The 114,293-nt window shown below is 62.3% G+C and carries 102 protein-coding genes and 2 pseudogenes (1 of these 104 running past the window's edge); 55 read left to right on the top strand and 49 right to left on the bottom strand.

What is annotated here, in order from left to right:
• Window positions 1-90: 90 nt before the first annotated feature.
• The 11 genes and pseudogenes from AC0L2C_RS22210 to AC0L2C_RS22260 all read left to right on the top strand — a co-directional run bounded on the left by AC0L2C_RS22210 (window position 91) and on the right by AC0L2C_RS22260 (window position 14,957).
• A complete protein-coding gene (locus AC0L2C_RS22210) occupies window positions 91-2,580 on the top strand; it encodes a mechanosensitive ion channel family protein (RefSeq protein WP_128246503.1) in 2,490 nt (829 codons plus the stop codon).
• A 184-nt stretch (window positions 2,581-2,764) separates the two neighbouring features.
• Entirely contained in the window at window positions 2,765-3,028 is a 264-nt protein-coding gene (locus AC0L2C_RS22215; RefSeq protein ID WP_023798910.1) for a hypothetical protein, read from the top strand.
• A gap of 260 nt (window positions 3,029-3,288) precedes the next feature.
• The gene (locus tag AC0L2C_RS22220; protein ID WP_128246504.1) at window positions 3,289-4,722 is read left to right on the top strand and encodes a UbiA family prenyltransferase; all 1,434 of its coding nucleotides are present in this window, start codon (window positions 3,289-3,291) and stop codon (window positions 4,720-4,722) included.
• A 2-nt stretch (window positions 4,723-4,724) separates the two neighbouring features.
• A complete protein-coding gene (locus tag AC0L2C_RS22225) occupies window positions 4,725-6,074 on the top strand; it encodes an FAD-binding oxidoreductase (RefSeq protein ID WP_128246505.1) in 1,350 nt (449 codons plus the stop codon).
• Window positions 6,075-6,194: 120 nt separating this feature from the next.
• Window positions 6,195-6,641 (top strand): EamA family transporter, encoded by a 447-nt coding sequence (locus tag AC0L2C_RS22230; RefSeq protein WP_128246506.1) that lies wholly within the window; start codon window positions 6,195-6,197, stop codon window positions 6,639-6,641.
• Entirely contained in the window at window positions 6,638-7,645 is a 1,008-nt protein-coding gene (locus tag AC0L2C_RS22235; RefSeq protein ID WP_128246507.1) for an NAD-dependent epimerase/dehydratase family protein, read from the top strand. The genes AC0L2C_RS22230 and AC0L2C_RS22235 overlap by 4 nt, the downstream gene beginning before the upstream one ends.
• A 23-nt stretch (window positions 7,646-7,668) precedes the next feature.
• A complete protein-coding gene (locus tag AC0L2C_RS22240; RefSeq protein WP_473524467.1) occupies window positions 7,669-9,141 on the top strand; it encodes an aspartate aminotransferase family protein in 1,473 nt (490 codons plus the stop codon).
• A gap of 21 nt (window positions 9,142-9,162) precedes the next feature.
• Window positions 9,163-10,398, top strand: coding sequence for a hypothetical protein (locus tag AC0L2C_RS22245; RefSeq protein WP_473524468.1), 1,236 nt, complete (start codon window positions 9,163-9,165; stop codon window positions 10,396-10,398).
• A pseudogene (locus AC0L2C_RS22250) lies at window positions 10,395-11,152 on the top strand (FkbM family methyltransferase). The gene AC0L2C_RS22245 and the pseudogene AC0L2C_RS22250 overlap by 4 nt, the downstream one beginning before the upstream one ends.
• A gap of 157 nt (window positions 11,153-11,309) precedes the next feature.
• Entirely contained in the window at window positions 11,310-13,871 is a 2,562-nt protein-coding gene (locus AC0L2C_RS22255; protein WP_473524469.1) for a GcvT family protein, read from the top strand.
• Between the two features lie 237 nt (window positions 13,872-14,108).
• Entirely contained in the window at window positions 14,109-14,957 is an 849-nt protein-coding gene (locus AC0L2C_RS22260) for a DUF1194 domain-containing protein (RefSeq protein ID WP_473524470.1), read from the top strand.
• 53 nt (window positions 14,958-15,010) lie between these two features.
• Here the strand turns inward: AC0L2C_RS22260 and AC0L2C_RS22265 are convergent, their stop codons facing one another.
• On the bottom strand, window positions 15,011-16,012 hold the full coding sequence (locus tag AC0L2C_RS22265; protein WP_473524471.1) for a GlxA family transcriptional regulator: 1,002 nt from the start codon (window positions 16,010-16,012) through the stop codon (window positions 15,011-15,013).
• Between the two features lie 198 nt (window positions 16,013-16,210).
• On the opposite strand from AC0L2C_RS22265, the gene AC0L2C_RS22270 reads away from it, so the two are divergent.
• Window positions 16,211-16,612 carry a hypothetical protein gene (locus AC0L2C_RS22270; protein ID WP_473524508.1) on the top strand — a complete coding sequence of 134 codons (402 nt, stop codon included), beginning with the start codon at window positions 16,211-16,213 and terminating at the stop codon, window positions 16,610-16,612.
• Between the two features lie 159 nt (window positions 16,613-16,771).
• Here the strand turns inward: AC0L2C_RS22270 and AC0L2C_RS22275 are convergent, their stop codons facing one another.
• Complete coding sequence (locus tag AC0L2C_RS22275; protein WP_023798922.1) at window positions 16,772-16,960, bottom strand: hypothetical protein; 189 nt, start codon at window positions 16,958-16,960, stop codon at window positions 16,772-16,774.
• 207 nt (window positions 16,961-17,167) lie between these two features.
• Between AC0L2C_RS22275 and AC0L2C_RS22280 the strand changes: the two genes are divergently transcribed.
• Window positions 17,168-18,067, top strand: coding sequence for a LysR substrate-binding domain-containing protein (locus AC0L2C_RS22280; protein WP_023798923.1), 900 nt, complete (start codon window positions 17,168-17,170; stop codon window positions 18,065-18,067).
• Window position 18,068: 1 nt separating this feature from the next.
• Here the strand turns inward: AC0L2C_RS22280 and AC0L2C_RS22285 are convergent, their stop codons facing one another.
• From AC0L2C_RS22285 to AC0L2C_RS22335, 11 genes are all read right to left on the bottom strand, one after another.
• Window positions 18,069-19,052, bottom strand: coding sequence for an alpha/beta hydrolase (locus AC0L2C_RS22285; protein ID WP_023798924.1), 984 nt, complete (start codon window positions 19,050-19,052; stop codon window positions 18,069-18,071).
• A gap of 248 nt (window positions 19,053-19,300) precedes the next feature.
• Window positions 19,301-19,486 carry a hypothetical protein gene (locus AC0L2C_RS22290; RefSeq protein ID WP_023798926.1) on the bottom strand — a complete coding sequence of 62 codons (186 nt, stop codon included), beginning with the start codon at window positions 19,484-19,486 and terminating at the stop codon, window positions 19,301-19,303.
• Window positions 19,487-19,675: 189 nt separating this feature from the next.
• Window positions 19,676-21,805 (bottom strand): ASKHA domain-containing protein, encoded by a 2,130-nt coding sequence (locus tag AC0L2C_RS22295; protein ID WP_473524506.1) that lies wholly within the window; start codon window positions 21,803-21,805, stop codon window positions 19,676-19,678.
• Window positions 21,756-22,730 (bottom strand): methyltetrahydrofolate cobalamin methyltransferase, encoded by a 975-nt coding sequence (locus AC0L2C_RS22300; protein WP_023798928.1) that lies wholly within the window; start codon window positions 22,728-22,730, stop codon window positions 21,756-21,758. Before AC0L2C_RS22300 ends, AC0L2C_RS22295 begins: the two co-directional genes overlap by 50 nt.
• Window positions 22,731-22,808: 78 nt before the next feature.
• Window positions 22,809-23,900 carry a methylenetetrahydrofolate reductase gene (locus AC0L2C_RS22305; protein ID WP_027154501.1) on the bottom strand — a complete coding sequence of 364 codons (1,092 nt, stop codon included), beginning with the start codon at window positions 23,898-23,900 and terminating at the stop codon, window positions 22,809-22,811.
• Window positions 23,897-24,496 (bottom strand): methylenetetrahydrofolate reductase C-terminal domain-containing protein, encoded by a 600-nt coding sequence (locus AC0L2C_RS22310; RefSeq protein ID WP_473524472.1) that lies wholly within the window; start codon window positions 24,494-24,496, stop codon window positions 23,897-23,899. The genes AC0L2C_RS22305 and AC0L2C_RS22310 overlap by 4 nt, the downstream gene beginning before the upstream one ends.
• On the bottom strand, window positions 24,489-24,791 hold the full coding sequence (locus AC0L2C_RS22315) for a virulence factor (protein ID WP_128173850.1): 303 nt from the start codon (window positions 24,789-24,791) through the stop codon (window positions 24,489-24,491). Before AC0L2C_RS22315 ends, AC0L2C_RS22310 begins: the two co-directional genes overlap by 8 nt.
• A 247-nt stretch (window positions 24,792-25,038) precedes the next feature.
• Window positions 25,039-25,950 carry a fatty acid desaturase gene (locus tag AC0L2C_RS22320; protein ID WP_473524473.1) on the bottom strand — a complete coding sequence of 304 codons (912 nt, stop codon included), beginning with the start codon at window positions 25,948-25,950 and terminating at the stop codon, window positions 25,039-25,041.
• Window positions 25,951-26,391: 441 nt separating this feature from the next.
• A complete protein-coding gene (locus AC0L2C_RS22325) occupies window positions 26,392-26,928 on the bottom strand; it encodes a nuclear transport factor 2 family protein (protein ID WP_287342808.1) in 537 nt (178 codons plus the stop codon).
• A gap of 50 nt (window positions 26,929-26,978) precedes the next feature.
• Window positions 26,979-30,386, bottom strand: coding sequence for an AAA family ATPase (locus AC0L2C_RS22330; protein WP_473524474.1), 3,408 nt, complete (start codon window positions 30,384-30,386; stop codon window positions 26,979-26,981).
• Between the two features lie 406 nt (window positions 30,387-30,792).
• Window positions 30,793-31,365, bottom strand: a complete 573-nt coding sequence (locus AC0L2C_RS22335) for a DUF4893 domain-containing protein (RefSeq protein WP_128246516.1) — start codon at window positions 31,363-31,365, stop codon at window positions 30,793-30,795.
• A gap of 123 nt (window positions 31,366-31,488) precedes the next feature.
• Here AC0L2C_RS22335 and AC0L2C_RS22340 point away from each other — a divergent pair, with 123 nt between their 5' ends.
• On the top strand, window positions 31,489-32,412 hold the full coding sequence (locus tag AC0L2C_RS22340) for an NAD-dependent epimerase/dehydratase family protein (protein WP_128246517.1): 924 nt from the start codon (window positions 31,489-31,491) through the stop codon (window positions 32,410-32,412).
• 7 nt (window positions 32,413-32,419) lie between these two features.
• On the opposite strand, the gene AC0L2C_RS22345 is transcribed toward AC0L2C_RS22340, so the two are convergent.
• On the bottom strand, window positions 32,420-33,049 hold the full coding sequence (locus AC0L2C_RS22345; protein WP_128166890.1) for a DUF1638 domain-containing protein: 630 nt from the start codon (window positions 33,047-33,049) through the stop codon (window positions 32,420-32,422).
• Window positions 33,050-33,112: 63 nt separating this feature from the next.
• On the opposite strand from AC0L2C_RS22345, the gene AC0L2C_RS22350 reads away from it, so the two are divergent.
• The gene (locus AC0L2C_RS22350; RefSeq protein WP_023798937.1) at window positions 33,113-33,253 is read left to right on the top strand and encodes an entericidin A/B family lipoprotein; all 141 of its coding nucleotides are present in this window, start codon (window positions 33,113-33,115) and stop codon (window positions 33,251-33,253) included.
• 283 nt (window positions 33,254-33,536) lie between these two features.
• Window positions 33,537-33,746 (top strand): hypothetical protein, encoded by a 210-nt coding sequence (locus tag AC0L2C_RS22355; protein ID WP_128246519.1) that lies wholly within the window; start codon window positions 33,537-33,539, stop codon window positions 33,744-33,746.
• Window positions 33,747-33,878: 132 nt separating this feature from the next.
• Here the strand turns inward: AC0L2C_RS22355 and AC0L2C_RS22360 are convergent, their stop codons facing one another.
• On the bottom strand, window positions 33,879-34,577 hold the full coding sequence (locus tag AC0L2C_RS22360; protein ID WP_095494578.1) for a corrinoid protein: 699 nt from the start codon (window positions 34,575-34,577) through the stop codon (window positions 33,879-33,881).
• A 271-nt stretch (window positions 34,578-34,848) separates the two neighbouring features.
• On the opposite strand from AC0L2C_RS22360, the gene AC0L2C_RS22365 reads away from it, so the two are divergent.
• From AC0L2C_RS22365 to AC0L2C_RS22380, 4 genes are all read left to right on the top strand, one after another.
• A complete protein-coding gene (locus AC0L2C_RS22365) occupies window positions 34,849-36,423 on the top strand; it encodes a trimethylamine methyltransferase family protein (protein WP_128166887.1) in 1,575 nt (524 codons plus the stop codon).
• Between the two features lie 89 nt (window positions 36,424-36,512).
• Entirely contained in the window at window positions 36,513-37,202 is a 690-nt protein-coding gene (locus tag AC0L2C_RS22370; RefSeq protein WP_473524475.1) for a hypothetical protein, read from the top strand.
• Window positions 37,203-37,336: 134 nt separating this feature from the next.
• Window positions 37,337-37,897 carry an RNA polymerase sigma factor gene (locus AC0L2C_RS22375; RefSeq protein ID WP_128246520.1) on the top strand — a complete coding sequence of 187 codons (561 nt, stop codon included), beginning with the start codon at window positions 37,337-37,339 and terminating at the stop codon, window positions 37,895-37,897.
• 2 nt (window positions 37,898-37,899) lie between these two features.
• Window positions 37,900-39,993 (top strand): VWA domain-containing protein, encoded by a 2,094-nt coding sequence (locus AC0L2C_RS22380; protein WP_128166881.1) that lies wholly within the window; start codon window positions 37,900-37,902, stop codon window positions 39,991-39,993.
• Window positions 39,994-40,104: 111 nt separating this feature from the next.
• Here the strand turns inward: AC0L2C_RS22380 and bmt are convergent, their stop codons facing one another.
• Both bmt and AC0L2C_RS22390 read right to left on the bottom strand, forming a co-directional pair.
• Complete coding sequence (bmt, locus tag AC0L2C_RS22385) at window positions 40,105-41,121, bottom strand: betaine--homocysteine S-methyltransferase (RefSeq protein ID WP_128166879.1); 1,017 nt, start codon at window positions 41,119-41,121, stop codon at window positions 40,105-40,107.
• Window positions 41,122-41,207: 86 nt separating this feature from the next.
• Window positions 41,208-42,050, bottom strand: coding sequence for a helix-turn-helix domain-containing protein (locus tag AC0L2C_RS22390; protein WP_473524476.1), 843 nt, complete (start codon window positions 42,048-42,050; stop codon window positions 41,208-41,210).
• Between the two features lie 227 nt (window positions 42,051-42,277).
• Here AC0L2C_RS22390 and AC0L2C_RS22395 point away from each other — a divergent pair, with 227 nt between their 5' ends.
• Together AC0L2C_RS22395 and AC0L2C_RS22400 are read left to right on the top strand one after the other, a co-directional pair.
• The gene (locus AC0L2C_RS22395; protein ID WP_128246522.1) at window positions 42,278-43,288 is read left to right on the top strand and encodes a fatty acid desaturase; all 1,011 of its coding nucleotides are present in this window, start codon (window positions 42,278-42,280) and stop codon (window positions 43,286-43,288) included.
• Between the two features lie 85 nt (window positions 43,289-43,373).
• Window positions 43,374-44,174, top strand: coding sequence for a phosphate/phosphite/phosphonate ABC transporter substrate-binding protein (locus tag AC0L2C_RS22400; RefSeq protein WP_128246540.1), 801 nt, complete (start codon window positions 43,374-43,376; stop codon window positions 44,172-44,174).
• Window positions 44,175-44,177: 3 nt separating this feature from the next.
• Here AC0L2C_RS22400 and AC0L2C_RS22405 read toward each other — a convergent pair whose 3' ends face one another.
• The 4 genes from AC0L2C_RS22405 to AC0L2C_RS22420 form a co-directional block, all read right to left on the bottom strand.
• Window positions 44,178-45,545 carry a M24 family metallopeptidase gene (locus AC0L2C_RS22405; protein ID WP_473524477.1) on the bottom strand — a complete coding sequence of 456 codons (1,368 nt, stop codon included), beginning with the start codon at window positions 45,543-45,545 and terminating at the stop codon, window positions 44,178-44,180.
• A gap of 72 nt (window positions 45,546-45,617) precedes the next feature.
• Window positions 45,618-48,203 (bottom strand): GcvT family protein, encoded by a 2,586-nt coding sequence (locus AC0L2C_RS22410; protein ID WP_473524478.1) that lies wholly within the window; start codon window positions 48,201-48,203, stop codon window positions 45,618-45,620.
• The gene (locus tag AC0L2C_RS22415; RefSeq protein ID WP_128246525.1) at window positions 48,200-48,685 is read right to left on the bottom strand and encodes an endonuclease domain-containing protein; all 486 of its coding nucleotides are present in this window, start codon (window positions 48,683-48,685) and stop codon (window positions 48,200-48,202) included. Before AC0L2C_RS22415 ends, AC0L2C_RS22410 begins: the two co-directional genes overlap by 4 nt.
• A gap of 140 nt (window positions 48,686-48,825) precedes the next feature.
• Window positions 48,826-50,403 carry a trimethylamine methyltransferase family protein gene (locus AC0L2C_RS22420; RefSeq protein WP_128166867.1) on the bottom strand — a complete coding sequence of 526 codons (1,578 nt, stop codon included), beginning with the start codon at window positions 50,401-50,403 and terminating at the stop codon, window positions 48,826-48,828.
• Window positions 50,404-50,631: 228 nt separating this feature from the next.
• Here AC0L2C_RS22420 and AC0L2C_RS22425 point away from each other — a divergent pair, with 228 nt between their 5' ends.
• Together AC0L2C_RS22425 and AC0L2C_RS22430 are read left to right on the top strand one after the other, a co-directional pair.
• A complete protein-coding gene (locus AC0L2C_RS22425) occupies window positions 50,632-52,500 on the top strand; it encodes a phospholipase D-like domain-containing protein (protein WP_473524479.1) in 1,869 nt (622 codons plus the stop codon).
• Between the two features lie 124 nt (window positions 52,501-52,624).
• Window positions 52,625-53,785, top strand: a complete 1,161-nt coding sequence (locus AC0L2C_RS22430; protein WP_287257815.1) for an MFS transporter — start codon at window positions 52,625-52,627, stop codon at window positions 53,783-53,785.
• Here AC0L2C_RS22430 and AC0L2C_RS22435 read toward each other — a convergent pair.
• Window positions 53,782-54,339, bottom strand: a complete 558-nt coding sequence (locus AC0L2C_RS22435) for a hypothetical protein (protein WP_128166861.1) — start codon at window positions 54,337-54,339, stop codon at window positions 53,782-53,784. The two genes, AC0L2C_RS22430 and AC0L2C_RS22435, sit on opposite strands and share 4 nt — an antisense overlap.
• A 140-nt stretch (window positions 54,340-54,479) precedes the next feature.
• On the opposite strand from AC0L2C_RS22435, the gene AC0L2C_RS22440 reads away from it, so the two are divergent.
• From AC0L2C_RS22440 to AC0L2C_RS22450, 3 genes are all read left to right on the top strand, one after another.
• Window positions 54,480-56,549, top strand: a complete 2,070-nt coding sequence (locus AC0L2C_RS22440; RefSeq protein WP_473524480.1) for a prolyl oligopeptidase family serine peptidase — start codon at window positions 54,480-54,482, stop codon at window positions 56,547-56,549.
• Window positions 56,550-56,594: 45 nt separating this feature from the next.
• Complete coding sequence (locus AC0L2C_RS22445) at window positions 56,595-56,717, top strand: hypothetical protein (protein ID WP_031254781.1); 123 nt, start codon at window positions 56,595-56,597, stop codon at window positions 56,715-56,717.
• 69 nt (window positions 56,718-56,786) lie between these two features.
• On the top strand, window positions 56,787-58,166 hold the full coding sequence (locus AC0L2C_RS22450; RefSeq protein ID WP_128166857.1) for an aspartate aminotransferase family protein: 1,380 nt from the start codon (window positions 56,787-56,789) through the stop codon (window positions 58,164-58,166).
• Window positions 58,167-58,274: 108 nt separating this feature from the next.
• Here the strand turns inward: AC0L2C_RS22450 and AC0L2C_RS22455 are convergent, their stop codons facing one another.
• Complete coding sequence (locus AC0L2C_RS22455) at window positions 58,275-60,299, bottom strand: ABC transporter ATP-binding protein/permease (protein ID WP_473524507.1); 2,025 nt, start codon at window positions 60,297-60,299, stop codon at window positions 58,275-58,277.
• Between the two features lie 347 nt (window positions 60,300-60,646).
• Between AC0L2C_RS22455 and AC0L2C_RS22460 the strand changes: the two genes are divergently transcribed.
• Window positions 60,647-61,318, top strand: coding sequence for an SMP-30/gluconolactonase/LRE family protein (locus AC0L2C_RS22460; RefSeq protein WP_473524481.1), 672 nt, complete (start codon window positions 60,647-60,649; stop codon window positions 61,316-61,318).
• A gap of 412 nt (window positions 61,319-61,730) precedes the next feature.
• Here the strand turns inward: AC0L2C_RS22460 and mmsB are convergent, their stop codons facing one another.
• From mmsB to AC0L2C_RS22475, 3 genes are all read right to left on the bottom strand, one after another.
• A complete protein-coding gene (mmsB, locus tag AC0L2C_RS22465; protein ID WP_128173830.1) occupies window positions 61,731-62,615 on the bottom strand; it encodes a 3-hydroxyisobutyrate dehydrogenase in 885 nt (294 codons plus the stop codon).
• Window positions 62,616-62,709: 94 nt separating this feature from the next.
• Window positions 62,710-63,078, bottom strand: a complete 369-nt coding sequence (locus AC0L2C_RS22470) for a four helix bundle protein (protein WP_473524482.1) — start codon at window positions 63,076-63,078, stop codon at window positions 62,710-62,712.
• 38 nt (window positions 63,079-63,116) lie between these two features.
• Window positions 63,117-64,283, bottom strand: a complete 1,167-nt coding sequence (locus tag AC0L2C_RS22475) for an isobutyryl-CoA dehydrogenase (RefSeq protein ID WP_091599601.1) — start codon at window positions 64,281-64,283, stop codon at window positions 63,117-63,119.
• A 151-nt stretch (window positions 64,284-64,434) separates the two neighbouring features.
• Here AC0L2C_RS22475 and AC0L2C_RS22480 point away from each other — a divergent pair, with 151 nt between their 5' ends.
• Both AC0L2C_RS22480 and AC0L2C_RS22485 read left to right on the top strand, forming a co-directional pair.
• Window positions 64,435-65,049 (top strand): dimethylsulfonioproprionate lyase family protein, encoded by a 615-nt coding sequence (locus tag AC0L2C_RS22480; RefSeq protein WP_128246888.1) that lies wholly within the window; start codon window positions 64,435-64,437, stop codon window positions 65,047-65,049.
• Complete coding sequence (locus tag AC0L2C_RS22485; protein ID WP_473524483.1) at window positions 65,049-66,521, top strand: cobyric acid synthase; 1,473 nt, start codon at window positions 65,049-65,051, stop codon at window positions 66,519-66,521. Before AC0L2C_RS22480 ends, AC0L2C_RS22485 begins: the two co-directional genes overlap by 1 nt.
• Here the strand turns inward: AC0L2C_RS22485 and AC0L2C_RS22490 are convergent.
• The 3 genes from AC0L2C_RS22490 to AC0L2C_RS22500 form a co-directional block, all read right to left on the bottom strand.
• Entirely contained in the window at window positions 66,518-66,940 is a 423-nt protein-coding gene (locus AC0L2C_RS22490; protein ID WP_023798962.1) for a VOC family protein, read from the bottom strand. The two genes, AC0L2C_RS22485 and AC0L2C_RS22490, sit on opposite strands and share 4 nt — an antisense overlap.
• An 85-nt stretch (window positions 66,941-67,025) precedes the next feature.
• A complete protein-coding gene (locus AC0L2C_RS22495) occupies window positions 67,026-67,859 on the bottom strand; it encodes a helix-turn-helix domain-containing protein (RefSeq protein ID WP_473524484.1) in 834 nt (277 codons plus the stop codon).
• 99 nt (window positions 67,860-67,958) lie between these two features.
• Complete coding sequence (locus AC0L2C_RS22500) at window positions 67,959-68,129, bottom strand: hypothetical protein (RefSeq protein WP_023798964.1); 171 nt, start codon at window positions 68,127-68,129, stop codon at window positions 67,959-67,961.
• 414 nt (window positions 68,130-68,543) lie between these two features.
• On the opposite strand from AC0L2C_RS22500, the gene AC0L2C_RS22505 reads away from it, so the two are divergent.
• Window positions 68,544-68,975 (top strand): TerB family tellurite resistance protein, encoded by a 432-nt coding sequence (locus AC0L2C_RS22505; RefSeq protein ID WP_023802995.1) that lies wholly within the window; start codon window positions 68,544-68,546, stop codon window positions 68,973-68,975.
• Between the two features lie 22 nt (window positions 68,976-68,997).
• On the opposite strand, the gene AC0L2C_RS22510 is transcribed toward AC0L2C_RS22505, so the two are convergent.
• From AC0L2C_RS22510 to AC0L2C_RS22530, 5 genes are all read right to left on the bottom strand, one after another.
• Window positions 68,998-70,683, bottom strand: a complete 1,686-nt coding sequence (locus AC0L2C_RS22510) for an ABC transporter ATP-binding protein (protein ID WP_473478024.1) — start codon at window positions 70,681-70,683, stop codon at window positions 68,998-69,000.
• Window positions 70,680-71,549, bottom strand: coding sequence for an ABC transporter permease (locus tag AC0L2C_RS22515; protein ID WP_128166841.1), 870 nt, complete (start codon window positions 71,547-71,549; stop codon window positions 70,680-70,682). The genes AC0L2C_RS22510 and AC0L2C_RS22515 overlap by 4 nt, the downstream gene beginning before the upstream one ends.
• On the bottom strand, window positions 71,546-72,493 hold the full coding sequence (locus AC0L2C_RS22520) for an ABC transporter permease (protein ID WP_473524485.1): 948 nt from the start codon (window positions 72,491-72,493) through the stop codon (window positions 71,546-71,548). Before AC0L2C_RS22520 ends, AC0L2C_RS22515 begins: the two co-directional genes overlap by 4 nt.
• Before the next feature lie 255 nt (window positions 72,494-72,748).
• Window positions 72,749-74,227 (bottom strand): ABC transporter substrate-binding protein, encoded by a 1,479-nt coding sequence (locus tag AC0L2C_RS22525; RefSeq protein ID WP_023802991.1) that lies wholly within the window; start codon window positions 74,225-74,227, stop codon window positions 72,749-72,751.
• 130 nt (window positions 74,228-74,357) lie between these two features.
• Window positions 74,358-75,638 (bottom strand): acetylornithine deacetylase/succinyl-diaminopimelate desuccinylase family protein, encoded by a 1,281-nt coding sequence (locus tag AC0L2C_RS22530; protein ID WP_473524486.1) that lies wholly within the window; start codon window positions 75,636-75,638, stop codon window positions 74,358-74,360.
• 229 nt (window positions 75,639-75,867) lie between these two features.
• On the opposite strand from AC0L2C_RS22530, the gene AC0L2C_RS22535 reads away from it, so the two are divergent.
• The gene (locus tag AC0L2C_RS22535; protein WP_023802989.1) at window positions 75,868-76,296 is read left to right on the top strand and encodes a L,D-transpeptidase; all 429 of its coding nucleotides are present in this window, start codon (window positions 75,868-75,870) and stop codon (window positions 76,294-76,296) included.
• On the opposite strand, the gene AC0L2C_RS22540 is transcribed toward AC0L2C_RS22535, so the two are convergent.
• Together AC0L2C_RS22540 and AC0L2C_RS22545 are read right to left on the bottom strand one after the other, a co-directional pair.
• Complete coding sequence (locus tag AC0L2C_RS22540; protein WP_473524487.1) at window positions 76,293-76,955, bottom strand: hypothetical protein; 663 nt, start codon at window positions 76,953-76,955, stop codon at window positions 76,293-76,295. The genes AC0L2C_RS22535 and AC0L2C_RS22540 overlap by 4 nt on opposite strands.
• A gap of 3 nt (window positions 76,956-76,958) precedes the next feature.
• Window positions 76,959-78,362 (bottom strand): selenium-binding protein SBP56-related protein, encoded by a 1,404-nt coding sequence (locus tag AC0L2C_RS22545; protein ID WP_128176814.1) that lies wholly within the window; start codon window positions 78,360-78,362, stop codon window positions 76,959-76,961.
• A 245-nt stretch (window positions 78,363-78,607) separates the two neighbouring features.
• Here AC0L2C_RS22545 and AC0L2C_RS22550 point away from each other — a divergent pair, with 245 nt between their 5' ends.
• The 3 genes from AC0L2C_RS22550 to AC0L2C_RS22560 all read left to right on the top strand — a co-directional run bounded on the left by AC0L2C_RS22550 (window position 78,608) and on the right by AC0L2C_RS22560 (window position 82,804).
• On the top strand, window positions 78,608-79,690 hold the full coding sequence (locus AC0L2C_RS22550; protein ID WP_473524488.1) for a substrate-binding domain-containing protein: 1,083 nt from the start codon (window positions 78,608-78,610) through the stop codon (window positions 79,688-79,690).
• A gap of 83 nt (window positions 79,691-79,773) precedes the next feature.
• On the top strand, window positions 79,774-82,029 hold the full coding sequence (locus AC0L2C_RS22555) for an ABC transporter permease (RefSeq protein ID WP_473524489.1): 2,256 nt from the start codon (window positions 79,774-79,776) through the stop codon (window positions 82,027-82,029).
• Complete coding sequence (locus tag AC0L2C_RS22560) at window positions 82,022-82,804, top strand: ATP-binding cassette domain-containing protein (RefSeq protein WP_091598255.1); 783 nt, start codon at window positions 82,022-82,024, stop codon at window positions 82,802-82,804. Before AC0L2C_RS22555 ends, AC0L2C_RS22560 begins: the two co-directional genes overlap by 8 nt.
• 56 nt (window positions 82,805-82,860) lie before the next feature.
• Here AC0L2C_RS22560 and AC0L2C_RS22565 read toward each other — a convergent pair whose 3' ends face one another.
• On the bottom strand, window positions 82,861-83,163 hold the full coding sequence (locus AC0L2C_RS22565; RefSeq protein ID WP_473524490.1) for a LysR substrate-binding domain-containing protein: 303 nt from the start codon (window positions 83,161-83,163) through the stop codon (window positions 82,861-82,863).
• Window positions 83,164-83,266: 103 nt separating this feature from the next.
• Window positions 83,267-84,472 (bottom strand): MFS transporter, encoded by a 1,206-nt coding sequence (locus AC0L2C_RS22570; protein ID WP_473524491.1) that lies wholly within the window; start codon window positions 84,470-84,472, stop codon window positions 83,267-83,269.
• A gap of 95 nt (window positions 84,473-84,567) precedes the next feature.
• On the opposite strand from AC0L2C_RS22570, the gene AC0L2C_RS22575 reads away from it, so the two are divergent.
• Window positions 84,568-85,464: a LysR family transcriptional regulator gene (locus AC0L2C_RS22575; RefSeq protein WP_473524492.1), complete on the top strand. Its 897-nt coding sequence runs from the start codon at window positions 84,568-84,570 to the stop codon at window positions 85,462-85,464.
• A 177-nt stretch (window positions 85,465-85,641) separates the two neighbouring features.
• Here the strand turns inward: AC0L2C_RS22575 and AC0L2C_RS22580 are convergent, their stop codons facing one another.
• Window positions 85,642-86,127, bottom strand: coding sequence for an SDR family NAD(P)-dependent oxidoreductase (locus tag AC0L2C_RS22580; RefSeq protein ID WP_473524493.1), 486 nt, complete (start codon window positions 86,125-86,127; stop codon window positions 85,642-85,644).
• A 226-nt stretch (window positions 86,128-86,353) separates the two neighbouring features.
• On the opposite strand from AC0L2C_RS22580, the gene AC0L2C_RS22585 reads away from it, so the two are divergent.
• The gene (locus tag AC0L2C_RS22585; RefSeq protein WP_473524494.1) at window positions 86,354-86,977 is read left to right on the top strand and encodes a TetR/AcrR family transcriptional regulator; all 624 of its coding nucleotides are present in this window, start codon (window positions 86,354-86,356) and stop codon (window positions 86,975-86,977) included.
• Between the two features lie 129 nt (window positions 86,978-87,106).
• On the opposite strand, the gene AC0L2C_RS22590 is transcribed toward AC0L2C_RS22585, so the two are convergent.
• Genes AC0L2C_RS22590 through AC0L2C_RS22610 form a run of 5 tightly spaced genes read right to left on the bottom strand, consistent with a single transcriptional unit; the run spans window position 87,107 to window position 92,016 of the window.
• Entirely contained in the window at window positions 87,107-88,102 is a 996-nt protein-coding gene (locus AC0L2C_RS22590; protein ID WP_473524495.1) for a lipid A biosynthesis lauroyl acyltransferase, read from the bottom strand.
• A gap of 38 nt (window positions 88,103-88,140) precedes the next feature.
• A complete protein-coding gene (locus AC0L2C_RS22595; RefSeq protein WP_473524496.1) occupies window positions 88,141-89,169 on the bottom strand; it encodes a zinc-binding dehydrogenase in 1,029 nt (342 codons plus the stop codon).
• 35 nt (window positions 89,170-89,204) lie between these two features.
• Window positions 89,205-90,476 carry a beta-ketoacyl-ACP synthase gene (locus AC0L2C_RS22600; RefSeq protein WP_287257841.1) on the bottom strand — a complete coding sequence of 424 codons (1,272 nt, stop codon included), beginning with the start codon at window positions 90,474-90,476 and terminating at the stop codon, window positions 89,205-89,207.
• 19 nt (window positions 90,477-90,495) lie between these two features.
• Window positions 90,496-91,683, bottom strand: coding sequence for a beta-ketoacyl-ACP synthase (locus AC0L2C_RS22605; RefSeq protein WP_473524497.1), 1,188 nt, complete (start codon window positions 91,681-91,683; stop codon window positions 90,496-90,498).
• Window positions 91,684-91,734: 51 nt separating this feature from the next.
• Window positions 91,735-92,016, bottom strand: a complete 282-nt coding sequence (locus tag AC0L2C_RS22610; RefSeq protein ID WP_473524498.1) for an acyl carrier protein — start codon at window positions 92,014-92,016, stop codon at window positions 91,735-91,737.
• Between the two features lie 215 nt (window positions 92,017-92,231).
• Here AC0L2C_RS22610 and AC0L2C_RS22615 point away from each other — a divergent pair, with 215 nt between their 5' ends.
• Window positions 92,232-92,501: a hypothetical protein gene (locus AC0L2C_RS22615; RefSeq protein WP_128176783.1), complete on the top strand. Its 270-nt coding sequence runs from the start codon at window positions 92,232-92,234 to the stop codon at window positions 92,499-92,501.
• A complete protein-coding gene (locus tag AC0L2C_RS22620; protein ID WP_287242280.1) occupies window positions 92,485-92,928 on the top strand; it encodes a hypothetical protein in 444 nt (147 codons plus the stop codon). Before AC0L2C_RS22615 ends, AC0L2C_RS22620 begins: the two co-directional genes overlap by 17 nt.
• Before the next feature lie 33 nt (window positions 92,929-92,961).
• Here AC0L2C_RS22620 and AC0L2C_RS22625 read toward each other — a convergent pair whose 3' ends face one another.
• Window positions 92,962-93,156 (bottom strand): hypothetical protein, encoded by a 195-nt coding sequence (locus AC0L2C_RS22625; protein WP_128246876.1) that lies wholly within the window; start codon window positions 93,154-93,156, stop codon window positions 92,962-92,964.
• A gap of 440 nt (window positions 93,157-93,596) precedes the next feature.
• Between AC0L2C_RS22625 and AC0L2C_RS22630 the strand changes: the two genes are divergently transcribed.
• The 3 genes from AC0L2C_RS22630 to AC0L2C_RS22640 all read left to right on the top strand — a co-directional run bounded on the left by AC0L2C_RS22630 (window position 93,597) and on the right by AC0L2C_RS22640 (window position 95,353).
• A complete protein-coding gene (locus tag AC0L2C_RS22630; RefSeq protein ID WP_473522858.1) occupies window positions 93,597-94,025 on the top strand; it encodes a YybH family protein in 429 nt (142 codons plus the stop codon).
• Window positions 94,026-94,085: 60 nt separating this feature from the next.
• Complete coding sequence (locus AC0L2C_RS22635; protein ID WP_128246874.1) at window positions 94,086-94,268, top strand: cupin domain-containing protein; 183 nt, start codon at window positions 94,086-94,088, stop codon at window positions 94,266-94,268.
• A gap of 110 nt (window positions 94,269-94,378) precedes the next feature.
• Complete coding sequence (locus AC0L2C_RS22640; protein WP_473524499.1) at window positions 94,379-95,353, top strand: DUF2332 domain-containing protein; 975 nt, start codon at window positions 94,379-94,381, stop codon at window positions 95,351-95,353.
• 358 nt (window positions 95,354-95,711) lie between these two features.
• On the opposite strand, the gene AC0L2C_RS22645 is transcribed toward AC0L2C_RS22640, so the two are convergent.
• Window positions 95,712-96,260, bottom strand: a complete 549-nt coding sequence (locus AC0L2C_RS22645; RefSeq protein ID WP_023802971.1) for a histidine phosphatase family protein — start codon at window positions 96,258-96,260, stop codon at window positions 95,712-95,714.
• 167 nt (window positions 96,261-96,427) lie between these two features.
• On the opposite strand from AC0L2C_RS22645, the gene AC0L2C_RS22650 reads away from it, so the two are divergent.
• From AC0L2C_RS22650 to AC0L2C_RS22685, 8 genes and pseudogenes are all read left to right on the top strand, one after another.
• Window positions 96,428-97,375, top strand: coding sequence for an AEC family transporter (locus AC0L2C_RS22650; protein WP_287242108.1), 948 nt, complete (start codon window positions 96,428-96,430; stop codon window positions 97,373-97,375).
• A gap of 308 nt (window positions 97,376-97,683) precedes the next feature.
• Window positions 97,684-99,141, top strand: a complete 1,458-nt coding sequence (locus AC0L2C_RS22655) for an NAD-dependent succinate-semialdehyde dehydrogenase (RefSeq protein WP_128182872.1) — start codon at window positions 97,684-97,686, stop codon at window positions 99,139-99,141.
• A gap of 83 nt (window positions 99,142-99,224) precedes the next feature.
• Window positions 99,225-100,256: an aldose epimerase family protein gene (locus AC0L2C_RS22660; protein ID WP_287242106.1), complete on the top strand. Its 1,032-nt coding sequence runs from the start codon at window positions 99,225-99,227 to the stop codon at window positions 100,254-100,256.
• 190 nt (window positions 100,257-100,446) lie between these two features.
• A complete protein-coding gene (locus tag AC0L2C_RS22665) occupies window positions 100,447-101,547 on the top strand; it encodes a branched-chain amino acid ABC transporter substrate-binding protein (protein WP_287242104.1) in 1,101 nt (366 codons plus the stop codon).
• Window positions 101,548-101,630: 83 nt separating this feature from the next.
• Window positions 101,631-104,099 (top strand): adenylate/guanylate cyclase domain-containing protein, encoded by a 2,469-nt coding sequence (locus AC0L2C_RS22670; protein ID WP_473524500.1) that lies wholly within the window; start codon window positions 101,631-101,633, stop codon window positions 104,097-104,099.
• A gap of 80 nt (window positions 104,100-104,179) precedes the next feature.
• Window positions 104,180-104,464, top strand: a pseudogene (locus tag AC0L2C_RS22675) (aldose epimerase family protein); the annotation flags it as partial.
• Between the two features lie 116 nt (window positions 104,465-104,580).
• Window positions 104,581-105,153, top strand: coding sequence for a histidine phosphatase family protein (locus AC0L2C_RS22680; protein WP_091598202.1), 573 nt, complete (start codon window positions 104,581-104,583; stop codon window positions 105,151-105,153).
• Between the two features lie 109 nt (window positions 105,154-105,262).
• Entirely contained in the window at window positions 105,263-106,033 is a 771-nt protein-coding gene (locus AC0L2C_RS22685) for an inositol monophosphatase family protein (protein ID WP_023803562.1), read from the top strand.
• On the opposite strand, the gene AC0L2C_RS22690 is transcribed toward AC0L2C_RS22685, so the two are convergent.
• Genes AC0L2C_RS22690 through AC0L2C_RS22700 form a run of 3 tightly spaced genes read right to left on the bottom strand, consistent with a single transcriptional unit; the run spans window position 106,023 to window position 110,409 of the window.
• A complete protein-coding gene (locus AC0L2C_RS22690) occupies window positions 106,023-107,099 on the bottom strand; it encodes an ABC transporter ATP-binding protein (RefSeq protein ID WP_287242100.1) in 1,077 nt (358 codons plus the stop codon). The genes AC0L2C_RS22685 and AC0L2C_RS22690 overlap by 11 nt on opposite strands.
• Entirely contained in the window at window positions 107,099-109,381 is a 2,283-nt protein-coding gene (locus AC0L2C_RS22695) for an ABC transporter permease (protein WP_473524501.1), read from the bottom strand. Before AC0L2C_RS22695 ends, AC0L2C_RS22690 begins: the two co-directional genes overlap by 1 nt.
• Window positions 109,382-109,383: 2 nt before the next feature.
• Window positions 109,384-110,409: an ABC transporter substrate-binding protein gene (locus AC0L2C_RS22700; protein ID WP_473524502.1), complete on the bottom strand. Its 1,026-nt coding sequence runs from the start codon at window positions 110,407-110,409 to the stop codon at window positions 109,384-109,386.
• Between the two features lie 564 nt (window positions 110,410-110,973).
• Between AC0L2C_RS22700 and nanR the strand changes: the two genes are divergently transcribed.
• From nanR to AC0L2C_RS22725, 5 genes are all read left to right on the top strand, one after another.
• The gene (nanR, locus tag AC0L2C_RS22705) at window positions 110,974-111,681 is read left to right on the top strand and encodes a transcriptional regulator NanR (protein WP_128246900.1); all 708 of its coding nucleotides are present in this window, start codon (window positions 110,974-110,976) and stop codon (window positions 111,679-111,681) included.
• Window positions 111,681-111,986, top strand: coding sequence for a putative quinol monooxygenase (locus AC0L2C_RS22710; protein WP_128246864.1), 306 nt, complete (start codon window positions 111,681-111,683; stop codon window positions 111,984-111,986). Before nanR ends, AC0L2C_RS22710 begins: the two co-directional genes overlap by 1 nt.
• Before the next feature lie 49 nt (window positions 111,987-112,035).
• Window positions 112,036-112,812: an HpcH/HpaI aldolase family protein gene (locus AC0L2C_RS22715; RefSeq protein ID WP_287195557.1), complete on the top strand. Its 777-nt coding sequence runs from the start codon at window positions 112,036-112,038 to the stop codon at window positions 112,810-112,812.
• Window positions 112,813-112,825: 13 nt separating this feature from the next.
• Window positions 112,826-113,878, top strand: a complete 1,053-nt coding sequence (locus AC0L2C_RS22720) for an NAD(P)-dependent oxidoreductase (RefSeq protein ID WP_287242095.1) — start codon at window positions 112,826-112,828, stop codon at window positions 113,876-113,878.
• 114 nt (window positions 113,879-113,992) lie between these two features.
• Window positions 113,993-114,293: the 5' portion of an extracellular solute-binding protein gene (locus AC0L2C_RS22725; protein WP_287059078.1), read on the top strand. 1,355 nt of this gene lie beyond the right edge of the window; 301 of the gene's 1,656 nt are visible here — the first part of the coding sequence; it begins with the start codon at window positions 113,993-113,995; its stop codon lies beyond the right edge, outside the window.

A 114,293-nucleotide genomic window follows, 5' to 3' on the forward strand; every position in this document is an offset into this window, starting at 1 on the left:
GGCAGGGCGGGACGGCTTGCTCCCCGGTATCAGCGTCTTTATCAAGGGCGAGCTTTAGAACGCCTTACCGCCTGTGAGTCGCCAACGATCATGCTTTTCCGACTGCTCCGCTTCGTTCTGGTCCTGGCGATCGTCGCCTCGGCGCCGCTGTCGCTTGATGCGGCGGCGCAGGGGCTTGAGCAGGCTGCCTCTGGAGTGGTCGCCGACCAGCAGAAAATCCTGCAGGACCTGACGACGAGGACCGACAATCTCGAAAAGAAAATCCAGGAGGACGGTGACGACGACGCCAGCCTTGTCGACATCCGCCTGCAGCTCGAGGAAATGTCGCGAGGTGCGCTGGACAGCGCGCTTGTCTTCCGCCCGCGCCTTTCGGAGATCAACGCAAGGCTCGATCAGCTCGCGGCGCCGCCGGCCGCGGGCCAGCCACCCGAACCCGACATCGTGACCAGCGAACGCCAGGCGCTGGCGTCCGAAAAGGCCGAGATCAATGCTGTCATCGCCGCGGCGCAAAACCTGTCGATCCGAATCAGCGGCCTCATCGCCAAGATCGCCAATATGCGCAGCGAGCTATTTCGCAATCTGCTCACCAAGCGCTACGTGCTGTCCGACGCGTTGAGCCCTGAAGTCATTTCCGATGCCAATGGTGAATTTACCGGCTTCAACAAGGCAGTGTCGTCGTGGCTGGCCTTTGTCTTCAAGTTCAAGTTCCAGGCCGTGCTGGCCGCGACCTTGACGGCGCTTTCCCTGGCGGCGGTGCTTTTTGTCGGTGGGCGGCGTTTGTTCGGGGGTATCTTCGAAGCGGACCCGTCGGTCGAAGATCCGTCCTATCTCAGCCGGTTGTCGGTGGCGTTCTGGTCGACATTGCTGCCGACGCTGGCGGTCGGCGTCTTCCTGGTCTCGACCGTGTTCTTTTTCAACTATTACAATGTGTTGCGCGGCGACATTGGCGTTTTCATGAAGGCGCTGGTCGGGGTCATCGCGGTGGTGTTCTGCGTCAACCGACTGGCCAATGCGACGCTGGAGCCGCGGCTGCCGAACTGGCGGCTCATCCCCGTTGAATCAGGCCCGGCACGCTGGCTGGTGCGGCTGACGACCGCCATGGCGGTGGTGATCGGCGTCAACTATTTCCTGTCGGTGGTCAACGACACGATGGGCTCGCCGCTGTCTCTGACCATCGCCAGAAGTTTTGTCGCCACCGTCATCGTCGGCATCATCCTGATCCTGATGGCGCTGCTGAAGCCGTTCAAGGCCACCGACGGAAGCTGGCGCCCCTGGCCGGCGTGGCTGCGCTACACCGCTGTCGCGCTAGGCCTTTTCACCATTGCCACGGCGCTGCTCGGCTATATCGGCCTTGCCATCTTCGTCTCGCTGCAGGTCGTGGTCACCGGTACCATTCTGGTGACCGCCTATATCGGCTTCCTGTCAGCGCGGGCGATCAGCGAGGAAGGTGGCTTTGCCAACACGTCGATCGGGCGCTGGCTATCGACCAATTCCAGTTATGAGGAGTCCGCGCTCGACCAACTCGGCCTGGTCGTCAGCGTCGCCATCAACCTGATGATCGTGCTGGTGTTCCTGCCGCTGATCCTGTTGATGTGGGGCTTCCAGCCCGGCGACATCGAGGCCTGGGCCTACAAGCTGGCGACGGGCCTCACCGTCGGCTCCGTGACGATCTCGGTGACCGGCATCCTCACCGGCATCGTCGTCTTCATCATCGGCTATTTCCTGACGCGCTGGTTCCAGGGCTGGCTCGACGGCTCGGTGATGGCGCGCGGCAAGGTCGATACCGGCGTGCGCAACTCGATCCGGCTGGCGGTCGGCTATGCCGGCGTCGCGCTCGCAGCCCTCGTCGGCGTCTCGGCGGCGGGCATCGATCTCTCCAACCTGGCGCTTGTCGCCGGCGCCCTGTCGCTCGGTATCGGCTTTGGCCTGCAGAATGTCGTCTCCAACTTCGTCTCCGGCCTGATCCTCTTGGCCGAGCGGCCGTTCAAGGTCGGCGACTGGATCGTCGCCGGTGAGATCAGCGGCACGGTCAAGAAGATCAGCGTGCGCGCTACCGAGATCGAGACGTTCCAGCGGCAGTCGGTGATCCTGCCCAATTCAAACCTGATCAACAATGCGGTCGGCAACTGGACGCACCGCAACAAGCTCGGTCGCATCGACATCAAGGTCGGCGTCGCCTACGGCAGCGACGTCAAGCAGGCCCATGCTGTGCTGTTGGAGATTGCGCGCGGCCATCCGCTGGTGCTGAAAAATCCGGAACCCTTCGTGCTGTTCACCAATTTCGGGGCGGCCGCTCTCGAATTCGAAATCCGTGTGTTCCTGGCCGACGTGATGAACGGCAACATCGTGCAGAACGACATTCGGTTTGCCGTCCTCGACGAGTTCGCCGATCAGCATATCGAAATTCCGTCGGCGCCGCGCGCCGTCGTCGAGACCAAGAAGCATGAGGCGTGGCCGATCGATGACGACAAGATCGAAGTCGATTTTGCCGAACAGGAGCAAGCAAAGGCGGAAGCCGTGGCCGAGACGAAACGCCTGGCCAGATCCGGGCGCAAGACCCGCAAGCCGGATCCCGATTAGGGTTTATTGATATTCAGCCGGCCTGCGAACGGCTGATACCTGCGCTTCCGACGCAGCCAAAGCAATTGCGGCATGAATGCGGCATTCAGTTGCCGTTCAGCTTGCATCTCATATAAGCTCACATGCAAAGGGCGGGAATGCCTTGCGAAATGCAACAGAGGCGGTGGCAACACCGATACTGCAAATGTGGAAGTCGCTCGTCGCCGCCATCGCTTTTCTTGCCGTGGGCGGTTCAGCCTTTGCCGCCAGCGCCACCAACAAGGACGCCGAGACCCGCACACTCGTCGTGACCGAAGGCGGTGGCAAGACGGAGCTGGCGCTGGCCGCCGGCGAAACCGCTGAATTCTGCCCGACCGGCTGTTTCGTTACCATGCCGAATGGCGACCTCGAAGCGCTGACCGGTTCGGAAACAATCGAAATCTCTGGCGGCGTCGCCCGCATCAAGTAACCGCGTCAAAAAACGTTGACTAGTTTTTAGAAGGCCGGGCAAATGCCCGGCCTTTGATCGTTTCGGGTTATCGAAACTTGACGATGAAAGGGAAAATACCGTCACGCAAGCCAGGCCGGGCCGGACGCTTTAACGATCGCTGCGCTGTTGCCCGCTATATCGGGCCGAAGACGCCGAAGCATGGGGTTTTGGATCGGCGCCTGATCCTTTCCGAAAGGTCGGCTTTCGGGATCATGCGCTATTAGGCAGGGCAACGAAGAATGGATGTGCGGTCGGACAGGAACGCAATCCCGCTTGCTGTCGATCTCGACGGCACGCTGATCGCGACGGACCTGTTGTGGGAAGGTCTGTTCATCCTTCTCAAGAAGAATCCGCTCTATGTTTTCTTGGTGCCGTTCTGGCTCGCCGGCGGGCCGGCGCGGTTGAAGCAGGCCATCGCTCAACGCATCGACATCGATCCTGCGTCGCTGCCCTACCGCGAGGCGCTGCTTCAGCGCCTTCGCACCGAACATGGCGAAGGCCGCAAGATCGTGCTGGCGACCGGGACGCCGCGTAAATTCGCCGAGGCGATCGCCGCACATCTCGGCATATTCGATCGCGTCCTGGCGACTGACAGCCCCCACAACATGACGTCAGGCAGAAAGCGCGCCTCGCTTGTCGCCGCCTATGGCGATGGCGGCTTCGACTATGCCGGCAACAGTCGGCACGACCTTAAGGTATTCGACGCCGCGCGCACGGCAATCGTCGTCGCCCCCGACCGTCATGCCGCGCGCTGGCAGGCCGTGCACAGTGCTGAAATCATGCCGGCGCCGAAACCGACATTCAGAACCATCGTCAAGATGCTGCGCGTTCATCAGTGGCTGAAAAACTCGCTGATCGCAGTGCCGATGGTGCTGTCGCACGAATACTTCAACGCCGACATGATCTGGGAATGCCTGCTGGCATTCGTCTCGTTCAGCGCAGTCGCTTCCGCCATCTACATCCTCAATGATTTCTTCGATCTCGCGCTCGACCGCAAACACCCGACCAAGCGCAACCGGCCATTCGCCAGCGGCGCGCTGTCGATCCCGTTCGGCCTCGGTTCAATGATGGTGCTGCTCGCAACAGGCGTTGCTGCAGGGCTTCTGCTGCCGATCGAATTCCTCGGCGTGCTCGGTGGCTACATGGTCATCACCACCGGCTATTCGCTGTCGTTCAAGCGCATGCTTCTGATCGACGTGCTGACATTGGCCGGTCTCTACACGATCCGCGTTCTGGCGGGCGCCGCGGCAACCGGCGTCGACGTCTCTTTCTGGCTGCTGGCCTTCTCGATCTTCTTTTTCCTGTCGCTGGCGCTGGTGAAGCGGTTTGTCGAGCTGCGCACGACTGCCATTCCGGCCGGCGAGCGCATTGCCGGCCGCGGCTACCGCACCGAAGACCAGGAGATCGTCGCCCAGGCGGGCATGGCGTCGGCCTTTTCCTCGGCGCTGGTGCTGGCGCTCTATATGGACAGCGCTGCGGTGCGCGAACTTTATCCGCATCCTTGGCTGGTCTGGCCGCTGGCGCCGATCGTGCTTTACCTGACCATGCGCGTCTGGATTCTCGCTCGCCGCGACCAGATGCATGACGATCCGGTCGTCTTCATCATCCGCGACTGGCGTAGCCAGATCGTCGTGCTCATCGGCGCTGTGTTTCTGGTCGTCGGAGGCTGGTAGGCGTGGGGCAGGAGCGGTTCCAGAGCTTCGGTCTTGCCACGCCACCGGCACTCAATGTGATCCCGGCGGATGACGCTGTTGCGTTGCTGAAGAGCGGCAAGGCGACAAGAAACGCTTTGCTCGCCTACGGCAACGGCCGCTCCTATGGCGATTCCTGCCAGAATGGGGCCGGCACGATCATCGATATGCGGCCGCTGAACAGGATCCGCGCCTTCAATGCCGAGACCGGCGTGATCGAGGCCGAGGCCGGCGTGCTTCTGTCCGACATCATCGCCCATGCAGCGCCATACGGCTTCTTTCCCGCCGTCGTTCCGGGCACGCAGTTCGTCACGCTCGGCGGCGCCATCGCCAACGACGTTCACGGCAAGAACCATCACCGGCGCGGCACCTTCGGCTGCCACGTCGAATCCTTGACGCTGCTCAGATCGGACGGACAGGCCCATTACTGCTCGGCCACCGAGAATGAACGCCAGTTCGCGGCGACGATCGGCGGCATGGGGCTGACTGGGCTGATACTGTCCGCATCGATCCGGCTGATGCGGGTGTCATCGCTCGACATCATCGAGAAGGTGACGCCGTTCCGTGATCTCGGCGAGTTCTTCGAACTCGCGGAAGCGGCCGATCAGGCCAACGAATACGTCGTCGCCTGGATCGACCAGCTTGCCGGCGGCCACAGTCGCGGCCGCGGGCTGCTGTTCACCGGCAATCACGCCGAGCATGGCTCCCATCTGGCCTTGCGTGCCAGTGGAAATCTTTCGGTGCCGTTCCAGCCGCCGTTCAACGTGCTCAACCGGCCGTTCCTGACTGTCTTCAATGCCGCCTACCGGTGGAAGAAGAGCCGGTCGGCGCCGCGCCAGGTCGGCTACCAGGGTTTCTTCTTTCCGCTCGACGGCGTCGGCAACTGGAACCGGCTCTATGGACCGAACGGGCTTTTCCAGCACCAGAGCGTGATGCCGCAAGTCGTCGCGCGCCGAGTGGTGCCGGCGTTGCTTGCGGCGGCAAAACGGGCCGGGCAGGGCTCGTTCCTCACCGTCCTGAAGCGCTTCGGCGGGGTCCGCTCGCCGGCACTGCTGTCGTTCCCGCGGTCGGGTTTCACGTTGACGCTGGATTTCCCCAACCGTGGCCGTGCGACGCTGGCGCTGCTGAAGGAACTCGACCAAATCACGGTTGAGGCCGGTGGCGCGGTCAATCCCTACAAGGACGCCCGCATGGGCGACGATGTTTTCGCAGCCTCTTTTCCGGAATGGCAACGCCTCGAAGCGATCCGTGATCCCGCCTTCATGTCGAGTTTCTGGGCGCGAACGGCGAAAAAGCTCGAGGCGCGACACGGAACCGCCGAAGCCGCGGAATAGATAACATTCGAATAGGTTGTGGTTAATGCGTCGATAACTCAAGCTTTCCTCAAGGCTTTTTGTGCTTCACGAAATGTTTGGAAGTTTTCAATAGAGCGGGGAAGGTCCGGTGGAAAAAACATGAAATACATCGTCTTCATTCTGTTCACGGTCATGACCAACGCCGCCGCGCAACTCATGCTGAAGCAGGGCATGATGTCACTTGGTTCGATTTCCTTCGAGGGCAGCAATCCGTTGCTGAAGCTGTTGCAGATTGTCTTCAGCCCGTGGGTTTTCCTCGGCCTGTGCACCTTCGTCATCTCGATGGCGTCACACCTCTATGTGCTGTCCAAGGTAGAGCTCAGCTTCGCCTATCCGTTCCTCAGTCTCGCCTATGTCGCCGTTGCGATCTTCGCCTATTTCATCTTCCGCGAAGACCTCAATGGCTGGCGCATCGCCGGCATCGCTTTCATCTGCGTCGGCACGGTGCTGATCGCCCAAAGTGGCCGGGATTTGGCTGGTCTCGGGCATGACGAGGAAACGGCATCCCTTTCGTCCGACAAGATTCACAGTGGGATCGTTCGATGAGACATGTGATCTTCGGCGGTGACGGTTTCGTCGGCCGCCACCTTGCCCCGAAGCTCCTGGCCGATGGCGAGGAGGTGGTCGTCGCCGATATCGCTAAAAGCGACCTGCCGCATTATCGCTCGGTCCGATATGTCGGGTGCGACGTCACCGATCCGGCATCGGTGGCTTCGGTCGGTCTGAAGGCCGACGACATGGTCTACAATCTGTCGGCGAAAATGCTGTCGCCGATCCAGGTGCGCGCCAAGCGCCACGAATTCTTCTTTCCGGTGAATTTCCACGGCACCGAGCACATCATGCAGGCGATGGACAGAGCCGGCGCGCCCAAGCTCGTCCATTACACGACCGACATGATCTACGGCCACACGGTCACGCAACCGATGACCGAGGAACACCCGGTTGCGCCGCTCGGCGAGTATGGCTGGTCGAAGCAGAAGACCGAGGAACTGGCCGTCGAATGGCGCAAGCGCGGCATGTCGATCTCGCTGTTTCGGCCGCGCCTGATCATCGGCCCCGGCCGTCTCGGCATCCTCGAAAAACTGTTCAAGCTGATCGACTGGAACCTTCCGGTGCCGATGATCGGCTCGGGCAAGAACCCGTATCAGTTCATCTCGGTGTTCGACTGCGCCGAGGCGGCGCGCGCCGCGTGGAAGGCCGGCGTGCCTGATGAAGCCTATAATCTCGGCTCGCTCAACCCGCCGCCGGTCCGGAAATTGCTCGGCGACCTGATCAGGCATGCCGGCTCGAAATCGATCCTGATCCCGACCCCGGGCTGGGCAGTCAAGCGAACGCTCGACCTGCTCGACCTCTTGAACATGCCGATCATGGATCCGGAGCAGTATCTGATCGCCGACGAGGACTGCGTGCTCGACGTGTCCAAGGCCGAACGCCAGCTCGGCTGGGTGCCGCAATATCGCGACGAGGACATGCTGATCGCCGCCTACAGCGAATATCGCGCCAAGAAAGACGGCCATGCCGTCGCCGCCAAACATGTGCTCGCCGAGTGAAGGGCCAGCAGGAGACTCTTGAGATGACCGTCATGACCAAGCCAGACCACACGACTGCGCGCGCCACGGTCAGCGTGCCGGCGCTTTCGCCCGCCACCACCGCCAAGCCCGATCTGATCAGCGTCGAGCAGGCCAAGGCGATGGACGTCGCGCGCATGACCGACCTGTTCAAGGCGCATCTCAACCCCGGCCAGCTGCATTTCATGAAGCTGCTCGGCTTCCACAAGATCAAGGTCGAGCGCGCCGAAGGCATGTTCTACATCGACCAGAGCGGCCGCAAGATCCTCGATTTCTTCGGCGGCTTCGGCTCGCTGGCCTTCGGCCACAATCATCCGCGCCTTCTCGAGGCGCGCAAAAAGTTCCAGGAGGAGAAGCGGCAGGAGATCGCCATCGCCTTCATGTCGCAATATGCGGCGGCGCTGGCGCACAATCTCGCCAAATGCTCGCCCGGCGACCTCGACATGGTGTTTCTGGGCTCTTCCGGCTCCGAAGCCATGGAGGCGGCGGTGAAGCTCGCCGAGCGCGCCGCCGGCCCGAAGCGGCCGAAAATCGTCTATGCCGAGAATTCCTTCCACGGCAAGACCAAGGGCGTGCTGGCGATCACCGACGGCTCGCTCTATCGCGCCGACTTCAAGATGGCCGACAATGTCATGCGCATTCCGTTCGCCGACATCGAAGCGGTCGAGCGCTCCTTCCGCTCCCATCCCGAGGTCGGCGTCATCGTGCTCGAAACCATCCAGGGCGGCGGCGGCATCATCCAGGCGCCTGCCGAATACTGGCAGAAGCTGCGTGCGCTATGCGACCAATACGGTGTTCTGTGGGTCGCCGACGAGGTGCAGTGCGGCTATGGCCGCTCCGGCCGCTTCTATGCCTTCGAGCACTACGGCGTCGTTCCGGACGTCACGGCGCTGGCAAAGTCGCTCGGTGGCGGCAAGGCGGCGGTCGGCGCGATGATCGCCAGGCGCGAGGTCTACATGAAGGCCTATGGCACGCCGAAGACGGCGATGATCCACGCCATGGCCACTTTCGGCGGCATGGGCGAGGCCTGCGTCACCTCGATCGAGGCGCTCAACGTGCTTTACGACGAGGGGCTGATCGACAACGCCGCGGTCACCGGCGACTATCTGCTGCAACGCCTGCAGATGTTGCGGGAAAAATACCCGAAGATCATCAAGGAGGTCCGCGGCAAAGGCCTTATGGTCGGGCTGGAATTCCACGACTTTTCGCAGACCTTGCCGATGGTGCTGCGGCCTGTGGTCAGCGTGCTTGACGACAAGCTGAAGGGATCCTTGTCCGGTTTTGTTGGTGCTTTGCTGCTGCGTGACTACGACGTGCTCGTCGCCTTCACCGAATACAACCGCAACGTCATCCGTCTCGAACCGCCGCTGATCTGCCGGCGCGAACATGTCGACCGCTTCGTCGAGGCGCTCGACAGCCTGTTGTCGCGCGGTATCGTGTCGATCGTGAAGGATTTCGTCAAAAGCCAGGTTCGTTAGCCAGGTGCGCCGAGCGAGACCATGCTGAGCAAGTCTCCGGCTCCGACAAACCTGCTCGACCGGCTGACCAAGGCCAGTCTGGCATGGGGCGAGGGCACATATGCGTGTCTTGCCGCACCGATCGGCGCGGCTGCCTTCGCGCTCTTCATCCTGCTGACCGCGGCGACGGCATGGTTCATGCCTGACGCCAATTGGGACATGCTGCCCTACCTTGCGATCGCCGAGGAGGGCACCTATCGCGATGTGCAGGCGCTGCACGATTATGCCTATGGCACGGTCAGGGACGGCCTATCGGCGAGCGACTACAAGGCGCTGACCGATGATGGCGGCGGCTTCCGCAGTCATATGGCCGGGAATGCCGCCGATTTCCATTCGCTGCTCGGCATGTACCGGATCAAGTTCCTTTACACCGAGATCCTGTCGACGATGAGCTCGGCGATGTCGCCGGTCGCGGCGATGCGGCTGCTGCAGGTGTTCTCGGTGCTGCTGTTCGGCGCGATCGCGCTGCTCTGGCTGCGCTCAGAGGGCGCGCTGGCGCTGGCGCCGGTTCTCGGCGCGGTGCTGATGATGGCCGATTTCGGCGACGCGGCGCGGGCGTTGACGCCTGACCTGCTGTGCTCAGCGCTGTTCCTCGGCGGGCTCTTTGCCTATAGGCGCGGTCGTGAAGTGGCCACCGCGATCCTGCTCTTCCTCGCTTTCATGGCTCGGCCCGACAATATTGTTTTCCTTGCTATTTTTGCCGTGCTGCTGTTGGTCTTCCGGCAGAAGGCGTGGGGCGCGCTGGCCGGCTTTGCCGCCTCGCTCGTCGCCTATTTCGCCATCTCGCACTGGGCGCAGCATCCCGGCTGGTGGCCGCATCTGTGGTTCTCCTCGATCGAGCAGCACTACAATATGGCCGGCTTCGATCCGCCGTTCTCGGCTGTCGCCTACCTCCGGGCTTTTGCCGCCTCCCTGATCCGTGCCGTCAGCCTGAACAACTGGGTCGGCGTCTCGGTGATGGCGCTGGCGGGGTGGTATGCCTCAAGCCGTGCCGGCTTCAAGCTCGACCGCCGCGCCGGCATTCTGTTTGCGGCATTGGTGCTCGGCGTATTGGCCAAATTCACGGTCTTCCCGATCCACGACACCCGCATCTATTTTCTCAATCTGATCCCGCCGTTCCTGCTGCTCGCCGGGCCATTCATGGCGTTGTGGGCATCAGCGAGCACCAAAGGGCGCGGCGCCGCGCCATTGCACGTCATTCCTGGAGACAAGTCATGAGTTCCGTTTCCAGCCTGGCGCGCATCGCGCTGTCGCTCGGCCTCCCCGCTGGCATCCTCGATCGCGGGCCGTCGATGCGCGGTACGAAGTTCCTGGCGAAGGCCGCGCTGAAGGCGCGCCTCAGTGGGGCAAAAAGGCGGTTCCAGATGGTCAATATCGGCGCCTGCGATGGCGTGTTGTTCGACGATGTGACGCCGTGGCTGCACCGCATCCCGCACGCTCGCGCCATACTGGTCGAGCCGATCCCGCACAACCAGAAGCGGTTGCGCGCCAACTATACCGATACGGGCCGCTTCATCATCGAGCCGGTCGCGGTGACGAAGACCAAGGGAACGATCATGGTCCACACCTTCGATGCCGCCGCACTCGAGGCTGGCACGTTGCCGATCGAGTTCATCGGCTGCTCGTCGGTGACCGACACCAATCTGATGTCGGGCAAGAATGCCTGGGGCCAGGCCGATGCCAACTTCAATAAATTCGCGCCGCACCTCAGGGATATCGAATGCCGTCGGAGACATTGCAGACGCTGCTCGACCGCAACGGCATCACCCATATCGACGCCTTCCTTGTCGATTGCGAAGGCGCCGACTGGATCGTCTTCGAGCAGCTCGACCTCGAGCGCTACCGTCCCGGCATGATCAAGGTCGAGGTTGGTGCCTTGCCGGCGGCCGAGATCGGCCAGGTCGTGGTCAAGTTGAAGACCGCCGGCTACCAGGTCGGCTTCCAGGCCGAGGACATCTGGGCCTTCGCCTGAGGGATAGCCCCGGAGCCCGATAGCACCTGATTTTTGCGGGTCGCGTCGCACTTGCAACGTGTCGCAAACAGGCGGTAGCATGGCGGCTGTCGCCTGCATATTGTGCGCCGATCAAACGGGCGCCGGTGCCCGCTTTACCACTTTGGAGTCGCGGGCAATGGCAGGGTTTCCGGAAAAGGCGAAGGTCGTCATCGTCGGGCTGGGCGGTATCGTCGGCGCATCGGTCGCCCATCACCTGATCGAGCGCGGATGGGACGACATCGTCGGCATCGACAAGTCAGGGATCCCGACCGATATCGGCTCGACAGCGCATGCTTCCGACTTCTGCTACACCACCAGCCATGATTTCCTGTCCTGCTGGACGACGCTCTACTCCATCGATTTTTATGAAAAGATGGGTCACTACGCCCGTATCGGCGGCCTCGAGGTTGCCCGCGTCGGCGACGACGATCGCATGGCGGAGATCAAGCGCAAGATCGCCTCGGCAAAGGCTTTCGGAACGCGTGCCCGGCTGATCGAGCCGGCCGAGATCAAAGAGAAATTCCCGCTGATCGAAGAAGAGATGGTGCAGGGCGGCCTGTGGGATCCAGATGCCGGTCTCGTCATCCCGCGCTCGCAAACGGTCGCCGGCAAGCTGGTCGACCAGGCGGAAGCCTCCGGAAAACTCAAATCCTTCGCCAACACGCCGGCCAGGTCGCTCGTCGTGGAGAACGGTCGCATCAAGGGCGTGGTGACCGATCGCGGCACCATCGAAGCCGACTACGTGATCGTTTGCGCCGGTATCTGGGGCCGGCTGATCGCGGAAATGGTGGGTGAGGACCTGCCGGTCATGCCGATCGACCATCCGCTCACCTTCTTCGGGCCCTATACCGAGTTCGCCGGCACCGGCAAGGAGATCGGCTGGCCGCTGCTGCGCGACCAGGGCAACTCGGCCTACATGCGCGATACCGGCGATCCCAAGACCGCCGAAGGCGGGCAGATCGAGTGGGGCTATTACGAAGAGACCAATCCGCGCCTTTGCCATCCGCGCGACCTTCTGGAGAAGGACCAGGCCCGTCTATCGCCTTCGCAGCGCGACCTCGACATGGAACAGATCCTGGCGCCGCTCGAGCGCGCCATGGAACTGACGCCGATCCTGGGCGAACTGGGCTACAATGAGAGCCATTCCTTCAACGGGCTTCTGCAGGTGACGGCAGACGGCGGCCCCTCCATGGGCGAGAGCCAGAAGGTGCGGGGCCTCTGGTATGCCGTCGCGATCTGGGTCAAGGACGGCCCCGGCATGGGCAAGCTCATCGCCGACTGGATGACGGACGGCCGGACGTCGATCGACCACCACGCCATCGACTATTCGCGCTTCTATCCGCACCAGACGCAAGAACAGTTCATCTGGGACCGCTGCACCGAAACGGCGATGAAGGTCTACAATCCCGCCGTCCATCCGCGCGAGCCCTTCTCCAAGGCTCGCGACGTGCGCCGCTCGCCCTTCTGGGAGCGCGAGAAGGAACTCGGCGGCTATTTCATGGAACTCGGCGGCTGGGAGCGCGCCCACGGCTATGCCGCCAACGAGCACCTGCTCGAGAAATACGGCAACCGGGTGCCGGTGCGCGTAAACGAGTGGGACAACCGCCATTTCTGGCGCGTCTCCAATGCCGAGCATCTCGCCATGAGCGAGGATTGCGGCATCGTCAACCTGTCGCATTTCGCGATGTACGACGTGGAAGGCCCTGATCATGTCGCGCTGATGGAGTGGCTGTGCGCGGCCAGGATCGGCGGCGACGGCAATATCGGCAAAGGCATCTACACCCATTTCCTCGACGATGAGGGCATGGTGCGGGCCGACCTGACCGTCATCCGCATGGCCGACCGCTGCCGTGTCATCGACGGCGCAGATGCCGGCCCGCGCGACTTCCACTACATGCGGCGGACGGCAGAAGACAAAGGGTTCGATGTCGCCATCACCGACGTGACCGAAAAATACGTGACCGTCGGTATCTGGGGTCCGAACGCCCGGGCAACATTGAGCAAGGTCGTGGAAGACCCGGACGGCCTGACGCCGGAGAATTTCGCCTTTGCGGCGATTAAGCCTGTCAGGATCGCCGGCAAGGACGTGACCGCTTTCCGGATCTCCTATGTCGGCGAGCAGGGCTGGGAACTGCACATGCGATACGAAGACGGCCTGGCCGTATGGGATGCTTTGCGTTCGACCGGCGTGATGGCTTTTGGCGTCGAGACCTATGCCAACAGCCGCCGCATGGAGAAGAGCCTGCGCCTGCAGAATGCGGATCTTTTGACCGAGTACAATCTGCTGGAGGCCGATCTTGCCCGCCCAAAGGTCAAGGAGGCCGATTTCAGCGGCAAGGCAAAGCATCTGGACTATCGCGCCCGCGCGCATCAGCCGGCCATGCTCTGCACGCTTGTCATGACGGATAATGTCGATTCCAGGGGCGTTGCCCGTTATCCCGTCGGCACGATGCCGGTGATGGACCCGCAAACGGGTGAAACGCTGGTCGACGAACTCGGCCGCCGATCCTTCACGACTTCGGTCGCCTACGGCCCGACCATCGGCAGGAACATTGCGCTCGCCTATCTGCCGTGGGCGTATTGCCAGGAGGGCCGCAAGCTGGATGTCGAATATTTCGGCGAGACATACCCGGTCGAAGTGGCCGCCGTCGGCTACAGGCCGCTCTACGACCCGGAGAACCTCAAGCCACGAAGCTGAGCCTCCCACAATAGAGGTGAGGGGCGGACTCGCAAAATGTGAATGCAAGGACTTAAGGCGCGTCACGTTTTGTGGGGTCATGCGCCGCGCCTTAAGTTCTCGTTTTTATGCAAGTCGTTGCCCAAACCCGCTGCGCACCCTTGGTTCAAGCCCGAGGGCATGCTTTTGGACGACATGCATTAGCCCGGCGCTGGGCTTTTCGCTTTGTGGCGTGACGATTTTCGCTTACCTTGCGGCATGTCTGCTTTTCCCCGCGCAGGACATCTCCTCTCAGGCGCCGCCGCGCTGGTGCTGATGCTCGTCCAGGCGCGGGACTCCCGCGCTGCCGAACCCGTCGATGTCGAACTGGTGTTGGCGGTCGACGTTTCGCTGTCGATGTCGCCGGCCGAACTCGAAATCCAGCGTCGCGGCTATGTCGCTGCACTGACGCATGACACGGTGCTGCAGGCCATCGCCGACGGCGCCTACGGCAAGATTGCCGTCACCTATGTCGAATGGGCCGGCACGACCTGGCAGCACATCATCGTGCCGTGGACGGTGATCGCCGATCGTGCCGACGCCAAGCGGGTGGTCGACCAACTCTCCGCCCAGGCGCCCAACAGCGCGCGGCGCACCTCGATTTCCGGAGCCTTGCAATTCAGCAGCGATCTCTTCGCCGAAAGCGGCTTTCAAGGCGTCAAGCGCGTCATCGACATTTCAGGCGATGGCCCCAACAACCAAGGTGCTCCCGTCGACATCATCCGTGACGAACTGGTCAGGCAAGGCATCACCATCAACGGCCTGCCGCTGATGACCCGGGGCGGCTTCACCAGCGTCTACGACGTCAACTATCTCGACCGCTATTACACAGACTGCGTCATCGGCGGGCCCGGCGCGTTCATGATCCCGGTCAACGAGTGGACGCAGTTTCCCGAAGCGATTCGCCGCAAGCTGGTGCTTGAGCTCGCCGGGCCTGCCTCACCGCAAAGGGCGGCGGAAGAAGCAGCGCATCCGCCGGTGGTGCTGGCGCAGGACAAGCCGGCCACCGACTGCCAGGTCGGCGAGAAAATGTGGCGCGACCGAAGCTGGATGTTCGACACCCGCTAGACTTCAATCGCCATCCGCCAGAGGTACGCGCGCAAAATATTGCCTTGTCTTGTCTACGCGACCAGCAACTGCTTGCGATCGACGCGCTCCTGCTGCGGCGAGCGCGCATAGAGCTCGCGGTAGCATTTGGAGAAATGCGAGGCGGAGACGAAGCCGCAAGCGACCGCCACTTCGACCACCGGCAGCGATGATTGGATCAGCAAGTGCCGGGCCCGGTCGAGGCGGATCTCCAGATAGTAGCGGGCAGGGGATCGTCCCATCTCGGTGCGGAACAGGCGCTCGATCTGCCGGCGTGACAGGTCGACATGTTCGGCGATCTCGATCAACGACAGCGGCTCGGACAGGTTTGCTTCCATCAATTCGATGATGGTCAACACCTTGGAGTTCTGCACGCCAAGGCGTGCGCGCAACGGCAGGCGCTGGCGATCGGTCGGGCTGCGCACGCGGTCAGTCAAGACTTGCTCGCAGACCCGGTTAACCAGATTGTCGTCGAAATCGTCGCCGATCAGCTTCAGCATCATATCGAGCGCTGCGGTGCCGCCGGCGCAGGTGTAGATGTTCTGGTCGATCTCGAAGAGGTCGGCAAAGACATTGGCCTTCGGGAACGCTTCGGAGAAGCCCGGCAGGTTCTCCCAATGAATGGCGCAGCGCTTGTTGGACAACAGGCCGGCGGCGGCCAGTATATGAGCGCCAGTGCACAAGCCGCCGATGGCGACGCCGCGATTGTATTCCTCGCGCAGCCAGGCGAAGGCCGATTTGTTCTGATAGCGCTCGACATTGATGCCGCTGCAAACGACCGCCATGTTCGGCCGTTCGGGGCCGGACATCTTCTTGCGTTCGTCCTCCAGCGAGGTGTCGACGGCGCATTCGACGCCGTTCGAGGCGCGCACCGGCTTGCCGTCGATGCTGGCGAGCCGCCAGCGGTAGGCTTCGTAGCCGAGCATCCGGTTGGCCGAGCGCAACGGATCGAGCGCCGTTGCAAAGGCGATCATGGTGAAATCGGGGACCAGGAAGAATACAAACGATCGCCTGATCGGATGATTTACGACGTTCACAGGGTAACCCTCACGCTGCAATGGCGCGAACAGGATGTCGCGATCAGCATAGCGACATCAGGAAAAACTTTTCCTGTCAATCAGCTAGGCGGCAACGGAAAGACTTTATTTGCGACATGGGTCGCAAATGGGCAATCGCTATGCGATGACGGACCCGACATGCTGCCGGATTAAGCATTTGCCGCATGTGGTCGGGGCATGACCAAGCATGCCGCCTCGGCAAACCGAAGCGGCGCTGTGATCAACTTCGAAGCAGCAGCAGCGAGCGCCGCTTGCGAGCTTGGCAGATCAGGCGACGAAGCCGAGGCGTGCGGCGGCGACGGCGCCGGTCTGGCCAGGCATTGTGTTGGCAAGGCGCTGGCGCTCGAGCGCGGTCGTCAGGCTCATTTCACGGCGAGCAAAAAGGCGGGCAAAAAGCTTCATCATCATCTCCATTCGGTTGCTCAGACGGGTCGCCTTCGCGTGATGGAGTGGGGCAGCTCGTTGGCTGGCGCTGATATAGGCTTACGTGAAGGGAAACTAAATCACAAAAGCGAAGCACTTGACATGAAAAGCGACATGGCATGCGATAAGTTTGGGCAGTCTGCCCAAGATTTGTAAATATGTACAAGGCGTTAGGCAGGAATCCCGCTGCTATGCGGCGTATTCATATGCGTCATGCAACGGCGACATGGCTCTAAAAGAACATTTGATCAACAAATAAAAAGGCCTGCCGGACATGGTCTGTGCGGCAGGCCTTCAGCTTTTGATACACACGATCTATTTTGCTCCGCCAGCCCAGGATCCAACGCCGTGGCGAGTGCCGGTCTTGGTGTCGGCGGCTTCAGGCCAGCCGATATCCTTCTGCAGTTCGATCGGCAGAGAGCGGATGGCGCGTTCGGTCTGGTAGCGGGCGCGGGCCGCGCTGAATTCGGTCGCGATGCGGCCGATGGATGACAGGACAGACATTTCAATTCTCCTTTAGGGTTGGGTCGGGTGCCGGTCGCTCGGCGGACCAAGCGCTACATCCGGTTTGTTTCAGCTTCATTTCGTATCGATTGCAGATCAGTGTAATCGCCGTCTGCCTTCGATGGAGTTGACTATCCTCCCAAAGTGATGTTCAATCAAACGAAATGGAATGATAGTTTGCATCAGAAAAATTGAAGGTCGATCCCGATGAACGCCCCACTCAATCATCCGTTGCCGCTGCTCGATCTCGACGTCTTGCGCACCTTCGTGGCGATCGCCGAGACCGGCAGTTTCACCACCGCTGCCAGTGCCGTCTTCCGCACGCCGTCGGCCGTCTCCATGCAGATCAAGAAGCTGGAGGACATTCTCGGCCGCTCGGTGTTTGCGCGCGACGCGCGCTCGGTGACGCTGACCACGGATGGCGAGATGCTGCTCGGCTACGCCCGCCGGCTGTTGTCGATCAACCGCGAGGTGGTGTCGAAGTTCATCATCCCCGACATTGTCGGGGTGGTGCGGCTCGGCTCGCCCGACGACTATGGCGAGCGCGTGCTGCCGCACGTGCTGAAGCGTTTTGCACAGTCGCATCCTTCGATCGCCGTCGACGTGACCATCGACCAGAGCGTCAATCTGCGTCGGCGCATGGACGACCGGGCGCTCGACATCACGCTTCTCACCAATTCATACAAGACCAGCGCGCTCGGCGCCGAAGTGCTGCTCACCGAACCGATCGTCTGGGCCGGCGCCAAGGGCGGCTGCGCGCATCTGCGCGAACCGCTGCCGGTGTCATTGTGGGAAGAGGGCTGCGCCTGGCGGGCCGGGGCGCTCGAAGCGCTTGGGCGTGAGGGCCGCAACTACCGCGTCGCCTATATGAGTGCGCACACCGCCGGCCAGCGCGCCGCAATCATGTCCGACCTCGCGGTGGCGCCGCTGCCGAAATCGTTCCTCGGCAGCGACATGGTCGAGCTTTGCCCGAAGGACGGCATGCCCGATATCGGCACCTACAATCTGGCCATGGTCGTGGCGCCGGACGCCAGCGCGCCAGTGAAAGCCGTTGCCGATCACATCCGCGCGACCTTCGAAGTGTTCAAAGAAACCGGAAAGTTTTGATTCAGGACTTCGACGGCGTAGACAGGTTGTGAGTGGGGACTTCACGACCTGTCCTTTGCAGTGCCAATTCGCCGGCCTTGGCATGATAGCTTTCGGTGTCGCTGGCTAAAAACGTCACGATGCTGTCCCGCGCGCGCCGCGCTTCTGGCATGTCGATCAGCGGCCAAGCATGGAACATGCCTTGCTCGTGCACAACCTCTATCGCGACACCGGCGGCACGGGCCTTTTGCGCGAAGATCAGATTGTCGGGGGTCAGCATGTCGCGCGAACCGGTCAAAAGCAGCGTTTTCGGCAACACCGAGAGGTCACCGTAAAGCGGACTGATGCGCCAGTCGCTGGGATCTATGCCGGCACTGTAGAGCCGGACTGCCTCCAGCCCGCCAGGAATTCCCAGCCACGGATCGTAGCGTTCCGCCTCGAACACTTCGGGGTTGGCGAGCGACAGATCGAGCCCGGGCGAAATCAGCACATGGCGCGACGGCAATGGCAGGTCGGCTTCCGCGGCCATCATGGTCAGCACCACGGCCATGTTGCCGCCGGCGGAATCGCCAATGAAGACGATGTCCTGCGCTTCCGTTTCGTCGAGCATCTGACGGTAGACCTCGCCGACCATGCCGAACATGGCGTGGAAATCGTGTTCGGGAGCAATGGGGTAGATCGGCACGGTGATGCCGAAGCCCAGCCGGTCGGCCATATCGGCGATCAGTCCCCAGTGATAAGACGTGATTTGAAAGACATAGGCGCCGCCATGCAGGTAGAGGATCCGCTTTCGCTCGCCGGTCTTCGGCGCGATCTCGTACACCGGAAAGCCGTCCACGCTGCGCGTCGCGATCTCGAAACGCTGATGCAGCGATGCGGGCGGCTGATGGTTCTCCGTCTTGCGGGCGTAGGCGATCCAGCGCTGCAGGTTTTCCGGGCTGGAAAAGGCTTTCTTGCGGCTATACCTGAGCACGAAGGAAACGACGTGGCTTTTGATACTGGGCATGCGGACACACGGACTTCGGCTGAGCCGACTAAGAGAACCCCTCGCAATCGAAGATCGTGCCTTCGCCCAGAATGTCAAGATTTGCGCGGTCTCAACACGGCCCTGTGATCTGGCTGGCAATCAAGGCCAGCGCAGCATCGCTCAGCGCCTGGGCAGCAGTACGGCGCGCAGCCGACGGTCGCTTGCTGCCGGAGCCGAATGACGGTTCCGGCGCTTGGCCAGCAGCTTGCATCTGTCGGCGAAGGTCATCAGCGCGCCGAACCCAGAAGCAGGGCCGAGAAGGTGACCTGCGGGTCGTTGCGCGGCGACACGGGCCAGCCGATATCCTTCTGAATTTCGGGCGGCAGGCTGTTCATGGCCCGGACCGACCTGTTCCTGTTGTGCGCATGCTTGATGGCCGTACCAAAGCGGCCGAGGCTTTCGAACATCGACATCTTCATCTCCCTTGGAGTGCTGCGGCGGCTGAAAGTTATTTCCTGCCTGCCGTTCGATGCCGGTTAAATGCGCCGCGTATGTATCGGGTGGATTTCGCGAAAACAGCGCCTTGTTTCTGTTTGGACTGATCCGGAAACATATGCATGCAAATGAGAATAAGGGTGAGTGCAGCTTTTAGCAGCGGGATGCTAGCCCCGGCCGCGCCGGGCGGCGTGGCCTTCGCGCGAACGACGCCGTGGGGCGGCATCGCCGGCAATGCCGTCCTCGCTCACGGTCTTGCGCGGCGGCAGCTTCACCGCCGCCGATAGTTTTGGGAACGGGTCGATCTTGTTCGGCAGCGCCATGGCATAGACGAAATGCTCCTGGAATCTCGGCTCCAGCGCCGTCTCGATCTTCTCGATCCGGCTCACCGTTTCCTCGATCTCGCGGCGATAGCCGCGATTGAGCAGCGCCATGCGCGCACCGGCACCGGCGGCGTTGCCGACGGCCGAGACCTTGTCGAGATCGCAGTCGGGGATCAGTCCCAGCACCATGGCGTATTTCGGATCGATGAAGGAGCCGAAGGCGCCGGCGAAGTGGATGCGGTCGACATGATCGGTGTGCTGCTTTTCCATCAACAGCTTGGTGCCGGCATAGAGTGCTGCCTTGGCGAGCTGGATGGCGCGCACGTCGGTCTGGGTGATGGTGATCCTCGGCTCACCCTCCTTCAGCACGTAGGAGAAGGTGCGGCCACTGGCGGTGACGCGCGGCGAGCGGGCGCAGAGCCCACCGTCGACGACGCCGTCCTCGGAGATGATGCCGGCCAGGTACATCTCGGCGACCACCTCGATGATGCCGGAGCCGCAGATGCCGGTGACGCCGGTTGCCTGGACGCTGTCGAGGAAGGCGGGCTCGTCGGACCACAGTTCCGAGCCGATGACGCGGTATTTCGGCTCCAGCGTGTCGGGATCGATGCGGACGCGCTCGATGGCGCCGGGCGCAGCGCGCTGGCCGCCGGAGATTTCCGCGCCCTCGAAGGCCGGACCGGTGGGCGACGAGGCCGCCACGACCCGCTGGCGATTGCCGAGCACGATCTCGGCATTGGTGCCGACATCGACGATCAGCATCATCTCGTCCTGGCGGTGCGGGCCTTCCGACAGCGTCACCGCAGCCGCGTCGGCGCCGACATGGCCGGCGATGCAAGGCAGCATGTAGAGCCTAGCGCCCTGGTTGAGCTTCAGGCCGATATCCGACGCCTTGATGTGCACGGCGCCCGAGACAGCCAGCGCGAAGGGCGCGCCGCCGAGCTCGGTCGGGTCGATGCCGAGGAACAGATGGTGCATGATCGGATTGCCGACGAAGACGCAATCCAGGATGTCGTTGCGCTGGACGTTGCCTTCCGCGCAAACCTTGTCGACGAGACCCGAGATCGCCTCGCGCACCGCGACCGTCATGCCTTCGCGGCCGTCCGGGTTCATCATCACATAGGAAACGCGGCTCATCAGATCCTCGCCGAAGCGGATCTGCGGGTTCGACGTGCCTGACGAGGCGGCGACGCGGCCCGACAGCAGCGACACCAGATGCATGGCGATGGTGGTCGAGCCGATATCGCAGGCAAGCCCGTAGGCCTCGTTCTTGAGGCCGGGCCACAACGAGATGACCCGCGCGGTCTCGCTGTCGGCATCCTTGTGGATGGCGGCGGTCGCGGTCCAGTTGCCTTTGCGCAGGATGACTTGCACCTGCGGCAGCAGATGGAAATCGAAATCGAGGCTGTTGAGCCCCCAGTCCTTCATCAGCGCGATCTTCAGGCGATCGAGATCGCCTGATGGATTGTGCATGTCGGGCTCTTCGATCTCGACATAGCACATGTGGATTGCCGAATCGCGGGCAATGACCCTGGTGTCGGCATCCTTGCGAATGGTCTGGGCGTTGATGACCGTGTCCTGCGGCACATCCACGACGAGATCGCCCAGGATCTGCGCCGAGCAGGACAGGCGGCGCCGTTCGGGAAGGCCGCGCACGCGTTCGTAGCGTTCCTCCTTGGCGCCCTTGGGCGAGATGTGGTCGTTGGAAGAGACGATCTTGTGCTTGGCGAAATTGCCTTCCTGCACCTCGACCTGGCAGCGCCCGCAGGTGGCGCGTCCACCGCACACGCTCTCGACATAGACGCCGAGCTGGCGTGCGGCATCGAGCACCGGCGTGCCGACCGGAAACCGCCCGCGCTTGCCGGACGGCATGAACAGCACGAGTGGATCGGTGATGTTGGCAGGAGAGTTCACGATTGCGCGCTTATCCTCGGGCCATACGGGCTTCACGACCCCCGCGCCGGCGACCGCCATTGCCATTACCTTCGCCCGGCGCATTGACTTGCGTGGGCGCCGCGATCGCCTGGCCGCCTTCGGCCGGCTTGTAGTCCTTGTAGGTCCTGATCCAGTTGGTGCAGTTCTCGTCGGTGCCGTTCAGCACATTGGCGCCGCGCACCGCTTCCATCTCTTGCGGACGCACCGGGTTCATGATCGCCGAGGTCATGCCGGCGCCGATCACCATCGGGATGAAGGCAGCATTGATGCCGTGGCGGTGCGGCAGGCCGAACGAGATGTTTGACAGGCCGCAAGTGGTGTTTACCTTGAGCTCTTCACGCAGCCGGCGCAGCAGGGCAAAGACCTGGCGGCCGGCGTCGCCGAGCGCGCCGATCGGCATGACCAGCGGATCGACGACCACGTCATGCGCCGGAATGCCGAAATCGGCGCAGCGCTCGACGATCTTCTTGGCGACGGCGAAGCGCACATCCGGATCCATCGAAATGCCTGTCTCGTCGTTGGAGATGGCAACCACCGGGACATTGTATTTCTTGACCAGCGGCAGGATGGCTTCGAGCTTTTCTTCCTCGCCGGTGACGGAGTTGACCAGCGGCCGGCCCTTGGCGACCCTGAGCGCCGCCTCGATCGCCGCGGTCACCGAACTGTCGATCGACAGCGGCAGGTCGACCAGCCCCTGCACGATCTCCAGCGTCTGCACCAGCAGGCCGGGTTCGGTCTCGTTCGGGTTGACCGAGGTGACGCCGGCATTGACGTCGAGCATGGTCGCACCGCAGGCGGCCTGTTCCAGCGCGTCCCTGATGACGGTATCGAAATTGCCTGCGATCATCTCGGCCGCGAGCTTCTTGCGCCCGGTTGGATTGATGCGCTCACCGATCACGCAGAAGGGCTGGTCGAAGCCGATGATGATTTCTCGTGTCGCCGAGGCGACGATCGTCCGGGTCATGCAATCTCTCCCTCGTGATATAAAGACTTCTTTATATCGTTTCTGTTTTCGATCAAGCGAATGGTGGCGTCCGCGCCATCAATGCGCGGTCTTAACCATGTCGACCTGCGTTTCGGTGATCTCGTCGTGCAAAATGTGGTCGAGCCGGTCGGCGACGAGCTGATCGTCGCGGCGGATTTCGCGTTTCCAGGGCTGGCGCCCCTTCAGCACGCCCGATTCATCGACGATCTCGGCGACATATTCCTCCTGGCGATAGGCCATCACATGGACGCCGCAGACGCCGGGAATTTCTTTCACCTCGTTGATGATATCGATGCAGAGCTGCTTGCCTTCCTTCTTCTGGTCCTGGGCGCCTTCCAGCCGCTTGACGATCGAATCGGGGATATGAATGCCCGGCACGTTTGAGCGGATCCATTTGGCGGTCTTGGCCGAGGCCAGCGGTCCGACGCCGCACAGGATGAAGCATTTTTCCGTAAAACCGAGATCGCGGACCTGCTGCATGTAGGTGCGGAACATCGGCACGTCGAAGCAGTACTGGCTCTGCACGAATTGCGCGCCGGCGGCGATTTTCTTGCCCAGCCGGTAGGGGCGGAAATCGATCGGCGGCGCGAAAGGGTTGATCGCCGCGCCGAGGAAAAGCTGCGGCGGCGTCGTCAGCTTGCGGCCGGACAGGAACTTGCCGTTGTCGCGCATGATGCGGCAGGTTTCCAGCAGTGACATGCAGTCGAGATCGAATACCGGCTTGGCGCCTGGCTGGTCTCCGGCCTGCACGCCGTCGCCGGTCAAGCACAGCATGTTGGCGACGCCCATCGCCGCCCCGCCCAGCACGTCGCCCTGGATGGCGATGCGGTTCCTGTCGCGGCAGGCGATCTGCATGATCGGGGCATAACCCATGCGGGTCAGCAGCGCACAGATGCCGACCGACGACATGTGGCAGTTGGCGCCCGAGGCGTCGACGGCGTTGATGGCGTCGACCCAGCCGTCGAAGATTTTGGCGCGGTTGTAGACGTCTTCCGGATCGGCGCTGTCCGGCGGGTTGAGCTCGGTGGTCACCGCGAATTCGCCGCGCCTCAGGACGCGCTCCAGCCGGCCGCGCGAGGTGTGGCCGGGCAGGGGGTCGAGCGGCAGATGGATGCCGGCCGGGTTCTCGTCGGGCTGGCGGCCGATCATGCCGGTGCCCCAGGTTTTGGAACATTGCGCGCGGCTTCGCGGGCGGCGGCGGCCTGTGCGGTCACCCGCAGCCATGCCGAGGTCTCGCGCAGCGACTGGTCGACCGGCTTCTGCACGTCGAGGATCTTGTCGCCATGCACCATGTTGCGTGAACCTTCCCAGGCCTTGACCCAGACGCACGGCATATCAGGCTCGACCTCGCAATTGCCGTTGGCGCGCACACCGCCGCAAGGGCCGTTGCGCAATTGCTTGGGGCAATTCATCGGGCACGACATGCCGGTAGAAGAAAGGACGCACTGGCCGCACATTCGGCAGTCGAACATAAAACCCTTGACGCGTTTTTCGACGAATTTGATCGGACCTTCGACGCGGCCGTAACCGATGCGCTTCCACAGCGGATGGAGGAGCAAAAACATGTCGGAGAACCTGGCGTAGAACCATTCGAGCAGTCGCGAGTGGCGGACGGACCACAGCCTGACCGCGAAGGAGCGCTGCACGCGCCGCTGCGGCGATACGTCGGCCGGCTTGTAGTCGGATTTCGGCGCTGCCTTCTTGACCAGAGTGGCCTGGGTAATCGCCGAGGTCGTTTCAGACATCTTCTTTTCCGCCCGCCTTGACCAGAGCGACCAGCCGCTCGCGGTCGTATTTCGCGTCGATGTCCTGAAAGGCTTTTTCCGCCTCGCCTTCAAGATCGTCGCTGACCGGCATGGGGTCGGCCTTGCGCCATTCGGCAAGGTAGTCGTCGGTGCCGCCGGCGCCGGTACGCATCGCGCACATGTCGATCGCCTCGGTAAAGCGCAGCGGCAGTTCGCGCTTGGCGTTCTGCCGGCCCTTCTTGACGATGACCTGGGCGGGGATGTCGCGCCAGTAGACGACGATCAGATCGGCCATGAATTTCCTACTCCTCGCGCATGACCCCGAAAATCGGCATCGATTTTGGAAAGGATCATGCGCCGACTTAAAGTGCTACAGCGTCCATTGCGCGTCCAATAGGACGCGCGGCGCTGTAGTGAGTGCGAGCATTGCCGGAAGCGCTGTCGGGCTGCTTGTTATGGGACGACGCGCGCGCATTCAAAAGCGACGCAATTGGCAGCCGCAACGGAAACGCGAAAATATTCGATGCTTGGCCTGGTTTTGATCAGCCGGCGCGACGATCGAAGCTGCCGACAAGCTTCCTGTGGAAGCGGACATAGCCTCGCTCGGTCGTGCGCAGATGTTCGGCGACAATTTGGTGGAAACGCGGCAGGCGGTGAAAGGGAACGGCAGGATAAGAATGGTGCTCGGAGTGGTAAGGCATGTTCCACGCCATGAAGCGTACCAGGCTTGTGGTAAAGGTGGTGCGGGTGTTTTCGAGCATGTTGGCGACATGCGGGCAGAGCGCGTGCTCGGCCAGCAGATAGGCCCGCAAAAACGGCTGACCGACGAGCACCGGCACAATCCAGACCCACAACAGCAGCGCTGACTGCACGGCCAGGGAGGCTGCCAGCAGCATCGCATAGGCGATCAGAAACCAACGCGCTTGCGAAATCACCTTGTCGCGGCCTTTTTCCGGCACGAAGCCGTCGCGGTTGCGGCCGGCGGCGTTGACGACGATCACGCGCGCCATGCCGCTCCAATAGGGGATCCCGGAGAGATAGCGCACATACTGGCCGATGGTCTCCGGTTTCGGAGCCATCAGTTCGGGGTCGTTGTCCGGATCGTGCGTGTGGCGATGGTGCGCGAAATGGAAATAACGGAACCATGCCGGCGGCAGCAGGATCAGGAAGCCGGTCACGGCGGCGATGGCGCGATTGAGCCACGGCGTCCTGAAGGCCGTTTCGTGGATCGTCTCGTGCAACAGCGTGAAGAAAAAGACGATCAGGATCCCCTGCGGCAGCACGAGAACCGGCCAGAACGGGATGCGGGCGGCGATCAGCGCACCCAGCACGACAACCAGCCCGCCGTGAACGGCCAGCCGGACAATGCCAGGCCTGTCCAGTTTGGCGGTGAGGTCGCGACGATCATGGACCAAAAGGCTGGCGATGATGGTGCGGTGGTCGATTTCGCTCATAACGGCGCAAGCTTATCGCCAGGGCGCTGTCCGGTAAATCGGCGCTCGTTGCCAGACGCCGGTTTTTGCGCCGGTCCAGAAATAGACCCAGATCGTCGGATGGTACCATTGTTTCCAAGACAGGCCGCGGCGCGCCGCCCGCAAAGACATAGTGCTAGTCGTGAAAATCTGACGGTTGATACCCAAATCGAATTGCATCGATGGGCGGTTAACTGCCTTCCGTGTCGCCGATTGGAACGCACAGGCAGCGCCATATCAAGACCTTCGTGGTCTCACTTGCGAAATCGTGATCCGCACTCAATCCAGACCTCTAGTGATTGGACTTGACGCGCTACTTCGGGACGAGCGACCCGGCGTGGCTTCCTGGGGTTGGATGAATCGCGCCGTTTCGGCCGGGGTCGTTATGTGGCTCATTCGAGCGCAATAGAGCGCGACTCGCGATCACTCTAGGCTGGTCTTGCCGAGCTGAGTGTACCAAGTAGCGTTGTCCCAAAAGCTCGTGATCTTGATGATCCGGCCTTCCTCGTTAGTTTCCAGAATGAACAGATGGCGCAACCAATACTCCTTGCCTTTGTTCGTGATTCCAAACGCGTCCTTAGTCTGCTTTCCGCCGATGTGAACATCCACGAAGGCAACGTCACCGCTCTTGTCCTCCCAGATTGTGCTAACCTCGTTGCGCAGGTCAGGGAAAGCATCGATCAGCGTCCGCCAGACCGGCACGCCATCTTTGAGGACATTGCCGGAACCAGAGTCACCGAAAGGCACGTAGACGAACGTGGCATTCTCGGTAAAAAGAGTGGTCATGGCGTCTACCTTCCGATCGCGGTAAGCGTCGAAGAATTTCTTTGCCGCTTCCGCTGCATTTGCCGCTTCCGCCGCAGCGACCGCGAAGGCAGACAAGGTGATTGCGATCAGCACCGCCGCCGAAATCCGAGCTGGGTGTAATTTTTCCCGTGTCCTGAGTGAATGGAACGTCATCATCTCCTCCCTGAGATTGTTGACTGCAGCAGATTGTCCAAAACGGCAGATCAGGATTCTACTAGATCGAGGAACGTCCTCGCTTCCTTGATGTCCGGCGTCGCGAAGCCCTCTGTGAACCAGCCGCAAACCGGTGCGAGAAGGTCGTGGACCCTTTGCCGCTCGTTTCCCTGGACCCAGAGTCGGGCAAGAGATGTGGCGGCTCGCAGCTCCCAAAGCTTGGCGCGTTGATGTTGGGCCACGGTAAGCGCGTGCAGGAAGGAAGCCTCGGCCTTCTCGTCCGCCTTCAAGTCCAGGAGCAGTTCGCCCTTGCGGAGGTGCAACTCAGTCTCGTTCCACCGCTCGTTGGTCTCGGTGATCAATGCGAGCCCTTCCTCGATCCTGTCGAGTGCCGCGCGTGGGTTGCCAAGCCTGCTGAGGGCGCTGGCGAGCATGAGCAGCCAGCGTGGCACAAAAAGCTTAGCGTCGTGCCCACGCCATTCGACTATGCCGTCACGCATTTGAGCAAGACCGCTATCCGACTCACCCGCCTGGATCAGAACCCAACCCTTGAGAATGACCCCTGCTGTACGCCAAAGTGAGAAACCGTGCTCCGTACTGATTGAGATCAGTTCATCGACAATGGCCTCATCCGCACCAAAGTTGCTGTCGCGCTTATACGCGCCGAGATCTCTCGAATAAGTGCAAAACAGGGCCGATTGGAACAGGCCGAACGCCGCGGATGGGCTGTGCCGGTGGTGTCTTATAGCCTGTAACAACTCGGTGTATTTCTCGAATGCTTGATCGGGATAACCGAGGTGCAGCAGCGCGTGGGCGATATAGCAAAGGTTTGCGATACGGGGATCATAGGCGAATCGATAGGCAAGCCCAGCGTGCTCGTTCGGATCGTACAGCGCCAACGACGCCTCCATATGCTTGCGTCCGGCATCAAAATCTCCCCGGTGCACCGACGTGATGCCGACGCACCGGTGTGCGATCATGATTGTGGCCCGATCGCAGTCGCATTCGGCCCTGCGCAGCATCGATGTCGTCGTTGCCAGCGCAGCATCGAGTTGACCACGCAGGAGGTAGACGAGATACCGGCCGTAATCGGCCACGCTGCGCAGAGTGATGTCGTCCACTCGCTCGCACAACTCCTCGGCTCGCGCGAACGCCGCTGCGGTGGCCGGCGACGACCAACCTTTGGCCGCCATAAAGGCGGTGCCCAAAGCCACCTGCATATCCAGCTCCAGGCGGACGCGCTCCTGACTGTCAGGTAGCGTGCGGACAAGTCTTAGCCCATTTTCCAGGTGCGCGATCGACTCCAAAATTGCAGAGCGCTGGATCGCCGATTGCGCGGCTTGCCACCAGTAGCTGACTGCCCGTTCGATAAGGCCTGCCTCGGTGCAGTGATGGGCAATGATCTCCGGCAAAGCCTCGGAACCTGCTGCCACACGCTCTTCGAGAGCCGCGGCGATGCGCGCGTGCATCTGCTGCCGCCGAGTTTTAAGAAGGCTGGAATACGCCGCATCCTGGACGAGCGCATGCTTGAAGCTGTAGGTCGCCTCCGGCGGCGCACCGCGGCAATAGATCAGCTCGGACCTGCAGAGCTGGGCCAAAGCGTCCTGCAGTTTGCCTTCGTCGTGCGGCGCCACGGCGGCCAGCAGATCGTGCGAGAATTCGCGGCCGATTACTGCCCCGATCTGCGCCACCTCCTTGACCGGCGCCAGGTGGTCGAGGCGAGCCATTAGCGAGTCGTGCAGCGTAGCCGGGATTGCCAGCGGCGGGAGAGTCCCAGTCAACTCGAAATGATTGCCGACCTCCCGCAAGAGGCCTGACTCCAGGACTGTCTTGGTCAGCTCCTCAACGAATAGCGGAACCCCGTCAGTTCGCGCCATGATCTGGTCCAGAACCTCGCGCGGTAGCGCCTTGCCGCCGGTGACGCGGAGAGCCACGGCTGCGCCGTGCCGTCGCGTCAGACGAGAAAGCGAGAGCTGGGTCACATGGGCATGGCTGGTCCAGGGTGGGCTGAATTCCGGCCGGAAGGTGATCAGAACCAGTGCCGGCAGACGCTGGACCCGCTCAATTACCCGGCCCAACAGCTCAAGTGTCGAAGGATCGATCCAATGCACATCCTCATATACGGCCAACACAGGCTTCTGCTTGGCGAGGCCGGCGAGCTGCTCGACCAAGATTTCCAGCGTGCGTTGCTTGATGCGCTGCGGCGGCAGATCGATTGGCGGGTAGCGTGTTTCAGTTGGGATCGCAAGCAGAGCGGCCAGTACTTGCGCCGCCTCCCGGTCCTGCTCGCCGCCCCGAGCGAGCAGAGTTTCAAGTTTATCGAGCTTCATCTCGGCGGTGTCATCACGGTCGAAATGCGCCGCCCGCTCCAAAAGTCCGACCACCGGATAAAGCGCACTGTTGGTGTGGTACGGCGAGCAGTAATTGCTGAGCGGGATGTACGATTCGCTGGCCAAGTGCTCGCGCAGGGCGCGCACAATGCGCGACTTGCCAATCCCCGGCTCCCCGGAGAGGAGGATCACCTGTCCTTCACCTTCCTCCGCCCGCGACCAGCGTTCCAGAAGCAGAGCCAGCTCCTGCTCGCGGCCAACGAGCTTCGTCAGCGCGCCGGTGTGGAATGCCTCGAAGCGGCTTTCGGCCCGGCCCTCGCCTCTGACGGAATAGGCTTTCAAGGCCGTCTCGAAGCCCTTCAGAACCTGTGGTCCCAGATCCTCCAACTCGAACAGATCGCCCAGCAGATGTCTTGTGCTCTCGGCGACAATTACGCTGCCCGGCCGGGCCAAGTCCTGCAGTCGCGAGGCCAAGGTCGGCGTCTCGCCGACCACCGCCCGCTCGCGCGCTTCCTTGTCGCCGACAAGCTCACCGACCACCACGAGACCCGTCGCGATCCCCACCCGGCCCGCAAGCGGCTTGCCATCCGGCGCCCGCAGTTGCGCCACTGAACTGGCAACCGCCAAGCCTGCGCGCACCGCCCGCTCGGCATCATCTTCATGCGCTCGTGGCCAGCCGAAATATGCCAGCACACCATCGCCCATGAATTTCGCAATGTGTCCCTCGAAGCGGGTAATCTCGCCTGCGCAACAATTCTGGTAGCCTCGGATGATCTCACTCATCTCCTCGGGATCGACCCGAGCCGAAATCGCGGTGGAGCCGACCAGATCAGCGAACATCACGGTCAGTTGCCGCCGCTCGGCACCGGTTGGGGACGCCGGTGCCGACGCAAGTCCGGTGACTTGAGTCAAGGCTTTGACACCTTCAGCTGAGATTGCAGAGGAACTTTCCCGCAGCTCGGCAATAGCCTCCAGAAGCTTCCGGCGGTGCCCTACCGAACTGACGCCGATGTCCTTGAGATCCTCGGCCGTCAGCCGCAGGAGCACTTCGGCCTCGACGTTGTTCTCACGAAAGGCCGTGCCGTATTGCTGCAGCCCTAAGCTGCGCAGCCACTCCTCAATGTCCATGTCCCACTTCCGCGGTGGAGACGCCGGAGGGCTCCTTCGGCAACAGTCCGGCAGTCTTACACAACTGGGGTCCTATGCAACGTCATGGAAGTTGTGGCCGACGGGCTTCTAGCGGCCGGCGTGTTAGCGAGGTAGGCGGATCAACCGTCCGGTCTTTGAATCCTGCCGAATTTCAGATCGCTGGAACGAACGGCAGATCCCCACAGCTGTCCTTAAACCACGCCCGCGCCAAGGTCGCGAAAGAGTCACGACGTTCCCTTGACCTCTCATCAGGGATGGTCCGCAAGGGGTCGTCTCGCGTCCTTCTAGTGGGTACCAAGCGTCAGGTCTTCACCACCAGCGCGTGGGTTCGCTTTGGACCGCCGGGTTAACCCTGATCATCGGCCTGGGTATCAGGGCAGCGGGCTCAGCGCTTGAGCTCAAGGATGTCGAGCTTTGATTCGTGATAGGGGGCCGGGAACTCGATGCGCCACTCGTTGGCGCTGTTGCGAAAGGCATAGCCGAGCTGGTCGCTTTGCGGGCCGCTGCCATAGGGTTTTGCGGGATCGTTGTTGACAAAGAAGGAGCCGAGATAGATCGCGCGCTTTTCGCCGTCGTCGAAGAAACGGCCCTTGGTGCGCTGCGAACCGGTGCGTTTTTCCAGCATCCAGCCCGAACCATCGTCGCTCACTTTGCACTTGAACCAGCCATAGATGACGAGCGGGCTCAGTCCGCCGGCCTTGATGGTGCGGCATTGCCAGTTGCCGGCCAGATCCTTGTCGGAAAACGCGACCAGCGGCTTTGCCAGCAAGGCGTCGAGCTGCTTGACCTCGGCGTCGTCGCCGGCCCTGGCTTCATCAAGGGCTGCCTTGCGCGTCTCGGCATATTTGTCGAGCCGCACCTTGTCGGCGGGCGTGATCAGCTTCTGCACCTCGCCTTCGGCGAGCGCGGGCAGGGCGAAGCAGGAAACGCCTGCGGCAATCAAGAGGCGAGCGATCATCGGTGCGTTTCCCGGTCGACGGCTGGAACAGCCTGTTTTCTCGTTTGGCATACAACTTACCCGTTCGCGGCGGCCTGTCATCCGTGCTTAACAGCAGTCAGCTTAAAACTCGTGGTTTCACCGATGCGGATCTTGCTTACGGGGTCGTCAGGCTGGCTGGGCAGCGCGCTCGCGCTGCGCCTGCGGGCGCTTGGCCATGACGTCATCGGGCTGGATCCGGTCCCGTCGGCGCCAACGCAGGTGATCGGCTCGGTCGCCGACCGTGATCTGGTGATGCGGACGGTCGGGGAAAACCGCATCGAGGCGATCGTCCACAGCGGCGCACTGCACAAGCCTGATATCGAACACCACCGCAATGAGGATTTCATCGAGACGAATGTGCGCGGCACGCTCAACCTGCTCGACGCGGCGGTGTTATCGGGCGTTCAGCGCTTCGTCTTCACGTCGACGACCTCGCTGATGATCTCGAAAGCCATACGCGCCGGCCTCACCGGCGGTGCGCGCAAGGCCGCCTGGCTGACGGAAGACATGTCGCCCGAGCCGCGCAACATCTACGGCGTAACCAAGCTCTCGGCCGAACATCTTTGCCGCCTCTATCACATCCAGTCCGGACTGCCGGCGATCGTGCTGCGCACCGCCCGGTTCTTTCCCGAGGCAGACGACATGGCGCATGCGATCGACCAGTCGGACGCCAACACCAAGGCCAATGAGCTGTTGTTCCGTCGTCTGAGCGTGGAAGATGCCGCCGAGGCCCATGTCGCGGCGCTGGAGAAGGCTCCACAGCTAGGCTTCGACGTCTTCATCATCTCGGCGCCAACGCCGTTCCGGCCTGATGATTGCGAGGCATTGATCGCTGACGCGCCGCCAGTCGTGGCGCGTTATTTTCCGGAGTTTCCGGCGCTTTATGCGCGAAAAGGCTGGACGATGTTTTCCTCGATCGACCGTGTCTACGACGCGTCGCGGGCGCGGGACAGGCTGGGCTTCGTCTGCAAGACGCGCTTTGCCGCTGTGCTTGCCGGGCTTGCAGTGGAAGAAGACCGCGCCTGATCGAACGTCAGCTGTGTGCCGCGGCGCTGGCCAGCTCCGTCGTCAGGTCGCCATAGCCGGTGGAACGGCGCTCATAGGCGAGGCCGAGCATTTTCGCGGCTTTCTCGGCGACCTTGTCGAGTTCCGGATCGTCGGTCTGGGCGATATAGACTAGCTTCTCGTAATTGCCGAAATAGTCCTTGATCAGCTCCGGATGCCTGTCGAGGCCGAGCGGCTTCATGAAGAAGGCATCGAACTGCCGGCACAGGAAATCGGTCATGTAGAACGACATCATGTCGTCGTCGGCGATTTTCGCATAGGCTTCCCTGCCCTGGTAGAAGGCAAAGCAATGCGGACCGGCCATGCGCTCGACCCCATGCTTCTCGCAGACGCGGTCGAGCAGGCCGCCGGTGCCGCAATCGGCGTAGCCGACGAAGATGTTCCTGTAGCCGTCCGCCTTGGCCTTTTCGATCGCCTTGTCCATGGCCGGCGCGATGCGGTCCGGGTAGAAATGGAACTCCGCCGGCAGGCAGGTCAGGTCGAGATGGTCGAGCCCCAGCTGTTCCTTGACGGCCAGAATTTCGCGCGCAATCATCCCGCAGGCGATGACAAGCAGCCTGTCACCTTGATCGGGTTGTAGTTTTCGCGCAATGCTCATGGAACCAGTCTAACCGATTTTCGTTGCTGTCCCACGAATCTATCTGTCGAGGAGATACCATTCATGAAACCGCTACGCATTGCGCCGATCGCCATCCTCGCTTGCGCCCTGGCTCTTTCGGCCTGCGCCAACACCGTCCGCGGCGTCGGCAGGGATGTCAAATCGACAGCCAACGCGGTTGAGGACACGGTCGAGAATCCCTGATCCGCAATCTCATCAACGCGAATCGCGATCAACATAGTTCAAGCAATGCGCGTTAAGTCATTGTAACATCTGGGAACAACAAAGTCGCGTTGCAAGGCTTGGCTCGGTTTATGGTCCATGCCGAATTCGCCCAAGTGAGGTCGAAGCGGCCGGGGTGTCCGCCTATTGCAATTGTTTCGCCAGGTGGGGGTTCGCTGGGGCAGGCACGAAAAGTTGACTTTTCGAATGGGGGACATGCCGGTAATCTTTCCCTGTACCTCAACAACGAAGCTAGGAGCATAGAATGAAGACCGCTCTCTTAGTTGTCGCCGCTCTGGGCCTTTCGGCGTCCGGCGCCGCAGCGGAATGTGTTGGCCACAACAAAACGACGGCTTCCGTAGATCAGCAAACCAAAGCTGCAAGCGTAGATCAGCAAACCAAAGTCGCAAGCGTCGCGAATACAACCGCCGACACGCCGATCCTGAAAAAGGAAGAGGCGAAAGAGTCTGAATAGGCACTTCAAGCCGTTGCGCGGATCGCTGTTGCTTGTTAATGTCTTGACATGCCGGCGTTACGAGCCGCCTCGGCCTGCGTCATAGCATAAGTACGGGCTCCGTACTTATGCTCTTGTGTTCTCCTCGTCAGCTCAGGCCGAAGCGCGGACGTTGTGCTTGCGCTTCATAAAATCCTTGGCGGTTTCGACTGCCACGGCCGCGTCGCGGCAATAGGCGTCGGCGCCGACGGCCTTGCCGAATTCCTCGTTGAGCGGGGCACCGCCGACCAGCACGACGTAGTCGTCGCGGATGCCCTTTTCCTTCATCGTGTCGATGACGACCTTCATGTAGGGCATGGTCGTCGTCAGCAGCGCCGACATGCCGATGATGTCAGGCTGGTGCTGTTCGATGGCGTCGAGGTATTTTTCCACCGCATTGTTGATGCCGAGATCGATGACGTCGAAGCCGGCGCCTTCCATCATCATGCCGACAAGGTTCTTGCCGATGTCGTGGATGTCGCCCTTGACGGTGCCGATCACCATCTTGCCCTGCTTCGGCGCGCCGGTGGCGACAAGCAGCGGACGCAGGATGAACATGCCCGCCTTCATCGCGTTGGCGGACAACAGCACTTCCGGCACGAACAGAATGCCGTCGCGAAAATCCTCGCCGACGATGCGCATGCCTTCGACCAGCGCCTCGGTCAGCACCTTGTAAGGCGCCCAGCCGCGCTCGAGCAGGATGTTGGTGCCTTCCTCGATCTCTTCCTTCAGCCCGTCATAAAGGTCATCGTGCATCTGCTGCACGAGTTCGTCGTCGGAAAGCTCGGAAAGGATGATCTCGTCGTCGGCCATTTTTAATCCAGCTCCTTGCCGCACAGATGCAATTGCGGGGCCTCAAATATCACGTCAATACCTAACCCGCTACAGGCTTGCGTCCATAGCTGATTTGCGACTTCCCGCAAAAGGAAAGCGACTGCAAATCTATTGGAATTCTTGTCGATTTTGCGACAGGCGTTGGCGCTGGCGGGCCGTTTCGAATAGGGTGCATGACTACGATCCGGCCAGAAGCCGCGATATGCGGCAATAATAATTGTGCCAGAACAAAAGTCAGGGAAGAACGATCATGAGTGAGAACGCGCCGGTCGACCAGGAAGCGTCAAACGCGCGGCGCGGACGCGCCGCCAGCGGTGGTGCCGCTGCCCGGCGGGCGGCGCGCTCGGGTAGCGGCCCCGGCACCCAGCTCACCTACATCAAGCGCAAGATCAACGTCTATGAGGTGCTGGACGAGGAAGGGCTGGCGCTGATCGAGAAGAACACCGACACGGTGCTCGAGGAGATCGGCATCATCTTTCGCGACGACGCCGAGGCGCTGCAGCTGTGGAAAGAGGCCGGCGCGGACGTCAAGGGCGAGCGCGTGCACTTCCCGAAGGGGCTCTGCCGCTCACTTTTGAAAACCGCGCCGTCCGTCTATACCCAGCACGCCCGCAATGCCGAACGTTCGGTGCAGATCGGCGGCAACGCCACGGTCTTCGCACCGGTCTACGGCCCGCCCTTCGTGCGCGACCTCGACGGCGTCAGGCGCTATGCGACGATCGAGGATTTCCGGAATTTCGTGAAGCTCGCCTATATGGCGCCGTCGATCCACCATTCGGGCGGCACGGTGTGCGAGCCGGTCGACGTGCCGGTCAACAAGCGCCATCTCGACATGATCTACAGCCACATCAAATATTCGGACAAGCCGTTCATGGGCTCGGTCACCGCGCCGGAGCGCGCCGAAGATACGGTTGCGATGGCCAAGATCGTGTTCGGCGACGATTTCGTCGAGAACAACACGGTGCTGACCAGCCTGATCAACGCCAACTCGCCGATGGTGTTCGACGAGACCATGCTGGGGGCGCTGAAAGTCTATTCGCGCCACAACCAGGCCTGTATCGTCACGCCGTTCATCCTCGCCGGCGCAATGAGCCCGGTGACGGTCGCTGGCACGCTGACCCAGGTCCTGGCCGAAGTGCTGGCTGGCGCGTCGTTCACGCAGCTGATCCGGCCGGGCGCACCGGTGCTGTTCGGCACCTTCGCCTCGTCGATCTCGATGCAGTCTGGCGCGCCGACCTTCGGCACGCCGGAGCCGTCACTGGTTTCCTATGGCGCGGCGCAGCTCGCGCGCCGGCTTGGCCTGCCGTTCCGCACCGGCGGTTCGCTCTGCGCCTCCAAAATCCCGGACGCGCAGGCGGCCTATGAGAGCGCCAACACGCTGAACTCGACGATCCTCGCCGGCACCAATTTCGTGCTGCACTCGGCCGGCTGGCTCGAGGGCGGGCTCGCTTCCTGCTACGAAAAGTTCATGATGGACATCGACCAGCTCGGCATGACCCAGAAGTTCTCCGAAGGCGTCGACCTGTCGGAGAACGGCCAGGCGATGGATGCCATCCGCCAGGTCGGCCCGGGCAGCCACTATCTCGGCTGTGACCACACCCAGGCCAATTTCCAGACGGCATTCTACCGTTCCAGCATCGCCGACAACAATTCCTACGAGCAGTGGCTGGCCGAAGGCGAAAAGTCGGCACCGCAGCGCGCCAACGAACTCGCTCGCCGCTGGCTGGAAAGCTACGAGGCGCCGCATCTCGATCAGGGCATCGACGATGGGCTGAAGGACTTCATCGCCAGCAAGAAGGCGTCGATGGCCGACGCCTTCACTTGAAAGGAGCCCGAGTCAGGCGGGGCTAAAGTCGCCAACATCATCCACAAGGAAGTCTGGCGGAGCGCCTTCTCCGAGCCGGACAGGAAGGGATGATCCTTGAGCGCAGCATGGTCGAAGATATAGCGGCGGCGCTTTCCGCCCACGGCCTCATCCTGCGCGGCGGCTTCAATTGTGCAGGCGGTGAGGAAACAGCCTCCGGTCTCTCCGGCGCTGCGGCCAGATCCGTCCTGCTGGTGGGGCAGGCGGGCGCCGCGCCGTGGCCGCATTTTCTGCGCTGGCGGGAAGGCCAATCGCAAACTGTTGCCGATCCGCTCGATGCATGGTCGCGCGAACTGATCGGCGCAGTGGCGAAGACATTCGGCGCGCGCGCCGTTTCGCCGTCCGACAGACCGTATCTGCCGTTCCAGCAATGGGCGATGCAGGCGGAGGGTCTGAAACCGTCGCCGCTCGGCATCCTCATGCATCCGCAATACGGGCTCTGGCACGCCTATCGCGGCGCGCTGCTGTTCGGGGACGAGATTGCGTTTGGGGAAACTCGCGAAGTGGTTCACCTTTGCGATGCATGTGTCGACAAACCGTGCCTGAAATCCTGTCCGGTCGACGCTTATTCTGCGGATGGTTTCGCGCATGGAACATGTCTGGCGCATGTGCGTGGGCACAACGGCGCGGCTTGCCGAACCGGCGGTTGTCTCGACCGCAACGCCTGTCCCTACGGCGCGGCCTATCGCTATCCGCCACAGGTTCAAGCCTTCCACATGGTCGCGTTCGCGGGCCTGTAGCGTCGCCGAATGCCGCACGAAACTTGAACACCGCATTGCGACCCCGATAGCCCGGTGGTCATCTGACCGCCCTGCAAAAAAATCCTTCCATCATCCCAAGGAATCGCCATTAGCCTTCGTCCAACAGGCAAATGATGGCGATGATGCTGGATGAAAGCGAAGCCTCCGACGCCGAGCTGATCGGTCGTGCGAAGGGCGGTGACAGGGGGGCTTTCGGCAAATTGCTCGAAAGGCATTATGATTTCGTCTATCGCGCCGCCTATCGCTGGTGCGGGAAAAAGGCCGATGCCGAGGATATCGCCCAGGAAGTCTGCGTCCGGCTCGGCCGGGCGATCCGCGACTATCATGGCAGCGGCGCCTTCACCACCTGGCTCTATACCATGACGCTGAATGCAGCACGCGACATGATGCGCAAGACCGTCCGCGAGGCGATCAAGACCGAAGCCTACGGGGCTTACGAGCTGATCTCGGGAGAGGCCCCGGCCGAGCCCGAAGATCCAGCCGAGGCGCTTTGGGCGGCGGTGCGGATGCTGCCGGACAAGCAGCGCGACGCGGTGCTGCTCGTCTATGGCGAAGGGCTGAGCCACGCACTCGCTTCCGAGGCGATGGGCATCTCGGAGACGACGGTTTCCTGGCACATCCATGAAGCGAAGAAACGGTTGAAGGCGCTCATGCTTTCAGCCGGGGAAGTGTGATCATGGTCGACGACAACCAACTCAACAGGCTGCGCGACATCGCAGCACCGGCACCCGGCAACGACGCGAAGGCGCGTGCCTTAGGGGCGGCCATGCGTGCCTACGACGTGGGCGAAAAAACTTCACCTGCCGCCCAAGGATCGGCGAAAGGGCTTCGTCTCACAGAGCGAGCACAAAAGCTCTGGAGCGAAATCATGCAAAAGAAACTCTTCGCCACCCCGGCCATTGCCGGGCTCGTCGCCCTGCCGATCGCCGGATACGCCACGATCTATATGCTGCAGGAGCAGCCGTTCTATTCCGGTGGGGACGAGAAGATCACCGAAACGCTGGCCGATAAACCAGTGGCTACGAAGAAAGCCGATGCCGACGCCGAAAGCCGCGTCGCAGCCGAGGCGCTTGCCCCGGCATCGCCGCCGAAGCCACAATCGGCTGCCGGCCTGGCGCAGCAGGACGCTCTGGCCCGCAATGCGGCGCCCAAGCCGACACCTGCGCCGAAAGGTGAGTTCGCACAGGATGGTGGAGCTGCGCCGTCTGGCAGAGTGATGATGTCTATATCTCCTCCGAAAGCCGACGGAGCCACGCAGGCTGGCCGCATGCCAGGCGCCGAATCCAAGCTGATGGCTCAGCCTTCGACCGCCCCAGCTGACCAGATGCCGCTCCCAGAGCAAAACCGCGACCGCGTCGGGGATTTCAAGAGCAATCCGGTGCGTGCCGCGCTCGAAGACCCGGTCTCGACCTTTTCGATTGATGTCGACTCGGCCTCCTATTCCTTCGTGCGGCGCTCGCTCAGGGAAGGTGCTTTGCCGCAGGCCGACACCGTCCGCGTCGAGGAGATGATCAACTACTTCCCCTATGACTGGAAAGGTCCGGACGTTGCCTCGACGCCGTTCAACTCGACCGTCAGCGTCATGCCGACGCCGTGGAACCAGCACACCAGGCTGATGCATGTCGCTATCAAGGGTTTCGACGCGAAGCCGGCCGAGCAGCCCAAGGCCAATCTGGTCTTCCTGATCGACGTGTCGGGCTCGATGAACGAGCAGGACAAGCTGCCGCTCCTGCAGTCCGCGTTCCGGCTTCTGGTCAACAAATTGAAGCCGGACGACACCGTCTCGATTGTCACCTATGCGGGCGATGCCGGCACTGTCCTGGAGCCGACGAAGGTTTCGGAGAAGGACAAGATCCTCAATGCCATCGACACGTTGGCGCCCGGCGGCAGCACGGCCGGCGAGGCGGGTATCAAGGAAGCTTATCGGCTGGCGCAGAAATCCTTCGTCAACGACGGCATCAATCGCGTGATGCTGGCGACGGACGGCGACTTCAATGTCGGCCAGACCGACGACGACGATCTGAAGCGGTTGATCGAAAAGGAGCGCAAGACCGGGGTGTTCCTGTCGGTGTTCGGTTTCGGCCGCGGCAACCTGAACGATCAGATGATGCAGGCCATCGCCCAGAACGGCAACGGCACCGCCGCCTATATCGACACTTTGGCCGAGGCGGAGAAGGTGCTGGTCGAGGATGCGTCCTCGACGCTGTTCACCATCGCGAAGGACGTGAAGATCCAGGTCGAGTTCAACCCGCAAAAAGTCTCGGAATACCGGCTGATCGGCTACGAGACCCGCGCCTTGAATCGCGAGGATTTCAACAACGACCGCGTCGATGCCGGCGAGATCGGCTCTGGCCATTCGGTCACTGCGATCTATGAGATCACGCCGAACGGCAGCGGCGGCCAGAAGATCGATCCGCTGCGCTACGGCCAGGCGTCCGTGAGCAATGGCGGCGTCGCCAATGCCGACGAATATGCCTTCGTCAAGATCCGCTACAAGCTGCCGAACGAGGATGCCTCGAAGCTGATCACCACGCCGGTGACATCCGCCAACGAAGTTGCTGATTTCGACCGGGCCAGCACCGACCAGCGCTTCTCCGTTGCCGTCGCAGCTTTTGGCCAGAAGCTGCGCGACGAGGATGCGACCGCGAAGTTCGGCTACGACAAGATCATCGAGATTGCCACTGCCGCCCGTGGAGCCGATCCGTTTGGCTACCGGTCCGAGTTCCTCTCGCTGATGCGCCTTGCCTCGGCGCTCGGCGGCAACAGGTAGTGGGTGTGACGGCCGGTTTTCCTCAGATGGGATCGTTCTGATACGGAAAACCGACCGATGGGCGGTGAGGCAGGCCGGCAGGGAAAACCTTGCCGGCCTTTTTCAATTGCGTCAGGCGCGGCTGCGCCGGCGCTCGCGGCGGGCTTCGCTGGTCTCGACGGTGTTGACCGTCGCCTGCTTGTTGCGCATCGGGCCGATGCGCTCGACGATTTTTTCGACGGTCGGGCGATCCGACCTTGTGTGCGCATCGAGTGCCTTGCGCATGGCGGCGAGGTGGGCGAACGAGGTGCCGCAGCAGCCACCGACGATCTTTGCGCCGGCATCGACGGCCAGCCTGACATAGTCGGCCATCAGCTCGGGCGTGCCGGAATAGTGGATCTCGGCGCCGCGAAATTCCGGAATGCCGCAATTGCCCTTGACGATCACCGTCGCCTCCGGCTTCGCCTCGGTCATGTCGAGCAGTGAGGCGAGGATGTCGGAGGCGCCGACGCCGCAATTGGCGCCGACACCGAGCGGCGCCTGCGACAAGCCATCGGCGACGCCGTGGATGTCCTTCGGCAACAGCCCCATCATGGTGCGGCCGGCGGTGTCGAAGGAGCCGGTGTAGGTATAGGGCAGGCCGACGCGGATCGCGGCTTCGGCTGCGGCGCGGATTTCGTCCGGCGCCGACATGGTCTCGATCCAGGCGACTTCGGCGCCGCCGGCCTTCAGGCCCTCGATCTGCTCGGCAAACGCCTCGACCGCCTCGTCATAAGTCATGGCGCCGAGCGGCACCAGCAACTCGCCGGTCGGGCCGACCGAGCCGGCGACGATGACCTTGCGGCCGGCTTTATCGGCGACAGCGCGGGCGATCTCGGCGGCGCGCTTGTTCAGCGCATGCACGCGGTCCTGCGCATGATGCAGCTTCAGCCGGTGGCGGGTGCCGCCGAAGGAGTTGGTCAGGATGATGTCGGCGCCAGCATCGACGAAGTTCTGGTGCAGGCTGGTGATGATGTCCGGCGCCGTCTCGTTCAGCAATTCTGGAGCCTCGCCGGCCTCGAGCCCCATGGCGAACAGGTTGGTGCCGGTGGCGCCATCGGCGAGCAGGACGCCTTTTTCGGCAAGCAGCGCGTCAATTGGATTGGTCATTGGAAATACGCCTTCCGGGAATTTTGTCGAGATAAGGATATAAAGAAATCTTTATATGGCGTCAATGTCGCCGCGGTAACAAGCCGTCAAAATCGCATTTCCGCCAGCCTTTGGGTGAAGCTGGCTGCTTCGTGCGCATTGATATCGGCGGCGCGGATCAGATTGTCGAAATGGCTGGTCAGCGTGCGGACGGGCTGGGTCGCGTTCAGCACCAGATACATGTCGCCGACATAGATGGCGGCGCGATAGGGCCCGAAGATGGTGTAGGGGATCGAATACCGCTTCCGCCCGTCATAGAGAAACAGGCGGAAGGTGGGATAAAGGTCGTCGAGCAGCGTCGCCATGTGAAGAAGCTGCTGGTGGCGGGCGGCCTCAGGGAAACGGTCCCAGACGCCCAGGCCGCGCGCAAAGATCTCCAGCGTGTGGCGCGGCATGCAGACTTCCATGTCGGTTTCCGGCCGCCGGTTGTAGTCGATGCGGTACTGCGTCTCGCCGGCCTGGGCCTCACGGCTCTTGTTGGCGATCCCAGCCTCGTAATCGACGAGCGCTTCGGTGCGCAGAAGATCGGGAATGCCGGCCGGCACGTAACGGATTTTCGTGCCGGCGGCCTCGGCATGCCACCTGGCCAGCAGCGTGCGGTCGAAGCCGTCAGGCGCTTCCTCGATCTCCAGGCTCTCGCGGATTTCACCGGTGACGCCTTCGTCCTGGCTGAGGCCGAGCAGCCAGTCGAGCGACACTTTGAATTCGGCGGCGATGTTGAGCAGCGTTTCGGCGCGGGGCAGGCGTGTCGAGGTGCCGGACAGCAGCTGTGAAAGCGCCGAGCGGTCGATGCCCACCGCAGTCGCGAAAGCGGACTGGTTCAGATCGGACCGTGTCAGGAGCATCTTCAGGCGATCCCGAAAGACCGTCGACAGGTCGCGTTTGTCCATGTTGTGATTCCGGTCATTGGGAGGAAAAAAATCCGCCGAACCCGCCAACACCGCACTTTGGGCGTAAATGAATCCTCTGCCTGTTTACAATTGATAACATATGCGGCTGAAAATGCGCAATCGCAACATTTTGTGCGCTTTGTCGCGTTGCAGCATCACGACGCTCCTGACACAATGCTGTCAGGAATCAAAACGGTTCCGGCGACTGGAAGGGCAGTGGTCGATCGATGACAAGCAGGAATAACAGACGACGCAATGCACCGGCCATCGAATGGCCGACCGTCTTCCTGGCGTTTTTCTGCTACGGCGCCTGGCTCGCAGCCGGCCTGTTCCTGTGGCCGTCCTATCCGCTGCTGGCGCTCGTCGTCCTGGCCTTGATGGCGGCGCTGCAATCCTCGCTGGCGCACGAAGTCCTGCATGGCCATCCGACCCGCAAAGCGCAGATCAACGAAGCTTTCGTCTTCCTGCCGATTGGTCTCGTCTGGCCTTTCCGGCGGTTCAAGACCATTCATCTGCGCCATCATGCCGACGAACGGCTGACCGATCCGCTTGACGATCCTGAAAGCTACTACAAGGCGCTGTGGCACCATGACGAATTGCCGCCGGCGATGAAGTTCCTGCTGAAGATCAACAACACCATGATCGGCCGGCTCATTCTCGGCCCGTGGCTGTCGTGCACCGGCTTCTTCATCGACGATGCCAGGCAGATGCTTGCCGGCGACAAGGTGATCCGCAAGGCATGGCTGCTGCACGCCATCGGCCTCGCCGTGGTGCTGCCGGTCGTGCAGTTCGGCTTCGGCATCCCGCTATGGCTCTACATCCTGGTGCCGGTGTGGCTGGGCCAGTCGCTGATCTCGATCCGCACCTTCGCCGAGCATCAGTGGTCGGAGCATCCGGAAGGCCGTACGGTGATCGTCGAACGTTCGCCGCTGTCGTTCCTGTTCCTCAACAACAATCTGCATTTCGTTCATCACAAGAGCCCGACGGTGGCCTGGTACCGGCTGCCGAAGCTGTTTCGCGAGCGCCGTGACGAGTGGCTGCGGATGAACAATGGCTATGCCTATCCGAACTATTTCGCGCTGCTCAGGGCATATGCCTTCAAGGCCAAGGAGCCGATCGTCCACCCGGTGCTGCGGCGCACGCCGGAACCGGGCCGGGCGTTCAAGCCGCGCGTCAGGGCGCGCAGCCTCAATGGGCTTGGCAGTGCGCCGGTACCGGCCGAGCCGCCGAAAGAATGAATTTTTGGGTATTGCCGGCAGCGATGCCCAGGTGCGCGTCAATGGCCTCGTCAATTTTTCTCAGCGTAACGATCAAAGTCCCGGCATGAGCGATTTCGTTGCCGGCTTGCCGATGTACGACTGGTCTGAAATGCGGAGCGAGGTCGACGCCCAATGGGCGCGGCTGCGTGATGCCTTCCGGCAAAAAGGCATCGACGCGCCGCAGACCATCGCTCGCGTCAATGCCGATCTGCGGCCTGTGGAAGGCGGCATCCGCGACGCCGCCGGAAAGGTCATGGCGCCCGATCCGGCGACGCTGCCGCCGGACGAGTTGGATTTTTTCGGCCTCTGGCTGCATCCGGCGCTGCTGTTCGCACAGACCTGCTGGGGTCCGATGGAACTCGGGCTGGCGACGCATGTTCAACTGGTCGGCCAGCCGCGTTACGACGCGTTCGAGGGCGGGCAGGGTGAACTCTATTCGAGCGCGCTGGTGATGCGTGCAGGTGAAGCGCCAACGGTTGGCTCACCGTCCGACGGCAGCCCGCTCATCCCGCTCGATGTCCTGCGTGGCAAGCATTTTACCTTCAACAGCCTCGATTCCATGTCGGGCATTATCGCGCCGACGCGTGACCTGGAGGCGCTGGGCGAAAGCCTGGACATCTTCTCCGAGCGCAGCGAAAGCGGTGGCCACCGCGCCTCGATCGTCGCCATTGCCGAGGGCAAGGCCGATGTCGCGGCCATCGACTGCCAGAGCTGGGCCAATGCGCGGCGCTTCGAGCCGGCAGCGGAAGCGGTCACAGTCGTCGGCTGGACAACGCGGCGCAAGGGCCTGCCGTTCATCACTGCCAGAACGACACCGGAAAAGATCGTGGAGGCGCTGCGCGAGGCGGTCGCGGCGACCGCATAAAAATCAGTCGCCGAGCAGCCGCTCGTCGAGCGGATAGGTCGAAAGCTGCTCGTTGCCGGTTTCGGTGATCAGGATCTGCTCTTCGATCTTGACGCCCTCGCGTCCGCCAAGCCGGCCGATATAGCTCTCGACGCAAAGCACCATGCCCGACACAAGCACGCCGTCGGGCGTGTCTTCGGTCCAGTCGATGGCATGCGGCAGCGTCGGGTATTCGTCGGCCAGGCCGACACCGTGATAGAGCACGCCGTAACGCGTCGGGAAACAATCTCCGGGCGGCACCGCCGAGCGTTCGACAAGATCGCGGAACGATGTGCCCGGCTGCATCAGGCCGATGTTGTGGGCGATCTGATCGGCGGCGATGCGAAACAGCTCGCGTTGCTCGTTGGATGGCTCGGTGTCGCCGCAGAGCCAGGTGCGCGACAGGTCGGCGCAGAAACCGTAAGGGCCGATCAAATCGGTATCGAAAGCGACGAGATCGCCGGCTGCGATCGTTCGCGACGAGCATTCCTGGAACCAGGGATTGGTGCGCGGGCCGGACGTCAACAGCCGGGTTTCGACCCATTCGCCGCCACGCGCGATGTTGCCGCGGTGGAGTTCGGCCCACAGTTCGTTTTCGGAAATTCCTGACCTCAATGCTGCTTCCATCTCACCCATCGCCGCCTCGCAGGCGACGATCGACCGGCGCATAGCCAGTATTTCGTCGGGCGATTTGATCAGGCGTGCATTTTCCATCAGCGCTTCGCCATTGCCGATCGAGATGCCGAGGCGGTCGAGCGCTTCGACGCCCTCGGGATTGATGTGATCGACGGCGATGCGGCCGATACCGCCGCCATGCTGCTTGACCAGATCGGCGATCCCGGCGGCCCAGCGGCGGACTTTTTGCTGGGTGAGGTCGCCGCTATAGAGATACATCCACGACACTGCCGGCCGAACCTCGTCGACGACGCCGGAGTGGTCGGAAAGGTGCTCGCAGGAAAAATAGTCGAACAGCACCACCGGACCTTCGGTGGCAACGAAACAATGTCTTGTCGGATTGTGTGCGACCCAGAGCTGCATGTTGGTCGAGTCGGTCGCATAGCGGATGTTGATCGGATCGTAGAGCAAGGCTCCCGCATAGCCGCGGCGCTTCAGCTCGGCGCGGATGCGGTCGAGCCGGTATTGGCGCATGGCGGGCAGGTCGGGAGCAGCAATGCCGGCGGCGTGCCACTCCGCTTCCGCCAGTGCGCCGTAGCCAAGCACATGCTGGTTGAGTTCAGCGGCCTTCTGCCGCGACTTCAGGCGCAACGCATCGATTGAGCTTGCTTCGTCTGGCTCGAACGGCGCGATCCTGCGATGACGACCGAACCGTCGCTCGACGCCCGGATCGCTCATTTTTTCCTATCCTCCCGATATCAATCGGCCGCGCGGGTCAGGCCCGAGGGCGGGCCTTTGGGTCCAATGCTTTCAGGCCCGCATCTTCTCGCCGCTCGGGTCGAAAGGCGGCTCGACATTGATGCGGGCTGGTCGTCGGCTTCCGAGGATCTCGATCTCGAACATTCCGGCGCTCTCGTCCGCGGCCAAGGCCGCCGGCACATAGCCTTGCGCCATCGATTCCTGGACGTAATGGGCATAGCCGCCGGAGGTGACCCAGCCGACCACGCGCCAGTCGCCGTCGACGATGCCGCGCACGGCCGAAGCGCCTTCCGCGGCGCTCGAGCCGCGCACTTCCTTGCCGTCCGTATCGAAACGCGCCGCACCATAGCCGTGCGGCTTTTCCACCGTGCCGTAGTCCTTGCCGCCGACCTTGGCCCAGATTGGTTCGTCGCCCATCACGTCGGCGTCTGCGGCATCGACGATGAAGGAGACACGGCGCAGTTTTGGCCCTTCTGCCTGCTCCCTGGCTGCCGCGTCGCGTCCGATGAAATCGTTCTTCTCCAGCTTGACGAATCGGTCCATCGCCCCCTCGAACGGCCCGTAGATCGGGCGCAGTTCGCGGAACCAGGTCGGAAAATTCTTTTCCAGGCGCATCGAGAGCAGGGCGCGCATGCCGAAATCGACCAGGCCAAACTCTTCGCCGGCATCCTTGATCGCCTTGTAGACGAGACGCTGGTAGGCCGGCGCCATCCAGATCTCGTAGCCGAGGTCACCGGTATAGGTGATGCGATTGACCATGCAGGGCGCGCCGCCGACCGACATCTCGCGGAAGTCCATGAAGCGGAAGGCCTTGGTCGAGATGTCGGCGTCAACCAGTTTCTGCAGCAGGTCGCGTGATTTCGGCCCGGCGATCGACAAGCCGACCAGCGTCTGGTCAAAGCGGTGAATGCGGACCTGTGACGCCGCTGGACCATCCTTCGGCAGGTGCCAGTCGAACCAGCGCATATGATACTTCTGCGCCGCCGACGAGCTCCAGATCATGAAGCGCTCTTCGCCCGCCTTGGCGATGGTGAAATCGCCGATCAGCCTGCCGAACTCGTTTAGCATCGGGGTCAGCACAATGCGGCCGGTCTTCGGCATGCGGTTGGTCATCAGCCGGTTGAGGAAATCTTCCGATCCCGGCCCGGAGACTTCGTATTTGGCGAAATTGGCGATCTCGGTGACGCCGACCTTCTCGCGGGTGGCGCGCACTTCCTCGCCGATCGGCCCGAAATCGTTGGAGCGATGGAAGGAAACGATGTCCTTCGGCTCGGTGCCTTTCGGTGCGAACCAGAGCGGGGTTTCAAGGCCCCAGCTATCGCCCATGACGGCGTTGTTGGCCAGCATCGTGTCGTAAAGCGGAGTCGTCTGGGCCGGGCGTGCCGCCGGCAGTTCCTCGTTGGGAAAGCGGATGGAAAAACGGCGCGAATAGTTTTCGCGCACCTTGGCATTGGTATAGCGCAGCGTCGCCCATTCGCCGAAGCGCGCGACGTCCATGCCCCAGACGTCAAAGCCGGGATCGCCATGGACCATCCAGTTCGACAATGCCAACCCGACGCCGCCGCCTTGCGAGAAACCGGCCATGACGGCGCAGGCGCACCAGAAATTTGTCAGGCCCTGCACCGGGCCGACCAGCGGATTGCCGTCCAGCGCGAAGGTGAAGGGACCGTTGATGATCTGCTTGATGCCGGCCTTCTCGATGCCGGGAAAATGCTTGAAGCCGATTTCCAGCGACGGCGCGATGCGGTCGATGTCGGGCTGCAGCAGCTCATGGCCGAAATCCCACGGCGTGTTGACCGGAGACCACGGCTTGCAGGCTTTTTCATAGGTGCCGAGCAGGATGCCGTTGCGTTCCTGGCGGGTGTAGATCTCGCCCTTGAAGTCCATAACGCCGATCATCTCGCGGCCGGTCGACTTGTTGAATTCCTCGACCTCCGGCATCGGCTCGGTCAAAAGGTACATATGCTCCATGGCCAGCAGCGGCAGCTCGACGCCGACCATGCGGCCGATCTCGCGCGCCCACAGGCCGCCGCAGTTGACGACATGCTCGGCCTTGACCGTGCCTTGCTCGGTAACGACGTTCCAGGTGCCGTCGACCTCCTGCGTCAGCTCGACGACGCGGTTGCGCAGCACGATCTCGGCGCCGAGCTTCCTGGCGGCCTTGGCGTAGGCGTGGGTGGTGCCGGAAGGATCGAGATGGCCTTCGACCGGATCCCACATGGCGCCGACGAAATTGGTCTCGTCCATCAGCGGGAACATCGCCTTGGCCTCTGACGGCGTGATCAGCTCGGTGTCCATGCCGAGATAGCGGCCTTTGGCGTGGGCAAGGCGCAGGAAGTCCATGCGCTCCGGCGTGTCGGCCATCATCACGCCGCCGGTCAGGTGCAGCGAGCAGGACTGGCCGGAAAGCTCTTCGATCTCCCTGTAGAGCTGCACCGTATAGGCCTGCAGCTTGGCGACATTGGGATCGCCATTGAGCGTATGGAAGCCGCCCGCCGCATGCCAGGACGAACCGGAGGTGAGCTCCGAACGCTCGATCAGCATGATGTCGGTCCAGCCCGCCTTGGCCAGATGGTAAAGCACCGAGCAGCCGACGACGCCGCCACCGATGACAACCGCTTTTGCATGAGATTTCATGAAGATAGTTCCGTTTTTGAAGAGATTGAATCGAGTGGGCGGGGTGTGAGAACAAATCGGAGGTCGGATACAGCGATGTTCTCGGCCAGCCTGCCATCAAGCGCGGCAAGGATGGTTTCACAGACGGAAGTACGATGTTTCAGGACGTCATGGTTCCAAAGACGCAGAATCGAATAGCCTTGGGCGCGCATGAATTCGTCGCGGCGGCGGTCATAGGAACTGCCGGCGTGTTGGTGTCCATCGACTTCAACGACAAGCCATTTCTCGCGGCAAGCGAAGTCTGCAAAAAAGGGGCCGATGGAAAACTGACGCGTAAAGCGATAGCCGCCAAGCTTGCGCGCCTTTAGTTCAAGCCAAAGCAATGCTTCCGTCTGATTGCCTGCTTGCCTGAGTTTTCGTGCTCGCTGGGTTGTACCTATTTTGCGGCGACTGCGTCTCTTGGCAATGGCGTCCCCCACTCCGTAGCTGCTTCGCAGCGCCACCTCTCCCCCCTCCGGAGGGAGAGGAAGGGCGCTGGCTGGAATAATCTCACGCCCTTCCTTTACCCCGTCGATCGGGGGAGAGGTGTCGAGCGGAGCTCGACGGAGTGGGAGTCGCCTGTTCATCAAATCAATACAGATGATCAAAAATCAGTCGGCGCGCCGCCTTCGGACCGACGTTTGTCGACGAAGGCGTCGAGCTCCTCGCGGATAGTCGGGTCCATGTAGGGCTCTTCATAGGAGGCCAGCCGCTCCTTCCATACCCGATTGGCTTTTTCGATAGCTGTCGGCGATCCGGCTTCCGCCCAGGTCTCGAAATTGCGCCAGTCGGAGATGATAGGCGAATAGAAGGCGGTCTTGTAGCGGTCCTGGGTATGCTGGGTGCCGAAGAAATGGCCGCCGGGACCGACATCGCGGATGGCGTCGATAGCCAGTGCTTCCTCCGAAAGGTCGAGCGGGGTCAAAAATTCGGCCACCATCTGCAGCAGATCGATGTCCAGGATGGTCTTCTCGTAGGAGCAGCGCAGGCCGCCTTCCAGCCAGCCGGCCGCATGCATCATCAGATTGCCGCCGCCCTGTATGGCGCCCCACAGCGAGAACACGCTTTCATAGGCGGCCTGTGCGTCGACCGTGTTGGCGGCGCAGGTGTTGGAAGTGCGGTAGGGAATGTTGTAGCGGCGGGCGAGCTGGCCGCCGACCAATTGCGCCTTCATGTATTCCGGCGTGCCGAAGGCCGGCGCGCCGGACTTCATGTCGACGTTGGAGGTGAAGCCGCCATAGCCGACGGGCGCGCCCTTGCGCACCATCTGGGCGAAGGCAATGCCGGACAGTGCCTCGGCATTCTGCTGCACCAGCGCACCGGCGATGGTCACCGGCGCCATGGCGCCCGACAGGGTGAACGGCGTCACGATGACGACCTGGCCCTTGCTCGACATCTGGATGATGCCTTCCATCATCGGCACGTCGAGCTTGAGCGGCGAATTGGTGTTGATGATGGTGAACACCGACGGCTGTTCGAGAAGCTGTTCGGCGCTGATGCCGCGCGCGATCCTGGTGATCTCGATGCCGTCGACATTGCGCTCCTTGCCGAGCGAATAGATGTGGAACACCTTGTCGGTCAGCACGCTCAGATCGCGGATGCATTCGAGGTGCCGGACGGACGGATGGATATCGATCGGCTCGACCGGATAGCCGCCGGTGCAGTTCAGGATGTTGTGCATCTGCGCAAGCTTGAGGAAGTTGCGGTAGTCCTGCTGGTTGCCGGGGCGGCGGCCGCGGTCGATGTCGGAACAATTGGGCGCCGACGCCATCATCGAGATGATCAGGTTGTCGCCGCCGAAGCGGACATTGTGCGCCGGATTGCGGGCATGGATGGTGAATTCCGACGGGCAGTGCGAAACCAGCTCGAGGATCATGTCGCTGTCGAAGCGCACCCGCTCACTGCCTTCGCGGACATCTGCGCCATGCGCCTTCATGATGCGCCTTGCCTCGTCGTGCAGCACGTCGACGCCGATTTCCCTGAGAACGCGCAGCGAGGCGAGGTGGATCGATTCCAGTTCGTCGTCGGAGACCAGCCTGGTCGGCGTCAGCGGGATTTTCAGCTGACGGAAAGGCGGCTGCTCGAATGCCGCCGCTGCGCCGGCGCGCTTGCCCGCGCGGCCGCCGCGACGGGCGCGGTCGTTTGTCAATGCCGGTTCGGCGGGATGAAGGGCGGCGGTCATGATAGTCCTCGTACGCTGCGATGGTGCGGCGGCATAATGGACCGACCGCCGTCCCGCCATTGCGGAGGCGGCGACCACTAGGACGAGGGAAGCGACATGGACGTTCGCCAGCCGGACGCACCAGGGCGAATCCAGATCTGTGCCCGAACTGTGAAACATGTCACGTTGCGATCACGTCATATTGAGCAAGTACATTGAATACAAACCGTCCTGAGGGAGACTATTTCCGTGTCGGATGTTGTTAGCGTGCGTGCAGCGACCAACAACGAAGTCGCTTTCATTGCCTGGGATATTGACGGAATGATCGACGGCTGTCTCGGCTTCGAGATCGTCCGCATCTATCCCGGCACCGGCGAGGAACGCTGTCTGGCTTCCTGGGTGCCTTTCCGGGGGCAACGCAACAAGGACTGGATTCCGCAGGATAGCGGCGTCTGGCCGGTGCAGAAGACATTCTGGCGCGATCTTACGGTGCGGCGGCGCCGCGACAGCGTCGAGATCAGGCCCGATGGCGAATTGGTCGCCTACCGGGTGCGTCCGGTCGGCGACATGCGGCCCGGCCTCGATCCAGTGCCGGTGCGCCCCGAGAAAGCCTATACCGGAGCGGCTCGGCCGCTCGGCTATCTCGGACAAGGCGCCGTCAGCCCGACCATCTTCCTGGGATCGATGTTCGGCAAGGCGCGGCTCGCCTTCACCAACGGCGTGCTCTCGACGCAATGGCTGTCGCGCGCGCTGGAAGACGCCGGCATCAAGGTCGGGCAGCGCGACAAGATCAGGGCCGAGCTTCAGCGTCCCGGCAGCAAGATCCGCGCCTATCTTCATGGCGAGGTTCCGGATGTGCTCACCCGCCTGATGAAACGGGCCAAGGCCGAGGGCGGCACTGTCAGGCTTGCCCTCTACGAGCTTGGCGATGACGAGTTGTGCGACGCGATCATCGACGCCAAGGATGTCGTCGACGTCATTCTTTCGAATTCGGGCAGGGATGAACAAACGAAGGCGTGGGACGCGGGCAACGCGCCCTTCAGAAAGCGGCTGCGCGACGCCGGCGTCGTGCTGACCGATCGTCTGTTCAACAACAATCATATCGGCCACAACAAGTTTGCCGTCTACCGCGACGCCCAGGGCAATCCGCAGGCGGTCATGACCGGCAGCACCAACTGGACGTCGACCGGCATTTGCGGACAGTCCAACAACGCCTTCATCCGCGACGACCCTGCCATGGCCAAAGTGTTCGATGCCTATTGGGAGCGGATGAAGGCCGACGTGTTCCCGCCGCCGGCGAGCGATAGCGCCGCTGGACGTGTGGCGCAGAAGCAAGGCAGGCCGTTTCGCCTGAAGAATCGCACACCGAACCATGTCGATGGGACCACCATCTGGTTCTCGCCAAACGATCCCGACCGCAGCAAAAAGGACATCTCGGTGCGGCCTGTCGACCTCGAAGATGTCTTCGCACGAATCAAGGCGGCGAAGGAGGCGGTGCTCTTTCTCGTGTTCAATCCGTCGCGGCTTGGCAACAATTCGGTCATCGATCAGGCGGTCGCGGCGGCGACGGCGAATCCAAAGCTGATCGTGCAAGGCGCAATCAGCGATCACACCGCCATGCCAAACTATATTGCTCCGACCCGGGATCCAGTCACCAACAAATCGAACAAGGACGGCAAATCGCCATTCGTCTTTCCGGAGAAGGTCTGGGAGGCGCCGAACGTCTCCATCGTCAGGGCGGCCAACCTGACGGGGGCCTCGGTTGCGCGGGATTTCCAGGCGGAAGTGCTGACCGTCGGCCATGCGATCGTGCACGACAAGATCGTGATCATCGATCCGATGGCCGACAATGCGACCGTCATCGCCGGCAGCCACAACCTTGGCTACAAGGCGTCCTATGAAAACGACGAGAACATGGTGATCGTCGAAGGCGACAAGACGTTCGCTGCGGCCTTTGCGGTGCATATGCTCGACGTGTTCGACCACTACAAGTTCCGCGCCTGGCGCAGAACGATTGGAGTAGGACCGTCGGACAATGACGGGCTCTCCATCGACGACAAGTGGCTGAAGCCTTACGCGGAGGGCAGGAAGGGGGCGATTGCCCGGTATTTTCCGTAGTGGCCTGAATGGTGCCGCGGAGTCCTTAACAAGGCATGCTCTGGCTGGCGCAAGCGGTTCCTGCCGCCGGTGCTTCCCGGCACGCCCCCGAAACGCTAATCGTGCAGGTTTCGTGGTGCGAATCATGGACCGGGCGGAACAGAACAGCGACGAGACAATGCAGTGGGCGGCGATCACCGGCGTGATCGCCACCGTTTCGGTGTTCGCCATCGCGCAAGGGCTGAGCTATCCGCTGCTGAGCTTCATCCTGCAGCGCCAGGGCGTCTCGCCGGCCATGATCGGCCTGTCGGCGGCAATGACGCCGGTCGGCTTTATCGTCTCGTCGCCGCTCATCCCGGCGCTGGCGCGCCGGTTTGGGGCAGGGCGCACGGCGCTGACCTGCGCGGCCCTTTCCGCGATCATGCTGGCGCTGATCGGCTGGACGCAAAATGTCTATCTCTGGTTTCCACTGCGCTTCCTGATCGGCGTGGTGACCAATCCGCTCTATGTGCTGAGCGAGATCTGGGTGATCGCGCTGGCGCCTCCGGCGCGCCGCGGTCGCATGATGGGAATCTATTCTACAGTCATTTCGGCAGGTTTCGCGGCCGGCCCGCTATGCCTGCTTGCGGTCGGCACCGAAGGATGGCCGCCGTTTCTCGTCGGCATCGCCGCATTCGTCTTTTGCGGCGCCTGCCTGGCGCTGGTGCTGGGACGGCTGCCAAAGGTCGATGAAGCCGGGCACCAGGTTTCGGTGATGGGTTTCATGCCGATGGCATGGTTGCTGCTGTCGGCGGTCGTGGTGGCCGCCGGTTTCGAACAGGGGGTGCTGGCACTGCTGCCGGTCTACGGAGCGCATTATGGCATCGCGGAGGCCCGCATGTCGGCGCTGCTGTCGATGATGATCGCCGGCAACATCGCCATGCAGGTGCCGCTCGGCCTGCTGGCGGAACGGCTGACAGCGCGTCTGGTGCGATTCATCTGTGTATCGCTAACGGTGCTCGGGTGTGTGCTGTTGCCGGTTCTTATAGAGACGCCGCTGATCTGGCCGTGCGTGTTCGTCTGGGGCGCGGTTTCCTACGGCATCTACACGATGTCGATCATCGAGCTCGGCGAGCGGTTTACCGGCTCGGCACTGGTCGCCGGCAACGCCGCCTTCTCGCTAATGTGGGGCGTCGGGGGCATCGCCGTGCCGCCGCTGGCGGGCGGCGCCATGGATATTCTCGGCGCGGACGGCCTGCCGATCACGCTTGGCGCCATTTGTCTGGCGTTGGCGGTCACAACCGTATTGCGGGGGCGAGCGGTCTAATACAATTGCGGGGTGCCTTCATTTCCGTGCCATCTGGAAATCGCCCATAAATCACATTCGGCATGGTGTTCAGAGGGATGCATCCTGCGTAGAAGGTTTCGAATTTCAACAGCACGATCAAAATCGGGTATCAATCCAACATCGGACAGTTCCGTGTTCGCAAACACGTCAGGAAATCCTCCGCAGTTGGTCAAAGCGCTTATGGAGACGTCTTTATCCAACAAGTCGTAGCCCAGGAAGGTAAATCCGTTCCAGTCGAGTGAACGCACGTCAACCGACGGTCTTCGTATCACATTGAGGACATTCAAATCGCCCGGATCCGCCAACTCCGAAAGGAGGAAGTCCAGGTCCACAAAGAAATCGAGCATGTAGTCCTCGTTAACAATATGGGGCCAGTAGCTGTCCTTTACCTGTCCCAGCGCGACCGGCCCGAGCATTCCATCGAGTGAGACGACCTCGCTTAATTGGGTGAGGCCGGACCAGTTTATGTACATAGTCCACGCAGTGCCGCTGAAGGGACCGAACTTCTCTTTGGCAATGTACAGATGTTGCATGGATTCCCTCGTGGCCTGCGGGCGGCAGGCGGCCCCATCTTAGGAGGCCAACAGCGCAATGGCTCCTTTTGCGTTCCAAGTTGAATACCGATAGTGGCAAGACGACGTTGCCGAGCCTTGACGAATTTATCGGAGACCACATGACCAGTTCGAACACAAAGACGCGTCCCAATTCGGCGACTGAGGATCCCTTTCTCTGGCTGGAGGACAGAACGGGCAAGGAAACGCTCGACTGGGTTCACCGTCAGAACGAGATCACGGTCGCCGAGTTGCAGGGCGATCCATCCTACCAGACCTGCTTCCAAACCGCACTGGACCTGATGACGGCCGAAGACAACATTGCCGTCGGGTCTGCGCTCAACGGCCACGTCTATAATTTCTGGCAGGACAAGACCAACGTGCTCGGCCTCTGGCGGCGCACTCCGGTGGCTTCCTACAAGACCGAGAAGCCGGAATGGGAGACGATCATCGACTTCGACAGTCTGTCAGCCAAAGAGGGTGTGAAATGGGTGTTCAGCGGCGCCAGCCGGCTTTACCCCGATTTCAGCCGCTGCCTGCTCAGCCTGTCGCCGGATGGCGGCGACGCCAGCGAAATGCGCGAATTCGACATCGACAGCAGGTCCTTTGTCGAGGGCGGCTTTCGTGCTCCTGCCTCGAAGTCGGGCTTCAACTGGCTGGACAAGAACACGGTCATCGTCTCGGCTGCCTTCGAAGAGGACGAAAAAACCCAGTCCGGTTATCCGCGCGTGGTCAAGCTTTGGCAGCGCGGCACCAGGCTGGAGGATGCGACGCCGATTTTCGAGGCGCAGAAGCAGGATCTCGCCGCCGGCGGTTCCCTCGAATTCGACGGCGACAAGCGTCATATCTTGCTGACCCGGACGCTCGATTTCTTTGCTTCGCACAGTTTTCTGCGTCTGCCCTCCGGCGAAAACAGACGCATCCCGTTGCCGGACGACGTGACCGACACGGTGCTGTTCAGGGATCAGTTAGTCTTTGGAGTGCGCAGCCCGTGGACGGCGCCGAACGGCACGCTGTGCAATCCTGATGGCCTCTATTCGTTGGACTTCGCGCGCTGGATCGAGACCAATGCGCTCGCACCTGTTGAGACCGTGCTCGAGCCGGCGGATCGTGTCTCGATTGCCGGCATTGCCCGCACGCGGGACCGATTGTTCATCAATCTGATGGACAATGTGCGCGGCAAGGTCGTCGCCTGCGATCGCAGCGGCAGCGGCTGGTCGCTGCAGCCGGTGGCGCTGCCCGAAAACGGCAGTGTCGGCATCAGCCACGCCGAGCGTTTCGGCTCCAGCGTGTCCTTCTCCTTCACCGATTTCCTGACGCCGAGCTCGATCATCTGGTCGGACGACAATGCAGCGATGCTGACAACCGTGAAATCGCAGCCGGCGCGTTTCGATGCATCGTCCCTGGTCTCGGAACAGTTCGAGGCACGCTCGAAGGACGGCACCAAAATCCCTTATTTCGTCGTCAGGCGGCGCGACCAGGACGGGCCGGTGCCGACGCTGCTTTACGGCTATGGCGGCTTCGAAGTGCCGCTACTGCCCGGCTATGCCGGCGTGCGCGGCCGGCTGTGGCTGGAAAAGGGCAATGCCTATGTGCAGGCCAATATCCGCGGCGGCGGCGAGTTCGGTCCGAACTGGCATCAGGCCGCGCTCAAGGCCAATCGCCAGAACACCTTCGACGATTTCGCCGCGGTCGCGCAAGACCTGGTGGAACGCGGAATCGCCACGCCGGCGACGCTTGGCATCCAGGGCGGCTCGAATGGCGGCTTGCTGACCGGCGTTTCGCTGACCCAGCATCCGGAGCTTTTCGGCGCGGTGATCATCGACGTGCCGCTGCTCGACATGCTGCGCTACACCGAACTGCCGCCCGGCGCATCCTGGATGGCCGAGTATGGCGATCCGGCGAAGCCGGAAGAGGCCGCGTCGCTGGCGGCTTACTCGCCTTATCAGCATGTCGAGACCGATGCCGCCTATCCGCCGGTGCTGCTGACCACATCGACCGCCGACGACCGCGTCCATCCCGGCCATGCGCGGAAGATGGCGGCACGGCTGCAGGCTGCCGGCCACGCGAAGACGCTGTTTTTCGAGGAGACCGAGGGCGGCCATGGCGGGCGCGGCGATCGCCGGCCGCAAGCGGCACAGGCGGCGATGAAGTATGTCTTCCTGCAACGGGCGCTGACCGAAACGACTTGAACGGAACGGCTTGAACTGAGCGCATCAGACCGCCTAAGATGCTGCATGGCTTGGATGAAGGCATGCTGCGCGTTTGGGGTGGCGGTGACGCCGTCGCCGCGCACGCTTCGCGCCGAGCTTTTGCGGCTTTGCGCCCGCATCGGCTATTCGCCGCCCGCCTTCCTCTGACGAATCCGCCCCCGCTGCAATTGCCGGATTGTCTGCAATTGCCGGATTGGTTCAAGAGGAAGATCAGACATGACCTATCAGAATTATTCGCTGAAGCAGCTTCAGCAGATCGATGCTGCGCATCACCTCCATCCGTTTACCGACCACAAGGAGATGCGCGAGGCCGGCTCACGCATCATCACCCATGCCAACGGGCCGTTCATCTACGATTCCGAAGGCACGGAAATCCTCGACGGCATGGCCGGGCTGTGGTGCGTCAACATCGGTTACGGGCGCGATGAGCTGGCCGACGCCGCTTACGCCCAGATGAAGGAACTGCCCTACTACAATTCCTTCTTCAAATGCTCGACCCCGACACCGGTGCTGCTGGCCAAAAAGCTGGCGGAACTGGCACCGAAGCATGTCAACCAGGTGTTCTTCGGCTCGTCCGGTTCGGAGGCCAACGACACGGCGCTGCGCCTCGTGCGCCACTATTGGGCATTGGAAGGTAAGCCGGAGAAGAACCGCATCATCTCGCGCAAGAGCGCCTATCACGGCTCGACCATCGCCGGCACGTCGCTGGGCGGCATGGAGCCGATGCACAAGCAGCTCAACGGCGCGGTTCCCAACATCGTCCATGTGATGATGCCTTATGCCTATGAGCTGGCTCTGCCCGGCGAAAGCGACCATGATTTCGGCCTGCGCGCGGCCAAGGCCGTCGAGGATGCCATCCTCGAAGCCGGCGCCGACAAGGTCGCCGCCTTCATCGGCGAGCCGGTGATGGGAGCAGGCGGCGTGAAGATACCGCCGATGAGCTATTGGCCGGAAGTGCAGCGCATCTGCCGCAAATACGATATCCTGCTGATGCTCGACGAGGTCATCACCGGCTATGGCCGCACCGGCGAGTGGTTCGCAGCGCAGACATTCTACATCGAGCCCGATACCATCACCACCGCCAAGGCGCTGACCTCCGGCTATCAGCCGCTGTCGGCATTGCTGGTCGGTGACCGCATCGCCGCGACGCTGGTCGAGAAGGGCGGCGAGTTCAATCACGGCTATACCTATGCCGGCCACCCCGTGGCCTGCGCCGTGGCGCTGAAGAACCTCGAGATCATCGAGCGGGAAGGTTTGGTCGATCGGGTCAAGAACGACACCGGACCCTATTTCGCCAAGGCGCTGCAGGAGCACGTCGGCGAGCACGATCTGGTCGGGGAGGTGCGCTCGATCGGGCTGATGGGGGCGATCGAGATCGTCAGCGACAAGGCGACCAAGGAGCGCTTCCTGCCGGCCGGGAGCGCGGCCGTGACCGTCCGCGACCACGCAGTTGCCCAAGGCATGATGCTGCGCGCCACCGGCGATACGATGATCCTGTCGCCGCCACTGATCTGGACGCGCGAGACGATCGACATGGCCTGCGGCCGCATCGCCAAGGCGCTTGACCTGGCGCAGGCGGATTTGCGCAAGCGGTGAGATAAAACGATCGCCGGGCGTTCTGCAACCGGACGCCCGGCGTTTGAATGCCGGATTCTGCCTGCCGGAGGAGCCGCTCACCAAGAGCCGAGGCCCGATCGGCGGATTTCACTTTTTTGTCTCGGGCAGCGCCGCTTTGCTCAAGGCAGTGCTGCGCTTCGGTACGGCGCGCCGGCGCCGCATAAATCGCTCAAGCAAGTTCCGTCTTCTCTTGCGCTGGACAAGATCGATATCGCTGACAAGCTTTGCGCCGCCCTCGCGCCGCTCCAAGGTGATCTTGCGGCTATGAAAGGCTTCCAGCTCGGCGCGATGCGCCACGCTTATGATGGTGACCTTCGGCAATTCGTGAACGATCATCTCCATCATCTTGTCCTGGCTCTTTTCATCGAGTGCTGACGTTGCTTCATCCAGCACGATGATATCGGGGCTGTGCAGCAGAAGACGCGCGAAGGCGAGCCGCTGCTTTTCGCCACCCGAGAGGGTCTGGTCCCATGGCGCGTCGTCCTCGATCTTGTCGTTCAGATAATCGAGCCCGACCTTGTCGAGGGCAGCCTTGATCTCGTCCAGCGTCCAGCGATCGGCGGCGCCTGGATAGGCGACTGCGCGGCGAAGCGTCCCGGTGGGGACATAAGGCCGTTGCGGCAACATGAACAGCCGTCTGTCGGCGTGGATGTTGACGCTGCCGCCGCCCCACGGCCACAGACCTGCGACGGCCCGCACCAGCGTACTCTTACCTGAGCCGGATTCGCCGGCGACGAGCACCCGCTCGCCTGATTCGATCACGACCTTGGTTTCCTTGACCACGGCGGTGCCGTCGTCGAGCGACACGGAGAGATTGTTCAGGCTGAGCATCGCATCGCCTGCAGCTTCGCCGCGCTTTATGCGTCCCAACGTGTTGCTCTGTTCGGCGCGCTCGAGCCCGTCCAGCGACATCATCAGCGAGGCGATGCGCCGTGCACAGGCGTTCCAATTGGCGAGACGGGGGTAGTTGTCGACCAGCCATCCGAACGCGCCCTGCACAATGGCAAAGGCTGAGGCAGCCTGCATGACCTGTCCAAGTGTCATGCCGCCTTCGAGAAACTTTGGAGCGCAAAGCAAAACCGGCACGACAGGCGCAAACAGACTCGCCCCCTGCGATACCAGCGCTGTGCGCATGTGCTGACCTGTAAGGAGCGCCCATTGCCTGAGCACATAGGCGAACGTCTTGTCGATGCCGCTACGCTCTTCCTCCTCGCCGCCGAGCAATGCGATACTCTCGCCGTTTTCCCGCACTCGGGTCAGCGTGTAGCGGAATTCGGCTTCCGCCTGATTTTTTTCCTCGGAGAGGTGGACGAAATGGCGGCCAATGACCGCCATCGAGGTGGATGTGATCGCGGCATAGAGCACCGCGGTGATGACGAGAAAGCCGGGAATGGTCACCGTCGAACCTGCGATCGGCAGAGTCAGGGCCCCGCCGATCGTCCAGAGCACCACGATGAAGGTCGAGGCAGACAGAAACGCGTTGATGACACCGGCGATGAAGTCGACCGGGGATTCGGTGGCAATCCGCAAATCCTCCGTGATGCGTGCTTCAGAGTTCTGGTGGTCGCCGCCGACGAGGTTCAACTGAAAGTAGCGGCCGCTTGCAAGCCACCGCGCGATGACCGCGTTGGTGAGCCAGGAACGCCAGCGGCGCTGCATCGTCATGCGAAGGAAGACCTGTGCAACGACAAGGCTTCCGCTTCCGAGCACGAGCGGCACGAAAACGGCGCTCAGGACATAGACGGTGCGCGCATTGCGTTGCTCAAGGGCATCGAAAATTGCGCGATTCCAGACATTGATCCCATACTGGAAGCCGACATTGATGACGATCAGGAGCAATAACCCGATCGTGTACGGCCAAGCCCGCCTATCGCCTCCGCGGCCCCAGTAACCGCGCGCGCTGATCCAGAAACGCCTCAGCAAGTATCTCTTGCGCGCCTGCTCGGCCTCCTCAGGGGTCAGCTCCGGATCGGGTTCGACGAAATCCAGCGGCGGCGGAGCCGCGCCGGCGATCTCAGACGCGGCTTCGACAGTCGATTGCTTCTCCTGGCGCGACTTCTCGCCATCGCGCGATTTGGAGACGGATTTCGGCTTGGATTTAGCCCCGGACATACCGGCGATAACGGCTTGGAAATCAGAAGGTTTCAATGATGTCCGCTCAAGCCGCTTGATCTCCACGTCGGCGCGGATGCGGTCGGCTTCGTTTCCTGGCGTCTTCCTTGATCTGCTGCCGCTTCGCGAGCGTGTCGACAATCTTTCGTCCGCAGTGCGGCTTCCAACGACAGTGGTGTTGGAACTGCCATTCATCTGGGGAATTGTAATGCTGGCTAAGCATAAGCCGCTTGGCACATAGGCTTGTCAGAGCAATCGAAGCGTCAACTGTAAGTTTTGTAAGATCGACAACGCAATTTGTAGTTGCGCTTTACATAAACGCGTCAAAATAACATAGGGAGGCTATCATGATTAGGCTGCAGACAGTTCTATTTTCTATTCTGCTACTAGGAGTGACAGGGTTGCCGGCGACGGCGGAGGAGGTCTGGTCGCTTGACGGCTTCAAGGCCCCAGAGAGCGTCCTGGACGTCGAGAGCGGTCAGATCACTGGAACGTGGCCTGCAGAAGGCGCTCAATTCCTCAATGATCCCGCTATCGACGAGGCGGGTCGGGTCTTTGCTTCCGACATGCTGGCGAACAGGATTTATGTTCTGGACAATGATGCTCTCTCCGTCTGGCTCGAGAGCGAGGATCTCCTGCATCCGAATGGTCTGCGCGTCGAAGACGGTCGCCTCCTCGTCGCAGGTTGGGGTCGCGACATCCAGCCGGATTTTTCGTCCAAGACACCCGGCCATCTGATCGCGATCGACCTGAAGACGAAGGCCATCTCTGACATCGGGTCCGGCGAGCCTGTTGGAAATCTGGATGGTCTAGAATCAGACGGGGCAGGGAATTGGCTGGTTACGGATTGGGTCGCAGGGGCGCTCTTTCGCATTCATCCGGATGGAAAAGTCGAGCAGCTGATGGACCTCAATCAAGGCAGCGCCGATCTGGAATTCCTGGAAGAAAAGAAGCTGGCAATCATCCCCATGATGATGGACGGCAAGCTGGTCGCAACTCGATTGGATGGAGCAACTTGAGAAGAGGCTCGCATAGCCCTCTTCCCTTGGCCGCACGGGGTCGTGACTTGCACCACCGAGGGCCGCATCTGCGGCCCTTTTCACATCGGTGCCCGCTCTTGTGCGCGGTCCTGTTCCGAAATGCAAAAACCGCGCTCCATCGGGAACGCGGCTTTGCCAAATACGCATGGCGCTTCGCTAACTGGACACTTGCGAAACTTACGGGCTCCGGGACGCGAGACCTGATCCGGAGCGCCGGGCGGTTGCGATAGGCCGCCTCGCACTCCGTTCTACAGGGACATCGTTACCGGGTGGTTATCGATAGTTTAAGCAAATCTAAATTTCCGATGTTTCTTGCCGGAAACCGAAAGCCCCTCGAGTTCGAGGCTGAAAGCGCGTCGCGCCTGAAGGGCAGGCTTTTGGGCGACATGCGTTACGCCGGGGTGCCGCGCAGGAAATTTATGATGCCGGAGAAGTCGGCAGCGGCATGCCCCTGGGCGTTGAACAGCGCATAAAGCTGGGCGGCCTCGGCGCCGAGCGGCGTCACCGCACCGGCGCTTTGCGCGGCTTCCTGCGACAGTTTCAGGTCTTTCAGCATCAGTGCAGCGGCAAACCCCGGCCTGTAGCCATTGTTGGCCGGCGATGTCGGCACCGGACCAGGGACCGGGCAGTAGGTGGTCAGCGACCAGCACTGGCCCGACGAGTTCGAGGCGACGTCGAACAGCGCCTGGTGCGACAGGCCGAGCTTTTCCGCCAGAACGAAGGCTTCGGCGACGCCGATCATCGAAATGCCCAAGATCATGTTGTTGCAGATCTTTGCCGCCTGTCCGGCGCCGTCATCACCACAATGGACGATACGGCCGGCCATCGGCTTGAGGATTGGTTCGGCCTTGGCAAAAGCTTCCTTCGAGCCGCCGGCCATGAAGGTCAGCGTGCCGGCGGTGGCGCCGCCGGTGCCGCCGGAAACCGGCGCGTCGATCGACAGCAGCTTGTGTCTGGCGGCAATTGCGTGGGCTTTTCGCGCCGATTCGACGTCGATGGTCGAGGAATCGATGAACAGCGCGCCTTTTTTCGCCTTTGGCACGATGTCTTCATAGACCGACAGAACGTGTTTGCCGGCCGGCAGCATGGTGATGACCACATCGGCCTCCTTCACGGCGGCAACGGCATTGGCCATGACGACGACCCCATGCTCCTTGGCGTTGGCGAGATTTTCCGGGATCAGGTCGAAGCCGTGAACGGCATATCCAGCCTTGACGAGATTGGCTGCCATCGGATTGCCCATATTGCCGAGGCCGATGAAGGCGATGGTGGTCATGATGGCACTCCGTGGTTAGGCAGTAGGCAGTAGGCAGTAGGCAGTAGGCAGTAGGTTGTGGGCAGTGGGCAGTAGGCAGTAGGCAGTAGGCGGCCTATTCGGGCGCGAGTCTGCTGATAAGTTGGCGCAGCATTTTTCCGATGCCCTCGGTCGCTAACAGTATCTGACAAGCTTGATCTTGCGTAGCTAGGCCAATGCGTTCAGCGATCTGGAGGTGCGTCTCGAATTCCTTCAGCGACCCTTGGGCTATCCGGAGAAATTGCTGATAAGAGCCCCTGTTGTCTCGGCCATAACCTTCCGCGATGTTTGCAGGGACTGACGTTGCTGAGCGGCGGATTTGGCTGGTCAACCCATACAATTCCTCTTTTGGCCATGCCTTGGTCAAGGCGTAGGTGGTGACGGCCAGATCCATCGCCTGCTGCCATACGATAAGATCCTTGTACGAATTGATCTTGCCGGTCATCTTGCTGCCTATTGCCTATTGCCTATTGCCTACTGCCTTTACCGACCAATCAGCGCGCGTGCGATGATGACGCGCATGATCTCGTTGGTGCCTTCGAGAATCTGGTGAACGCGCAAATCCCGCACCAGCTTCTCGATGCCGTAATCGTGCAGATAGCCATAGCCGCCATGCAGTTGCAGCGCGTCGTTGGCAACGTTGAAGCCGACGTCGGTGACGAAGCGCTTCGCCATCGCCGACCATTTCGAGGCGTCCGGGGCCTTGCGGTCGAGCTTCGAGGCAGCGGCGTAAAGGAATATCCGTGCTGCCTGCAACTCGGTCTCCATGTCGGCCAGCTTGAATTGCAGCGCCTGGAACTGGTTGATCTTGGCTCCGAAGGCCTTGCGTTCGGCGGTGTAGGACAGCGCCTTGTCGAGCGCCGATTGCGCCCCGCCCAGCGAACAGGCGGCGATGTTGAGCCGGCCGCCGTCGAGCCCGGCCATGGCGATGCCGAAGCCCGCGCCTTCGTCCGAGAGCAGGTTTTCAACCGGCACCTTGCAGTCCTCGAAGACGACCTGGCGGGTCGACTGCATGTGCCAGCCCATCTTGTGCTCGTTGGCGCCGAAAGACAGGCCGGGCGCATCTTTCGGCACGACGAAGGTCGAAATGCCCTTCGGACCGTCGGCGCCGGTGCGCGCCATGACGATGTAAAGGTCGCTGTCGCCGGCGCCCGAAATGAACTGCTTGACGCCGTTCAGCACATAGTCGCCGCCGCTCCTCACCGCACGCGTCTTCAGCGCCGCAGCATCCGATCCCGAACCCGGCTCGGTCAGGCAATAGCTCGCCAGCCATTCCATCGAGGTCAGCTTCGGCAGGAAGTGCTGGCGCTGCTCGTCGCTGCCGAAGCGGTCGATCATCGAAGCCACCATATTGTGGATCGAGATGAAGGAGGAGAAGGCCGGATCGGCGCGCGAAAGCGCCTCGAAGATCAGCACCGCGTCGAGCCGGCCGAGCGCTGAGCCGCCGACATCGTCACTGACATAGATGCCGCCAAGCCCGAGCGGGCCAGTCTCGCGGATCACGTCCGCCGGAAAATGCTTGTTGCGGTCCCAGTCGAGCGCGTTCGGCGCAACGCGATCGGCAGCGAAGGCCTCGGCCATTTGCTGGATGGCGCGCTGGTCCTCGTTGAGTTCGAACTGGCTGGTGCCCGCATCAACAGCGGCGTCCATGGCGTGCTCCGTAATGTCGTCGGCCTCCTGGCCTGTCGTTTTTGGCTTTGCGCGCGGTTCAATCTAGACCAATGATGCCGCCGCGCAAGCCGACTAGCTCCATCCAACGATCTGGGGGCGGCTGTGTGATAATGCGTGTCTGGGGCAAGGCGTGACGACAAATTTCGATGAACTGCTCGAGCGTTTCCACGCCACTCTCGCAACATTCGATGATGCGCTGGTGCGCAATGAGGTGGCCCGGATCGGCTGGGCCATGCCGGCACGACCGCTCGATCCGCGTCCGCTTGCCTGCCTGCGCCAGCTCGATCGTATCGTCGAGCTCGCTCCGGCCAACGCCCAGCCGCTGGCGCGGCTGCTTGCGGAGCGTCGCGGCCAATTGCGCTGGGGGCAGACCTACAGCGAGGCGGATTTCGGCAAGACGTTCATCGACAATTACGGCTGGCTGGAGGTCTTCGGCACGCGCGGCCATTTCGTCAACGACGAGGTCGCGGCCGGTCTGCTGATCCTCGGACCTGAAATCGTCTATCCCGACCACCATCATGTCGCCGAGGAGATCTACATTCCGCTGACCGGCGGCACCGAATGGCGCATGGGCGAAGGCGACTTTGGCAGGCGCGAGGCGGGTGAGGTGATCCACCATGCCTCTGATGTCAGCCACGCCATGCGCACCGGCAAGGAGCCGCTGCTGGCGCTCTACCTCTGGCGCGGCGGACCACTGGCCGCGAAATCCACGATCACCGGCAGCGTTTCACAGGGCAGGAATTGATGGCGGCCAAGGCGATCATGCTGCAGGGCACAGGCTCCGATGTCGGCAAGACGGTGCTGGTCGCGGGCCTCTGCCGCGTGGGGAAGAAGCGTGGGCTGAAGGTGCGGCCGTTCAAGCCGCAGAACATGTCGAACAACGCCGCCGTCGCCGATATTCCGGGCGACAAACTCGGCGGCGAGATCGGCCGCGCCCAATGGCTGCAGGCGATCGCCTGCGGCGTTGTGCCCACCGTCCATATGAACCCGGTGCTGCTCAAGCCGCAGACCGATATCGGCGCCCAAGTGGTGGTGCAGGGCAAGGTGTTCGGCGAGGCGCGGGCGCGAGACTACCAGGCGCTGAAGGGCCGGCTGATGGATGCCGTGCTGGACTCCTGGGCCGAGGTCGCCGAGGGTGCCGACCTCGTCATCGTCGAAGGCGCCGGCTCGCCGGCCGAGATCAATCTCAGGAGCCGCGACATCGCCAATATGGGCTTTGCGACGCGCGCCGACGTGCCGGTGATCCTCGTCGGCGACATCGATCGCGGCGGCGTCATCGCCTCGGTCGCCGGCACCCATCTGATCCTGCCGGAAGAGGACCGGCGCATGATCGTCGGCTATCTCATCAACAAGTTCCGCGGCGATGTCTCGCTGTTCGATAACGGCATCAAGGCGATCGAGAGCTTCACCGGCTGGCGCTGTTTTGGCGTCGTGCCATGGCTGAAGGCGGCGGCGCGGCTGCCCTCGGAAGATTCCGTGGTGCTCGAACGCCTGGCGTCCGGAGAGAAGCGCGCGCTGAAGGTGGCCGTGCCGATGCTTTCGCGCATCGCCAATTTCGACGACCTCGACCCGCTCAAGGCCGAGCCGCAGGTCGAGGTCGTCTTCGTGCCGCCCGGCCAGCATTTGCCGGACGACGCTGGGCTGGTGATCATTCCCGGCTCCAAGTCGACGATCGGCGACCTGCTAAGGTTCCGTGAAAATGGCTGGGACCGCGATCTGCTTGCCCATCGCAAGCGCGGCGGCCACGTCGTCGGCATCTGCGGCGGCTTCCAGATGCTTGGCCGTGTCGTGCGCGATCCCGACGGCATCGAGGGCAGCGTTACCGAGACCGACGGGCTCGGCCTGCTCGACGTCGAAACGCTGATGGAGCCGGAAAAGACGGTGCGCAATGTCAGCGCGCGCTCGGTCCAGTTCGACCTGCCGCTCGAGGGCTACGAGATCCATCTCGGCCGCACCACCGGTCCGGACACGCTGCGCCCATCCACCGTCATCAACGGCGCCGATGACGGCGCCGTCTCCGCCGACGGCAAGGTGTCGGGCAGCTATCTGCACGGGCTGTTTTCCGCCGACGCTTTTCGGGCGAAATTCCTGGAAAATCTCGGCGTCAAAGGCGGCGGCATCGATTATCGCGCCGAGGTCGAACGGGCATTGGACGAGGTCGCAGCCGAACTGGAAACCCACCTCGACTGCGACGCTATCTTTGGTCTGGCGCGTTAGCTGGCGGGCTCACCGGCCTTTGGCCAATAGGTGCCGAACGACCAGACATTGCCTTCCGGATCGCTGCAGATGAATTCGCGGCTGCCATAGTCGCGGTCGGTGAGCTCTTCCAGTATTTCGGCGCCGGCCTTTTTGGCTCTGGCATAAGCGGCATCGGCATCGTCGACGGCAACATAGATCGATCTGCCGCCACCCGGGCCCGGTGCGCCGATCATCTGGCCAAACTTGTCGTCGCGTGCGGTGCCCAGCATGATCATCGAGGAGCCGAAAGTCAGTTCGGCGTGTTGGACGATGTCGCCTTCGCCGTAGCGGGCATGAACGGCAAAGCCGAAGGCTTCACCGAGCCAGTCGATCATTTTCGCGGCATTGCGGTAGCGCAAGGTGGGATAGAGCCTGGGCGGTTCGACTGACATGGTCATGACGATCTCCTTCAATTGGATTGGAACGATAATCCAGTCTGGGCGAAGGCTTTTCCCACGTCTTGAAGAAATGTTACCTGCGCCTCTATGCCTGGGCGGCCAGCGCCGTCGGCGTTTCGCCGGCAAGGTCGCGGAATTCGCGCACCAGATGCGCCTGGTCGGCATAGCCGCAATCGGCGGCGATATCAGCCCAGTCGGATTTGCCCTGCCTTGACAGGCCGAGCGCCCGGTTGAAGCGGACGATGCGCGACAGCGTCTTGGGGCCGACGCCGATCGCGTTGGAGAATTTTCCCGCGAGATGCTTGCGGCTCCAGCCCAGCCTGTCGGCGAGCGATGCGACGCGAATGCGGCCACCCGAGACGATGATCCGGTCATAGGCCCACGCGATTTCGGCCTGCATTTCGCGGGCGTCAGTCAGCCGCGCGGCGACGAACGTCTCGACGATGGCAAAACGTGAGTTCCAGCCGTGCGCATTGCCAAGTCTTTCGCGCAGCGCGATGCCTTCGATCCCGAGCACATCGTCGAGGCCGACCATGCGGTCGGTCAGTTCGCTCATCGCAAGGCCGAAGAAGCGTCGGGCGCCGAGCGGGGTGAAATTGACCTGGATGCAGCAGGCGCCACCGCGGGATTCGATCACCACCGGACCGGCATAGAGGCCGGCGGCGAAACTGGCGAAGCGGTCGTTGTCGCCCGGCTCCTTGCCGAGCCCGATGGCGAAGGGTTCGGCAAAGCTGATGACCAGCGGCACGGTCAGCGATGCGTATTCGACGTTGCGGAAACGGCCGGGCATGGTTTCGCGGTAGCCGCAGATGTCAGTGACTGAACCCTGGAGCCTAGGGCCAGGCGCACGCCGAACCATCTCGAACCGGTCGAGGCCAGGACTGTGCTGGTTGCTGCCGTCTTCGCTCTGGGCAGACATGAGCTTTCCTCCGCCCGCGGATGGTAGCAGACCAACCCTCAGAATCAAAAGTGCCCGGCTTGTGGCCGGGCGCTCCGAGTTGCCTGAGAGATCTGAGGCTTAAGCGCCGCGAACCAGGCAGCCGCCGGCAAGCACGACATAAGCGATGAGGACGATCCACACCGCGGCCAGGGGAATGAACGCAAAAACGCCGAGAGCGGCGAGAAGACCGATGATGGCGATAACAAGGGATATGATGAAAATAAGCTGCGTAGGCGCACTGAGATTCATGTGTGGCTCCTCCGACATGATTCGTACAACCGCATCCTATCAGGCGCCCCGTTCACACACCAATCAGCGTGCGCAGCGGCGGAGACCACCAATTGTCGATCTTGGCGCCGCCCCTCATCGCCCTGCCGGGCACTTCTCCCCGTTTAGGGACGGGGAGAAGAGGGCGGTGGCGACCTCGGTGAACATTCTGCAACGCTGGTGATTGGCGAAACCTTCGATGGGAGCGCCCCTCTCCCCGTCACTATACGGGGAGAGGATGCCGGCAGGCAGGTGAGGGGCAGCGCCAATGGCCGGAAAAGGGCGAGGAGCCGAATTCAAAACCTGAAAGCGATTGCCCTGTCGAACCACAGCCGACCATTTGCGCAAGGCCGATTCCGCGCTACCTATTTGCAACGAATCGGAAAGGGGTCGCTGATGGCATTCGCATTGCTGGAGCAGATACGCTCGATCTTCGACGGCGACCCCGGCGTGCGCAAGGTCGCGGACGATCCGGTGCTGTCGGCGGAACTGCTGATGCTGTTTCGCATGATTTTGGCCGACGGCACGGTCAACGAGAGCGAAATGGCCGCCTTCAGGCGCATCTGCCGGGAAGCCTTCGGCATTCCGGAAGCCAGCATCGACAGCGTCATCGAATATCTCAACGAGTTCGGCTACGAGACCAACGGCTCGCAAGCCATCGCGCAGTTCCGTGACCTCGACGTCGAGAGGCGCAGCCTGCTTGCCCGCCATATGGCCGAGATCGCCAAGGCCGATTCGCAACTTGCCGGGACAGAGATGCAGCTCTTGCGCCGCACCCTCGACTTGCTCGACATCAGCCCGGCCGATGTGGTGAAGGCCGAAGAGTAAGCCTCTCCCGACGGTCGGCTGTTCACCCCTGTTCCTGTAACCGCCGGGCAATCGCGCGGTGCAGGTCCGGGGCCGCAGCGACCAGCGCCTTGGCGGCTTCGGACTGCGGATGGTCGAGAACGTCGCTCGTCCTGCCGCGCTCGACGATCTTGCCGGCATGCATGATCATCACCTGGTCGGTAATGGCGCGGGCAACGGTCAGATCGTGGGTGATGAACAGATAGGCAACGCCGAGCTTCTGGTTGAGCTCGGCGAACAGGTCGAGAATCTGGGCGCGGATCGAGACGTCGAGCGCCGAGACCGGCTCGTCGGCGACGACCAGCTTGGGGCGGGTGATGATGGCGCGGGCGATCGACAGGCGCTGGCGCTGGCCGCCTGAAAATTCGTGCGGGTATTTGTCCATGTCGCGTGGACCAAGGCCGACCTCGTGCAAGGCCTTTGCCACCATCTCGCGCCGCTCTGCATTGGTCGGCCTTTTCTCCAGGACATGCAGTGGCTCGGCGACCAGTTTTTCCACCTTCTGGCGCGGATCGAAGGAGCCGTAAGGGTCCTGGAACACCACCTGCATGTCGCGGCGCGCCGGCTTGAGCTCAGCCTCGCTCTTGCCGGTGATGACTTCGCCGCGAAACCGGATCGTTCCCGATGTCGGCCCGTCCAGCGCCAGGACCATGCGGGCAAGCGTGGACTTGCCGCAACCGGAACGCCCGACCAGCGCCACAGACTGCCCAGGATCGATCGAGAACGAGACATCGTCGACGGCGCGGGTCGGAACCGCGCGCTGCAGCAGCGATTTGCGCCGTCCCGGATAGTCCCGCGTCACGCTCTCTACCTGAAGAAGAGGTCTGGCTCCCTGAAGAAGAGGCTTGGCTCCTTGAAGAAGAGGTTTGGCAGCCTGGAGCTGGGGGTTGTCTTGGCCGACCTCGTGCGTCCTGGCACGCGCCGGCACATGCATCGAGGCCTGCGCCAGTTGTCTTGTGTAGGGATGAAGCTGCTCGGACAGGGTGCGCGCCGTGTCGCCGGCCTCCATCACTTCGCCGTGGCGCAGGATGGTGATGCGCTCCGCCATTTCGGTCACCACCGCTAGGTCATGCGAGATCAACAGCAGGCCCATGCGGTTTTCTGCGACCAGGTCGCGCAACAGGTCGAGGATCTGCGCCTGCAGCACGACGTCGAGCGCCGTCGTCGGCTCGTCGGCGATCAGCAGTTTTGGTTTCAGCGCGCAGGCAATGGCGATGACGACACGCTGGCGCTGGCCGCCGGAAAGCTCGTGCGGATAGCGCGACAGCGGAAATTGCGCTGAGGGCAGGCCGACCCGGTCGAGCATTTTTCGGGCGCGGTCCTCGGCGTCGGCGCGGCTTGCCCTGGTGTGCCAGCGTATGCCTTCGGCAACCTGCTCGCCAATCGTCTTGACCGGGTTCAGCGCCGTCATCGGCTCCTGGAAAACCATGCCGATATCATCGCCGCGCAGCGCGCACATCTGGTCTTCGCTGGCCGCGAGGATGTCGATGCCGTCGAAGACGACGCGCCCGCTGGCGCGCGCCGCCCAGGGCAGAAGCCGCATCACCGTCAATGCCGCGATCGACTTGCCCGAGCCGGATTCGCCGACCAGCCCCATCACCTCGCCGGGCGCGACGGCGAGCTCGACATCCCTCAGGATCGGCGTGTCGCCGATCGTCAGCGACAATTTCTCGATTTCGAGCAGGCTCATCGCTGCCGCCGCGATTTTGGGTCGAGGATGTCGGCAATACCGTCGCCGAGCAGGTTCAGTCCAAGCACGGTGACGACGATCGCCATGCCTGGAAAGATCGCCATCCACGGCGCCATCCCCATGCGCGTCTGGGCGTCGAACAGCATCCGCCCCCAGCTCGGCATCGGCGGCTGTGTGCCGAGCCCGACATAGGAAAGCCCGGCTTCAGCCAGGATGCCGAGCGCGAACTGAATGGTGCCTTGTACCAGGAGCAAAGTAACGATGTTGGGCAGCACGTGTTCGATGGTGATCAGTGCTTTGCCTTTTCCGGCGGCACGCGCGGCGAGGATGAATTCGCGCGGCCAGATCGCCAGCGCGCCGGCCCGGGCGACGCGGGCGAAGACCGGGATGTTGAAAATGCCGATGGCGATGATGGCGTTGAGCGCGCCCGGGCCGAAGATGGCGGTGATCATGATCGCCGACAGCAGGGCAGGGAAGGCGAAGACGAGATCGTTCAGCCGCATCACCGCCTCGTCGACGACGCCGCCGCGCGCCGCGGCAAGGGCGCCGAGCGGCACGCCAACGCCCATGCCGATACCGACCGCCACCAGCGCCACGGCGATCGAATTGCGGGCCCCGACCATGATCATGGAAAAAATGTCACGGCCGAAATGATCGGTGCCGAACCAGTGCGCCGGCGAGGGTGCCTGGGTCTTGTCGGCGATGATCAGCCTGGTGACGTCAAAAGGCGTCCAGAAGAACGAGACGATGGCGACCGCCGCCACAAGTGCAGTGATGACGAAGCCGGTGAGGAACGAGCGGTTGGTGAAAGCCTTGACGAGGATGTCGGCAAAATTTTCCTCCGGGATGTCGAAGCGCAGCGTCATTGGCGGCGTCTCAGACGCGGATCGACGACCGCATAGGAGAGATCGACAAGCAGGTTGACGGCGATGACGGCGGCGACCAGCAGCATGACGACGCTTTCGACGACGATCAGGTCGCGCTGGGTGATCGCCTGGAACACCAGCCGGCCGAGGCCGGGGAGATAAAAGACGTTCTCGATGATGATGGTGCCGGCGAGCAGGAAGGCGAACTGCAGGCCGAGAATGGTCAGCACCGGGATCATTGCGTTGCGCAGCGCGTGCCGCCACAGCACCGCGCGATAGGGCAGACCCTTGGCGCGGGCAGTGCGGATATAGTCCTCGTTCAGCACTTCGATCAGCGCCGAGCGGGTGACGCGGGCGAGGATCGCCGCCTGCGGCAGAGCGAGCGCGATCGCCGGCAGGACCAGCGATTTCAGCGCCGGCCAGACGCCGGCGCTCCATCCCGGAAAGCCGCCGGCCGGCACCAGCCGCAGCCAGACGGCAAACAGGTAGATCAGCATCAGCGCAAACCAGAAGTTCGGCACGGCAACACCAAGCTGGGCGGCGCCCATCGCGATCGTGTCGCCGGCCCGTCCGTGCCGGCCGGCGGAAAACAGCCCGACCGGAATGGCGATGATGGTGGACAGCGCCAGCGCGATCAGGGCCAGCGGCAGCGAGACCACGATGCGCTCGCGGACCAGGTCGATGACCGGCACCGAATAGGTGTAGGAACGACCGAAATCGAGGCTCAGCAAGCCGCCGGCCCAGTGCAGATAGCGCGCGGCAAGCGGCGCGTTGAGGCCCATCTGGTTGCGCAGCAACTCGACCTGGTCGGCGCTGGCGTTCATGCCCAGCATCAGCCGCGCCGGGTCGCCGGGAATGATTTCCAGCACGGCGAAGACCACCATCGAGGCCAGGACCAGGGTGATGAGGGCGACGGCAAGACGCTTGAGGAGATAGGCGGTCATCGGGGGAGGACCGCAGGTCCGCTGAGCGCGGCAATTGGATGAAGGTCGCGTTCCCGCCAACCCCCCTCTGTCCTGCCGGACATCTCCCCCTCAAGGGGGGAGATTGGCAGTGTCCATGCCGGCGCTAGTCTTGCAACTTGAGTGGCTAGCGAAAGCGGAGATGACGGCTCAATCTCCCCCCTTGAGGGGGAGATGTCCGGCAGGACACAGGGGGGTGCCACCGGCTGCAAGTTTCGCCTTCCCGTCAGCAGCCCCTCACTCCGTCCACTTCACCTTGGTCAAATCATTGGCCTGGATCGGCGCATTTGCCCAAAAACCCTCGAGCTTGGCGTCCCAGACGCCGACTTTCGGCAGTTCGTAGAGGAAGCCGACCACGGCATCGTCGGCCAGTATCTTCTGCGCCTCGCCGAGCAGCGTCATGCGCTTGGCCTCATCGGAGGTGAGGTTCAGATCGGCGATGATCTTGTCGAAGGTCGGGTTGTCGTAGTTGAAGTAATAATCCTTGCGCGAATAGATATCGATGTCGTTGGGCTCGGTGTGGGAAACGATGGTCAGGTCGTAGTCCTTCTTGGTGAAGACCTGGTCCAGCCACTGCGCCCATTCCACCGGCACGATCTGCAGATCGATTCCGACGTCGCGAAGCTGCGACGCGATGATCTCGCCGCCAAGTCGCGCATAGGGGGGTGGCGGCAGTTTCAGCGTCGCCTTGAAGCCGTTCTCCAGGCCGGCTTCCTTCAGCAGTTCCCTGGCCTTCTCGACATTGTGCGGATAGAGACCGGTGAGGTCGACATAGACCTTGTTGGCGGGCGACATGTGCGAGCCGATCGGCACGCCAAGGCCGGCCGAGGCGCCGTCGATGATCGCCTTGCGGTCGAGCGCAAACGAAATCGCCTGCCTGACCTGCAGCCGGTCGAAAGGCGGCTTCTTGTTGTTCATCGAAAGGATGGTCTCACCCTCGGTCGCGCCGATCACCACCTTGAAGCGCGGGTCGCCCTGGATCTGGGCGACGCTGTCGGGATCGAAGAACGGGAAGGCCTGAACATCGCCGGAAAGCAGCGCCGGAACGGCGGCTGCGGCATCCGTGACGATGCGGAACTCGGCCTTGTCGAGGGACACCGGGGCACCCCAGTAGGCGTCGGACTTGATCAGCGTGATTGACGAGCCCTTGGCCCAGGTCTGGAACTTGAACGGGCCGGTGCCGACAGGCGTTTCCTTGTTGGTGTCGGCTGTCTCCGGCGCGACGATGACCGCGTCGCCCCAGCCCATATTGTAGAGGAACGAACTTTGCGGGTTCTTCAGCGTGATCCTGACCGTCGCCGGATCGACCATTTCGACCGTATCGATGGCGGCGAACAGGCCCTTTTGTGCGTTGACGGAGTTGTCGGCACGGGCGCGATCGAGCGAGAATTTGACGTCGTCGGCATTGAAGTCGGTGCCGTCATGGAATTTCACACCGCTATGCAGCTTGAAGGTGTAGACCTTGCCGTCGTCGGAAACGGTCCAGCTTTCGGCGAGAGCCGGCAGCACCTCGCCGTCCGGGCCGATGCGGGTCAGCCCCTCGAACACATTGGCGTAAAGCACCTCGTCGATCGCCGCCGCAGCACCTGCGGTCGGATCGAGATGCGGAGGTTCGAGCGTGATGCCGATGACCAGATCGGTCCGCGTGGCAAGCGCCGAAGCGCCGTTGGCCAGCACCAGGGCCGCAGCGGTGAGAATGGTTTTCCACAATTTCATCGTGCAACTCCCGATATGTTCAAAAACATGCTCGAAACCCGGTGGATAGAAGCGTGATTTCACCAAGGAGTAAATTGCGTTTCGTGCTTTCCGGCGGCGCCGGCAGGAATGTTTTTCCGCCCATCACCGGCTACCGAGCGCCCGCGCCCCTCAGCAGCACGTTGAGCCCGATCGCCATCACCTTGGCCGATTCGACCATGTCTGATATCCCCACCCATTCGTCGGGCCTGTGGGCGAGGTCGAGAATGCCCGGGCCATAGGCGATGCAGTCGTAGATGTGGCCGATGCGGGCAATGTGCTTCTGGTCGTAGGTGCCGGGCGAGATCACGTAGTCGGGCTCGCGGTCGAATATCTCCATGATGCCCTGCGCCACCGCCTTGACCACCGGCGCATCGCGCTCGGTCATCAGCGGCAGCACCTCCATGAGATCGCGGATCTCGTAGTCGAATTTCTTGCGCTCGCGCTTCAGCCGGTCGAGGATATCGGTCACCTCGCTCTTGACCGTGCCAAGGTCCTCTTCGAGCAGGAAGCGGCGGTCGATGGTCAGCCGGCAGGAATCGGGGACATTGGGCGAGGGCAGGCTGGGCCGGAAATCCTCGGTCTGGCCGCCATGGATCGAGTTGATGTTCATGGTCGAGCGCTTTGCCCCGTCGGGCACGACCGGCATGCGCGTGACCTTGCGGTCGAGCGCCGGGAACAGCTCGTCCTCGAAAGCCCTTAGCACGGCGCCCATATGGCGCACCGCATTGTCGCCGAGGAACGGCATCGAGCCGTGCGCGATCTCGCCCTTGGTCTCGATCTCCGCCCACCAGACGCCGCGATGGCCAAGGCAGATGCGATCCTTGTTCAACGGCTCGGGGATGATGACGTGGTTGACCTTCGGCGTGGAGAAATAGCCGAGCCTGGCCAGATGGGCGACGCCGCCGAAGCCGCCGGACTCCTCGTCGACCGTGCCCGAAATCTCGATGGCGCCGGGAAAGTCGGGGAACACCTCCATGAAGGCTTCGGCGGCGATGATCGAGGAGGCCAGGCCGCCCTTCATGTCGCAGGCGCCGCGGCCATAGACCTTGCCATCCCTGACGATGCCGGCGAAGGGATCGAGGCTCCAGCCGTCGCCGGCTTCGACCACGTCGATATGCGAGTTGAAATGCACGCAGGCGCCGGGCGAGCGGCCATCGAAGCGGGCGACGACGTTGACGCGCGGGTAGCGGTCGGTGTCGCCGGGCGTGCCTTCGGCGCGGATGAATTCGACTTCGAAACCGCGCTTTTTCAGCCGCGATCCGACGTATTCGGCGCATGGCCGATAGGCCTCGCCGGGCGGGTTGATAGTCGGAAAGCGGATCAGGTCAGCGGTCAGCGCGACCAAGTCGTCGACCCGATCATCGACCGCTTTCAGCAGGAGTTCTTTCATTCGACGAATTGAGCAGCCAACGGTGCGTTTTGGCAAGCCTGTTGGCGGGTCGCGCCCTAGTTATGTGGTTACATGTCGCCACGGCAACTATCGCGGGAAATCGTTCAAATTCGCTGCTTTGGATTGGTGAATTCGTCAGAGGTGTGTGGTTACCTCATTCACTTGCGATTAAAGGATGAAGAATAGCGTGAAGGCAGGCAGGCAAGGGCAATCAAAGGGGTTTGATCGCATGAAAAAGACCGTTCTCATGGCAGCGGCACTGGCAACGATGCTGTTCGGTTCTTCGGTCGAGGGCTGGGCAGCCAAGCTGGTTGCAAGGATCGATGTGTCATCGCAGACGATGACTGTAAGATACGGCCGGGCGGTCTACCGATGGCGCGTATCCACGGCGCGCAAAGGCTATATCACGCCGCGCGGCAGCTACCGGCCGCAACGAACGGCACGGATGTGGTATTCGCGCAAATACGACATGTCGCCGATGCCTCATTCGGTGTTCTACCGCGGCGGCTATGCCATCCATGGCACAGGCGCAGTAAAATCTCTCGGGCGCCCAGCGTCGCATGGCTGCGTGCGACTGCACCCGTCCAATGCCGCCGCCTTCTATTCGATGGTGCGGCAAGCCGGCTTCCGCAACACGCGGATCGTGGTGACCAACTAGAGCGCGGAAAACACGCCGATCGCCCCGACCAGAACTAGGCTTAGCGCCCAGATCACATCTAGATCAAACCAGCTTTTCGAAAGAAACCTTAATCCCAGCCACCGATAGACGCCGAAGGCCAAAGCGCCGCCCGCAGTGATCATCGCGCCGGTGTGGACCGCTGCCACGCCGATCGAGAGCGCTGCAGTTCGTGCAATGAGGGCGGTCGCGGCACGGTGCCCGGCATCCGTTTCAACGACGCCGCACAGGCCGAGGTAGATCGGCACCAGCATCAGGCCGGCGCCATGCGCGACGGCGACGAGAAAGGACCAGAGCGCCAGTCGCGACGGCGGCACGCGCGCCAGAAATCTAGGATGCCGCCGGTTGAAGAGCAGCCAAGCTCCGAGCGCGACGACAATTAGACCTGCGCCAACGCGGATCTCGGTTTGCCAATCAACCAGCATGGTCATTAGCGCGAAGGGCAAGAGGACCACCGTCATGGCGACAAGATGCCCGAACGCAAGCGCCAGAAGTGCGCCCGGCAGCGCATAGGCTCGCCGTTCCATCAGGGCGGCCGAAACAGCAAGCGGCCAGCCCATACCCGGGTTTACGCCATGGTAAATCCCGCTGGCGACCACAGCAAACCAGAGGCCGGCTGTGGTCGAAAGGAGTTCGGGCAACACCTAGGCCGATGGGTAGCAGAAACTGTCGGTAGAGCAGTCGCCGCCTTCAAGCCGGATCTGGTGCGTTCGATAGCCTTTGGGGAACTCGACGAAGAAGTTGGTGTCGAGCGTCAGGCCACCATTGGCGCCAACATCGGCCTTTACCATCGCCCCGCCGCGCTCACCGGGATAGAACTGATCGTCCCAGGTCGAGTAGAGCGAATTGGTCCAATAGACACGCTTGCCGTCGCGGCTAATCTCGACCATCTGTGGCCCATAGCCGAAGACCTTGCCACAGGGGTGCTTGGTCTTCTTGACGATCCCACCCAGTTCGACCTTGCCCGCCAGAACCGGCTTCATCGGGTCGCTGACATCGTATTGATGCATTTCACCCGTACCCCAACAAGCCACATAGAGATATTTGTCGTCGAGGCTGAGGTCGATGTCGGTGACCAGCGGGGGCACCGCCGAGAAACCCTTCAAAAGATCCGGCAGATCGTCGGCATTGGCCGGTTGAGGCGGGATGACCGCCGTCTTCTTGGCCTGGAACTTGCCATCCGCGTCGCGCCACCAAGTCCAGATCGAGCCTTCGAGATTGGTGGTATCGACTACAACGCCGCAGAAGCCGTATTGCTGGACTGGATCATGCGCCGGGCGGATTTCAAGCGCCATTTGGTGATTGGCCCCCAGATCGATCGTCTGAATGTTCTTACGCGCACGCAGATCCCAGAAATGCATGCGGTGGCCGTACTTGTTGGACAGTAGATCCTCAGGGACGATGCCGTTTTCGAACTGCGGCGGCAGGGCCCATTCGGAACTGACCATGTAGTCGCGCGGCAGGTTCCACCAGAAATCGTAGTGCTTGTCCTGGGCGCCACGATCTATCTCATAGCGGCCAATGACATCGAAGGTCTGGCAATCCATGATGAAAATGCCCGGAGGACCGTCGGTACCGTCCTTGCCGCCGCCGCCGAGGGTCGAGACATAAATGCCCTCGGGTCCGCAGTGGATCGTATGCGGGCGGGAATAGCCCGTCTTGGCAAAGACTTCTGCGGGTTCGATGATCTTGTGAATCTTGGCGGCTGTCGGCCCGCCCTTCACATCAATTATGTAGATGCGCGACGAACGAATGCCCGGAATGATCAGATAACGACGCTCCAAAAAGGCGTGGCCAGTCAGTGGTGATAGCGCCGAAGAACACGCATTCCAGCCGAAGTGATGAAACTCATCGCCCTTGTTTGGCATGATCACAGTGTGGACGATCTTGCCGAAATCCGGCGAATTTGGATCGACATTCACCACAGCCAAACCGTCGGGTTGCGAGAAGTCCGGGCTAAGCATCAACGTGTAGGCCAGAGTTTCCGGCGGCCCTTCCATAGCCAGCCTAGGTGACGGATAGAATGTGGGGTCTGGTCGCAGATTCATCGCGGTATCCTCCCTACGCGTTTGTGAAACTTTTTTGGTGCTCTCCGTGTCGCTCCCTTTTGAAATGCGGCCCAGGTAGGGATCACAATACACCAAGTCTCCTCGTCTGTCTGACACCGCGTCGCGCTAGCACTATTTACGTGGGCAGACTTTGGGCAGAATATACGGGGTGGGAGGGAGCATTCGGAATCCTGAATAAATGCGCCCGAACGGCTTCCGACCGTTGGTTGCAAGGGAGGATAATCATGAAACGTATTTTCTCGCTCGCGGCATGTGCCGCGGCGTTATCGCTCGGCGTATCGAACGCTTACGCACAATCGGGCGGCGTCGACAAGGCGGTCGGCGGCTACAGCTTCGAAGAAGCCGCAAAGGAGGCCCCCGGTACCAAGGACTTCCATTCGGCCGATGGTCACCTCACATTCGCTATCGTGACACACACTGCCGGCAATGGCTTCTTCGATCCGGTCTACGTCGGCGCGACCGTCGCCGGCAACCTGATCGGCGCCAAGGTCCTGCTGCTCGGCTCGGAATCGCCGACTGACGACCCTGCCCGCGAGATCGAAATCCTGAACCAGATCGTGCAGGATCCGACGATCGACGGGTTGATCATGACAACGCCCCAGGTCGGCGCCTATAACGACATCGTCAAGGCTGCCGAGGCGAAGGGGATACCGGTCGCTACGACCAATTCCTTTGACGGCACGCTCCTCAACCGCAGCGGCATCGGCCACACCGGCCAGGACGCCTCCGCTGCCGCAATCGCCGGCGAGGCGCTCGTCAAGTGCCTCGCGGACAAGGGTATAGAGAAGGGTTCGATCGTCCTGCCGTCGTCGACCGCAATGGGCAACATCGAGGTGAACAACCGCGTCACTTCGGCTTTCAACGCCATCGTCAAGGGCTTGAAGGATGCCGGCAAGCTTGATGCCTTCAAGGTCGACGCGGGTCCGGAGAACACCGGTATAGACACCAATCCGAATGACCCGGTGAACGGCATCGTGACGCTGTTCGAATCGCGCGGCGATGTCGTAGGCGCGTTCGCCGGCAACAACGTGTTCACGCCGGCGCTTGCCAAGGCCGTCGCTCAGACAGGAATGACCGGCAAGATCTGCGCCTACGGTTTCGACCTCGGCCCGGCCCAGCAGGACGCGATGAAGAGCGGCGATCTGACCGGCGCGCTGGGGCAGCAGCCCTTCTTGCAGGGCTTCTGGCCGGTCATGCAGCTCTATCTGGAGATCGACCGCGGCATCGCGGCGGCCAACCTCGACACACGCGCCCAACTGGTGACGAAGGAGACCGTCGAGGAGGTCGGCAAGCGCTTCGAGAACTGAGTCCACTCGGAACGTCTGAAATCATTGCGGGAGAGTGCAGGCTCTCCCGCAATGCGGCAGCAGGAAATCGACCAGAAGAGACCATGGCGCTTACCGCGACCACATCGCTCGGCCGTGCGCCGTCCCAGATTGTCGGCGGCTGGGAGGTGGGGCTCGTTGCCTTGCTTTTGCTGCTCTATCTCGGCGGCGCTCTCGTCAATCCCGCGTTCTTCGGGTCAACAGGAGCGTTTCACTCGCTGCTCCGCGACACCTCGCGGGTTGCCATCATCGCGGTCGGAGTGACCTTCGTCATCGTCAACAAGGACCTCGATCTTTCGGTCGGTTCAACTTACGGCCTAGTCGCCGTCGTCTTTGCCAGGCTGTTCGCGCCGAACTTCCTTGACCTCGGCGTCGTCACGTCGGCGATCCTCTGCCTGCTGCTCGGCACGCTGATCGGGCTGATCAACGGCGTGCTCGTCACCATCCTGAAGGTGCCGGCGTTCATCGCCACGCTGACCGTCCTCTTCATCGGCCGCGGCTTCGTGCTGGCGCTCACTCACGGCCAGGCGATCTACTACCCTGCCAAGGCGACCGGCTATCCGGGTTTTTTTCACCTCGGCGAGACCAACCTCCTCGGCTTCAACAACCAGATCGTGATCTTCCTCGTTGTCGCCGTGATCGGCGCCTATGTGCTTGCCAAGACGCGCTGGGGCTACGAGACCTTCGCCACCGGCGGCAACGAGCAGGCGGCGTCCTATGCCGGCATCCCGACCAACTGGGTGCGCATCCGAGCCTTCCTGATCTCCTCGCTCTGCGCGGCGCTGGCCGGCTTGATGTCAGCTGCGCAGGACAAGGGCGTGACGCCGCTCTACGGCGTCAGCGGTGAACTGACCGTCATTGCCGCCGTGATCATCGGCGGCGCCTCGATCCTCGGCGGCCGCGGCCGGGTCGCCGGATCCTGCCTTGGCGCCCTTCTGGTGGTGCTGCTCGACAAGGTATTGCGCGAGGGCTGGCCGATCACGCGCATCATCAAGATCGGCGACGAGGAGATCGCGGTCAACGCAGTTTTCTCGCTACCGGTCGGCGCGGTGCCGGTGTTCCTCGGGCTGCTACTCGTCGTCGCTGTGCTCATCGAGCCCTATCTCATCCGCCGCCAGGTCGCAGGGCGCCTCTGGGCCTGGCTCCGCGGCCGGCCGCCGCCACCGGCCTACGAGATCGGCGGCATCGCGATCGAGGGGGTGCAGACTAAGGGCGCGATGGCGGCCGACATGGCGTTGTCGGCCACCGGGTTAGGCAAGCTCCTCGCCCGGCGCGACGCGCTCGCCATCATCCTGACCGCGCTCCTGTGGCTGACCGGCCTCGCGCTCCGGCCGGACTACTGGTGGAACCTGTCCAACAGCTTCGCTATCTTGCTCAACTACACCGAGCTTGCGCTGATCACCATCGGGCTCACCTACGTCATCGCCGCCGGCGATATCGACCTCTCCGTCGGGGCGGTGCTTGCCCTCGCCGGCAGCACAGCCGCCTATTTCCTCAAGGTCCTCGGCGCCGACCCCGTGACCGCCGTGGCGATGGGCCTGCTGGCGGGCATGTGCGCCGGCCTCGTCAACGCGATCGTCACCGTCGGCTTCAAGCTGCCGGCCTTCATCGCCACGCTCGGCATGTTCTACATCGCCCGCGGCCTCGCCGCCTGGTTCGTCGCCGGGCAGCAGCTCACCGGCTGGCCCGAGGGCTACAACCTGCTTGGCCGCAAGGTGAACGACATCCTGCTGCACTACCGCATCTCGCTGCCGGACGGGCTGCTGCGCTCGATCGCCGAGGTGGTGAGCGTCCAGACCATCTGGATGCTGTTGGTCGCCCTCATTGCCGGCGTCGTGCTCGCCTACATGCCGTTCGGGCAGAAGGTCTATGCGACCGGCGGCAACATTCGCGCCGCCGCTTATGCCGGGATCAACACCAACCGGGTGCGGTTCTTCGCGCTCATGCTGGCGGCGCTCTGCGCGACAATGGCCGGGATCATCAACGTCGCCTACTTCCGCAGCTTCAACCCGGTGGCCGGCCAGTTCCGCGAGCTCGACGCCATCGCTTCGGTGATCATCGGCGGCGGTTCGATCTTCGGCGGCTACGGCACCGTGATCGGGGCGCTCGCCGGGGCGGCGGTGATCACCCTGATCCGGGCGCTGCTGCAGCTCAACGTACAGGGTTTCACCATGCCGCAGCACTGGATCAACGTCTTCATCGGTGGCATCCTGATCGTGGCGGTGCTGATCGACATCTGGGTGCGTCAGGCCAACATCTTCGGCCGCCTGCGGGCGCGCCTCGCGCGGCGCACAAGAACGGCGGAAACCACCCATGCGTGACGCGACCAGGCCTGCACCGATCGTAGAAATGCGGGGCATCGAAAAAGCCTTCGGTGCGGTGCAGGCGCTCCGCAATGTCGACCTCGTGCTCTATCCCGGCGAGATCCTGGGCCTCGTCGGCGACAACTCGGCCGGCAAGTCGACGCTGATGAAGATCCTGACCGGCGCCTACCAGCGCGACGCGGGCGGCGAGATCTTCGTCGCCGGGCAGCCGGTGCACTTCAAGAGCCCGCACGAAAGCCGCGACGCCGGGATCGAGATGATCTACCAGGATTTCGCTCTTTGCGGGAATATGGATGTCGGTCAGAATATCTTTCTTGGCCGTTGGCCGCGCAGGGGCCTTTTCGTCAATCGGCGGAAAATGTACGCGGAAGCCGACAGTGTGCTGAAGCGGCTCAAGGTCGACGTGAACTCCGTCTATCAAAAGGTCGAGAGCCTTTCGGGCGGCCGCCAGCAATCGGTGGCGATTGCCCGCGCTATCTCCTTTCAGCCGCGCGTGGTGATCCTCGACGAGCCGACCGCCAATCTCTCGGTGATGGCGACCGAGCGGCTGCTCGAAACCATGCTGGAACTGAAAAAGCAGGGCGTTGCCCAGATCATCATCTCCCACCGCCTCGTTGACATCTTCGCTGTGGGCGACCGCGTGATGGTGCTTAAGCGCGGCGAGAACGTCGGCGATCGCTACATCAAAAACACCGACGAGCATGAGGTCCTGGAGATCATCGTCTCCGGCACGCGAGAGCATGCACTTACGGCCGATGAGGCAATGCTTTGACCGATCAGGATCACTTTTCTCCTGGCGTCGCAGAAATGCGGCTAAAACCACCCGCTCTAAGTCCATCGAGATTGTGGCCCGAGATGGCGAAGGGACCGGTGTTGGCTGCGCTTTCTCGCCGTTGCGCCGCGATCACCACCCGAAGGTCGCAATGATTGCACCCAACGGGCGCCGAACCATTCGATGAGGATGTCAATCAGCGCACGCACCTTTCTGGGCGCAATCCCGCCAGGTGGCCGCACCACATAGATCCCCGCCTCTGGCGAGGGATAATCCGCCATCACTTGTCTCAATGTACCCTCCGCGATCGGCACGTCGGTAAGGAAGTCGGGCAGTGCAGCAATGCCCAGCCCAGCCAAGAATGCGGCGGTTCAGAATAAAAGCGCTCTGTAGTGATCCTTCGCGCCCCCGTCTGTCCTGCCGGACAGAGGGGGGCGCTGTCCGGGCGCTGTCCCTCCGCGATCAAAGGTTCTGCACCGCAGCAGCGCGAGGGCTGGCGGCAGCGGCGAGCAGGGCTGAGCCCGCCAGCAGGGCGGCGGCGAGCAGGAAGGCGCTCCACCAGCCGGCAGTGTCGAACAGCATGCCGCCCGCGGAAGCGCCGCCGGCGATGGCGAACTGGATCAATGCGACCTGCAACCCGCCTCCAGCTTCAAGATCGTCGGGAATGATCTGAGCCATCCATGTACCCCACGCCGCCGGAATCGGGGTGTTGAACAGCCCCCAAAGAACCAGAAGCGTAGCCGTGGCCCAAAGCACCGGTCCCACTGCGATCAGGAGCAGGGCGAGGAGCGCAAGCGCGCTCGGCAGCCCGATCAGCACGGCGGTGAGGTTTCGCCGGAGAACAAAGCCGGCGATGGACAGTCCCGCCAGGCCTCCTAGGCCGAGGCCCAGCAGCACCAGCGACAGGACGTTGACGTCGAGGCCGGTGACGCTTTCAAGGAATGGGCGCAGATAGATCGACAGCGAATTCATTCCCATGAATGCGAGCCCAGTTGCCGCCATGCCGATGGTGAATGTCCGATTGCGCAGCAGACGGAACATGCTGGATACCGAAACGGCCTCCATCGGCGGCATCTTCGGCAGAATGGCCAGTTGCCAGACGAGCGCCGCGACGCCGACCGGGACTGTGACGAAGAAGGTGCCCCGCCACCCGATCAATTCGCCGAGGAAGCTGCCGAGCGGTGCGGCGATGACGATCGCCAATGCAGTTCCGCCCTGCAGCAGGGCGATCGCCTTGGGCAGGTCGGAGCCTGAGGCCAGGCGCGCCAAAATGGCCGTGGAGAGCGACCAGAAGCCGCCGATCGCGATCCCGACCAGGGCCCGTCCGGCCAGAAACACCAGGAAGTTGGGAGCGAGGGCAACAGCCAAACTCGATGCGACCAGCACTGCCGTGTACAGCAGGACGACCGTTCTCCGGTCGAGCTTGGCCAGGAGCGCGTTGCCGAACAGGCTGGTGATCACGGCAAAGAGCCCCGACAAGGCGATCGCCTGTCCGGCCTGGCCTTCCGAGATGGCCAGGTCCTGCGCAATCGGAGTCAACAGGCTCACCGGCATGAATTCTAGGCCGACCAGGAGAAAGGTCAAAAGCGACAGGCAGGTGACGGCGGCCCATGGCGTTACCGCCCCTTCAGCCGCCAGCGTGTCATCCAGTGTCAGTTCGATAGCCATTCGTGCGCTCCTGTCCGTCGACAGACTAGGTAGCCGGGCTGGTCTTGTCAGACTAGCAGCTATAATCTGCATGTCGTAGTGAACGGAGCTCACCAATGCCGCGTGACGAGTTCAGTGAGATGCGAGCCTTCCTTGAGGTCGCTCGGCAGCGCAGTTTTACGCGAGCGGCGGCCAAATTGGGTGTTACCCGATCGGCCCTCAGCCATACGATCAGGGGAATGGAGGAACGGCTTGGCGTCCGTCTGCTCTCTCGCACGACCCGCGATGTGGCGCCCACGGCGACCGGAGAACGCCTCGTCGAAAGCATCGAGCCGCATTTCGAAAGCATTGCCGCCGGGATCAGCGCGATCAGCGCCCTGCGCGGCCAGCCCTCGGGCCAGATCCGTATCGTGTGCCCCGATGATGCCGTCAATCTGGTCTTTCGCCCCAGGCTGCCAGCGTTCCTGCGAAACTACCCGGACATCAACGTGGAGCTCATTGTCGACAACGGCTTCACCAACATCGTCGAGCGTCAGTTCGATGCCGGTGTTCGACTTGGCGAGGCAATCGCCCGCGACATGGTGGCCGTTCGCATTGGTCCCGATGTCGGCTATTGCGTCGCCGGCTCACCCGATTATTTCGCTCGTCGGGCTGCGCCGAAAAGCCCTCAGGACTTGACCGACCACAACTGCATCAACCTGCGGCTTCCCAGCTCAGGCGCGTTATATGCCTGGGAATTCAGGAAGAACGGACGCGAGTTCAGCGTCCGTGTGGACGGCCAGCTGACCCTGAACAATATCGCGCCGGCGCTTGACGCGGCCCTCGACGGTATTGGTTTGGCCTATGCACCGAAGAATCTTGTTCAACCCTATGTTGAGAGCGGTCGGCTCGAGGAAGTCCTTGCCGACTGGTGCCCGACCTTCCAGGGCTATCATCTTTACTACCCCAGCCGACGCAATCAATCGCCCGCCTTTGCAGCCTTTGTCGCGGCTTTCCGGTACCAGTCTCGATAGACCTCTCGACCCGCCCCAAGATCGCAGATCACGCGGGCTCGATCGGCACCGGAGCCAGGGTGCGCCGCCACTCTCCCGGCGCCAGCAATCGGGACGAGACCGCCGCGGGAACGGCCCGTCCTGGCTCGGGAACGTGCCCATCGGACCGTTCGCGTCGAGGAGCGTGGGGCGAAGGGCTCACGCGGCCCGTTCGGCCGTGCCCTCGAATTTGTTGAGGTTCGTCGAAGTGAAGCCGGGGCAGGCAGCCTCGGCGCCGGCATCCTCAAATTCGATGGCGAAGGCGAGCGTCGTCGCATCGAGGGCAGTCTCCGAGAGGCTGTAAACAGGGCCGAACAACGCGCGCTGTGGACTGGACGGGTCGACGCTGACGATGCGTGCCGCCGGCGCTTCACCAAGCAGCCGTAACATCGCCTGCGTGACGGCGACGACGCCGAACACGTTGGTCTCGAACACCGCGCGTCCCTCGAGGGGCGCCGCATGCGAGATGCCCTGCTTTCCCGCATCGGAAATGCCTGCATTGTTCACCAGGACGTCGAGGCGACCGAACTCGTTACGGATGCGCTTTGCCGCGGCGGCGATCGAGGCCTGGTTCGTGACATCGAGTTGGAGGGCGCGGGCATCCGCGCCGACGCTCTTTGCAGCCGTCTCCGCGTGCTCGAGCATACGCGACCCTACGGCACGGTGAGGCCGTGCGTGGCCAGGTCCCTGGCGATCTGGAGGCCGATTCCCTTGTTGGCCGCAGTGACCAGGGCAATAGGTTTGACCCGCATGGTGATCTCCTCTTTTTGCATTGACGTGTAGGCAACGGCGCCATGCTGTGCTAATTTTCCTAATCGGAACTGCATTCCGTTTTATACGGAACATTGTTCCGTTTATCAATGGAAAAATCATGGACGACAAATCGAAGGAGCGGGGTGGTGGCTTGGAGCCCGTAAACTCGACGGATCGACGCGTGCGTGCGGACGCGCAACGCAACTCCAAGGCGCTGCTCGAAGCGGCAATGGCAGTGTTTGCAGCTTCGGGGGTCGATGCTCCGGTGCGAGAGATCGCCGATAAGGCCGGCGTTGGCGTGGGTACGCTCTATCGGCATTTTCCGCAGCGTTCGGACCTGATCGTGGCGGTCTTCCGTAACGAAGTGGATGCCTGCGCAAATGCTGCATCTGCCATTGCGGCCGAACATGAACCCGGCGAAGCGCTCGCCCGATGGATGCAGCGTTACGTGGACTTTATCGCTGCCAAGCGTGGACTCGCCGCGGCCTTCTCCTCCGGCGATCCGGCATATGAGTCCTTGCCGCAGTATTTTCTTGAGAAACTTAGGCCCGCGCTGCAGAGCTTGCTGGATGCCGCGACCGAAGCAGGCGATGTTCGCTCGGACGTTGATGCTAAGGAATTATTGTTCGCGATTGCCAGGCTCTGCTCACCAGACCGCTATGGTGGAGGCCCCGACCAGGCACGACGCATGGTTGGCTTGCTGGTGGATGGGCTTCGCTATGGCGCCCCTTCGGTTGGCTGATTGGTCTTGCCAGGACAGGCCACCGAGCGATCGGTGACCAAACAAAAACCCACCTCGGTAACCGGGCGGGGTCGGTGGCGCAATTAGCACATTGCCAACAATAGCATAATTGCTGTCACTCACTTCTACTCAGGCGGCTTTGCCGCGGTTCCTCGCCCGCTTGTGCTTCCCGCGCGGGCCGCTGATTTCCCATCTTTTGTGGAACCACATCCATTGGCCGGGATCCTCGCGCACCCAGCGCTCGACCACGTCATTGAGCAGCTGGGTGGTGCCATGGACGTCGACACTGCCGCCGGCGGTGCGCGGCAAGATCAGTTTGTCCTCGATCTCGAGCCGGAAGCGGTTGCCCGGCAGGCGCACGCAGCGCGCCGGATAGACATCGCAGTCATAGTGCCGCGCCAGGGTGCCCAGGACCCGGTTGCTTTCGCATGGGCGGCCGAAAAAAGTCGTTTCGAGCCCGCTCGAGAATTTCTGGTCGACGAGCACGCCGATATTGCCGCCTTTCTCCAGGATGGCCGCCAGCGCGAACGAAGCGCCGGTCGCGGAGGGCAGGAGCGAGCCCATGGTCGAGCGGCGAGTCGAGAGGATGTAGTCGGCAAGGTAGGGGTTGTTGGGCGGACGAAACAGCGCCGTGATGTTCATGCCGAAAGTGGCTGCCGCCACCGGAAGCAGCTCGAAATTGCCGAGATGCCCGGTGAAGATGATATGCGGTTTTTGCTCGCCGGCGATTTGCACGAAGTGCTCGACCCCCTTGACCTCGATGCGCCCCGGTTTCGTCGCGGCGGGATCGTAGTCGAACAGGGCATCGAGAAAGACGTATTCCGCGGCAAGGCGAGCCATGTTGCCCCACATGTCGGAGGCGATGGCCTGGATCTCCTTGTCGCTCTTTTCCGGATAAGCCTTGCGCAGATTGGCGATGGCGACGTTATGGCGCCCCACCCAAGGGCCAATGCGGCGGGCGGCGCGGTCGGCGAAATTGAGCGCGCTGTCGACCGGCAGCCGACGCAGCAGCCAAATCATCGTCATCGCGAGGCGCGCAAGCAGCCAGTAGTTGAACTGGCGCAGCCGCCTGCCGTAGCGGAACGCCAGGTCCCGGCGGAGCTTCTTGAAGGCGTTGCCGACCATTCCTAGACCATGATGTTTTCAGACAGCAGCATCATGGTCTAGCCGACGCGCAGGATGATCTTGCCGAACACGTCGCGGCCTTCCATGCGCTTCAGCGCGGCGTCGATGCCGTCGAAGCCGACTTCGGTGTCGATAACCGGAGAAACCAGCCCCGCCGCCATTTTCTGCATGGCGTCGGCCATGTTTTGCATGCGGCAGCCGAACGAGCCGAGCAGCTTCAGCTGCTGCTGGAACAATTGCATCAGGTTGATCTGCGTCGATACGCCCGAGGTCGAGCCGCAGGTCACCAGGCGGCCGCCGCGTTTCAGGCACAGCATCGAGGCGGCAAAGGTGTCGGCGCCGACATGCTCGAAGACGACGTCGACGCCCTTCTTCTTCGTCAGCTTGCGCACGACGCCTTCGAAACGGTCGTCGCGGTAGTTGATGACGTGATCGGCGCCAAGCGCCTTCGCCTTGTCGATCTTGTCGTTCGAGCCAACCGTGGTGATCACGGTGCAGCCCATTTTCTTCGCCAGCTGGATCGCGGCGGAGCCGATTCCCGAGCCGCCGGCATGGACCAGAATGGTTTCGCCGGCCTGCAGCCTGGCATTGTCGAACAGCATGTGCTCGACCGTGCCGAAGGTGACGGGCGCGACGGCGGCGCCGACGTCGGTCACGCCAGGCGGGGCAGGGACCAGCAGGCGCGCCGGCAGGTTTATCTTCTCTTGCGCAAAGCCGTCGAGATGGAAGCCGTGAACGCCCGAGACATGCTCGCAGAGGTTGTCGCGGCCTTCGCGGCAGGCGCGGCAAAGCCCGCAGGTGCGCGCGCCGTAGATCGATACAAGCTGCCCCGGCACAAGGCTGGAGACGCCGGGGCCGACCGCCTCGACCTCGCCCGAGGCTTCGGCGCCGACGACCAGCGGCAGCTTGCGCTTGGCGAAGGCCATGCCGCGCCAGCCCCAGACGTCGATATGATTGAGCGCCACGGCCTTGATGCGCAGCGTCACCTCGCCCAGCGCAGGCTGCGGCGGAAGCGGCAGGTCCACCGTTTCAAGGCGGCGGTCCTCGATAAGTTGCAATGCGCGCATGGAGCCTGTCGGTTCTGTTGGCGAAGAACGGTCGCTTAGACTGGTTCCCGCGCCATGACAAGGCAGGTGTTCTGGCCGCCGAAGCCGAAGGAGTTCGACAGCACCGTGCCGACCTCGGCGTTGCGCTTCTGGTTCGGCACCACGTCGAGCACGATCGCCGGATCGGGATTGTCGTAATTGATGGTCGGCGGGATGACGCTTTCGCGCATGGTCATCAGCGAAAACGCCGCCTCGACGGCGCCGGCGGCCGACAGCGTGTGGCCGATCATCGACTTGTTCGATGAGATCGGCATCGAGCCGATCCGCTCGCCGAACACGGTCGACAGCGACAAATGCTCCATCTTGTCGTTTTCCGGCGTCGAGGTGCCATGGGCATTGACATAATCGATCTCGTCCTCGCCCAAGCCGGCATCGGCGAGCGCGGCGCGAACCGCCGCGATCGCCGGCGAGCCGTCCGGCTTCGAGCGGGTGCGGTGGAAATCGTCGGCCTTCTCGCCGCAGCCGCGCAGGATGCCGAGGATGTTTGCACCACGGGCGAGTGCCGCCTCCAGCGATTCCAATACCAGCGCGCCAGAACCCTCAGCGAGGACAAAACCGTCGCGATCCCTGGAAAACGGTTTTGACGCCTTTTCGGGGATGTCGTTGTGGGTGGAGAGTGCGGAAAGCAGCGAGAAACGGATCAGCGCCTCGGCGGTCGCCGAGCCGTCGGCGCCGATCGACAGTGCCCGGTCGCATTCGCCGCGGCGGATCGCCTCGACGCCGAGCTGGATCGAGGTGGCGCCAGAGGCGCAGGCCGTCGACAGCGTGATCGGCAGGCCGCGCGTGCCAAAACGGTCGGCGAGCCGGTCGGCGATCGAACCGAATTGGGTGGTCTCGAAAACATCGAACCCCTTCAAGCCGCGTGCCACCCGAAGCAGCCGTTCGGCGCCGACGTCGTGCTTGTCGGAATTGTACAGCGAAAAGCGCTCGCTCCAGTCGAGCTCGACCGGCGGCGAGGCGAGGAAAAGCGGCCCGCCGAAATCGCCCGAATCGAGGCCGGCTTCGGCCACGGCTTCCTGCGCGGCTATCTCGGCGAGGTCGTAGGTAAGAAGGGAAGCGCCCTTGGAGCTCGACGGCAGGAAATCGACCGTGCCGGAGATGCGGGTGTTCAGATGGTCGACCGGAAAGCGGGTTATCGGATGGATGCCGGACGTGCCCGCGGTGAGCGCTGCCCAATTGTCGGCCTTGCCGACGCCCAGCGACGTCACCACGCCGATGCCGGTGACGGCAACGATCGGCCTGCCCATGTGGTCGTTCAGATTGGCCATGTTTTTGTCCCAAAACCCTCTAGGCGGCGTTGACCAACGCCATGCCCTCGAATTGGTGATAGCCGATCGCCGTTGCAAGCACGGTCCTGGGAATGCCGTTGAACGGCTTCTCGGTGGCGGCGTCAAAAGCCGGGTAGGCGGCCTTGCGTTCGACAGCCAATGCAGCCAGCGCCACGGCGAAGGGAAACTGCGCTTCCTTCATGTGGCCGGTCAGCGTCGAAAAACCGCGTGCGGCAATCGCCGGATTGGCGTCGAGCGCCGATTTCTCGGCAGCAGTCGCGGCATGGGCACCCGAAGCGCCTGAAATCGTCAGTAGCTCGCCATTCGGCAATGCCGCCTGGCTGAGCAGCGCGGCAATCTCGGCATCGAGCTCGCCCTGCCGGCGTATGGCGCGTCCGGATACGACCGGGCCGAGTTCGGCATAGATCTTTCGCCCGCGGCTGATCGCGTGCTTGCGCTGTTCCAGGACGAGAAACGCACTGCCTGATCCAGTCACCACGCCGCCGCCGTCCAGGCCCTGTCTCTGCCAGACCGGTCTCCAGCGGCCGCGATGCAGGTAGCCGGCCAACTCATAGCCAAGCAGCATGTCGGAATGTTCGGTCTGGAACGCGCCGCCGACCAGGATATGCGTCGATTGGCCGGAGCGGATGCGCGCGGCGGCTGTCTCGACAGCGGCGACGCCGGCACCTTCCTCGCCCATGAAAGTGCGCGACGAGCCGGTCACCTTGTGGACGATTGAGATGTTGCCGGCGAGCAGGTTGGAAAGCTGTGCCAGAAACAGCGTCGGCCGCAATTCGGTGGTCAGTTTCTCGTTGAGCAGCACGTCGCGGTCGTTGCGGCTTTCCGAAGCGGCGAGAATGTCGGCGTCGACCGCCTCGTCGCGCTCGCCGCCGCCGGCAGCCACCACCATGTCCATCGTCGTGCAGAGATCGTCATTGCCCTTGATGCCGGCGTCGTCCAGCGCCATGCCGGCGGCATAGGTGCCGAGCCGCTGCCAGGTTTCCATCTGCCGCTGGTCGCCGCGCTTGGCGATCTGCAGGTTCCAGTCGATCTCCGGCAGCGGGTGGACGGTGTAGGGCGAGAAGCGGGCGGCTTCGAGCACCGGCTCCAGGCCGGGCTGGACGAGCTTGCGCCAATGCGCATCCGGGCCTTCTCCCAGCGAAGAGACAAGGCCGATGCCTGATATGACGACGTCGTGGGAGCTCATGGGCGAGGGTTCATGGGGCGGCTGTTGGGTCAGGCTAGAAGACAAGCCATTTCAGCCGTTCTTTGCCATGACCAGGGCGTCGATCTTGGCGCAGAGGTTCTTCATGACGAAGTAATCGTCGGTCGAGGCCTTGCCGTCATTGACCTCCTGCGTCCACTTTTCCAGCGGCACCTTGATGCCGAATTCCTTGTCGATGGCAAAGACGATGTCGAGGAAGTCGAGGCTGTCGATGCCGAGATCGTCGATGGTGTGGCTTTCAGGGGTGATCGTGTCGATATCGATCTCACTGGTGTCGGCGATGATCTTGGCGACTTTGTCGAACGTGGTGGACAAGGGCTTTTCCTTCGGTTGCGGGCGGAATCTGTCCGCTGGTGTTGCGCGCTGTCTAATCGGTTTTTCCGGGCAGGAAAAGGCCTGAACGCCGGGCGCAGATGGGATACCCACTCCGTAAACGCAAGAAGAGCCGTTGGCGACCCTCCCGGCGATATGCCGCAACCATCCCATCTCTGGTCATTGCATGTACCAGTGTACCATGGTACGGAAATCCTATGACCACCATCGAACGCGTGCAGACCGGGGTTCGCCTGGAAAAACGATTGGTGAAGGTGCTCAAGGCCTTGGCCGAGCATCGCGACATGAGCCTAGGTGAACTCATCGAAGGCATCGTGCTGCATGCCTTCGAAGGCCAGACGCCGTTTTCCCCGACGACCCTGGAAACAATCGGCCAATTGAAGCGCATCTACGGAATGGAGCTTGGCGCAGCGGACAGCCACGGTCTGGTGGAAATCGCCGGGGAGGGGGATGACCAACCATCTTGAGCGCAGCCACAGCATCGTGCTTTCGGGGCCGATCGACCACGTCTTTCCGCTGTTCACGCCGACAGGGGAGACCCTGTGGGTGGACGGCTGGGATCCGGAGTTTCTGCATCCACAAGACGGGGAGACGCGCCAGGGCATGGTCTTCAGGACCGCTCACGGTGATGAGACCACGCTCTGGGCCTGCACGGACTGGGACCCCGTGGCGCATCGCATCCGCTATGTCCGGGTGACGCCGGATACGCGTTTCGGATTTGTCGAGGTGGCCTGCCGCCCGACCGCTGACGGAGGCACGGAGGCGTCGATTGGCTACACGTTCACTGCCCTGAACGCGGCAGGAAGCTCGTATCTGTCCGAACTGACGGAGGAGGCATTCGCGCAGATGATCGAGGGATGGAAGCTCCGTATTGATGCGCGGCTGCAAGTGTGAAATCTAACGCCAGGTGCCTTAAACTAACTGCCGCTAAGGGTGGAACTTACCCTTCGCTTCGTCTCCCGGAACAGCGCCGCGCCAGAAGCTGTCCTCGCCAAGCTGATCGAGAAATGTCGCCTCTGGGCCGGAATCGGACTGTCGGCTTTTGGACACATGGAGCGAATAGCGGAAGTTGAACTGGAAAGCGCCATATGTGTCGGATTGGCCCACATCATACGACGTCACAGGCCACCAATCCTAGCCGAACGGCGCTGGCCGATTTCTACCGCACCAAACTATCTTTTTTCATGGGTCGAAGTGAGGCGATCCACGCCGACTAACTCGTGAACCACGCGGCATGCTGCCGTGCACCAGTGAAGCCAATGATCGAAAGTCTCATGCCGCGTCGGTAACTCGGCTGAAACTAAAGACGCCACCCGCCATGCCCCAACCCGCCGCGGTTGATCTCGTTCGACGAACCATCTTGCTGGTCGGGCTCTTAGTCGTATTGGCACTCGTGGTGGGCCAATAGAGCCCCCGATGATGCGATGTCCGGCAGATAGGGGCTCATCGCTCTTGATACCACGATGCAACAGCAGCTAGGACCGGCCATATTTGTTACGATGGTGTCGATGTCGGATTGATCGCCCCGGCCTCGTCGTTCCAGAAAATGAAGGAGCAACGATATGTCTGAAAAGGAAGTCTTGTCTGTCATCCGGGGCCAGGAAGACGCAACTGCCAAGGGGGACGCCCGCGCCAACCTCGATGCCATGGACCCGGATGTCGTGGTTTTCGATCTGCCGCCGCCGCTTGCCTATCGAGGCGAACAGGCACGCGACATCGAAGGGATAAATGCTTGGTTTGCAACTTGGCGCAACGGCGTCACCGTTCACATGGCTGACCCGCAACTCATGATCGACGGCGATCTTGCAGTGGCCTTCGGGCTGTCGCGCATGACTGGCATTAAGACCGATGGCACAAAGGTCGACTCCTGGAGCCGGCGAACCATCGTGCTAAGGCGCATCGCCGGTTCTTGGAAAATCATCCACGAACATGCCAGCTTCCCTATGGCAATGGACGGAAGTGGGCGCGCTGTGACGGATCTCTTGCCGTAGTTCCGGAACGCCTAACGTCCTCAACAGGGACGTCGGCTTTCAGGCGGCAAGGGTTCGTAGGTGAACGGTCGATTTGGCGGCGCGCTGCTGACAGTCATCGTGCCGGCCGGCCGCTGGCATGGCTTTCGCAATACCGGAAGCGCGACATTGCACATGCAGGCCATACTGGCCGCGCCAACCTTCGAGGCCTCTTTCGAGGGGCAGCCGGAAGTGACGAGGCATTGGGCTACCGCAAAAGCGTAACACCCGCCATCTTGACGACGGGACCCGCGCCTGGCTCCAATCTGATCCGTGGATCGTGTACTGCGACGAGACGTCGGGATCGGGGATCAGCGGACATGGGCGAGGAGGGCTTGGCAGAGATCTCAACCCGGTATCTTCGCTTCGCCGACACGGAAGCTCGCAGTCGCTCACCGCTCTATGAGGAGTTGGCTCGTGCTGTCGCAGGGGACCGCGAGACACTCGGCTTCCTGTCGACCCTCCCGGACGTGAAGCGGCAACCGAATCTTCTGCTTGCCGTGGTGCGTCACCTGTTCGGCACACCGACAGGGTGGACCGAGTTTCGCCAGGCGCTTCTGGCGCACCCCGAGCTTGTCCGCTCGCTCATGCTCGAGCGCTCGACGCAAACCAACGAGCCGGGAAGGTGCGCCACACTGCTGCCCGTCCTGGCGCGCCTGCCGCAGCCGCTGGCCTTCCTGGAGGTCGGGACTTCCGCAGGGCTCTGCCTTATGCCCGACCTCTACAGCTACGACTACGGGCGCACGGTGCTCCGCACACCCGTCACCGCCTCGGAACCGCCTGTCTTCCGATGCTCAGCCAGCGAGACAACGCCATTGCCGACGGCCCCGCCGCATGTCGTCTGGCGAGCGGGATTGGACCTGAGCCCGATCGATGTTTCAAACCCCTCGCAAGTCGCATGGCTTGAGACGCTGGTCTGGCCGGAGCAGACGGCGCGGCTTGCCAATCTGCGGGCGGCCCTAATGATCGCTGCCACAGTCAAGCCTCGGGTGGTGAAGGGCGACCTGCGCGGGAGCGACCTCGTGCGGCTCTGCAGCGAAGCGCCAAAGGACGCTACCCTCGTTGTCTTTCACACAGCCGTCCTCGACTATGTCTCCGATCCGGCAGACAGAGAGGCCTTCGCAGAACAGGTGATGCGTCTTTCTCCGTATTGGGTATCGAACGAGTTCCCTCGCGTATTCCCGTCCATCGCCACACGCGCCGGAAAAAGCTGGCCGCCAGGCCGCTTCCTCCTATCTGTGAACGGCTCCCCTGTCGCTTGGACCGACCCGCATGGCGCCTCGCTCGAATGGATCGCGGACGAGGCGTAGGCGGCTGGCAATGACAACGTCTTCAAACCGCTCGCCCAAGGTCAGCTATAGGTCCGACTCGAGCCGTTGCGCGAAGGCAGCTTTGAGGAAGCGCCATCACGGTCAGCCTTATGGCGCAAACACGATTTCCAGGATAGTCTGCTATTGGGCAACAGTAGAGATCACCTCGACGGCTGACATCGGCGCTAAGCCGAGATCTCTGATGGGTGTCGCAAACGTCCGCATTGGGTCATCTGCGTAAATTCGGCCGAGGCCGAACGAACGAGCTTCCGCTAGGGGGGTCGGAACCGGTATTCCGTTTAGGGACCAAGCGTTAGATTTCACCACTGGCGAACGCTTCAACTGGCTCCAGCGCAGATTAGAAAGTGACGCGGCCGAGCACGCGCAGGCCGTCGCCTTGCGGCTCGACGATCACGGCTTCGCCTTCGCGCGGCGAGATGCCGGTGAGCGCCATGATGTTCTCCAGATGGGTGACCATGACAACATTGTCGGAGCCGGAATAGGCGCTGATCTCGTTCATGATCGCCTCGAGCTGGGCGGCTTTCTCGCTCGCGTCGGTCTTCAGCAGGTCAAGCGGGGCGAAGGGTTCGGGCTCTTCTCTGAAAGCGGTGCGAGCCGTGTCGAGGGCGCGGCAATAGCGGCTGGACAGCACGCGCTCGACCGGCGCCGCGCGGGCGTCGAAAAGCGCGCCGATCTTGCGTGCCTGCTGCTTGCCGCGCACCGAGAGATTGACTTGGGTGGCGCATTTCTCGATGTCGAAATTCGCCGGATCGGTAGTGCCGGTGACCATGGCATGGCGAAGCAGCACGACATGTCCGCCGTCGCGCAACAGCGCCCAGCCGGCTTCGGTCGCGTGGGCCGCGGCGGGAATGACGAGCAGCAATAGAGCCAGCACAGATCGAAGCATCAGGCGTCCTTTTCCGGTCACCGGAGGTGGCTTCCGGTGACCGCATATAGGGACGGCAAAGCCGGCTGAAAAACAAGGCATCACCTATCCCGGCTGTTTGCCAGAACGGACCGCTTCGCAAGGCGGGGCGGTTGCGCTCAAATCCCGGCTCGCCTATCAGGGGAAAAATGTCCCCACTCATCGAAACCGTCCTTTTTGTCTTCGGCCTTGTCGCGCTCGGCTATCTGGCCGGGCTCACCGGCTATCTGAAGGCCGAGGCGGGTGGGGCCATCGCCGAATTCGCCGTCGGGGTGGCGATGCCGCTGCTTCTGTTCCGCACCATGGTCAACGCCGATTTCCATGGCACCGCACCCTGGTTGTTCTGGGGCGCCTATTTTACGGCTGCCGCAGTGACGTGGGCCGCAGGCCACCTGGTCATCACCCGGGTGTTCGGGCGCGACGCGCGTGCCGGGGTCGTCGGCGGCGCGTCGTCGGCTTTTTCCAACCTCGTCCTGCTCGGCATCCCGTTCTTCCTCGGCACATTCGGGCCAAGTGGATTCGAAGTGCTGTCGCTGCTGATTTCCGTGCATCTGCCAACGATGATCATGGCATCGATCATCCTGTTTGAGATCTTTGGCCGCGGCGACGAGCATGTGCATCCGCTGCGCATCATCCGGCGCTTCTTTCGAAAGTTGCTCTCCAATCCGCTGATCATCGGCATCCTGGCCGGATGGGTGTGGCGTATCACCGGCCTGCCATTGCCGGCGCTGGCCGTCCGGCTGGTCGACGCGCTGGCCAACATCGCCGGACCCGTCGCGCTGTTTGCCATGGGGCTGAGCCTGTGCCGTTTCGGCATCTCCGGCAATGTGCGGCCGGCGCTGGCGCTGTCGGCGCTGAAGCTGATGCTGATGCCGGCCGTCGCGCTCGGCCTGGTCTGGCTGCTTGGCCTGCCGCCGCTGTCGGCGAAAGTCGCGGTCGTGGCGGCAGCGCTGCCATCCGGGGTGAATTCCTACCTGATTGCGACGCAGTTCAACACCGGCCAGGCGCTGGCATCGAACCAGATGACCATCGCCACCGCCTGCGCGGTCGTCACCACGGCGTTTTGGCTGACGGTGGTGGTCCAGGTGTTTGGATAGGTATGATCGATATTGATGCCTGCGAAGGGCGGTTTCCTGGTGCTTCCGGTACTCATATACCCAACGTTACGCTCCGTTCCGGTTCTCGGGAGCCACCGGTTCCTCACACATCCTCAAGCAACAACGGGAGCGCAAATCGGCCTCGCCTTGTGCTGGCCCAAACCCTATATGCCATCTTGCGATTGATTGCGGGGCTTGCCCTAGGTAAAGAGCAGTGGCTCCAGGCGTGCCGGCATCGATGCCAGTGCGCACGCCCGTCAAGGAAATCCAGATAGCGGCCCGTCAGTGCGCCGAACGGAGGCTAGACCATGCTTCAGAAAACCAGCCATTTCATGCGCCAGGCCAATCTCATCAACGGCGAGTGGGTGCAGGCCGACAGCGGCCAGACGGTCGACGTCAACAATCCGGCCACCCGCCTCAAGATCGGCACCGTGCCGAAGTCGGGCAAGGTCGAGACGCGCCGCGCCATCGAAGCTGCCGACGCCGCCTTCCAGACATGGCGCAAGACCACCGCGCTCGAGCGCTCGAAGCTGTTGCGCAAGCTGCATGACGCCATGATGGACAACCAGGATGTGCTGGCCGAGCTGCTGACCATCGAGCAGGGCAAGTCGCTGTTCGAATCGAAGGGCGAGATCGGTTCGGCAGCCTCCTACATATTGTGGTTCGCCGAAGAAGGCCGCCGCACCTATGGCGATGTCGTGCCGTCGCCCTGGGCGGACCGCCGCATCCTGGTGACCAAGGAGCCGGTCGGCGTCATCGCCGCCATCACGCCGTGGAATTTCCCGTCCTCGATGCTGGCCCGCAAGCTCGGTCCAGCACTTGCCGCCGGCTGCACGGCGGTGGTCAAACCGGCGTCGCAGACGCCTTATTCCGGCCTCGCCTGGGGCGCGCTCGCCGAGGAGGTCGGCTTCCCCAAAGGCGTCATCAACATCCTGACCGGCGCTGCCGGCGAGATCGGCGACGAGATCTGCGCCAACCCTCTGGTCAAGAAGATCACCTTCACCGGCTCGACCGAGGTCGGCAAGATCCTGATCCAGAAGTCGTCCGTCACCGTCAAGAAGGTGTCGATGGAACTTGGTGGCAACGCGCCATTCCTGGTCTTCGACGACGCCGATATCGAGCGCGCCGTCGCCGGCGCGATCACCGCCAAATACCGCAATTCCGGCCAGACCTGCGTCTGCACCAATCGCTTCCTGGTCCAGGCTGGTGTCTACGACAAGTTCGTCGAAAAGCTCGCCGCCGCCAGCGACGGGCTGAAGGTCGGTTCCGGCCTCGATGACGGCGTGCAGCAGGGGCCGCTGATCGACGAGAAGGCAGTCGAAAAGGTCGAGGAACTGATCGCCGACGCCACCGCCAAGGGCGGCAAGGTCGTCGCTGGCGGCAAGCGCCATGCGCTCGGCGGTTCGTTCTTCCAGCCGACGGTGATCGCCGACGCCACGCCGAAGATGCGCTTCATGAAGGAAGAGATCTTTGGCCCGGTAGCACCCGTGTTCAAGTTCGAAACCGAAGAGGAGGCGATCGCACTCGCCAACGACACCGAGTTCGGCCTCGCCTGCTATTTCTACACCGGCGATCTCGGCCGCGCCTTCCGGGTCATGGAAGGGCTGAAATACGGCATGGTCGGCGTCAATGAAGGGCTGATCACCACGCCCGAGGCGCCGTTCGGCGGCGTCAAGGAATCGGGCCTCGGCAAGGAAGGCGGACATCAGGGCATCGAGGATTATCTCGACACCAAATATGTCTGCATCGGCGGCCTCGGCCTCTGATCGGGCAGGGCCTGTCGAACGTCAACAGACCAAGCCGGCCCACGCGGCGAGCCGGGATCGATCAACCAACTGGCGTTTCGGGCATGGCGATGAAGGACGGCGAGGTTTTCGGTACGACGCAGGCGGGCGAGGCCATCCGCCGCTTCAGCATCCGCGGCGGCGGCCTCACCGCCAACATCATCGGGCTGGGCGCCATCATCCAGGATCTGCGGCTGGCCGGGCACGATGCGCCGCTTGTGCTCGGCTATAGCAGTTTCAAGCCCTATGAAACGGATACGGCCTTCTTCGGCGCCGTCGCCGGACGCTATGCCAACCGTATCCGCGATGGCCGCTTCACCATCGCCGGCCAGCGCTACCAGACCGAGCGCAACTTCCTCGACAAGCACACGCTGCATGGCGGCTCGCAAGGTTTTTCGCACCGGCCATGGGAGGTTTCGCTGCATGGCAGGGATTTTGTCACCCTGACGCTGCATGATCCCGACGGCACGATGGGCTTTCCCGGCGCGCTCGACGTGACCTGCACCTATAGGCTGAAGATCCCCGGCACGCTCAGCGTCGAGCTGACCGCCACCTGCGAGGAGCCGACGCTGTGCAATCTCACCCAGCATTCCTATTTCAACCTGGATGACGGTGGCGCCGGCGATGTCCTCGATCACCGGCTGATGCTGAACGCCGGCGCCTATCTTCCGGTCGATGGCGAGCTGATCCCGACCGGCGTCGTGAAGCCGGTCGACGGCACGCCGTTCGATTTCCGTCAGGCGCGGCCGCTGCGCATGGAGGGTGAGGGCAAGCAGCTCCCCTACGACCAGAATTTCTGCCTTGCCTCGACGCGCGGCCCGCTCAAGCTGGCGTCATGGGCGCAAGGCGCGAATTCCGGCGTCGAGATGGAGCTGTGGACCACGGAACCGGGCGTCCAGCTCTATACCGGCCAGTATCTGGCGCCACCTTCGCCGGGGCTCGGGGCGGTTCAATACAAGGCTTATTCGGGCTTCTGCCTGGAGCCGCAGGTCTGGCCGGATGCGCCGAACCGGCCGTATTTCCCGCAGGCCACGCTATGGCCGGGCCAGATCTACCATCATGTGACGGAATACCGGTTCAGGCTGCCTGGCGCCTGACGCCCGGAGGTACCGGCCTTTGCTGCGCTGGCCTTCGGTCCGGAAAGGATCATGCGCAAAGTTCAAAGAGCGTCCTTTGCGCTTCCATTGGACGCGCGACGCTCTCGGATCGGAACCCAATCCACGCTCGCGGAAAAGGACTGTCGGCGCTGACGGGATTGGCGTAAGCTACTGCCTTTGGGGTGCATCCATGCACCGTATCATCACCGTAGCTATTGTCGCGCTCGCGGCCGCGGCGCTTAGCTGTCCTGCGCGGGCGGAGGTGCTGATCGGGGTCGCAGGCCCGATGACCGGAAAGCTCGAATGGACTGGCACGCAATTGAAGCGCGGCGCAGAGGTGGCTGTGGCCGACATCAATACGGCGGGCGGCGTCCTCGGCGAGCCGGTGCGGCTCATCACGGTCGACGACTTCTGCGATCCCAAGCAAGCGGTGGCTGCTGCCCAAAAGCTGGTGGCTGACGGTGTAGTGTTCGTCGTCGGGCACTACTGCTCTGGAGCCTCGATTCCGGCATCGGAGGTGTACGAGGCGGCGGGAATTCTGCAGATTTCGCCGTCCTCGACCAATCCGATGTTGACCGAGCAAGGCCGCGCCAACGTTTTCCGCGTCTGCAGTCGCGACGATGCGCAGGGCTTCGAGGCCGGCAACTACTTGGCCGATCATTGGAGCGACAAGAAGATCGCGATCCTTCACGACAATACGACCTATGGGAAGGGTCTCGCCGATGAGACAAGAAAGCAGTTGAACAAGCGGGGCGTGACCGAATCAATCTATGAAGGCTACACTCCCGGGAAAGACGACTACTCGGCCGAGATCAGCACGTTACAGGGGGCGCATATCGCCGTGCTGTACATGGGCGGGTATCATACCGAGGCTGCGCTTATGGTCCGTGCGGCGCGCGACCGGGGCTACTCGGTTCAGCTGATCTCGGGTGACGATACAGCGACCGAGGCATTTGGGCTGATTGCCGGCCCTGCCGCCGAGGGCACGCTCTTCACCTTTGTCCCCGACCCGCGTCGAAATGCCGAAGCGGCCACAGTCGTCGAACGATTCCGAGCCGAGAACTTCGAACCCGATTCCTGGACGCTGCACAGTTACGGCGCCGCCCAGACCTGGGCGCAGGCGGTCGAGAAGGCAGGCTCACTAGAACTCCAAGCCGTGATTGCATCACTGCGCGGCAATCAATTTGACACTGTGTTGGGCCGTATGGACTTTGATAATAAGGGCGACCTCACTGTTCAGAGTTGGGTATGGTATGTCTGGAAGGGTGGCGAATACGTGCCGTTGGAGTAATGGACCACCGATCCGGCGAATCGCCTTGAGCCAATCTGTGCAGACCCTATCGGCCGCGCCAGCTGAATCAATGCGTCGCCGCGATGTTTAAGCGTCTCGGCATACGCGGCCGTCTGTTGCTCGCTTTTTTCGGTATCAGCACCTTCGCGGTGCTCGCGACAACAGCCGCTCTTTATGCCTTCCTCGAGGTGGGGGAGGTCGTCGACCACATCACCGAGGAGCGTGTGCCGTCGGCGCTCGCGTCCCTCCAGCTGTCGCGCCAGGCCGAGCGGGTCGCCGCCACTGCGCCCGCCGCACTTGCTTCGACCAGCAAGGCTCAGCATAACGAGGTCTCGACTGCGATCGCGGCAGAGATGACGCGCCTCGAGGAACTGCTTGCCGCTCTCAAAGGCGCCAAGCCTAGCACGGCGGTAGTGGCTGAGATCGAGGCTGCGGTGCTTGGTCTGCGGCGCAATCTCAACGCCCTCGACGACCTTGTCGCCGCCCGCCTCACCGTGGTGGCGCGCAAAGAGGAACTGTTACGTCGCCTGTCGGCTACGACAAATGCAAGTCAGCGCCTTGTGGCGCCCGGCATGCTCGTGATGAATTCCAAACTCCAGCAATGGCGGGCGGTCACGGCCGACACGCCGCTCGCGTCCGATCGAGGCGCGGAGGCGACGGCCGACCTGGTCCAGTCGATAGCGGCCTACATCCCGCAGCAGAAGGCGCAGCAGGAGATCTCGGCGGTCAATGACGCGCTGGTCAACACGGCGGACGCGCCGACGCCAGGCGATCTGGCGTTGATCCTGTTTCCGCTGCGCCGGTCACTCGCCGTTCTGGACACGATTTCCAACGAGATCGACGATAGGCTGCGAACCCGTTTCCAGCAGCGGGTCAACGAGTTCAAGGCACTGATCGACGGCGGAAACAGCATCCCGAAGGCGCGGCAGGACGAGTTCGCCGTCCTGGCGCAGGGCGAAGAGCTTCTGGCCGAAAACAATCAGCTGTCGCGCAGTCTTACCGCTGCCGTCGATCGCCTGGTCGCCGCGGCAGACCGCGAGATCACCGCATCTGGTCTCGAAGCCGCGGTCGTCCAGCGCTACGGGACCGGAGTTGTCCTTGGCTCCGCCTTTCTCAGCCTCTTGAGTTCCGTTCTTGTTGTTTGGCTCTATGTCGACCGCAGCCTCCTCGCCCGCCTGGGAGGGGTGAGCCAAAGCATGCTCGCAATCGCCGGCGGCAATCTTCGTGCGCCATTGCCTGCCGCGGGCCACGACGAAATCGGCCGCATGGCCGAGGCGCTCAGGCTCTTCCGGGACACTGCAGTCGAGGTCGAGGAAAAGAACCTGCGCGAGGTCGCCGAAGCGCGCCAGCGGCTCATCGATGCCATCGAGAGCATCTCCGAGGGATTCGCTCTCTACGACCGCCAGGACCGGCTCATCCTTAGCAATAGCCGCTACCGCGAACTGCTCTACAGCGACCTTGCGATCGAATTGACGCCCGGTACGACATTCGAGCACATCATCCGCCGATCCGCTGAGCGCGGCTACATCAGGGATGCCGAGGGACGATTCGAGGAATGGGTCGCCGAGCGGCTCTCCCGGCACCGCAACCCTGGCGAACCGTGGGAGCAGCGGCGAGGCGACGGAAGATGGATCATGATAAGCGAGCGGCGGATCACCGGCGGCGGCACAGTCGCGGTCTACTCGGACATCACCGAGCTGAAGCTACGGGAGGAGAACCTCGCCGAGAAATCCGCGGCTCTCGAGGCGCTTTCCAGCAAGCTGGCGAAATACCTGGCGCCCCAGGTGTACAACTCGATATTCACCGGCCGTCAGGAGGTCGGGATCGCCAGCCAGCGGAAGAAGCTGACAATATGCTTCTCGGATATCGCCGGCTTTACCGAGACCACCGACAAGATGGAGTCGGAGGACCTCACCCAGCTCCTCAATCACTATCTGACGGAAATGTCGAAAATTGCTTCGGATCATGGCGCGACGATCGACAAGTATGTCGGCGACGCGATTCTGATGTTTTTCGGCGATCCGGAAACTCGCGGCGTCAAGGAGGACGCGCTCGCCGGCGTGCAGATGGCGCTCGCCATGCAGAAGCGGATGAGCGAACTTGCCGAAGTCTGGCGCGACATTGGAATTGAAACACCACTGCGCTGCCGCATCGGCATCCACACCGACTACTGCACTGTCGGCAACTTCGGCAGCGAGGACCGGATGGACTACACGATAATCGGCGGCGCCGTGAATCTCGCCTCACGTCTTGAGCAGGAGGCGCAGCCAGGGACCGTGCTCATTTCTTATGAGACGTTTGCGCAAGTGAAGGACACGATTGACTGCGACGAACTGGGGCGCATCCACGTCAAAGGGATCGCCTATCCGGTCGCCACTTATCGCGTCATCGATTTGAAGGCCAATCTTGTCGCTGCCCGTCGCGCCGTTCGAACCGAACTGCCGCATCTCAGACTGGAAGCTGAGCCCGAGCTGATGTCTGCTGACGAGCGTGACCAAGCCGCAACTGCGCTTCGAGACGTGCTCGATCGACTTTGTCACAAGCCCGGGTAGGAGGGATCGTCGGCATCGGCTCTGTGGACAAGTCCCCATTCTGAAACACGCAGGACGGCAAAGCCGTCGATCTCTACACGCTCATCAACGACAGAGGCGCGTCCATCAAGTTCATCGCCTATGGCGGTATAATCACGGCGATCAATGTGCCCGACCGCTGGGGCAAGCTCGACAACGTCGTGCTCGGCTTCAAGGAACTCGCCGACTACGACTCCTTGCCCCCTTATTTCGGCGCCTTGATCGGGCGCTACGCCAATCGCAGACCGGTGCGCGGAATGAACTGCGACGAGTTTGAAGACAATGTAGCGGTTTTGATGGCCGGAGGTCCGCTCATGGCAGCGCGATACAGACGTTCCTGTTTCTGATATCCATTGAGGCTGTGAAAAGTGCCCGTGCAATGACGTGGTTGGTGTGTGTTGATACTTCCTGCGCTTGATCAGCTCTGTTAGGCGTCGGAAGGATTTTATCGGAGCGCAACGGCATGCCGACGGCCTTCTTTATCACTCATCCGGAAGTTTCCGTTGATCCCGCCACGCCAGTTCCAGCTTGGCGGCTTTCGGACCGCGGCGTCACCCGGATGAGGGCTTTCGCGGGCTGTGCGGTGCTGTCCGGCCTGACGTCCATCTGGTCGAGCTCCGAGGCCAAGGCTATTGAAGCGGCTGGCCTGCTGGCGGCGGGATTTGGTTTGCCCGTCCAAGTGGATGAGCACCTTGGCGAGAACGACCGCTCCGCGACCGGTTTCCTTCCACCCGTCGATTTCGAACGAGTTGCTGACGCCTTCTTCGCCAATCCACATGAGAGCGTTTGCGGATGGGAGCGCGCGCTCGATGCCCAGGATCGCGTCGCGCGGGCCGTGTTTCGCATTCTTGCGACCCATCACGACGGCGACATTGCTTTCGTCTCGCATGGCGGCGTTGGCACGCTGCTGCTTTGCAAGCTGCTGAATGCGCCGGTTTCGCGCAGTCGGGATCAACCGTTCCAAGGTCATTTCTTCGCTTTCTGCTTGCCAGGTTGCAAGATCATCCACGAATGGCAGCCTATCGCCGAGCGTTAACCTCAACTTTTCCCTGCAGAATTGGGCCTTGAGTACAAAGAGCCGGGGAACGAATGGAAGCAGAAACAATGACGGAATTGACTGCGTGAATGGTGACGATAACGATCGGATGCTGTTTGCGACTGCGCTGGCGCGGCGCGGCGGCGAACTCGGCCTGCAATATTTCCGACAACTGGAGACACTCACAATCGAGAGCAAGGGTCATCAGGACCTGGTCTCCGAGGCCGACCGGAATGTCGAGACGTTCATCCGCCGGGAGCTTGCGGCGCAATATCCTGAAGACGGTGTTATCGGAGAGGAACACGCCGCACTCGCCGGCGGATCGGGTTACACATGGGTGATAGATCCAATCGACGGCACTGCCAACTTTCTGCGCGGCATCCCGGCCTGGACCGTCGTCATCGCCTGCGTCAAGGAGGGTGTGGCGGTCGTGGGCGTTATCCATGAACCCTCTACCGGCGAGACATTTTATGGACGCCGCGGCGGTGGCGCTTTCCTCAACGGCCGGCCCATCAAGACAAGCCCGACGACGAGCCTGACGCAAGGCTCGGTCGGAACCGGCTTCTCCAATCGTCGTGAAGCGCGCACCGTCGCCAAGCTGATCGATCTCCTGCTTCAGGAGGGCGGCGTGTTTTTCCGCAATGCATCCGGTGCGCTTATGCTTGCCTACGTCGCCTCGGGCAGGCTGCTCGCCTATGTCGAGGAGCATATGAATGCTTGGGACTGCCTCGCCGGCATGCTTCTGGTCGAAGAGGCCGGCGGGTCGGTCGTCACGCCCGACCCGAAAACGGTTCTCGAGGAAGGAACACTGGTCATCGCGGGCGGCAAGGGCGTGTTCGACAAGGTCCACGCGCTCTGCAAAGAGGCGTTCAGTCTGTGATCAGCACGGGTCCGCGTTCGGGGAAGCCGATGCTCACCGGCTGCCCCGCTCGAAACACGGTATCGACATCCGGCGAGACCACGAAGACTTCGCCGAATTGCGTGGCAATTACGAACTCGAGGTGGCTGCCGACATAGGTCACTTTTTCAAGCGTCCCGGGCAAGGCGCCAGGCGCATTCGGCTCGCCAATCTCGAGGCGGCTCGGTCGCGCCGCCAGCATGGCCGGCCCCAGTTTGCGGCCGCGAGCCGGCAGCTTCAGCACGGCAGGTCCCAGATGCACCGTGGCGCTGTCGCCCTCGACCGACACGACCTCGCATTGGAACATGTTGGCTTCGCCGATGAAGTCGGCCACGAAAGCATTCGCGGGCTGCTCGTAGAGGTCGCGTGGCGTGCCGTCTTGGGCAATCACCGCATTGTTCATGACAATGATGCGATCGGAGACGGCGAGCGCTTCCTCCTGGTCGTGGGTGACATAGACGACCGTCAGGCCGAGTTTCTGCTGAATCTCGCGGATTTCCTCGCGCACGCGCCGGCGGAGCTTCGCATCTAGGTTCGACAAAGGCTCGTCGAAGAGCAGCACCTGCGGCTCCAGGACCAGCGCCCGCGCCACCGCGACACGCTGTTGCTGTCCGCCCGAAAGCTGGCTCGGCAGGCGGTCGCCGAAATTGGAGAGGCCGACCAGTTCAAGCCCGGCTCTGGCCCTCTCGGCCGTCTCCTTCCTGCCGAATCCGGAAAAGCCCAGGCCGTATTCGACGTTCTGGGTCACGGTCATGTGCGGGAAAAGCGCGTAGGATTGAAACACCATGGAGACATCACGATCGGTAGCCGGCAGCCGGGTGACGTCGGCGCCCCCGATCAGGATCTGGCCGCTCGTTACCATTTCCAGTCCGGCTATCATGCGCAAGGTGGTCGTCTTGCCGCAGCCCGACGGTCCAAGCAGGGTGACCAGCTTCCCGGCCTCGATGAACAGCGAGATGTCGTTGACGGCGGGCGCCTTGCTCTTGCCGTAGATCTTGGTGACATTCCTGAATTCGACTGAGGCGGCATTGCCGCGAATTTCGGCCATCATCCGCCTCCCGAGATCGCCGGCCGTGGACGCGCCACGACCGCCTGGCTGACATTGGTGCGCGACTGCGCCAGATCGCCGTCGAGACCGCGCCGGCCGATCATGCGGCTGCCAACGGCAAGCTGCATCAGACCGATCACCGCCAGCATGACGCCGATAAGGACGGCGGAATAAGCGATGGCGACGCCATATTCGTTATTCTCGACGCGGCCGACGATATAGCTGGTCGACATGTCATACTGGGCGCTGACCAAGAAGATGATGGCGCTGATGGCGGTCATGGCGCGAACGAAGGAATAGACCAGCGCGGCAAGGATGGCCGGCCGCAGCAGCGGCAGCACCACTTTGCGGAAGGTCTGCCAGGAGTTGGCTCCCAGAGTGAGGGACGACTCGTCGAGGCTGCGGTCGATCTGCGACATCGACGCGACACCGGCGCGGACCCCAACCGGCATGTTGCGGAAGATGAAGGAGAGCACCAGGATAATGCCCGTGCCGGTGAGCTCGATCGGCGGCACATTGAACGCAATCACGTAGGAGACGCCGATCACGGTGCCGGGAATGGCGAAGGACAGCATCGTCGCGAATTCGAAGGTGTCCTTGCCGGCAAAATTCTGGCGGACCAGCAAATAGGCGGTCAAGAGTCCGATGGCCGCGGTCAGCGGCGCGGAGATCATCGCTATTTCCATGGTCGTCCAGAAAGAACTCCAGGCCGACCCGCGCCAGTGGATGCCGAACTCGTTCCAGCCGATGGAGAACGCCGTCACGTAGTGTTCAAAAGTCAGAGAGAAATCCACCCCCCACAGCTTGACGAAGCTGCCGTAGAAGATCGTCACGTAAATCAGCAAGGTAAACAGCGTCCAGACGGCGGCGACCGCGAAGACGACGTTGCGCAATTTTGCCGGCAGATGCGAGTGAACGCCGGCGTCGCCTTTGCCGGAGACGGTCGTGTAAGACTTCTTCCCAAGCCAGAATCGCTGGGCGTAGAATGCCCCGAGCGTGAAGAACAGGAGCACGAGGGCGAGGATCGCCGCCTGCGCCTGGTTGTATTGCGCGCCGACGATGGCGAAGAAGATCTCGGTGGACAGCACATCGAAATTGCCGCCGAGCACCAGCGGATTGGCGAAATCAGCCATGCTCTCGATAAAGCCGAGCAGAAAGGCATTGGCCAGACCCGGTCGCATCAACGGCAGGGAGACGGTGATGAATGTCTGCCAGCGATTGGCGCGCAGGGTCTGCGCGGCCTCCTCCATGGATGGGCTGACACCCTCGACCACACCGATCATCACCAGAAAAGCGATCGGCGTGAAAGCGAGCACCTGGGCGATCAGCAGGCCAGGCAGGCCGTAGACCCATCGCGTCGGTTGGACGCCGATCAGCTCGGCGAAACCCAGATTGATGGCGCCCGAGAGGCCGAACAGAAGGATGATGGCGAGGCCGATGACGAAGGGTGGTGTGATGATCGGCAGCACGGTCAGCGCGCGCAATAGCGCGCCGTAACGAAAGCCGGTACGGGTCACCACCAGGGCAAAGACAAGGCCGAGCGCGGTGGTCGTTACGCCGACGAGCACGGCGAGAAGGAGCGAATTCCAGGCGACGCCGCAGCGCGGGCCGCCGGTGAGGCAGCCGAGGCTCCAGAGCCGGTCGCTGGAGAGTTTCGCGAGAAAGACGGGAAGCGAATAGTCGCCCTCCTGTGTGAGCAGCGCGCTCCCCAGCATTTGACCGATCGGCATGAAGATAAAGATGGCGACCATGGAGACGACGAAGCCGATCGAGCCGACGACGAATTCGTCGCCGGCCACCGCGCCGCGCGCCGCAAGCCCCAGGGTGAACAGGAACAGGAACGCGCCGCTTACCAGCAGTGCTCCCCAGCCCATGCCAAACTGGCGGTCGTCAAGCTCGCCAAAGAGCAAGGTCAGCCATTGCCACTGGAAGCCGCGCAGACCAATGCCGAATCCTTGAAGCAGGAAGTAGGCGACGCCGGTCGCGCCGACGGCGATCAGCAAATAGCCAAAGAAAGGATCGGACTTCCGGCGCCCCCATAGCAGGAGCGGCGCGACAAGCAGCGGCCCGAGGGGGGCGAGCCAGAGTTTGTCGCCTTGCAGCACAAGGAAAAGCGCCGGCGCGACGTCATCGTCAAGCGGATAGCCGTCCAACAGCCAGGACAAGGTGAAGAGGTTGCTTTCCAACCCGTACCAAGGCAGCAGCGCATAGCCGAGCAAGCCGACCGCCGTCCACAGGACGACGGTCGGGTGAAGCGCGCTCGTGGCAGTGCGGACGCGCATGATCACTGCGGCAGGGTCGAGACCTCCGTATCCCACTTCTGCAGCAGGCGCTTGCGCTCGGCGCTCGATCCATACTTCTTGAAATCGTAGTCGATGAGCTTGATGGTCGACAGGTCGGGCGACAATTCGGACGCGGTGGCGTTCTTGTTCGACGGCAACTGGAACGACTTCACGTCCTTGGCCTTCGACTGCATCTCGGCGGCCAGCGCCCAGTCGTAGAACTGCTTCGCCGCTTCCGGGTTGCGGGCGCCCTTGATCAGCGACATCGAGCCGATCTCATAGCCGGTGCCTTCGCAAGGCGCCACCGTGACGATCGGGAAGCCGGCTGCCGTCTGCGCCACCGCATCATGCATGAAAACGATGCCGATGGTCGTTTCGCCGAGACCCGCGGCCTTAATCGGAGCGGAGCCGGACTTGGTGTACTGGTTGATGTTGGCGTGGAGCGCCTTCAGGTACTCAAAACCCTTGTCCTCGCCCATCAGCTGAACCATCGTCGCGAGCATTGTATAGGCGGTGCCCGATGAGTTCGGGTTGGCCATCTGAATGTGGCCCTTGTATTCCGGCTTGGTCAGATCAGCCCAGCATTTCGGCTCCGGCAGGTTGCCCTTGGCCAACAGATCCTTGTTGTAGCCGAAGCCGAGCGCACCGGAGTAAACGCCGATCGTCTTGTTGTTGGCGGCTTCCGCCTGCTTGATCGCCCAATCGTGCAGTTCGCCGCGCATCGGGGACATATACTCCTCGGTCAGTCCTTCCTCGGCGGCCTGAAGATGAGGATCGCCGGTGCCGCCCCACCAAACGTCGCCCTTTGGGTTTCCGGCCTCGGCACGCACCTGGGCATATGTCTCGCCTGAGCTCTTGCGGGTCATGTCGACGGTGATGCCGGTCTTTTCCTCGAAGCTGGTCTTGATTTGCTGGCACCAGGCCTCGTCGGCGGCGCAATAGAGGGTGAGGCTGTCGGCGTAAGCCGAGCTGGCGGCGGAGACGAGCATTACTGCCGTTGCCGCCAGACGGACACAGGTGTTTTTCATATGCGAATTTCTCCCATTGTTTCGCCGTCTAACAAGTATCAAGCATTGCTGCGGCGGCGACCAGATTGGGAGCTTTTGCGCCGATTTGCAAATCGAGTCGGCGGCGGCTGGAACAGGGCTGTCCATATATTCTCCCGCAACGGACCGTCCAATCCAGAGTGGTTCGAGCTTTTTCACGGGGTGGTAGCGTTCGGTTCTGGTCTGCTGCATTCTTCGGCTGAGATAACGGCCTGATGGATCCCAGGGCTGCGCCGCGTCGCCTCGCTCCTTGCGCCGCCCGGGATGACGAAGTGGAGGGGTGTTTCGGCTAGTCCGCAAGGTTTGCGATGCCACCGACCGGAATTGTCGACGTCCGCTGCCGATCAATCTCGTTCGATCCGAAATGATCCTGACGCGAACTGACAGCGTTGGCTGGTCGCTCAGCTAGTGAGCAAGTTGCTTGTAGAAAAAGAGCCAAAGCCTCGCTCGCTTGTTTTGCGCTTGAAGACGGGCGTCTGTCGATTTGAGTTGTGTTTGACACGGGGGCAACATGGCAATAGCGTGTTGGTATCAAAGGTATGCCAAGTGATTGGTGTTCAGATCAAGCAGCGGAAGCTTTCGGACGAGGTTGCAGAACACCTCGAGCGGATGATCCGCAAGGGAGAACTGGCCGAAGCCGAGCGGCTGCCGTCGGAACGGGAACTCATGCGGCAATTCGGGGTCGGGCGCCCCTCAATCCGTGAGGCGCTGCTGCATCTGAGCAAGATGGGCCTTGTCGAGGTGAGGTCCGGTGAGCGTGCCCGCGTCACCCGCCCCACACCCCAATTCGTACTCGACGCCCTCTCTGGCCCGGCGCGACACATGATTTCGGCCCCGGGCGGGGTTCAGGACTTCCAGAGCGCACGTTTGTTTTTCGAGGTCGGGCTTGCCCGCAACGCCGCTGTGAATGCCACGCCAGAGGACATTGAAAGCCTCAAGGCGGCGCTAGAAATGAACCGGCAGTCGATTGGCGACCTCACGCGCTTCGAACGCACTGACGTGGACTTCCATTACGTGCTGGCGGTGATCACCCGCAATCGGATCTTCACAGCTGTCCATGCGGCGTTGGCCGAATGGCTGCTCGAACAGCGGCGGACGACTTTGGCCGAAGGTGAAGACCGCAAGGCCTACGAGGCCCACCGAAAGATTTTCGAGGCGATCGCCGCGCGCGATCCGGACGGGTCCGAAGCGGCGATGCGCAGGCATCTGGAATATGTGTCGAGGCGCTATCTGGAAATCGCGAGGCCCATGTGATGACCAGCTTCGTCGTCTGGGTCGATTTCCGCCTCAAGCCGGGCGCCCGAGACAGCTTCCGAAAGCTCGTTGACGCCAATGCGACCGCGTCGGTACGCAACGAGGTCGGCTGCCGCCGCTTTGACGTGACGGAGGCGCGCGGCGAACCGGACCGGCTCGTGCTCTACGAGATTTATGACAGCGAGGCCGCTTTCGACGAACACTGCCGGACGGCGCATTTCGATGAATTCAACACGCAAAGCGCGCCGCTCGTTGACACCAAATTGGTGACGATCTGCGACCTCGTTCTCGAGGCAACGCCTTGAACAAAGCATAATTGGATTGCGCCCTTCGGGGCGAAGGGGAGGGAAGCGCATGTTAGAGTCTAGTCTCAAGGGGTTGGCTGCGCACCGACGGGTCAAGCTCGGCACGCTCGTCGCCGAATTCGCGACGCCGGGAATCGGGCACATTCTGAAATCCGCCGGCTGCGATTTCGTCTTCTTCGATATGGAGCATTCGGGCTTCAGCCTGGAAACGGTGAAGAGCGCGATCCGCTATTTCGAGGCAGCCGACCTGCCGGTCATGGTGCGTGTGCCGTCGCAGGACTATCATTTCCTCGCCCGCGCCATGGACATGGGGGCTGAAGGGCTGATCGCGCCGATGGTGAGTACGGTCGAACAGGCGCAGCACATCATCAACTCGATGAAGTATCATCCTGCTGGCGCTCGCGGCGTAGCGCTACAGATCGCGCATGACCGCTACCGTCCGGGCTCGGTCACAGATAAATTCGAAACGGCCAACCAGCGCTCGGTGTTCATCTGCCTGATCGAGACCGCCGACGGCGTCAAGAACATCGACGGCATCGCGGGACTGGACGGGGTCGACTGTCTGTGGGTCGGACATTTCGATCTGTCGGTCTCACTCGGCGTTCCCGGCGACTTCGCCCATCCCACCTTCACCGCGGCGATGGACAAGATCGTTGCCGCCGCCAAGACGCACAACAAATCGCTTGGACGCCTGGTACCCAGCGTCCAGCAGGGTCACGATTTCTACGCGCAAGGCTTCGATTTCATCTGTTATTCGGGTGACGTCTGGGTCCTGCACGATGCGATGGCCGACGCGGTCTCAAAGATCCGGGCCGGGTGCGAGTGAGGCGGAGGAGACGATGGCCAACGCAATGTTCAGGGTGGCGCTCTCCGGTGATTTTCGCAAGCCGGACGGCGCGCCGACCTATCCCGACTTCGACCTGGAGCCGCTGCGCAATGCGCCCGGCATCGAGATGGCATTCCTGGAATCGAACAATCCGCTGCGCGGCGATCAGCTTGAGAACTTCGATGCACTGATCCTGCTCACCCATCGCTTCGATGCGACCAGTGTCCCGAAGAGCGGCCGACTGGCCGTCGTTGCCCGTTTCGGAGTCGGCTACGATACCGTCGACGTCGAGGCCTGCACCGCCGCCGGCATCGCCCTTGTCATCACGCCCGACGGGGTGCGGCGGCCGGTCGCCGTATCCGTCATCACCTTCATGTTGGCACTGACCGGCAAACTGCTCACCAAGGACGCGCTGACCCGCAAGGGGCCTGCCGGGTTCAATCAGCGTTCGGATCATATGGGCGTTGGTCTCGTCGGGCGTACGTTGGGGGCGCTCGGTATCGGCAATATAGGCGCCGAGGTCTTTCGCTTGGCCAAGCCCTTCGATATGAATTTCATCGCCCATGACCCATTCGCCGACAGCAAAGTCGCTGCCGAACTGGGCATCGAACTGGTCGAGCTGGAGGATCTGTTCCGCCGCGCCGATGTGCTGTCGGTGAACTGCCCGCTAACGCCTCAGACCCACCACATCGTCAATGCCGAGCGGCTCGCGCTGATGAAGCGGACGGCTTACCTGATCAACACCGCGCGCGGTCCGATCGTCGACCAGGTGGCGCTGACGAAAGTGCTGCAGGAGCGCCGCATCGCCGGCGCGGGGCTCGATGTGCTGGAGCAGGAGCCGCCGGATGCCGACGACCCGATCCTCAAGCTCGACAACGTTATCCTGACGCCGCACGCGCTCTGCTGGACCGACCAGTGTTTTGCCGGAAACGGTGCTGCGGACGTCAAAGCGGTCATCGAGGTGCAGCACGGCCGCGAGCCGCGCGGCGTGGTCAATCGCGAGGTGCTTTCAAGCGAGGCATGGAAGAATCGGCTGGCCGGTTTCGCCGCCCGCTTCGGGACATAGGAGTACGAGCATTCGGCGCGCCGCCGCGGCTTCGCGGCGGCTTCACGAGAGGAATGCTCGACCGCTGCGCCCGCGGACGAGTGAAGGCAAACGAAAATGGGAGGACCAAGTACTATGAACGATCATGAAAAACGTGACTTTCAGGCAGGCCTCGAAGCAGAGGTCGACGCCTTTATGCGCGGCGAAACCACCCGCCGAACTTTCATAACCCGCTTCGGCCAGATGACCGGCATGCTGGCGGCGTCCGGACCGATCCTCGCCATGATGACGGATTGGGCGCTGGCGCAGCAGAAGCTCGAACTGGCAGACGCCGCTTCACCGCTCGGCCAGGCGCAGGCGGCGGCCATGAAGGCATCGATGGAAGGCCCGGCGGATGGTTCCGCCTTCCGCGCCGTCGAGGCGGCCAAGGCGCATT

It is taken from the genome of Mesorhizobium sp. WSM4845 (assembly GCF_055811455.1).

Coding starts and splice junctions, on each gene's coding strand:
- AC0L2C_RS22210 (WP_128246503.1), top strand. CDS start 91: ATGCTTTTCCGACTGCTCCGCTTCGTTCTGGTCCTGGCGATCGTCGCC.
- AC0L2C_RS22215 (WP_023798910.1), top strand. CDS start 2,765: ATGTGGAAGTCGCTCGTCGCCGCCATCGCTTTTCTTGCCGTGGGCGGT.
- AC0L2C_RS22220 (WP_128246504.1), top strand. CDS start 3,289: ATGGATGTGCGGTCGGACAGGAACGCAATCCCGCTTGCTGTCGATCTC.
- AC0L2C_RS22230 (WP_128246506.1), top strand. CDS start 6,195: ATGAAATACATCGTCTTCATTCTGTTCACGGTCATGACCAACGCCGCC.
- AC0L2C_RS22235 (WP_128246507.1), top strand. CDS start 6,638: ATGAGACATGTGATCTTCGGCGGTGACGGTTTCGTCGGCCGCCACCTT.
- AC0L2C_RS22240 (WP_473524467.1), top strand. CDS start 7,669: ATGACCGTCATGACCAAGCCAGACCACACGACTGCGCGCGCCACGGTC.
- AC0L2C_RS22245 (WP_473524468.1), top strand. CDS start 9,163: ATGCTGAGCAAGTCTCCGGCTCCGACAAACCTGCTCGACCGGCTGACC.
- AC0L2C_RS22255 (WP_473524469.1), top strand. CDS start 11,310: ATGGCAGGGTTTCCGGAAAAGGCGAAGGTCGTCATCGTCGGGCTGGGC.
- AC0L2C_RS22260 (WP_473524470.1), top strand. CDS start 14,109: ATGTCTGCTTTTCCCCGCGCAGGACATCTCCTCTCAGGCGCCGCCGCG.
- AC0L2C_RS22270 (WP_473524508.1), top strand. CDS start 16,211: ATGACCAAGCATGCCGCCTCGGCAAACCGAAGCGGCGCTGTGATCAAC.
- AC0L2C_RS22275 (WP_023798922.1), bottom strand. CDS start 16,960: ATGTCTGTCCTGTCATCCATCGGCCGCATCGCGACCGAATTCAGCGCG.
- AC0L2C_RS22280 (WP_023798923.1), top strand. CDS start 17,168: ATGAACGCCCCACTCAATCATCCGTTGCCGCTGCTCGATCTCGACGTC.
- AC0L2C_RS22285 (WP_023798924.1), bottom strand. CDS start 19,052: ATGCCCAGTATCAAAAGCCACGTCGTTTCCTTCGTGCTCAGGTATAGC.
- AC0L2C_RS22290 (WP_023798926.1), bottom strand. CDS start 19,486: ATGTCGATGTTCGAAAGCCTCGGCCGCTTTGGTACGGCCATCAAGCAT.
- AC0L2C_RS22295 (WP_473524506.1), bottom strand. CDS start 21,805: ATGGCGGTCGCCGGCGCGGGGGTCGTGAAGCCCGTATGGCCCGAGGAT.
- AC0L2C_RS22300 (WP_023798928.1), bottom strand. CDS start 22,730: ATGACCCGGACGATCGTCGCCTCGGCGACACGAGAAATCATCATCGGC.
- AC0L2C_RS22305 (WP_027154501.1), bottom strand. CDS start 23,900: ATGATCGGCCGCCAGCCCGACGAGAACCCGGCCGGCATCCATCTGCCG.
- AC0L2C_RS22310 (WP_473524472.1), bottom strand. CDS start 24,496: ATGTCTGAAACGACCTCGGCGATTACCCAGGCCACTCTGGTCAAGAAG.
- AC0L2C_RS22315 (WP_128173850.1), bottom strand. CDS start 24,791: ATGGCCGATCTGATCGTCGTCTACTGGCGCGACATCCCCGCCCAGGTC.
- AC0L2C_RS22320 (WP_473524473.1), bottom strand. CDS start 25,950: ATGAGCGAAATCGACCACCGCACCATCATCGCCAGCCTTTTGGTCCAT.
- AC0L2C_RS22325 (WP_287342808.1), bottom strand. CDS start 26,928: ATGACGTTCCATTCACTCAGGACACGGGAAAAATTACACCCAGCTCGG.
- AC0L2C_RS22330 (WP_473524474.1), bottom strand. CDS start 30,386: ATGGACATTGAGGAGTGGCTGCGCAGCTTAGGGCTGCAGCAATACGGC.
- AC0L2C_RS22335 (WP_128246516.1), bottom strand. CDS start 31,365: ATGATCGCTCGCCTCTTGATTGCCGCAGGCGTTTCCTGCTTCGCCCTG.
- AC0L2C_RS22340 (WP_128246517.1), top strand. CDS start 31,489: ATGCGGATCTTGCTTACGGGGTCGTCAGGCTGGCTGGGCAGCGCGCTC.
- AC0L2C_RS22345 (WP_128166890.1), bottom strand. CDS start 33,049: ATGAGCATTGCGCGAAAACTACAACCCGATCAAGGTGACAGGCTGCTT.
- AC0L2C_RS22350 (WP_023798937.1), top strand. CDS start 33,113: ATGAAACCGCTACGCATTGCGCCGATCGCCATCCTCGCTTGCGCCCTG.
- AC0L2C_RS22355 (WP_128246519.1), top strand. CDS start 33,537: ATGAAGACCGCTCTCTTAGTTGTCGCCGCTCTGGGCCTTTCGGCGTCC.
- AC0L2C_RS22360 (WP_095494578.1), bottom strand. CDS start 34,577: ATGGCCGACGACGAGATCATCCTTTCCGAGCTTTCCGACGACGAACTC.
- AC0L2C_RS22365 (WP_128166887.1), top strand. CDS start 34,849: ATGAGTGAGAACGCGCCGGTCGACCAGGAAGCGTCAAACGCGCGGCGC.
- AC0L2C_RS22370 (WP_473524475.1), top strand. CDS start 36,513: ATGATCCTTGAGCGCAGCATGGTCGAAGATATAGCGGCGGCGCTTTCC.
- AC0L2C_RS22375 (WP_128246520.1), top strand. CDS start 37,337: ATGGCGATGATGCTGGATGAAAGCGAAGCCTCCGACGCCGAGCTGATC.
- AC0L2C_RS22380 (WP_128166881.1), top strand. CDS start 37,900: ATGGTCGACGACAACCAACTCAACAGGCTGCGCGACATCGCAGCACCG.
- bmt (WP_128166879.1), bottom strand. CDS start 41,121: ATGACCAATCCAATTGACGCGCTGCTTGCCGAAAAAGGCGTCCTGCTC.
- AC0L2C_RS22390 (WP_473524476.1), bottom strand. CDS start 42,050: ATGGACAAACGCGACCTGTCGACGGTCTTTCGGGATCGCCTGAAGATG.
- AC0L2C_RS22395 (WP_128246522.1), top strand. CDS start 42,278: ATGACAAGCAGGAATAACAGACGACGCAATGCACCGGCCATCGAATGG.
- AC0L2C_RS22400 (WP_128246540.1), top strand. CDS start 43,374: ATGAGCGATTTCGTTGCCGGCTTGCCGATGTACGACTGGTCTGAAATG.
- AC0L2C_RS22405 (WP_473524477.1), bottom strand. CDS start 45,545: ATGAGCGATCCGGGCGTCGAGCGACGGTTCGGTCGTCATCGCAGGATC.
- AC0L2C_RS22410 (WP_473524478.1), bottom strand. CDS start 48,203: ATGAAATCTCATGCAAAAGCGGTTGTCATCGGTGGCGGCGTCGTCGGC.
- AC0L2C_RS22420 (WP_128166867.1), bottom strand. CDS start 50,403: ATGACCGCCGCCCTTCATCCCGCCGAACCGGCATTGACAAACGACCGC.
- AC0L2C_RS22430 (WP_287257815.1), top strand. CDS start 52,625: ATGGACCGGGCGGAACAGAACAGCGACGAGACAATGCAGTGGGCGGCG.
- AC0L2C_RS22435 (WP_128166861.1), bottom strand. CDS start 54,339: ATGCAACATCTGTACATTGCCAAAGAGAAGTTCGGTCCCTTCAGCGGC.
- AC0L2C_RS22440 (WP_473524480.1), top strand. CDS start 54,480: ATGACCAGTTCGAACACAAAGACGCGTCCCAATTCGGCGACTGAGGAT.
- AC0L2C_RS22445 (WP_031254781.1), top strand. CDS start 56,595: ATGGCTTGGATGAAGGCATGCTGCGCGTTTGGGGTGGCGGTGACGCCG.
- AC0L2C_RS22450 (WP_128166857.1), top strand. CDS start 56,787: ATGACCTATCAGAATTATTCGCTGAAGCAGCTTCAGCAGATCGATGCT.
- AC0L2C_RS22455 (WP_473524507.1), bottom strand. CDS start 60,299: ATGTCCGGGGCTAAATCCAAGCCGAAATCCGTCTCCAAATCGCGCGAT.
- AC0L2C_RS22460 (WP_473524481.1), top strand. CDS start 60,647: ATGATTAGGCTGCAGACAGTTCTATTTTCTATTCTGCTACTAGGAGTG.
- mmsB (WP_128173830.1), bottom strand. CDS start 62,615: ATGACCACCATCGCCTTCATCGGCCTCGGCAATATGGGCAATCCGATG.
- AC0L2C_RS22470 (WP_473524482.1), bottom strand. CDS start 63,078: ATGACCGGCAAGATCAATTCGTACAAGGATCTTATCGTATGGCAGCAG.
- AC0L2C_RS22475 (WP_091599601.1), bottom strand. CDS start 64,283: ATGGACGCCGCTGTTGATGCGGGCACCAGCCAGTTCGAACTCAACGAG.
- AC0L2C_RS22485 (WP_473524483.1), top strand. CDS start 65,049: ATGGCGGCCAAGGCGATCATGCTGCAGGGCACAGGCTCCGATGTCGGC.
- AC0L2C_RS22490 (WP_023798962.1), bottom strand. CDS start 66,940: ATGACCATGTCAGTCGAACCGCCCAGGCTCTATCCCACCTTGCGCTAC.
- AC0L2C_RS22495 (WP_473524484.1), bottom strand. CDS start 67,859: ATGTCTGCCCAGAGCGAAGACGGCAGCAACCAGCACAGTCCTGGCCTC.
- AC0L2C_RS22500 (WP_023798964.1), bottom strand. CDS start 68,129: ATGAATCTCAGTGCGCCTACGCAGCTTATTTTCATCATATCCCTTGTT.
- AC0L2C_RS22505 (WP_023802995.1), top strand. CDS start 68,544: ATGGCATTCGCATTGCTGGAGCAGATACGCTCGATCTTCGACGGCGAC.
- AC0L2C_RS22510 (WP_473478024.1), bottom strand. CDS start 70,683: ATGAGCCTGCTCGAAATCGAGAAATTGTCGCTGACGATCGGCGACACG.
- AC0L2C_RS22515 (WP_128166841.1), bottom strand. CDS start 71,549: ATGACGCTGCGCTTCGACATCCCGGAGGAAAATTTTGCCGACATCCTC.
- AC0L2C_RS22520 (WP_473524485.1), bottom strand. CDS start 72,493: ATGACCGCCTATCTCCTCAAGCGTCTTGCCGTCGCCCTCATCACCCTG.
- AC0L2C_RS22525 (WP_023802991.1), bottom strand. CDS start 74,227: ATGAAATTGTGGAAAACCATTCTCACCGCTGCGGCCCTGGTGCTGGCC.
- AC0L2C_RS22530 (WP_473524486.1), bottom strand. CDS start 75,638: ATGAAAGAACTCCTGCTGAAAGCGGTCGATGATCGGGTCGACGACTTG.
- AC0L2C_RS22535 (WP_023802989.1), top strand. CDS start 75,868: ATGAAAAAGACCGTTCTCATGGCAGCGGCACTGGCAACGATGCTGTTC.
- AC0L2C_RS22545 (WP_128176814.1), bottom strand. CDS start 78,362: ATGAATCTGCGACCAGACCCCACATTCTATCCGTCACCTAGGCTGGCT.
- AC0L2C_RS22550 (WP_473524488.1), top strand. CDS start 78,608: ATGAAACGTATTTTCTCGCTCGCGGCATGTGCCGCGGCGTTATCGCTC.
- AC0L2C_RS22555 (WP_473524489.1), top strand. CDS start 79,774: ATGGCGCTTACCGCGACCACATCGCTCGGCCGTGCGCCGTCCCAGATT.
- AC0L2C_RS22560 (WP_091598255.1), top strand. CDS start 82,022: ATGCGTGACGCGACCAGGCCTGCACCGATCGTAGAAATGCGGGGCATC.
- AC0L2C_RS22570 (WP_473524491.1), bottom strand. CDS start 84,472: ATGGCTATCGAACTGACACTGGATGACACGCTGGCGGCTGAAGGGGCG.
- AC0L2C_RS22575 (WP_473524492.1), top strand. CDS start 84,568: ATGCCGCGTGACGAGTTCAGTGAGATGCGAGCCTTCCTTGAGGTCGCT.
- AC0L2C_RS22580 (WP_473524493.1), bottom strand. CDS start 86,127: ATGCTCGAGCACGCGGAGACGGCTGCAAAGAGCGTCGGCGCGGATGCC.
- AC0L2C_RS22585 (WP_473524494.1), top strand. CDS start 86,354: ATGGACGACAAATCGAAGGAGCGGGGTGGTGGCTTGGAGCCCGTAAAC.
- AC0L2C_RS22590 (WP_473524495.1), bottom strand. CDS start 88,102: ATGGTCGGCAACGCCTTCAAGAAGCTCCGCCGGGACCTGGCGTTCCGC.
- AC0L2C_RS22595 (WP_473524496.1), bottom strand. CDS start 89,169: ATGCGCGCATTGCAACTTATCGAGGACCGCCGCCTTGAAACGGTGGAC.
- AC0L2C_RS22600 (WP_287257841.1), bottom strand. CDS start 90,476: ATGGCCAATCTGAACGACCACATGGGCAGGCCGATCGTTGCCGTCACC.
- AC0L2C_RS22605 (WP_473524497.1), bottom strand. CDS start 91,683: ATGAGCTCCCACGACGTCGTCATATCAGGCATCGGCCTTGTCTCTTCG.
- AC0L2C_RS22615 (WP_128176783.1), top strand. CDS start 92,232: ATGACCACCATCGAACGCGTGCAGACCGGGGTTCGCCTGGAAAAACGA.
- AC0L2C_RS22620 (WP_287242280.1), top strand. CDS start 92,485: ATGACCAACCATCTTGAGCGCAGCCACAGCATCGTGCTTTCGGGGCCG.
- AC0L2C_RS22630 (WP_473522858.1), top strand. CDS start 93,597: ATGTCTGAAAAGGAAGTCTTGTCTGTCATCCGGGGCCAGGAAGACGCA.
- AC0L2C_RS22645 (WP_023802971.1), bottom strand. CDS start 96,260: ATGCTTCGATCTGTGCTGGCTCTATTGCTGCTCGTCATTCCCGCCGCG.
- AC0L2C_RS22650 (WP_287242108.1), top strand. CDS start 96,428: ATGTCCCCACTCATCGAAACCGTCCTTTTTGTCTTCGGCCTTGTCGCG.
- AC0L2C_RS22655 (WP_128182872.1), top strand. CDS start 97,684: ATGCTTCAGAAAACCAGCCATTTCATGCGCCAGGCCAATCTCATCAAC.
- AC0L2C_RS22660 (WP_287242106.1), top strand. CDS start 99,225: ATGGCGATGAAGGACGGCGAGGTTTTCGGTACGACGCAGGCGGGCGAG.
- AC0L2C_RS22665 (WP_287242104.1), top strand. CDS start 100,447: ATGCACCGTATCATCACCGTAGCTATTGTCGCGCTCGCGGCCGCGGCG.
- AC0L2C_RS22670 (WP_473524500.1), top strand. CDS start 101,631: ATGTTTAAGCGTCTCGGCATACGCGGCCGTCTGTTGCTCGCTTTTTTC.
- AC0L2C_RS22680 (WP_091598202.1), top strand. CDS start 104,581: ATGCCGACGGCCTTCTTTATCACTCATCCGGAAGTTTCCGTTGATCCC.
- AC0L2C_RS22685 (WP_023803562.1), top strand. CDS start 105,263: ATGCTGTTTGCGACTGCGCTGGCGCGGCGCGGCGGCGAACTCGGCCTG.
- AC0L2C_RS22690 (WP_287242100.1), bottom strand. CDS start 107,099: ATGGCCGAAATTCGCGGCAATGCCGCCTCAGTCGAATTCAGGAATGTC.
- AC0L2C_RS22695 (WP_473524501.1), bottom strand. CDS start 109,381: ATGCGCGTCCGCACTGCCACGAGCGCGCTTCACCCGACCGTCGTCCTG.
- AC0L2C_RS22700 (WP_473524502.1), bottom strand. CDS start 110,409: ATGAAAAACACCTGTGTCCGTCTGGCGGCAACGGCAGTAATGCTCGTC.
- AC0L2C_RS22710 (WP_128246864.1), top strand. CDS start 111,681: ATGACCAGCTTCGTCGTCTGGGTCGATTTCCGCCTCAAGCCGGGCGCC.
- AC0L2C_RS22715 (WP_287195557.1), top strand. CDS start 112,036: ATGTTAGAGTCTAGTCTCAAGGGGTTGGCTGCGCACCGACGGGTCAAG.
- AC0L2C_RS22720 (WP_287242095.1), top strand. CDS start 112,826: ATGGCCAACGCAATGTTCAGGGTGGCGCTCTCCGGTGATTTTCGCAAG.